Origin of the sequence: uncultured Draconibacterium sp. (genome assembly GCF_913060805.1) — a bacterium.
Taxonomy (GTDB): domain Bacteria; phylum Bacteroidota; class Bacteroidia; order Bacteroidales; family Prolixibacteraceae; genus Draconibacterium.
In genome coordinates, this window is record NZ_CAJXTC010000020.1 from 1 (window position 1) to 101,389 (window position 101,389).

Genomic DNA, 101,389 nt, shown 5'->3' on the forward strand with positions numbered 1-101,389 from the left:
CTAATCTCATTTTTACTGGCATAATTCTATTTTTTAATTTTGAAAAATGTGGCGCAAAGATAGTATAAATTTCTGTTTCTGAAACTTTTACTCCTTTATTTATAAAAAAGGATGCCATCTCTTATAAAAGATGGCATCCTCATCACAATGAAAACGAAAAAAATACATTCATTTTCTCCGAATTTCTTATGCGAAATTAATTCTCGCCAGCCTCTGCTTTTGCAGCATTTACCATGTCTTCGTTAGCCGTGATGGTAAACTCTACGCGACGGTTTTGAGCTTTTCCTTCTTTGGTATCGTTTGTTGCCCGCGGCTGCGATTCACCCATTCCTACCGAATTTAAGCGCGATGCCATAATTCCGTTTGTTTTCAGGAAACTAACAACCGATGCTGCACGTCTTTCCGACAAGGATTGATTGTACGCTTCTGCACCATCGCTGTCGGTATGCCCGATTACCAAAATATCAGTATCCGGATATTTATTGAAAATCTCCACCAGTTTGCCAATATTTGCCTTTGAATCAGCGGTAAGATCTGAACTATCAAATCCAAAACGCACATCGGCATTTTCGTCCAGAATTAACTGAATTCCTTCTTCGCTACGAACAACTTCGGCACCGGGCATTGTTGTTTCAATTTCTTCAGCCTGCTTATCCATTTGTTTGCCAATGACAGCACCGGCACCACCACCAACGGCAGCACCAACCAAAGCACCTGCCGCACGGTTATCTTTTCCGCCAATTAACGCGCCTAATGCAGCTCCTGCCGCTACACCAATTCCTGCGCCTTTTTGCGAAGAGTTTGCATTTTGCAACGAGCTGCAACTATTTAAAAATATTCCTGCCACAAAAAGGACAAGAACCACTAATGTTGTATTCTTCATAACTATGATCTTAATTTTTTACGAATTGATAATAAATTGAAATGATGCTGCCCTCGAATGACGCATCCTGGGCCAAAACAAATTCGGTTTCCGATTCCGAAATTAACTTCAGCTTATAACCGGCAGTTACATCTTTTGGCTTCACTCCATCGGGAATAAACTTCCACAGGAAATAAATGTCCTGTCCATCTTCTTCCATAAACCATTTAATCGAATGAGTGGAGTTTATGCAGGCCACATCCATAAAAGAGTAGGTTCCTGAATTGTTATTGCTAACGAAGGTCCATTCGCTGCCCTCGAAACAATCGGGCGATGCCTGGTTAAACAGCTCTTTAATCTCCACTTTGTTTCCCTGATCGGTTGTGATCGACGACAATGTCCAGTTGCCTTTTAAACCTTTCTGCGAATTCCTCACTTGTTTTGTAGTGCTGCACGCCGCAAATAAAGCTACAAGCGCCAGCAAAAGAAATTTGTGTTTCATATTTGTGCTTTTAATTTTTGTATGTTTTGAGAACGGAATTTTGTGTTCGTACAAGTTACAACAATCCATTTTGCATTCAAAAACTAAAACAGAAAAGGAGACACAATGTTGTATCTCCTTTTCAAAAAATATTTTGGTAAAATTTATCTTTTCACATACTGCTGCTCGTAGTATTTCTGATAATCTCCCGATGTTAAATTTTCCAGCCACTCGGTATTTTCGAGGTACCAGTCGATGGTCTTTTCAATACCTTCTTCAAACTGCAGCGACGGTTCCCAGCCCAGTTCGTTTTTAATTTTTGTGGCATCGATAGCGTAACGTAAGTCATGGCCGGCGCGGTCTTTCACATAAGTGATCAGTTTTTCCGATTCACCTTCCGGGCGTCCAAGCTTTTCATCCATTTTGCGGCACATCACACGAATCAGGTCGATGTTCGTCCACTCATTAAAACCTCCAATATTATAGGTTTCGCCAATTTCTCCTTTATGGAAAATTACATCGATGGCACGGGCGTGATCAACCACCCACAACCAGTCGCGAACGTTTTCGCCTTTACCGTAAACCGGCAGCGGCTTGTTGTTTTTTATGTTGTGGATGAACAGTGGAATCAATTTCTCGGGAAACTGGAACGAACCATAATTATTCGAACAGTTTGAAATAACGGTTGGCACACCAAATGTATCGTTGTAAGCACGTACAAAATGATCGGAACTGGCTTTTGACGCCGAATACGGACTATGCGGATCGTAAGCAGTTTCTTCGGCAAACATTCCTTCGTCGCCCAGCGAACCATAAACCTCATCGGTTGAAATGTGATAGAAACGTTTGTCCTCAAAATTGTCCTTCCAGATGTGTTTTGCAGCGTTCAGCAAATTAACGGTACCAATTACGTTGGTAAAAACAAACTCTGTTGGGTTCGAAATCGAACGATCGACATGCGACTCGGCAGCCAAATGGATCACACCATCAAACTGACGCTCTTCAAACAGTTTTTGGATAAAATCGCTGTCAACAATATCGCCTTTTACAAATTCGTAATTGGGTTTGTCTTCAATATCTTTTAAATTATTGAGATTACCTGCGTAAGTTAGTTTATCGAGATTTACAATTTTGTAATCGGGGTAGTTATTTACAAATAAACGAACCACGTGAGATCCGATAAAACCGGCACCTCCGGTAATTAGTATTGTCTTCATAATGTGTCTGTTTTATGGCAAAAATACAGGAATTGATCAAAATAAAACTGACAAAGGTTTTATTTCGAAAATATTATTGAATTCCGCGAACTTTTTTCTCCCAGTTCCAGGCCGAAAGTAAGGTTTCTTCCGTTCCTTTTTCAGCTTTCCAACCCAGTTCTTCGTTGGCAAAAGTAGTATCGGCCCAAATTTTTTCAATATCTCCTGCACGACGACCAACAATTTTATAGTTCAGTTTTACGCCTGTTGCTTTCTCGAAACCGTTTACGATCTCCAGCACAGACAAACCATTTCCGGTTCCCAGGTTAAAAATTTCGTAGTTCTTTTTGTTTTTGCCTTCCAGCAGTCGCTCAATGGCAACTACGTGTGCTTTGGCCAAATCAACCACGTTAATGTAATCGCGAACGGCTGAACCATCCACAGTATCGTAATCGTCGCCAAAAACTTTCAACTCGTCGCGTAAACCGGCGGCGGTTTGTGTAATAAAAGGCACCAGGTTTTGTGGAACGCCCAATGGAAGTTCTCCAATTAACGCAGTTGGATGTGCTCCAATCGGGTTAAAATAGCGAAGTGCAATTCCTTTCAATTGTGGGAAAGCAGCAATGCTGTCGCTTAAAATATCTTCGTTAACACGTTTGGTATTTCCGTATGGCGACTCGGCGTCTTTACGTGGTGTTTCTTCGGTTACCGGCAAAACATCAGGCTGCCCGTAAACGGTACACGACGACGAGAAAACAATATTTGCCACATTATATTTCAACTGGCAATCCAGCAAGTTCATCAACGATACCAGGTTGTTGCGGTAGTACAACAATGGTTTTTCAACTGATTCGCCAACTGCTTTCGAAGCTGCAAAATGAATAATTGCCTCAATATCCGAATTCCTGCTAAAAAACTCATCGGTTTTTGCAGCATCCGCCAAATCAAACTGCTCGAATGCCGGTTTTTTACCTGAAATTTTTTCGATGTTATCAAGTACGTCAATACTTGAGTTTGAAAGGTCGTCGACAATTACAACATCGTAACCCGAATTCTGTAATTCAACAACGGTGTGCGAACCAATGTATCCGGTTCCGCCTGTAACTAAAATCTTTTTTGCCATTACTTTTATTGATTTGAGCCGTAAAAGTAGAAAAAAACGATGCAGAAATCCACAGTTTACCCACTTGTGTGGCAGGCTTTTGTAAAAACTTAATTTTTGGGCAGTTGCAGTTTACTTTATGTTTTGTAATTTTACCACCTAAATTCATTCAAGTGAGCTTCGGAAAAGAAATATACACACTTCTGTTACAACACGATATTGTAATCATTCCCGGGTTGGGTGCTTTTGTTTCGGAATACCGGCCGGCGGTGATTAGCGATGAGAGCGATGAAATAAAACCTCCGTCGAAAACAATTTCGTTTAACGGGCAACTAAAAAACAACGACGGATTATTGGTTGGCCATATTGCCGAAAAACTCCACATATCGCATTTTAACGCCTTGGTTCGAATTGAAAAAGAACGCGACGAAATGCTTTTTAAACTCGACAAAGGCGATGAAGTTTTTGTTGAAGGCGTGGGTACACTTTCGCACAACGAACAGGGTGAAATCGTTTTTGAAGCATCGGAAGAAGAGAATATGTTACTTGATTCGTTTGGCCTTGGCGCCATGTCGATCAGCGAACCGGAGCCTCCCAAACCGCCTGTTGAGGAAACACCTCCCGCAGCGAAAGAGGAGCAACAACCTGAAGTTGAGCCGGAGCCCGAAGTAACAGAACCGGAGCCTGAACCAGAACCACAGGAAGAAGAAACCGTTACCGAAGAGCCGGTGGTTGAAAAACCGGAACCAAAAGAAGAAAAACAAGAAGTTCGTTCGAAAGAAAAAGAGGAGAAAAAGCGGAAACCGTGGATGTTCCTGCTCATTATCATTCCATTGCTCGCTGTTTCTGTATTTATTTTTCTGAAAGGATTTAACAATAACGAAGGAGACGATAACGAAAAAATGCCACCGGTAAATATTACCGAAGAAGTTGCGACAGAACAGGAACCGGTTGTTATTGACTCGGCCGCAACCGACTCAGTATCAATTGCCCAAGAAGACACAACTTTGGCTGCCGATACCACACAAAACATACCAGAGCCTGTTAAAGAAATGCCTTTGGAACAGGACTCGATTAAGTACTATCTGGTAGGCGGAAGTTTTTCGGTAAAAGAAAATGCTGATAATTATTTGCTCGAATTGCAGAAAAAAGGGTACGAAGCTTTTCATGTTGGCAAAAAAGGTCGTTTCTTTATCGTAGGTATAGCTGGCTATAAAACCTTTAGCGAAGCCGATGCTGCTAAAGTGAAATATATGGAAGACAATCCGGGGTCGGAAGTTTGGGTTTACAAAAAATAAACTTACAGTTATCTCAAATAATTGTAAAAAGCTGGAAAAAGAGAGAGGATTGTTAGGTTAAAGCAACAATTTAATTAATATTGGGTTACTATTTAACAGTAAGCCCGTAAAATAATAAACAACTCAACGCTAATTAAAAACTGTTATTATGAATATAGCGCTCTGGATTATTCAAATTGTTATTGCTGCTCTCTTTCTTACAACAGGTTCGCTGAAACTTGTTTTGCCCAAAGACAACTTAAGAAAAGTATTCGAATGGATCGAAGATTTCACTGAACAACGACTACGATTAATCGGTGCGTTTGAAGTGTTGGGCGGACTGGGACTTTTCCTGCCGGGCGTTTATTCTGTATTCGAGATTTTAATTCCGATATCGGCTATCGGACTCACAATTATTATGGTTCTTGCCACTTTTGTTCATTCAAAAAGAAAAGAAACAAAAGACCTGGTATTTAATATAATTGTCCTGATTATGCTCTTGCTTGTTGTTGCCGGACGATTGTTCCTGGTTAAGCTGTAGCACACTTCCCCGATTATTACTTCCTCGTTTTTATTGATTATAGTGTACAGCTAAAATTAAAGCTGTGTGTATAACTATTTATGGTTACGCTGCGTAAAAGATGAAACCGTTTAAAATTTAGTAATAACCAAAAAACTGAAAGTTATGCCTAACAGCGTTTACAAAATTGTTGAGCTGGTTGGAAGCAGCCCGGTATCGTGGGAACAAGCCTCTCAAAATGCCATAAAAATGGCCTCAAAATCATTACGCGATTTACGAATTGCAGAAGTGTGCCAAATGGACATTCATATTTCCGAAGGCGAAATTGAATGTTACCGTGTAAAACTAAAAGTATCGTTTAAATACGAAGATTAATCGATTACGAATTACATGCCCCAAACTTTTCGATTGCAGAATTGATCGTAATTTCTGAAATATCTTTCAGGGAACAAGTTGTTTTGGCTGCTGCCAGCCGCTAATTACATTATAACTTTTCGATGGTAAAGATCTGATTTCGGTCGAATTCGCTCCAGTAACGGATGGCTAGTTTTTCAATATACAACCAGTATTGTTCGGTTAGCAGACCATGGGTTTGAACACCGTATTTTATCTCCTCCTGCATTTGTGCCGCAATTTCAGGCTTCACCGAGATCTTTATTTTTTGATTGTTGAAAGTAGCTGTAATTGTTGGAACCTCCAGAATTGTATCGGATACGGTAATTAATCCTTGCCCGATTGTGGCACCGCTACTAATCTGAATACCATCGTTAAAACAACTGAGCGGTGGTTTCTTCCCGGCAAAAGTGCTAATCGTAAGATTATTCACCCCAACGTTAAAATACTCCATGGCACGAATCCCCATTTTTGCGCCAATAATAGAATAAATGCCGGTGTGCCCGTGAATTTCGTTGGTCATACTAATGGCTTTCCATTCTATCAATCCGTAATTTTCGATGGTAGATTCCAACATTTTTGCATAGGCTGGTTTGTACAACTCAGCAGCTACAGGAAAGGAATTAAAAACGCGATTAGTTGTTTGGTTTCCCGACTCCAGAATGGCAGAAATGGCCTTGTTAACTACTTCGTCAGGTAGCTCGTTTTGCACAGTCACATAACTCACTTCGCCTTCTGCCTTTTCTGTTTGAAATAGAATCGGTACTGTTAGATAAAGCGCTACCAGATCGTCCCAAAGCTGCAGGTGTTCTGCTTTCTTTCGCGAAACAATCTCCGGGTGTTGGTGCACCCAGGCAATCTGCTTTGCATACTTTGAGTTGGTATTTTTAACCGTTTCCTGGTAGGCCTCATCTACATTGTAATGATCCGAGTTATTCCCCACCACTTCCAGCGGAATATTCTTATGCTTGAAATAAGTGTAACTCTCCGGCGACACCGATTCATTAAAATCGGTATCGATATACGGATTATTATACCACACAATTCGCTCGATTTTATCCACATATTCCGGGTACTTCTCCACTAATTCCGCATAAGTTTTAAGCGATCCCAAAGCCACCAAAGTAATTTTTTCGGGGTAGTCTTCAAATACCGATGATATCAATTCTACTGAGCTGACTTTAGTAGAAACAGGCAGTGTTCGTTTTGCTGATGCCCACTTGATTTTTTGTGTGTAAACAGCCCATGGCGGCAAATCTTTATCCAGTCTTTTATCCAATCCAACCGGAATTCCCTCGTGATGAAAGGCCGAAAGCAGATTATTTACTTTAACAAAAATTGAATCGGGCGCCAGTGTTCCCTGCGAACAGGTGATGGCCAAAACCCGTGTATCGTTCTGCGCCAGAAACATCGAAATCGCCCGCATGTCGTCAATCGCGCCATCGGTATCAATAATTACATGATACTTGGGTTTGCCGGAATGTGCCGACACAACCGCATTAAAAACAAGGCTTACAAACAATAGTGCTAAAATCTTTTTAAACATGGGCAAACGGTTATTTTGATTGGCTAAAGTATTTATTATTTTGAACATTATCTACTTTCAAAAACTCTGTCGAAAAAGATTTCCAATTGATTTAAAAACAATCGCGAATATTTCTATTCCATAAAAAACAAAGCCGGTAATCAATTTTACCGGCTTTATCTATTTATACTATTTTAATGGTTTCTCCCATAATTTCGAGCACATCGCCTTTCACCAGCTTCGCTCTTTTTCTGAACTCGGGTTCACCGTTCCGAACCACTTCACCATCCTCAATGATGATTTTTGCGTGGCCGCCCGTTTGTGCAATTCGCAAGAGCTTTAGAAGCTTTACCAGTTCAATATATTCGGTGCTCAGCTGAAATTCGCGCATTATATTCCGAGTTTTGATTTTACTGCATCAGGAATGGCATCTTTATGCAACATAATTCCGATGGTTTTCAAACGCACATAATCTTCAGTCATGTGCAGGTAACCGCCAAAGTCGTTGCTATCTGCACCCCACGAGTTCTTCGTGTAGAAGCAATCTTTTCCGTCGGCATCTTTCGATAAACCAACCAGGTGCATCAGGTGATCGTCGGTAGTTGTGCGGTCGTAGAACGTTTTCTGACGCTCTTCCTGATCAACTTTTCCCTGCAATTTTTTAGGCACATCGGCTTTCCCCTCTTTGTGTACAAAGGTTTCCTCGCTGGTATCGCCGTCCCAGGCAATACTAAAACCATTGTTCAGCGCATAATGCATTACTTCCAACAACTCATCGATTGGCAGGTTGTAATACGATGCATGCGCCCAGTTATCAGGCACTTCAACAACACATTGTCCGTAAAACGGGTGATGACTGAACGAGGTCAATTCCACATAATCATCAGGATTTATTTCAAATTTATCACGAAGTTCTGCCGCCGAATATTTTCCGTCTTCCAGTTCAGCTTCCGCCGGTAACTTGCCCAGCTCGTTCTTCAATGCAGACTTAAATCCTTTTAAATCAGAAACATCAATTTTGCCTCTTTTCTCGCTGTCAATTTTATCTGTTTCATCGCGCAGCTCTTTTATCAACGCCGAGTGGTTGTATTTTCCCTCCTTCTGAATTCCGGGAAATTCATCGTACAACATCACGCCCTGATCAGCCACAACTTTTAATACATCGTGCGACAGACTTCCTTCTCCGAAATTGTTTTTACCATGATAAAGCAAGTACTGAAACGCCTTGTTTTTATAGTTGTAATACACAAAAAACATTTCCGAAAGATTGGTTTCAGGAAATCCTTTGCGCATAATTTCCGATTCTAAAAAACTGGTGGTAGCAAAACTCCAGCAAGTTCCGGTGCGTCCCTGGCTAATAACCGGCGTGTGTTTCACTTCCTTAACAATGGTAAAATCCTCTTTATCTCCCTTGGCAGAAACCGCCGAAACTGACAGCAGCAATGCCGCAAACAACGTTAATAACTTCATAGTGCTTATAAATTTTTCAATTCTTCTTTTAACTTTTTTGTGAGGCTCGCAACGATTAAATCGTACGATTCATCGATCATTTCTGCCATCAGTTTTGCCGGAACTGTTCCATTCAATTCGATGGTATTCCACATTTGTTTGTGTAAATGATAGCCCTCGTAAATGGACGGAAACTGCGCCCGTAGCTCAATATTTTTATCCGGATCGTTTTTTAAACTCACACGGTGATTATCGAGACCCAGCAAACAAAACATTTTATTCATCACCTTAAAAACCAAAGTGGTTTCATCAAAAGGAAAACTTTCGGTAACTCCTTTTTTCTGCAGGCAATACTCGCGAATCTCTTCAATGTTCATGATGTCCAATTTGGAAAGTCTAAAAATAGTAGATTCGGGAAGAAATAAAAATGATGTGGTGGTTTAATGCTGAAAAAAGATTGATGCAGATTGAATGAGATTGTGAAACTGTTAAAATTACCAACCGAGACTGCAAACTGCGACTGGTCACTGAACTTTTGACTTTCTACTTTTGCCTTTTGCCTTGACGCTTTACATCGTTGGATAGAATGCATCCTTAAAATGCTCCAGCTCGTGACCTTGCTGAAAGAAAATAACTGTGATTACATCAAAGCGCGTGTCCAGTTCGCTATTGTGTTCAATGATGTAGGCATCGGCAGCTTCTACAATTCGTTTGATCTTTGAGTTGGTCACCGCTTCCGACGGATGCTCATAACGTAATCCCGACCGCGCTTTCACCTCCACAATCACCAGCTCGTCGCCATCCTGCGCAACAATATCCAGCTCCAAATGGCCATGGTACCAGTTGGTGGCTTTAATCTCATACCCCAGCTTTCGGAGATAATCCTGTGCCAGGCCCTCAGCCAAATCACCCAATTCGCGTGTTGATACCATTTTGTTAGAGTTTAAAGTTCAGTGTTCAAGGTAAAAGTAAAAAGGCAAAAGTACAAAGGAAAAGTTGAGCGTAGCGAAATCCCGGCCGTAGTGTCGGGAGCAAAAGTAAGAATGTAAAAACCAGAACTTGTTTCATTTCTCGCCAAGACGCGAAAACGCAAAGCAATTTTACAATTTATCAGTTTAACAATACTTGGGTTCTCTCACGGTCGCGTATTCAATCTGCATCAATCTTCTTTCAATCTCAAGCTCGTTCCGCTTTCAGCAACTTCCAACTCCCATTCGCGGCCAAAAGCCAGTGCCAGGTTCTTTTTATCGTGTCCTCCCGGAAATCCGTAACAAACAGGGTAATTAAAATCTTTTACTGCCTCCGCAAATATCTCATGAACCGTTTGCCCAAAAGGTGATTCATTGTCTTTCATGTCGGTAAAATCGCCAAGAATCAATCCGGCCAGCTTATCAAATTTCCCACTCATTTTTAGTTGATGCACCATCCGATCGGTGTGATACAAAAACTCATCAATGTCTTCCAGAAATAGTATTTTTCCATCAGTATCAATGTCATATTTTGTGCCGTGCAAACTGTTTACTATCGACAAATTTCCACCAACCAAATAACCGGAAGCTACACCTGGTCGATCAAATTCATTGGCATCTACCTCGTAACTGATCCCCTCTCCTTTTACCAGTTTCATCATCGAAGTTAAATCCTCGCACGGTTGGCCGGACTCATCAAAAAAGTAGCGTGGCATCACACCGTGAATAGTCGGAACTTCAAGATTATGCAATCGCGAATGCAAAATAGTAATGTCGCTAAAACCCACCAGCCACTTTGGGTTTTCCAAAAATTTCGAGAAATCAAGTCGCTCGATAATTCGCACTGTTCCATAACCGCCTCGCGAGCAGATTATGGCGTCGCAATCGGGATCGTCAAGCGCTTCCTGCACATCGGCAGCGCGTTGCTCGTCGGCACCTGCAAACTGGAAATGTTGTGCAAAAACATGTTCGCCAAGTAGTACGGTGTATCCTTGTTCTTCCAGCCATTTAACGGCGGGCATCACATGTTTTTCTTCTATTTTCCCGGCCGGAGAAACAATTCGTATTGTTGAGCCGGGTTGTATGGGTTGTAGTGTAATCATAAAATATGTCAGAAGTTTGAAGATCGAAGTCGGAAGTAATTTACGTCAACTCTCCGCTTCAATTAATTTCTATTTGTAAAAATACAAAGTAATTGGCAAACGACATTAAAGAGTTAATAGCTCAAACAACTCTTCCACATCCTCGGCAAAATAATCAGGATTGGCAGCACGCAGATCTTCTTCTTTTCCAAAACCGTAGCCCACTGCAATGGTAGAAATTTCGTTTTCGTTACCGCCTTCAATATCGTAAACCGTATCGCCAACCATCACAATTTCTTCCGAAGGAACCAATTGTTGCATCGTAAGCACATCTGCAATAATCTGGTTTTTAGTGGCTTTTTTCGCATGATAATCCGCGCCTTTTAACTGAATAATGTAGCGGTCCATTTCAAAATGCTCGATAATTTTATTGGCGTACTTTTCCAGTTTTGCGGTGGCCACATACATTCTTTTTCCCTGAGCATCCAACTCGGCCAGCAATTCCATAATTCCATCGTACGGATCGTTTTGGTGCCAGCCGTGCTCACCATAATATTCGCGAAAATAATCCACCGCCAGTTTTGTGTCGCGCTCGTTCATTCCAAACTGCGTGCTAAATCCCCACTGCAGCGGAGGCCCGATAAAAGTGTCCAGAATATTTTCGTGATAACCGTCAACCTGCATTTGCTCCAACGCATATTTCAGCGAGTTTTTAATGCCCTGCGTATTGTCGGTGAGCGTGCCGTCGAGGTCGAATATAATGTGTGAAAATTGTGCCATTCAACTAAAATTTTTGCGAAGGTAATAGTTTTAAAATAGCTCTCTGATTTTTGTTATCTTTGCAGCCCTAAAATTGATTTTCAAGAACGACAAAATATTTCGAAATGAGTAAGTTCAAACGTACGCTGATAACAACAGCACTGCCTTATGCCAACGGTCCGATTCACATCGGTCACCTTGCCGGAGTTTATGTTCCTGCCGATATTTATGCACGTTACCTTCGCCTGAAAAACGAGGATGTAATTATGATCGGTGGTTCTGACGAACACGGTGTTCCAATTACGCTGAAGGCTAAAAACGAAGGCATTACACCGCAGGATGTGGTTGACCGCTATCACGGAATTATTAAGGAATCGTTCGAGAAATTTGGTATCTCGTTTGACGTTTACTCACGTACCAGCTCGCCTGTTCATCACGAAACGGCTGCCGAGTTTTTTAAGAAATTGTACGACGAAGGTAAGTTTGTTGAAAAAACATCGGAGCAATATTACGACGAAGCCAACAACCAGTTTTTGGCCGACCGTTATATAATTGGAACCTGCCCGAAATGTAGTTTTGAAAAAGCTTACGGCGACCAGTGCGAAAGCTGTGGAACTTCCTTAAGCCCGACCGAACTTATCAATCCAACTTCGACAATTAGCGGAAACCAGCCAGTTTTGAAAGAAACCACACACTGGTACCTGCCACTCGATCAATACGAGCCATGGTTGAAAGAATGGATTTTGGAAGGCCACAAAGAGTGGAAAACCAACGTGTATGGCCAGTGCAAATCGTGGATCGATAGTGGTTTAATGCCACGCGCCGTAACCCGCGACCTCGACTGGGGCGTGCCGGTTCCGGTAGAAGGTGTTGAAGGCAAAGTGCTTTACGTTTGGTTCGATGCGCCTATCGGTTATATTTCGGCAACAAAAGAATTGACCGAAGACTGGGAAACTTACTGGAAAGATCCGGAAACACGGATGTTGCATTTCATCGGAAAAGACAATATTGTTTTCCACTGTATCATTTTCCCAAGTATGTTGAAGGCTGAAGGAACTTTCAATCTACCTGAAAACGTACCGGCTAACGAATTCCTGAATTTAGAAAACGATAAAATTTCAACTTCACGAAACTGGGCCGTTTGGCTACACGAATATTTGGATGATTTCCCGGGTAAAGAAGATGTGCTGAAATATGTATTGACTGCCAACGCGCCGGAAACAAAAGACAACGATTTTACCTGGAAAGATTTCCAGAACCGCAATAATAATGAGTTGGTAGCAGTGCTCGGAAACTTTGTAAACCGTGCATTGGTACTTACACAGAAATACTACGATGGCGAAGTTCCTGCCCGTGGCGAACTAACCGACCACGACAAGGAAACACTGGCTGAAATTGCAAAAATTAAAGGAGAAGTTGAAAAAAGTATCGACAGTTTCCGTATTCGCGAGTCACTGAAAAATGCCATGGACCTGGCACGTTTGGGTAACAAATATCTGGCCGACGAAGAGCCCTGGAAAGTAGTAAAAACAGATGCAGAGCGTGTAAAAACGATCATGAATATCTGTTTGCAAATTACCGCCAACCTTACCATTTGCCTGGAGCCGTTTTTGCCATTCAGCATGGATAAACTGCGCGGCTTCCTGAACCTGGAGAAAATGGATTGGGAAAAACTGGGTGAAACTGATTTGTTGCCTGTTGGACACAAAGTAAACAAGCCTGAATTGCTTTTCGAAAAAATTGAAGACAAAGTAATAGAAGCGCAACTGCAAAAACTGGCCGACACCAAAAAAGCCAACGAAATTGCGGAAGCTACTGCAGCGCCAGCAAAAGAAAATATTGAATTCGACGACTTTGTAAAAATGGATGTTCGTGCCGGAACCGTGATCGAATGTGAAAAAGTAGCCAAAACCAAAAAGCTGCTAAAATTGAAAATCGACACCGGAATCGACCAGCGAACTGTTGTTTCGGGAATTGCCGAGTATTATCAGCCGGAAGAACTGATTGGAAAACAGGTTTCAATTTTGGTAAACCTGGCACCAAAAAAATTGCGTGGTATTGAGTCGCAGGGAATGATTCTTTGTGCTGAAAATGCAGATGGAACTTTGTCAATCGTTTCGCCGGATAAGACGGTTAAAAACGGATCGGAGATACGATAGTAGCTGTCATTTCGACGACATAGGAGGAGAAATCTGCTTTTGTACAGATAGATTTCTCTCCGTCAGTTGACGGATCGAAATGATATGAACATTGATTAAGACTACAAGTGCCAACATAGCGTTGGCGCTTTTCCGTAAGGTTTCTTGCCGCACAAGCGGGTAGAAAACTTACTCAACATATATAACCGTTCTTGTACGCAGGAACGGTTTTTTTAATCTTCCAGCTCGAACAACTCTTCTACCGAAAGCTTAAAATACTTTGCCAAAAGCATGGCCGTTTGCACCGACGGAACAAACTTATTCTTCTCGATAGCATGAATCGTTTGTCGCGATACGCCTATCGCATCGGCTAATTCCTGCTGGGTTTTATCGAGCATTACCCGGTGAAATTTAAGTTTGTTCTTCATAATTTCCTCCCAAAATAGCTTTCCTCTTTATCAATCGGATAAACAAATAACCAAGCATCTCTAGAAAAAGAAAAATTCCTGGTTTTATCTCAAAATTCGGATTAACCATATTTACAAAAATCAGAATAAGAATTGTTATAACCAGAACAATAAATGCTGATTCGTAACGAATTTTTTGAGCCAACTCATCTTCTGTTTTATTCTTAGCCAAAATGTAGGCAAGTAGCCCTAACAAAAGTACATAATCCGAAATTTGTGTGAAGAATTCAGGAAATACAGGTGTAAAATCGTTATTATACTCTCGTCCTGAGATGCCATCCAAAAAACCGTGGATAAAGCCGTCAAGTCCCAGGATTATCGATACAAGCAATAAGCCAATTCCAATCTTTTTAAAGTAGTGTGGTAGTAATTTCATTGTGCAATAAGTTAGGATTACATGACAAATGTAAAGAATAATTTACAAAAGACAAACAAAATAGAAATTAAGGGAGTTTAAAATTAAAAATCAGTTGTTTTGAAATCAGACAATCACAAAGAACAACACCACCAAAATCAGCAGCACAAAAAGAATGAACTGGTTGCGGACAAACAATCCCAGGAGAATAAGAATCTCCACCTCTTCGTTCATGGGTGTTGCCAGTTCTATTGTTCCTTTGTCTTTTGAAAAGAATTCGTGCGAGGCAAACGTTACGATCTCAGCGCCGTTGTATTTCCAGCTCCAGCGCGATTGCCAAAAGTTTTTTATTTCCAGCTCAAAACGTTTGCCATTTATCAACACATCGCTGCGCGGATTAAACACATTTACCATTACCATGGCCAGCAACGATTTACTGTTGCCGTCGTATATTTCGAGTTTCGAAAGGAAAAACTCACGATTAAGCGTAAAATAGCGGCCATTAATTATAGCCTGCGCTTTTGAACCCACCATGCTTTCCCAATCAATATTACCAACCTTCTCATCGCCCTGCATGATCTCCAGCTTCGACCCAAATATTTGCTTACTCCATCTTAGCTCTTCCATTCAAAATATCCTCCTTTTCAAGAAACGCAATTTATAAAAATTAGCAGGAATAATTAAAAGGATTTGGGCAGCTTCATTTCATTTTTACAATCTTTAACGAAAAAACCGGCTCCTTTCGAAGCCGGTTCAAAGTCATGGAAATCTTTACTTAAGTGTCATAGCGTATTTTTGCACTCAAAATCTGTTCGCCTGATTTCTATTCAGGAATAAGCACTTTATCAATTACATGTATTACTCCGTTTTTCCCTTTAATGTCGGCTGCAATTACATTGCTATCGTTAATTTTTACTCCGTCTGACAAGTCGATTTGAATCTTCTCTCCATTCAGTGTTTTTACCGAAGTGTTCGACAGATCGCTCGACATAACATTTCCCGAAACTACGTGGTAAGTTAAAATCGGCGTAAGCTGTTCGGCTGTCAGATCCTCAACACCTTTCACTCCCAAAGTGGCAAACAATGATTTGAACGCGTCGTTTGTTGGTGCAAAAACGGTAAACGGACCGTCAGCACTTAAAGCACCTGCCAAATCGGCTTTTGTTACGGCTTCAACCAGGATTGAAAAATCAGGATTTGAAACCGCAATCTCTACTACTGTCGACGATGAAGTGTCGTCGCTTCCTTTTGCTGTTGAATTTAAAGTCAGACCAAAAGTCATTACTGCCACAAGGGCGATCGAAAAAATTTGTTTTACTGTTTTCATGGTTCTAGTATTTATATGTTTACTAATTCTTTTTTGAGAAGTCAGGATTTCACTCGAAGTGAAGTCCTGACTAAAATATATTGCATCAAATTATGGGATCAATACTTTATCGATTACATGCACCACACCGTTTGCTCCCTGAACATCGGCGGCTACTACATTACTTTCGTTTATCATCACTCCCGATGAAAGATCGACAGTAATGTTATTTCCTTCGTTTAAGGTTGGTACTTCGCCATCCATTAAACTGGTCGACAATACATTTCCTGAAACCACGTGGTACAATAGAATTGGAGTCAACTGCTCAGCAGTTAGGTCATCAATTCCTGAAACTCCCAGGTCAGCAAACAATGCATCGAAAGCAGCATTTGTTGGAGCAAACACGGTAAACGGTCCTTCAGCGCTCAACGCATCAACCAAACCGGCTTTTACAACTGCACTTACCAGCGTGCTGAAATTTTCGTTTGCAATGGCAATATCAACTACCGACGGCGGAAGAATAACTTTATCTACCACATGAATCACTCCATTATCGGCTTCAATATCGGCAGCAGTTACCATTGTGCTTCCGTTGATCGTTACACCCTCGCCAACTTCAATGTACATCGACAGGTTGTTGTCGCTGAATGTTGACAAAGTAGGGAAATAACCACTTGCTAAATCGGTTGACATGGCTTTGCTACCAATCACATGGTACAATAAGATATCGGTTAAAGTTTCTACCGGAATATCGTCGAGCGAAGTAGCTCCCAAGTCTGCTAGAAGCGCCGTAAAAGCATCGTTGGTTGGTGCAAAAACAGTCAACTCTGCCTCACTATCCGCAACAGCGCCAACCAAGTCAGCTTTCATAAGCGCTTCAACCAGAATCGAAAACTCCGAATTTGCCACAGCAATATCAGCTATGGTATTCGACATTTGCGTTTCAGGAACCAAAACAGCATCAATTACATGAATTACACCATTTGTTCCCTGTATATCGGTAGCAACCACTTTAATTGTTCCGTTAAGCGTCACATCTCCGTCAATGGCAACTTCAAATTCATCTCCCGAAATTGCAGCAACAGATCCGGTCGAAAGTTCGGTTGACAATACATTGTCGCCAACTACATGATAAGTTAATATTGATGTCAGATCTTCTACCGAAACATCATCCAAACCAGAAATCTCGAGTGCTGCAAAAAGTGCTGCAAAAGCATCGTTTGTTGGTGCAAACACGGTAAAAGGCCCGTCGGCACTTAATGCTCCTGCCAAATCGGCTTTCACAACGGCGCTTACCAACGATGAGAAATTATCTGAATAGGTAGCCAGATCAACTACGGTTGGTGGCAATAGCACTTTGTCGATTACATGGATTACCCCGTTCGAGGCCATTACATCGGCTGCGGTTACATTGGCATCGTTAATCATTACTCCGCCATCAACATTTACCAATAATGAAAGTGGAGTTTCGTCCGGTGAGTCGGTATTTAAAGTTGCCACTGCTCCCGACATAAGGTTGTTCGAATATGCCAAATCGCCAACAACATGATACTTTAAAACTGCTGCTAATGTAGCTGCATCCAAATCATCAAGACTACTTGCACCCAGGTCGGTCAATAAAGCTGCAAAAGCATCATCGGTTGGTGCAAAAACGGTAATGTTTTGCTCGGTACTTAAAAAATCAGCCAGACCGGCTTTTTGCGCTGCCTGAATTAACACGTTAAACGAACCTGCCTCGGCAGCCACGTCTACAATAGTTTGTTCCATCTCAGGATCCGGCATCGGATCATCATCGTCGTCATCGCACGAAGTAAAACCTATAGCCAAAACCAATAATAAAACCGGTAGTAAACTAAACCGGATTTTTGTCTTCTTAAAAAATTCAATCGTTTTCATAATTCTAGTTTAAAATGGATTAAAAAATGTTTCTGTTTTTGTTCTCTGAAATTGTTTTCTTGTTTTCATTTTGTTTAACTACCAATAAGACAATCTTAAACACTTTTTTGTTTATCTTTTTTTCTTACTCATTAAACACTTTGGTTTTTAATACGCGCATAACCCCTCATTTTCTGACACTTAAATAGTTTTGTTAATTTTTGTTAATTTTCAAATTCACGAAAATATAAAGGGAGAAAGCTCAATTAATATTCTGGGGTAAATGCTATTTTACTTGTTCGAAAATGAACAAGATTAAGAATGAAAACCTATCTTTTTGATAGACACTACAAACTCAATTACGATAAAGTTTTTCTGGCTTTTTTAGTTACAAATCATACCTTTACGGAACATAATAATAAACCTCTGGTACATCCCAGACATATCATTCAACTTAAAATATTTACTATGAAATCCGTTAAAACCTTTATCACATTAGCCTTTATTCTTTTTTCGTTGTCATGTTTTAGCCAGCTAAAAGTTACCAGCTACTCAATTTACGCCCTTGGAGTTTCCGCGCCTTTTAACGATCTGTTTGCCGGAGAAATAAAAGTATTTACCAATCAAGGTCAGCTTGAGAACACCAGCATCGAACTCAGCGGAAGCTATAAATTTGTGCCACAACCCTACCATCAGTTTTCTGTTGGCTTAGGATTTGGACTAATTCCCGAATCAGGAGAAGATGCCTTTATTTCCGCCCCTCTTTCCTTGGAAATTTTCCCGATACAATCGTTTAAACAACTTTCGCTTGTAATTGAACTTGCGCCGGAATACTATTTCGAATACGAAAATCTTAATCTGCGACATTTGTGGGGAATCAGGTATTCCTTTGAAAAAAGTGCCAAAAATCAGGCTTTTTGAACAATTTAAGCCCGGCAAAAACAAGACCTTTTTATCCCAATTTCTCCCAGTCTTACCTCAACATTAATTTGAGCCCATGATTAATATGATTTTTGTTAACATTAGTCAAAAAGCATAGTGATTCTGAGGTGCGTACATTTAAAACCCCTAATTTTGCCACTCGATTTTCAATAACAATTTTCAACATGGCAGATAAAGAGCAAAAACTGTTCACCGATTTTGCACCCATCACAACGGAAGAGTGGGAAGCAAAAATTAATGCCGATTTAAAAGGCAAAGACTACGAGCGCTCTCTCGTTTGGAAAACTTACGAGGGATTCAAAGTACGCCCGTATTACCGTCAGGAAAACCTTGCAGGAAAAGACTACCTGGAAAGCTTACCGGGAGAATTTCCATATGTGCGGGGAAACAATAAAACCAACAACGATTGGTTCATTCGTCAAAACATCTTTGTTACCGATTTTGAAGAAGCTAACAAAAAAGCTTTAGAAGTGCTTGGAAAAGGTATCACCTCTTTGGGATTCCTTTTCAGCGAGTGTGGTTCGGTTACCAAGGAAAGCCTGGGTGTGTTGTTAAAAGACATTTGTCTGGAAGCAGCCGAAATTAACCTGGTTTGCCCTTGCGATAACAACAACTGCGCAGAAGCTTTTGCAGCTTACGTAACAGAAGGCAAGTGGGATAACGATAAAGTGATCGCTTCGGCATCGCTCGATCCTATTGGTACTTTCGTGTTAAAAGGTAAAATTGAAGAAGATGCAGTAGCAAAACTGGTTCCGGCTGTTGAGGCGGCAAAAGCCGTTAAGAATTTCCGCGTAATTGGCGTTCACGGAAAATTCTTCGCAAACAGCGGATCATCTATCGCTCAGGAGTTGGCGTTCGCGCTGGCACAAGGAGCTGAGTACTTAACACAATTAACCGAAGCCGGTGTTAGTGTTGACGATGCAGCTAAAGCGATTAAATTCAACATGGGTATCAGCAACAACTATTTCATGGAAATAGCCAAGTTGCGTGCCGGCCGACTTTTATGGTCGAAAATTGTTGAAGCTTACGGACCGGAGTGCAAGTGTTCGGCAAAAATGATCGTTCACAGCGAAACCAACCGTTTCAACAAAACGGTTTACGATCCGTATGTAAACATGCTGCGTACTCAAACCGAAGCTATGTCAGCCACTTTAGGTGGTGCACACTCGGTTACTGTACTTCCTTTTAACGCTATTTACGAAGAAACTACTCCGTTCTCGGAGCGTATCGCTCGTAACCAGCAGATCCTGTTAAAAGAAGAATCGCATTTTGATAAGATTGCCGATCCTTCAGCAGGTTCGTACTACATTGAAACACTTACTGAAGCGTTGGCCGATCAAGCTTGGGAACTTTTCCTTGCTGTTCAGGAAAAAGGTGGTTTCATTGCTGCTTTCAAAGAAGGATTTGTTCAGGCAGAGGTTAAAGCAATGGCTGCTGATCGTGATAAAAAAATCGCTCAGCGTCGCGAAAACCTATTAGGAACCAACCAGTTCCCTAACTTCACTGAAAACATGAAAGCTGATTTCGACGGTTCGTTGTTCGAAGCAGTTGACCTGACTGAAGAAGGTGCTGAAGTGGAAACACTGAAACCTTACCGCGGTGCTCAACCATTTGAGACATTGCGTTACACAACCGATATGTACGCTCGTGAGAACAAACGCCCGCTGGCATTTATGCTTACCATTGGTAACCTTACTTTCCGTAAGGCACGTGCACAGTTCAGCTGTAATTTCTTTGCAGTTGCCGGTTTCGATGTGCAGGATAATAACGGATTCGCAACAGTTGAAGAAGGTGTTGCCGCAGCAAAAGCAGCAGGCGCCGACATTGTTGTAGTTTGTAGTTCGGATGATGAGTATGCTGAAATTGTTCCTGCAGTAGCAGAGCAATTGGATGAAGAAATTTTGGTTGTTGCCGGAGCTCCTGCCTGTGCAGACGAGTTGAAAGCAAAAGGAATTACCAACTTCGTTCATGTAAAAAGCAACATTCTTGAGGAACTTAAAGCGTATCAAACAAAGCTAGGTATCTAAATCAAGATCCTGGATGTTAGATCCTCGATTCTGGATATTCAGAATCAAGGATCCAGAATCAAGAATCCAGTATCTAAAATCAAGTTAAAATGAAACCGAATTTTAAAGATATAAATATCAAAGCAGCGGCGGCACAGAAAGACCTGGCTGACTGGACTGCAAAAAATAACATCAAAAAAGACTGGGTAACACCGGAGCAGATTCCTGTTAAACCGGTTTACACCAAAGAAGACCTTGAAGGAATGGAGCACCTGAACTATGCAGCAGGTTTGGCACCTTACCTTCGCGGACCTTACTCGGCAATGTACGCTATGCGTCCCTGGACCATCCGTCAGTACGCTGGTTTCTCAACTGCCGAAGAATCAAACGCATTCTACCGTCGTAACCTTGCGGCCGGTCAGAAAGGTTTGTCAGTGGCATTCGACCTGGCAACACACCGCGGATACGACTCAGATCACGAACGTGTGGTTGGAGACGTTGGTAAAGCAGGTGTTGCTATCGACTCAATCCTGGATATGAAGATCCTTTTCGATCAGATTCCTTTGGATAAGATGTCGGTATCGATGACCATGAACGGCGCGGTTCTTCCTGTATTGGCATTCTATATTGTTACAGGATTGGAACAAGGCGCTACTTTGGAGCAACTTTCAGGAACAATTCAGAACGATATTCTGAAAGAATTTATGGTGCGTAACACATACATTTACCCACCTGAGTTCTCGATGAAAATTATTGCCGACATTTTTGAATTCACTTCTCAAAATATGCCGAAGTTTAACTCGATCTCAATTTCGGGTTACCATATGCAGGAAGCCGGTGCAACTGCCGACATTGAAATGGCATACACACTTGCCGACGGTTTGGATTACTTACGTACAGGTGTTAAAGCCGGTTTAGATATCGATGCTTTTGCGCCACGTTTGTCGTTCTTCTGGGCAATTGGTATGAACCACTTTATGGAGATTGCAAAAATGCGTGCTGCACGTATGATTTGGGCAAAACTGGTTAAACAATTTAACCCGAAAAACCCAAAATCGATGGCATTGCGTACACACTCGCAAACTTCAGGTTGGTCGTTAACTGAGCAGGATCCGTTTAACAACGTTGGCCGTACTGCTATTGAAGCAATGGCTTCAACATTGGGTGGAACTCAAAGTTTGCACACTAACGCGCTTGATGAAGCGATTGCATTGCCAACCGACTTCTCGGCACGTATTGCACGTAACACTCAGTTGTACATCCAACAGGAAACTGAAATTTGTCGTTCAGCCGATCCATGGGCAGGTTCGTACTACGTTGAGGCGTTAACACACGAGCTGGCACAAAAAGCATGGGCACATATCGAAGAAGTTGAGAAACTTGGAGGTATGGCCAAAGCGATTGAAACCGGTGTACCAAAAATGCGTATTGAAGAAGCTGCAGCACGTGCACAAGGACGTATCGATGGTGGATCGCAAACAATTGTAGGTATCAACAAATACCGTTTAGAGAAAGAAGATCCGATCGACATTCTGGATATCGATAACACTGCAGTTCGTAAATCGCAAATCGAGCGTTTGGAAAAACTGCGTGCTGAGCGTAACGAAGAAGACGTACAAAAAGCGTTGGCAGCAATTACAAAAGCTGCCGAAACAGGCGAAGGCAACTTATTGGCCTTGTCGGTTGAAGCCGCTAAAAAACGTGCTTCGTTAGGTGAAATTTCAGATGCTTGCGAGAAAATTGCAGGACGTTACAAAGCAGTAATCAGAACTATTGAAGGCGTGTATAAAGCAGAAGCACAAGACAAGTCTGAGTTCCAGGAAGCTCAGGAGCTGGCTAAGAAATTTGCAGAAATGGAAGGTCGCCAGCCACGTATTATGATCGCTAAAATGGGTCAGGATGGTCACGACCGTGGTGCAAAAGTTGTTGCTACCGGTTATGCCGACCTTGGTTTCGACGTTGATATGGGACCATTATTCCAGACTCCGGAAGAAAGCGCTAAACAAGCCGTTGAAAACGACGTGCATGTTGTAGGTGTTTCTTCACTGGCAGCAGGTCATAAAACACTGGTTCCTGCGATTATCGAGGAGCTGAAAAAACTGGGTAGAGAAGACATCATGGTTATTTGCGGTGGTGTAATTCCTCACCAGGATTACCAATACTTGTACGATGCAGGTGCAGTTGCAATTTTTGGCCCTGGTACCAGCGTTGCAGGTGCAGGTAAAAAAATCCTTGAGATTTTGATCGAAGCTTATAAAGAAGACTAAGGGATTCGCGGTTTTCAACCGCGAGCACAGGAGGTTACAAACCTCCCAACCCGTTAAGATATAAAGCCGGTTCCGTTTGGGACCGGCTTTTATTTTGCCTGAAATATCCAACCCGCACCGGGTTGTGTTTGCAACATTTTACAATGTTGCTATTATAATCGAACGCATTCTGCGTTCTTTTCTTTCGTTAATTTAAACCAAATGATTAAACTCGGTACGAGTTTGATTTTAGTAGCAAGAATATCAATCAAAAAAAAGAATCCGGTACGGATTCGATTATAGTAACAATACCAAATATGTGAATAGGAAAACCAAAACCCGGTACGGGTTTGATAAACCACCGGCTAATCAAAAAATTCAAACAGGTAACTGGTATCAAAATCCACCTCAAATTTCTCCAGGAAATCAAGATATTCCTCCCGAAATGATTTCTTCCGGTGATGTTCCTTCTGATTCAGAATATAATTCACGACCCTGTCAATCTGCGATTTGCTGTACGAAAAACAACCATAACCCGCCTGCCATTGAAACTTGCCCGGAAACCAATTCTTTTCGTTTATAAAATTCGACGATGCACGTTTTATCTCTTTAATCGTTTCCGATGGTGAATGTTTCGGATTAAAGCTCATAAAAACATGAACATGGTCGGGCATTCCATTAACAGCGTAACTTTTGTGTCCCATCGAATCAATCAAGCCTGCAATAAACGGGAAGACTTCTTTCTGATGATTGGGTTGAATTAAAGCCTCGCGAAATTTGACTGCAAAAACAAATTGTAGATAGATTTGGGTGTAGGTGCCTGGTGACATTTTTCTTTTAAAGGTACAAAACTGTAGATAAAATATCCAACCCGTACCGGGTTGTATTTGCAACATCTTACAATGTTGCTATTAAAATCGAACGCTTACTGCGTTCTTTTTCTGCGTATTCTAATTCGTTCAAATAATTTAAAACTTGTTACGAGTTTGATTATAGTAACAACAACCGCAATCCAAAAAAAGAATCCCGTACGGATTCGATTATAGCAACAGTACACAAAATGTTGCAAAATGCAAATAATAGCAAACGTTTTATTACAAGGGAAAACATTGTATTGCAAATATGACATCAATCAGCTCACAAAAATGAAATTATGCTACTTTTACCAACACAATTAAGTCAAAAACTAAAATCATCAACATGAAGAAAAATCTCTCTTTTATTTTACTATTTCTATTCAGTGTTACCAGTGCAGTTGCACAATACACACCGTTTTACCAATACACTTTGCTGCCTCCTGAAGTGATGGATGAAATTATAGGAGAATCATCAGGCGAAACCGCAATAAACCATGTAATTGAAATGGTGGGTTATCAGCGTAACCGACCTGTAAGTGAATATGGTTCAGCCTACTTCCGTGAAGGCAAATACGTACTAGACAAACTAAATGAATACGGAATAGCCGGTGCCAAAATAGAACGTTTCGACGGCGGCGAAACCTGGGACGGAATAAAAGGAGAATTATGGGAAGTTGAGCCGGGCAGAATAAAACTGGCCGATTATAAAGATATTGCCCTTTCGCTAGCGGAAGGAAGCAAACCAACCGATGTAACTGCCGAATTAATTTGGGTGGAAGAAGGCCTGGAAAACGACTTTGAAGGATTGGATGTAAAAGACAAAATTGTAGTAACATCCGGAATGGTGAGCAGAGTTCACAACACAGCTATTGAAAAAGGTGCACTTGGTGTTGTTGCCTTTGGCTCGAGCCGCGAACTTACTGCTCCGCTTGCCATTCCCGCCAGTGGAATCAGAGGCGAAAACGCCACTTTTGGTTTTTACCTCACACCACGTGAAGGTTACAAATTACGCGACCGCCTGATTCGTGGCGAAAAAATTAAAGTGCATGCCGTTGTCGAGTCGCAAATGTTGCCTTACGATTTACAGGTGCCAACCTGTGTTATTCCGGGCAGCGATCCAGATGCCGGCGAAGTTATTCTTTCCGCACATATTTTCGAAGGATATACCAAACAGGGAGCCAACGACAACGTTTCGGGTGGTGCTGCCATTCTCGAAGTGGCGCGTATTATCAACCAGTTGGTTGCTGACGGCCGCGTTCCACAACCCAAAAGAAGTATTCGTTTTATCTGGGTGCCTGAATTCTCGGGAACAATTCCATGGGTGAGCGCCCATGCCGATATTATGGAACAAACGCTTTGTAACATTAACCTCGACATGGTTGGACTGCACCTGAAAAGCAACAATTCGTTTTTTAGTATGATGCGCACCACATTTGGGAATCCGCACTATATTAATGATGTGATGGAAAATTACTTTGTGTACATGGGCGAAGCAAACCGCGAAATTCTTGCCAACCGGAGAAACAAAAGAATTGCGAACCAGATTATCGCGCCGAGTGGAACCGATGATGCCTTTTATTACCAGATCGAGCAACATTACGGTTCATCCGACCACGAAGTATTTAATAACTGGACCACACATGTGCCGGGAGTTATGCTGATTACCTGGCCCGATATGTACTACCACACCTCGCAGGATACTCCGGATAAACTTGATGCTACACAAATGAGACGCGCTGCGGTTATTGCTGCAGCAGGCGCTTATAACATCGCCTCTGCCGACGAAGAAATGGCCGGGTCGATTGCAGAAACTTCATTTACTTACGGATCGAAAAGAATGGGTATTGAACTGGGTCGTGCTTTAGATGAATTAAGATATGCCGATGCGGAGTCGTTTGAAACCACCTGCAAAAAAGTTAAAGCTTATCTGGAAACAACTTCCAATAGCGAGCTAGCAACACTTCAATCGGTTACAGAACTGGCTCCGGATAGTAAAATGTTGGCATCGCAATTGGAAACACTGTCTGCATCAACAAAGCAGCTTTTTGATGCCAACTCGGTAATTCTGGATAATCAAATTGAACTGACAGCCTCAAAACTTGGCGTAAAATTTCCGTCGTACAAGCTTACAAAACTGGAAAAAGAAGCCAGCGAATTTATTCCTGTTCCTTCGGAGAAAATACAGGTTGGTGCTTTCCGTGTTGAAGGTGCGGTGCGTCAATTACCAAAAGATGTTCAGGAAAAATATCCTTACAAAAACATTGCATCCACTACCGAACTTTGTACTTTGATTAACGGAAAAAACAGCGCTTTAGATATTAAAAAGATGCTGGATACCCAACACAAAGAAGTTTCGGATTTGCAAGATGTTTTAAATTATTGCGAGTTACTGAAAGAAGCAGAACTTATTAAATAACACAACAATTCATCGTATGACTTTGAGTCATACGATGAATAAGAAAGTTGAAGCCGGTTCCGTTTGGGGCCGGCTTTTATTGTGCATAAAAAAGGCGGACTCCCGTGCAGGAATCCGCCTTCAACCTTTTCTCTTAAAACGCGCCTTAATCAATTACTACACTATGCTCGTAGATATTCATTTTGTTGGTTAAAACTACATCGTAAACACCGGAATTCAGATCCGACAAATCGATGGCTTTATGTATCTTAAAATCTTTACCTAAGGCAACTTCTTCTAATAATGTTCGATTCTCGTATACGTACAATTTAATGTCTTCATTTTCAAAGTTCAAATACGATAATTTAATTAGGTCGCCTTCCCTGTGAAAATAAGGATCAACCGTTTTTCGTACATCTTCTACTTCAACTTCGCCGTAATTAATTGACAACTGCTTACTAATTTCCTCATCACCTGTTCTCACATAATACCAGTATGTTCCATTGTCAAGATCCGAAAAGTCGTAACGTTTCTCCAGTTCAGCTCTTGGAATTTCTGTTTCCATCTGATAAATACTGTTTCCGTATTCATCGGTTAATTCAATTTCGAAATGTTGCATTTCGCCTGTTGAAATCTCCACCACTGTTGCGTCAGCTTCACCAGCCTCCATGTTTACTCTTAAGTTTCCTGTTGCCATTGCAACGCTTGCTACAAGCATTGCAAAAAGTCCTACAAATAATGTTTTCATGATTCTAATTTTTAATTTTCTGTTCTTTCTTGTTTTCTATAAGTGAAAGGAATCAAGACCTTGTTTTGTTTATTCTTTTCGGGCATATCTTAAACAAATGGCAAGTAAACAGATTCAAACATCAATAATAACAACCTTTTCCGAATGATGTTAATGTGTTGTTAAAACCTAAATATGACGAAGAAAGCATTGGATTGATGCCTGAGCAAACAAAAAGTAATTCAGAGGCTTGCAGTTAAGAAATTAGATTTGGTCAATGATAAAAGCAGCTCATTTCTGCAAAAAAATACAACAGAGACCATTTCTTTGGCTCATATTTTAGCACAAAAAAAAGCGAATCCGTGGATTCGCTTTACCAAAACTAACTAATTTAACTACCTAAACTTACGAAAAATATTAATTGAGAGTTATTTCATATTCATAAACACCATGCTTACTTACCAATACAGCTTCGTAGCTGCCATTGTCAAGTTTCGAAAGATCGATGGCGTGGTTAACTGCAAACTCCGATCCCAACACATCTTCGTGAACCAGACTGTTACTTTTTTCATCGTACACATATAATGTAACATCACCAGCACCATGATTCAGGTATGAGATATTCAATTGATCATTGTTCATTCCGAAATAAGGATCTACCTGTTTCATTTGGTCGATAACTTTTACATCGCCGTTTTTTACGGCCAACGTAGTTACATTTTTCTCGTTATCAAGTTTTACCGAGAAAGTGTATTCGCCGTTACTTAATTTCGAAAAATCATACGTATTCAAAACCAGCGTTAGCGGTTGCTGAATTTGTTTGTAATAAATAAGGTCGTTGCTACTGTTGCGGATTTCCATTTCAAATTGGCTTTCTACCGCGTTGGTAACACGAACGTGTGCTTCAGCACCTTCGCCTTCCGAAATGTTTACACTTAGATTTCCTGTCGCCATTACGGCTCCTGCACTTAGTGCAAGAGCAACTGTTAAAAGAATTTTGTTTAATCGTTTCATAACTTGCTATTATTTAATTGTTTTCAGTTCTATGACAGCAATATATGGATAAAGTTTAATTCGATCACGTTAACTAATTGTTAAAGACCTTTTTGTCTTTTATTATCAGGTAGTTATACCCGTGTTAATGTCATGTTAACTGCTAAAATCGTCGAAAACGGGCTCAAACCGGGCGATTCGAAAAGAGTAAAAATTACCGTTTATTCGCCAGAACCTACCGCTTATTTGCCAGAACCTACCGCTTATATAAAAACAAAATATTTTTTACAATTAATCCTATCTTTGTTAGTAATGACTAAATACAACGCCATAATTATCGACGACGAAAAGAATGTGCAGGAGGCTTTAAAGATCTTACTTCAGCGCAATTGTCCGAATATTAACATCTGCGACACGGCCGGTTCGGCCAGCCAGGGACGCGATTTGTTAAATCAGTGGGATGTGCAATTAATCTTCCTCGATATTTCGATGCCCGGAGAGAATGGATTCGATTTTTTGGCCAGTATTCCGAAAGAAGATTACGCTATTATTTTTACCACAGCCTACGAAGAATATGCCTTGCGAGCCATTAAAACAAACGCAATTGATTACCTGCTAAAACCCATCGATCCGGAGGAGTTGAAAGAAGCAGTAATCAAAGCAACATCGCACCTCGATCTTCGCAAGCAAAACCAGGACATTCAAAAAACATATGGCGAATCGTTGAACAATCTAACCGAGCAAGCGAACGACGGATTTGTTTATGCCCCCAAAATAACGGTAATCGAAAAATTTGGTTTTAAAATAATTGAAGTAGACAAGATCAGGTATATTGAAGCCGATGGCGCTTATTCCGTAATTCATTTATCGGATTTGGACAAAGTAGTGTCGAGTAAACCGGTAGGAGACATTGAAAAAATTCTCGATCCTTCCTACTTTGTGCGCATTCATAAATCCACGTTGATAAATCTAAATTACCTCCGTGGTTTTTCGAGTTTCGAAGGCAACTACGCCGTAATGGACGACCAAACAGAACTGGCCATTTCGCGCAGAAAATACACCGAGTTCAAGGAAGCTGTTTCAAAATATTCCAAATCAATTGAATAGTGAAAAAATTCCTGTTAATACCTGCACTTATTTTATTCATCACTCAGCTTGTTTGCGGACAAAATCCGTTTATAACAAACTATACAATTGCCGATGGATTGCCCACCAACAAGGTGTTTTGTGTATTGCAGGATAAGAATGATTTTATGTGGTTTGGTACTTCTGCCGGCGTTGTTCGTTTCGACGGGACAAGCTACGTTCGGTACACTACCAAAGACGGGATGAGCTACAATCGCGTCGTTCGTATGAAAGAAGATTTGGAGGGCCGGATTTGGTGCCTGAATATTGATGGTTCGGTTAACTATATTTATAAGAACAAGGTTTTTAATGAGAAAAATGCCCCCTTCCTGAGTGAAGTAAGAACCAATTTTTATTATCACGATCTGTATCAGGATAAAGACTCAACCATATACTTCTTTAATGGCACCGGAGAAGTTTCAGTTGTAAAAGGCAACACTTTTATCGATTATTTACCGTCGAGTTTAAACGGGGCTGTTATTTTTAATATCACCCGAAACACAAACGACAACCTCCTTTTTTGGGACAGTAACCGGATAGTTGAAAAACGTACTGTTGATGAAATAATAGAAACTCATCCGCTTGATTTTAACGTTACCCGTGTTACCACATCGCCCGAAGGAGTTACCTACGTGTGCGATATGGATGGAAATATTCATCTGTTTCAAGGCTCGCGACTGGTTTCGAGAAACTTTGTACACATTGATGCGCAGGTAGTAAACGACATGCTTATTAAGGATGAATTGTTGTGGGTGTCGACATTCGACAACGGACTGTATTGTTTTAAAAACGACAGCCTGATCTTTCATCATGCGATGAATAAAATTCAAAACCTGGTGCTCGATGCTCAAAACAATTTATGGACAAGCTCAACTACCTACGGTGTTTTAAAAATAAACGACGGCATACTAAAATACCAAACAATTGAGGCCGAACAGTTTGAAGAAAAGGGAGTAAGAGCAATTGCCCCATCGAACGATGATTTTTTGTGGCTGACCAATGGCGAGTCAATATATATTTTTAAAGATGGAAAACTCTTCGATAAGAAAATCGATGTTGGCGAATACATTCTCGACGAAATTACCCAAGTAAGCGATAACACATTGCTGATAAGCGGCATAAGTACGCCCTTATACATTTACAAGAACCTTAGAATAGATACGCGAAGCAACACCATAAAATACGATGATTTAAACAAGTCGAATATCCATGTGAGGAAACCGGTAGTCGATCCTTCCGAATCGAGGGTGAGTTTTTATTTAAACGACAATTTATTCTTTCGCGAGTTGAGAGACAACTACCCGCAATTTCGCATTCCCTATACCGACTGGGGCCGAATACGCAATATATTTCTGAATTACAAAAACGATTTAATTGTAAATGGAAACACAAACCATGTGGTTTCAGGTGGCCGTATTTCCGACGATTCAATTTACAGCGCATTCAACGGGAAATGGATCGCTTCGAACATTACAATCGACTCAAGCAGCGAGATTTTACAGATTGAAGAAGCCGATAAATCGGAACTCTTTTTAGTACATAACGATAGTACTTACCAACTTATCGACAATCTTGAAGATCATATCAGTCTAAAAATAAAGGATATGATTTACTACGACAAAACGCTTTTTCTGTTTAATCAGCAAACGGTTTATTTCATTACCAATCCTTCAGCAATAATCCATGGCGAACCTGCAGTGCTTAACCGCCTGAACATCGCTTTCAACAATATTAACGACCTGTATTGCCAAAACGAAGTTTTGTATGTTGCTTCCGACGACGGCCTAACATTAATTCCGGTAAGCGAATGTGTTAATGCCGTTTTGATACCTACAAAACCTTATTTTTCGAAAGTTACAGTCGACGAGAATGAGATCGATCTGGCCGAAAGAGAAATTGCATACAAAAGTAAAGACCGTTTAAATATTGAATTTTCGAGTCTTAATTTCTCCTCATCAGCATCAAACTACGCCTACATGCTCGAAGGTGTAAACAACGATTGGATTACCGGTTCCGAAAAACAGGTGGTGTATTTTAACCTAAAACCTGGCCACTACACGTTTAAGCTAAAATCGAGAAAAAATATGGAGCCTTACAGCGAAGTAATCGAACTTCCGATTACTGTCGTTCCTACTTTCTTTCAACGTTTAATTACAAAAATCGGGGCACTACTCATCCTGTTGTTTTTGGGATTTCTGATAGTTAGAGGCTACTACCGCCGACAACTTCGTGAGCGCGAAAAAGACAACCAGTTGGTTACCCTCGAAAACCGGGCTTTACAATCGATGATGAATCCTCATTTTATTTTCAATTCGCTGGGATCGATTCAGAAATTTCTTCTTCAAAATAAATCGGAAGAAGCCGGTGCTTATCTTTCACGTTTTGCGCGACTGATCAGGCAAACCATGAATTCGATTAAATCGAACTCTGTCTTGCTGGATGATGAAGTGGAACGTTTGAGAAACTACATTGAGCTGGAACAATTCAGAATGGAAAACCATTTTGATTTTAGCGTTCTTATAGACGAGCAGTTGGAACAAGACGATTATTTTATTCCGTCGATGATTGTTCAACCCTTTGTTGAAAACGCCATTTGGCACGGTGTTTCGCAACTTTCGGACAAAGGAAAAATTACCATCCGTTTTAACTACGTAAATGAAAAAAGTATCCGCATTGTAATTGAAGACAACGGCATTGGTTTCGAGAAATCAAAAGCATTCTCGAAAAACAAAAGCCACCTGAACATGGCATCGAACCTTACGCAAAAACGGATTCAGCTAATTGGCGAAAAATACCAGGTAAAAACGCAACTGAGTTACGAAGAACTCTCCCCCGGCGAGACAAATCCGGGTGCAAAAATTACACTTTTGGTTCCAATAGTTGAATAATGCCCAAAAAACCACTTATTCGCTAAAACCTACCGCTTATTCGCCAGAACCTACCGTTTATAAATTACCAAATTTTATTTCACATCATTTGCCTAATATTGTATCACAATTAAGAAATAGTTCTTTTCATACTTAATAAATAGAAACAAGAAGAATTTATCTCCTCACATTCGGTTCCTTGTTCAAGCTTGATTAAAGTTAAAGCACCGCGGTTTTAACTATAACAAACACAAACTGTCCTTCACTGTCCCTGAAAGCAAACTAATGGTTAGATCAAGAAAAAAACAAAACAAGGAATACAAAGCCAACCCACTCCTTTAGGGTTGGCTTTTTTTATGCCTCAATTCCAAACATTTCAGTTAATTATTGGTTTCTCCTCCAACAGCATCCATATTTACGCGCAAACAATTTGTTTTAATGCGAAATATGGTATTTTTAAAAGTTAAATATTAAACTGCTCGAAATGCGTGATCAAACATTAGCAAAACTATTTACTACTGCTTTTCATGAAAACTGGGAGGAACTGGCTTTTTCCGATTTTGAAGGCGGAGATTACACCTATAAAGACATTGCCGGAACCATAAAATCGCTGCACCTATTTTATCAACTTGCCGGCTTGCAACGCGGCGATAAAATTGCTGTTTTGGGCAGAAACTCATCGCATTGGGCAGCCACTTTTTTGTCGGCCATTTCTGCCGGACTGGTAATTGTTCCAATCCTGCCCGATTTTAATAAGAGCGATACAAACCACATTATCAACCACTCCGAATCGAAACTGATTATTGGAGCCAACGCACTTTTGGAAAAGGTTGATCTCGAATTCTCCGAAAAACTGCAGGCAATAATTAAACTCGAAGATTTTAGTTTATATGCCGCAAAAGATGAAAATATACAGTACAAACTCAACGACGGATTTCAGTATTACAAGGAAAATAAGTTAAGCAAAGAGGCTTTTGTTTTTGAAGAATGGGAGTCCGAAGAAATGTGTATTATCTCTTATACATCGGGCACTTCGGGCTTTACGAAAGGTGTAATGATACCCGAACGAAGCCTGCTTTCGAACGTAATTTTTGCACAGGAACACATGCCATTAACAGCCGGAAATAAAATTGTTTCGTTCCTTCCAATGGCACACGTTTACGGACTTCTTTTCGAATTTTTATTCCCGATAAGTAAAGGATGCCACATTACCTTTTTGAGCAAAATGCCATCGCCGGCAGTTATCACAAAAGCTTTTGGCGAAATAAAACCACACCTCATTTTATCGGTTCCGCTGGTAATTGAGAAAATCTACAAAAAACGTATTCTGCCTGCCATCGAAAAACCATCGGTAAAATTTATGCTGAAAGTGCCGATCATTTCGAATATCATTCTGAAAAAGATCAGAACAACAATGGTTGAAACATTTGGCGGACGATTCTTCGAAATCGTGATTGGCGGAGCACCGCTGAGTGCCGATGTTGAAGCATTCTTTAAACGCATAAATTTTCCGTTTACCATTGGCTACGGGATGACCGAATGTGGCCCGCTGATTAGTTACGAAGCGTGGGATAAAACAATGCCATCATCGGCCGGAACGCTTGTCGACCGCATGGAAGTTCGCATCGATTCGGAAGATCCGTACAACGTGGTTGGCGAAATTCAGGTAAAAGGAGAAAATGTAATGTTGGGTTATTACAAAAACGATAAGGAGACAAAAGCGGTGCTCACCGAAGATGGCTGGCTAAAAACCGGCGACCTTGGTGTAACCGACGAGAACAAGTTTATTTATATCCGTGGCCGCTCGAAAAATATGCTGCTTGGCCCGTCGGGGCAAAATATTTATCCCGAAGAAATTGAGGCAAAACTTTGCAATCAAAATTACATTGCCGAGTGCGTGGTTGTTGAGCGGGATCACAAACTGGTGGCACTGGTTTACCCTGATTTTGAAGCAATGAAAACCGATAATGTTGATGAAAAAGAGTTGCCGGCAATAATGGCCGAAAACCAAAAAAAGGCCAATGCAGAGTTACCGCGTTACGAACATGTTAGCCGCATTGAGTTGGTTGATGAAGAGTTTGAGAAAACGCCAAAACGAAATATAAAACGCTACAAATACGTATAAAAAAACTCCGGGAATTTTCCCGGAGTTTTTTTATCAATATATCGTCTGAATCTATTTTTCGAGCTTGTTTAAATGCACATCCATTTGTGGGAAAGGAATGGTAATTCCAGCCTCATCAAGTGCAACTTTACCAGCTTCGTACACATCAAAATATACAGCCCAGTAATCGGCAGGCAATGTATAAGGCCGAACAGCCAGATTCACTGAACTGTCGCCCAAGCCTTTTACGCCAACAAAAGGTGCCGGATCTTTCAACACTTTCGGGTGACTTTCGATGATTTTCAAAAGCACATCTTTGGCCTGTTTAATATTGGATCCATAAGAAATTCCAAAATCCATATCCACCCTTATCAAACCTTCAGTGGTATAATTTACAATGTCGTTGCTCGACACGGCGGCATTTGGCAAAATAACGGTCTTGTTTTCCGGTGTCAGAAGAATGGTAACAAAAATATGTATCTCCTTCACGGTTCCGAGATGCCCCTGCGAAACGATAAGGTCACCCACTTTAAAGGGCTTAAACACCAGTATCATCACACCTCCGGCAAAATTCGATAAAGTACCCTGCAAGGCCATACCAACAGCCAGTCCGGCAGCACCCAGCACCGCAATAAACGATGTGGTTTCGATACCTACCATTTTGGCGATACTGATCAAAAGCATCACCTTTAAAAGTATGTTTATCAAACTTTTTAAGAAACCACGAACCGAAACATTAACATCGCGTTTCTCCATAATTTTTGTAGTTCTCCGGGTAATAATTTTTATAACCCACAAACCCAGAATCAGAACCACGATGGCTGCAATTACTTTTAATCCGTAAGTAATCAGCAGGTCATAAGCCATTTCCAAATATTCATTCACTTGTTCATTCATTGTGTCAATTGTTAAATTTCTCATCAAGGTAGGCAAATTACACTTCTGAGTCAAGTGCTTGTAGAACACATGTTCATTCTGATCTCAAAATGGAAATATTGCTACATTTGTTCAAACTAACTAATACCTTAATGAACTTAAAGTCAAGTAAACGCTTTTCTGAAGATCGGCTTTTGTCGCTCGATTTTTTTCGTGGAATTACGATGTTTTTGTTAGTTGCCGAAGGCACACATTTGTGGTCGGTATTGGTTGAACCACCGGTTGACGGAACCATTTTCGAAAGTGTCTTTCTGCAATTTCATCATCACCCCTGGAACGGCTTACGGTTTTGGGATCTAATTCAGCCCTTTTTCATGTTTATCGTTGGTGTGGCAATGCCCTTTTCTTATGCCAAACGAAAAAAACGTGGCGACTCAACAGCTACAATCACACGGCATATTATAAAACGCTGCATTATTCTTTTGGCATTTGGTGTTGGGCTGCACTGTGTTTACAACCGAAAACTGGTTTGGGAGTTGTGGAACGTTTTATCGCAACTTTCGATAACCATTTTAATCGCTTACTTTTTAATGCGCTACAAATGGTCAACTCAAATTGTTGTTTCGATTGGATTATTACTGTTAACCGAAGTACTTTACAGAACTTTCCCGCTCGAGGGCTACAATCAACCTTTTGTAAAAGACCATAATTTTGGAAGTTGGGTAGACATGATGCTGATGGGAAAAATAAACAACGGTGGCGGCTGGGTGGCCATCAACTGCATACCTACAGCGGCACATACTATTTGGGGCGTTGTTGCCGGACAATTGTTGCAATCGGGAAAAAGCCAGACTGAAAAAGTAAAACGATTGGTAATTGGCGGTTCTATCATTTTAGTTTTAGGTTATTTGCTCGACTGGACTACGGTAACCCCAATTATAAAACGTATCTCCACCTCGTCGTTTGTTTTGGCGTCGGGTGGCTGGGCACTGCTGGTACTGGCTTTTAGCTACTGGCTCATCGACATAAAAAAGATCAACAGCTGGATTTTTCCTTTTGTGGTTGTTGGTACCAATTCCATTTTTATCTACCTTTTTTCGAATACAATTGGCGGACAATGGTTAAACGGATTCGTGGCCATTTTCACCAATGGTTTTCTGAGCTGGTTTAAAACTCCCGAATTTTTGATAAACCTCATAACCGCTTTAAGTGTTCTCACACTGGAATGGCTGCTTTGCTATTACCTGTTTATAAAACGAATATATTTTAGAGTTTAAAACTTACTTGATATCAACTAAATTTATAAAATGATGAAAACAAATCGTAGGAACTTTTTAAGAACTACAGCTGCTGCTACGGCAGGTACAATGCTTGTTTCGCCGGCATTTGCAATGAACGGTGCCAAATCGCGTTACCAGATTTCACTGGCTGAATGGTCATTCCATAAAGCTTTGTTTGCCGACGAAATGACAAATCTCGACTTTCCGAAAGTTACCCGTGAACTGGGAATTGACGGAGTGGAGTATGTAAACCAGTTTTTTAAAGACAAAGCAAAGGATGAAAAATACCTGGGCGAATTAAAGAAAATTGCAAAAAACGAAGGTGTTACCAACGTGCTGATTATGTGTGATGGCGAAGGAATGGTGGGACATCCGGAAAAAGCCGAACGTGAAAAAACCGTTGAAAATCATAAAAAGTGGATTGATGCTGCTGCCTTTTTAGGCTGTCATTCAATTCGTGTAAATGCCGGAAGTCGTGGTACTTTTGAAGAGCAACAAAAACTGGCTGCCGACGGTTTACGTATGCTTTGCGAATATGGCGACACCAAAAAAATCAATGTTATTGTTGAAAACCATGGCGGACTTTCGAGCAACGGCGAATGGCTTTCGGGAGTGATGAAAATGGTTGACCACAAACGCGTGGGAACATTGCCCGATTTCGGAAACTTCATGATTAACCGCGACACCGGCGAAGAATACGACCGCTACAAAGGTGTTGAACTTTTAATGCCTTATGCAAAAGGCGTGAGTGCCAAAACCAATGTGTTTAATGCTGCCGGCGATGAAGCCAACATGGATTATTACCGCCTGATGAAAATTGTTGACGATGCAGGATACAAAGGTTTTGTGGGTATCGAATTTGAAGGTACCGAGCTTTCGGAGCGTGATGGAGTAATTGCCACAAAAGCACTTCTTGAGAAAGTATTTAAAACATTATAGGCAAAATAACATCGGTATAATTACCTCAACTATTGTTATTTACCATTAATTTTTGTTAATCCTGCTTTATTTCGAAACAATAAAGTTTTGTGCCCGTAAGTTTAAACAACTTTGTATTCCTAAAAGGACTTAAAGGGGTTGATTGAAAAAATTAATACAAAGTTGAAAAGGTAATTAGTTGTTTGTCTTTCAAAAAAAGGAAGCGATGAAAATTCATCGCTTCCTTTACTTTTATATCAACCTTATCCTAATTTTTGTTTCGGTAGAATGGGAAATTCGGATCAACCCTTCCGCCGCTGCCTCGTCCTCTTCCGTCGCCAATTTCAAGCAAGTAAACCAAACCTGCACTAATCTGGGCAGTTAACGACAAACGGCGGTTATAGCGCAATAAATCAACGCCTTCGTTTTGCTCGTACGTAAAATTCGGAACACCGTCAAGTATCCCGGAATTCAACACTGTACATGTACCATCAATTTCAAACAACAAACGGTCGCTTATGGCATAATCAAAACCAAGTCCTCCGCCTACATGAAATGCCGGCCAGCTGTCTTGCTCGCTGTTTTTTGTTCCTCTCGAATACAGCACATCCCAATCCAAATCCGGATCAGGTAATTCGCGATAGGTCAAATCCGTTCGAACAAATGCCACAACACCGGTAAGTTTTACAAACGGCGAGAAGGTTTTGTCGGGCATAAAATAGTACTTGTAGTTAACTGCCAGGTTAAACAAACGCGTGTTGTATTCCAGCGGAGTAATAAAAAATTCATCCTGATAATACTGATAATAAGGCGTTAGAAAATAGTTGAAAACCGGCGGATCGTCATTAAAACCTTTCAGATGTGAATAATCCAACTCCACACCAAAGTAAGTTTTTTCGGTAACTTGGAACAGAATTTCACCCTCGAGACCTGCCGATAATTGTGGTGTAAATTTTTCGCTGCTGGTAGGTGGCGAAACGAGCAAAGCATCGGGATGTGGCACATCGGAAGTTCCAAACTCGGAAATTAACATGCCGGAATTGACTGCCACTCGAAATCCAATTAACTGAGCATTAACCGAAAAACTGGCCGCCACAAGTAAAACACCGATGAAAATCAATCTTCTCACATCCATCTCTTTGACTTACAGCCATTAATTTAAGCCGTTTTTGTCAAAAAAGGAAACAATGTAAAATAAATCTATCGTCTTTCTTTTACCTGCGAGGCATCAACCATCTTGTAAAGTTTGTCGGCGCGGCGTATCACTTCGTCGATAGGCACAGAGATTCGTTGCCCTTTTAAGCCTTCTTCAACGGGTTTTAAATCGAAACGAATTTCGCTTACAGTGTTTTGATAAACTCCTGTTGTTGGGCCGGTAACTACAATCTCATCGCCAACTTGCAGGTTGTTTGTTTCGAGCTTAAATTCGGCCACACCAATTTTTTTGAAGTAGTTGGTACATTTGCCAATATACAATTTGCGTTTGCTGGCCCTTGAACCGTAATTTTTGCTCCACTCGCCCAATCGCTGACCAAGGTAATAACCATCCCAAAATCCGCGATTGAAAACAGTAGTTAAACGGTTGTTCCAGTCTTCCACTTTCTCTTCGGTAAACTCTTCGTCGAAATAAGCGTCAACAGCCTCGCGGTAACACTGAGCAACAGTTTTTACGTATTCGGCTGAACGGGCGCGTCCTTCGATTTTAAGTACCGAAACTCCGGCATCGAGTATTTTATTCAGAAAATGAATGGTTTTCAAATCTTTGGGCGACATGATGTACTCATTGTCGATCTCCAGTTCAGCACCGGTTTGTTTATCGGTAACCGTGTAAGCCCGGCGGCAAGTTTGCAAACAAGCCCCGCGGTTAGCCGACGAGTTCATTTCGTGTAAACTCAGGTAACACTTTCCGCTGGTGGCCATACACAGCGCACCGTGCACAAACATTTCAATTTTCATCAACTCGCCGTTTGAGCCGGTAATATTTTGCTTTTTAATCTGGTCGCTTATTTCCCAAACGCGGCCAAGATTCATTTCGCGTGCCAGCACCACAACGTCGGCAAAATTTGAATAGAATTTTACGGCTTCAATGTTGGTAATATTTACCTGCGTTGAAATATGCACTTCAAGGTTAATGGAACGCGCGTACTGAATTACTGAAATATCGGCTGCAATAACTGCAGAAACTCCTGCTTCTTTGGCGGCATCGATAACTTCGTGCATTTTATCCAACTCGCCATCAAAAATTTCCACGTTCATGGTAAGGTAAGTTTTTACCTTATTTTCGGTGGCAATACGCACAATTTTACGCAGGTCGTCGAGATTAAAATTATTAGACGAGCGCGAACGCATGTTAAGGTTTTCAACACCAAAGTAAACCGATCCGGCTCCTCCCTGAATGGCTGCCATTAACGATTCGTACGATCCTACGGGCGCCATTATTTCCACATCTCTTCTTTCCATTGCTTATGCGTGAAGTTTTAAAAATTGCGGTGCAAAGTTAAGAGTTTTTGGGAATTACAGTTATGCTCTGGTAATTCCAAATCACTAATGTCAATACTATAGAAAAAGGTATTTGCTCTATCGAGCGGATTTTACTTTTTGTCTTGAGACAATAAGTAAACAAAAAACTCAAGGCTGCGCCCGCTTCACTCGGAAAAGCTACGTAGTGCCGGCTAAAATTCCTGAAACTCGTCGTACCTCCTCAAACAGCAGTAATTTTTTAACGCCGTCACCACTTGTTTTCCGGCTCACCGGCCGAGGCCGAAGCTTCGAAGCAGCTTTTATTATAGTACTAACGAGACATAAGTGGAACGGCCTCTTTTGGTCTTTGTCCGTAGTTGAAATAAAACCTTAATGAGAGCGGGAAGCTCCGAGTATGCGAGGAGATCACCCGTCCGAATTTGGGTTTTATGAAAATGGAGGATAAAGATTAAAAGTAGCCTTGAACTTTCTGCTTCGTCTTTGCTTTAAGGCAAAGATGAAGGCCTCCGGCAGGATAGTAATTAGAGTAAAATCTGATCAATTTATAATCTAAACGATCTATTAATGCAATAGAAACAACGATGCCCTCACTCATTCTCAGAGCAAGGGCATCACTTCTGTTCTATTGTTTAAACAAACTTTTCGCGTTTCTGTAAATTAAAAAGGCCGTACAAAACGAACACCAAAGTGGCGATCCCCATAAAAATCCGGTTCTTGCGGATAATTCCAATCCAAATTACCTCGTTCAGGTTATCCGGTATTTCGAACGGATTCAGAAAAATATCCCACTGTGTATTCCGCATTCCGGTATCCTGTAGAATAATTAATGCCACTCCAATTAACACCATTGCCACAGCTGTTCCGTTTCCGTTTTTAATGACAGTTGAGAACATAAACGACATCGATCCTAAAAATATGATCGGGTACATTAACTGGTACGACATTTCCAGCAGGTTAATTTTGTACAGCAGTACCGAAGCCAACGCTGAAAAAAGAACGATAATGACAAATACGAGCGTATAAATCATTACCAAACGCACCAGCCAAACTTTATAACGGTAGTTCGGAATTCCGAAAAGTATTTCAAGCATTCGCGAATCATCGTCGTTTTGTATGCCAAAAACCGACGGATAGAAAATGAGCAACACGCCCGGGAAAATCAGCAGTGTATAAACCACATCTTCCGACATGGAGCCGCCGTTATAAACCGTTTGAATGGCAAAAAACAAAAAGAATGCAAGTGCTGCTATTAAAAACCAAATAAACCGGTTGGCAAAGATGATTCTTAAGTTATACCGTATCATTTTAATTAAAATATACAGCCTGTTTTTTATATCGAATTGTCTTTCCATAATTCCTTAAACAAAGTCTTTTAACAAACACAAATAAGCATCCTCGAGATTTGGCAACACACTAACTGCGTCGGGTGCCGGCTTTTCTTTCGCCAAACAACGCATCTTAATATTTTCGCCATCGCGCATGTGGTGAACAATCATTTGTTTATTGGCCATATTATCGAATTCCTTAGCCGGAACCGAGAACTGCCACACAAAATTATTACCCATATTCACCATATCGTTTGGTGTTCCGAAATATTTCAGATTCCCTCGGTTAATTACCGCTACCTGGTTACACGAGCTCGAAATATCCTCGATAATGTGCGTCGAGAAAATTACGATACGTTCGCGACTCAGCTCTACCAACAAGTTACGGAAACGAATACGTTCGCGCGGGTCGAGACCTGCGGTAGGTTCGTCAACCACCAAAATACGTGGCAGATTCAGCAGAATTTGTGCAATACCAATACGTTGTTTCATACCGCCCGAGAATGCACCGATTTTATCTGTCCGGCGTTCCCACATATGAACACTTTTCAGTACATATTCCAAACGGTCTTCGCGCGTTTTGGTGTCTTTTATACCTTTTAGAATGGCCTGATAATCGAGGAATTCCCAGGCCGACATATTTTCGTAGGTACCAAAAGCCTGTGGCAAATAACCAATCAAACCTTGCAGCTCTTCGCGGTATTTTTGGGTGTCCATTCCGTTTATCCAGATCTTACCGTAACTCTGCTCGAGCACACCGGTGATAATCCGCATCATGGTTGATTTACCGGCGCCGTTTGGTCCAAGCAAACCAAACATACCCGTTTTAATTTCCAGCGAAACACCGTTTAACGCCCTGAATGGTTTCTTGCGTTTTCCGATAACCGGAATCTGGCGAACCATGTTAAAGTAACCACGGCGAAGTCCGCCAAAACGTCCTTCAATTCGCGCAATATTCACATCTTTATTATGGATGTATTCTGCCGTTGCATAGAACACCAGCAAAATGTACCAGATAATTGCAATGAAAATAACCATTCCAAGGTTATCCCAATCTTTGTAGAAATAGAGAAGGAAAACAAGTGGTACGATCCAGAATAGAATATTATAAATCCATTTATTCAGCTTCAGATAAAAAGCTTTTCCTGTTGCTTCGTGTTTATTGATAAGCACCTGATTTAGCGGCACTCTTAACAAGAACAGGAAGAAGAAAACGCCGTGCGACAACACCCACATCCACAAATGACTTTCGATGTAAAAGAAGGTGAAATAAGTCACAAAAATAAACAGCGGCACCTCCCAAATGAGATCTGAAAAATCGCGGAGATGTTTATAATCTTTTGTCAGGCCGGCACGTTCACGAATTTTTAATCCCGATTTCCACTCGCGCATAAAACGCGAATCGCGGTCGTAAATTTTCACCAGCCTGCGAACTGTAATTCTTATCGGTTCGTTTTCATCCACAACTTTTTCGCTGGCCTGGCGCAAACTGGTCATTGTAAAAGCTACAACTCCCGGCACCAAAACAATCAGGAGAATAAAATCGAGCAGTTGCCAAACAAAACTATCCACGCGCAGATAGATAAAAATGGCTCCGACAATAAACACCGTTAACATTCCCAATTTTAGGCCAAGATGTAAGGATTTAATCCAATCGAGCGCATTTTCCATTCCGGCGTATAATGTTGGAATGAAAACCAAAGTAAGGATTGTACTTAACGCCAAACCGCCAATTACAGTAATGGCAAACGGTGCGCCAATGGCACCAACATATTCAGCCTGTCCCATTGCCAGTGGGAATAACGCAACAATGGTTGTAATAGCTGTAATCAGAATCGGGCGAACACGCGAAAGACCGGCGGCCATTAAAGCACGAGATTTCCGGTAGCCCCGCTTTCGGAGAATGTTGGTGTAATCAATCAGAATAATTCCGTTGTTCACCACCACTCCAATCAGGATAATAAAGCCCATTAAAGTGTTGGCGTTAAACAGGCTGTTTCCTGTAAAGATCAGTGCCAGGAATGATCCGATGGCAGCCAACGGAATAGAGAAAATAAGTACAAACGGTGTTGATACTGATTCGAAAACCGACGCCAAAATCATTAAAATTAGAATGAATGCCGCGGCAATCAAGAACTTGAATTCGGCATACTGATCTTCTTCGTGAATTACCTCTACAGCAACTCCCGAAGGCAGTTTGTAAGCACCGATTATATCGTCAATTTCAAGACGATAAGCTTCAAGCAGATCATTCGATTCGCTGGCTTCGTCAACAAAACTATAGGTTAATTCAATCTGTTTTTCCTGGTTTACACGGGTAACGCTGGCCATTCCTTCGGCATACACCATATCGGCCAGCTCGTCCATATCGTAAGTAGCGCCCTGCGTATTGCTAACCTGCAAACGACGAAGATCTTCAATTCCCTTTTCATCTTCATCCTCTTCAACACCATCGGGCAATTTTTCTTTGATAACAATCTCGTACTCATCCGTGCCCTGCTTAAAATTCACACCGGAGGTAAACTCGCGGGTAAACGTTCCCAGCTCCGACATAATATTCTGAAGCGTAATTCCATATTCGGTAAGCAGCATCTGGTTGAAATACATATGTACTTCGGGCCGGTTGTTCGACACGCTGATGTTTGCGCGACGAATCGATTCCAGGTCTTCGATGTAGTAGAGTAAATCTTCGGCTACACCTTTCATTACCTCAAAGTTTTCGCCTTTTATAACTACCCGCTCTTGGTTCGAGCCGATCCCCATAAACTGCTGAAATCCCTGAGTTCCTGAACGACCACCGCCGCCACCACGGAAACTGGCACTCGATGTTGGTGCTTCAAGTCCAACTTCTCCCTGCGAAACGTTGCCAATGCGGTCTTCAACATCTTGTTTGATTTCTGCAATGGTACGGTCATCAATATCTTTATAATCTTCGCGGAGAATGAAAGTCAGAATTGCTTCTTCAGCCTCAATATTTGCTGACAAGTCTTGTTTTTCGGCAATGTCTTCCAGGCGGCTTTCCACATCGGCAACAACTTTGTCGGTTGCTTCCAGCGTTGTTCCGGTTGGCATGGTTACATAAATATTGAACTGCTCTTCTTCAACTTCCTGCAGGTTGGTAACACTAACTGCCAACACAATAAATACAGTTAAAAAGAAGAACACCAACGCACCAATTATGGTACGTGCCGGTACGCGCATACTGGCTTTCAGCAGCAGAATATAAATTTGGATTATGCGGTTATTGGTCGTAACCTTTTCGTAAAATACGTTGTGTTGCCGTTTTTTACGCAACAGTAAGTGAGCTGCCATTGGAATTAACAGCAAGGCCACAAATAACGAAACAATCAGCGTTGAAATAATGGAAACGCCAACGTGGTTACCCAGCAGTTTCACCATGTAATCGGTAGAGAAAACGAATGGTAAAAATACCGTAACGGTTGTAAGCGTTGCCGCTACAATTGAGCGCCAAACCTCTTTTGTTCCCTGCGTTACCGATTGCTCGGGACTCATTTTATTCCCCGAGAGCCGGTATATATTTTCGAGCACCACAATACTATTGTCGAGCAGCATACCAATGGCCAAAACAAGACCTACCAGTGTTAAACTGTTCAGCGAAATATTAAATGCATAAAACAGGTTAAAAGCAGTAAATACCGAAATTGGAATGGCCAGAGCAATAAATGAAACAATGCGCAGATTTTTCAGGAACATCCAAAGTACAAAAATGGCCAACAAACCTCCAACCAGTGCCAAATCAATAATCTGATCGATGTTTTTCTCCATGGTATCGGCCAGGTTGGTCTGCACCACAATTTGTACATCTTTGGCAGCCAGCTTTTTATTGAGTTCGGCAATCTCTTCCTGCACGTTATGCGACAATTCGATAAGGTTGGCCTGCGAATCGCTCACCAGGCTCATCGAAACCGCGTCCAATCCGTTTATACGACTTATCGATGTTTCTTCTTTAACCCCAAAAAATACGTCGGCTACATCTTTTAAGTAGATCGGGCCATCGGCCACAACAATATTTTCGATGTCAGAAACTTTATCGTATTCGGCCGTAACGTGCACAAAATATTGTTTTTGTGCATCATGCAGATAACCGGTAAATGTTCGGTTGGTAGAGTTGCTTGAAATAGCACTCTGAATTTGCGCCGGCGTAATTCCGTAAGCTTCGCAGGCACCTGCATCGTAAGTTACTTCAATCGAACGTTCTTTACCACCGTAAACCGACACAGAAGCTACCCCGTCGATGTTTTCCATCTGAGCGGTAATTTCCTGGTCAACGATATTACGCACACGATCAACTCCCCCGCTACCACGAATCTGCAGCTCCATAAACTGGTTGGTGAGCTGATCCATATCAACGCGGTTAACCGTTACAATGAAGTTATCGTCGAGTTCGCCTGCAATCAGGTCGATCTTTTCCTGCAATTTCAGGAAGGTGTATTTAAAGTTGACGTTCTGTTTAAAATTTACCTGTATGGATGCCGAGCGGTTGTTGATAAACGACTCCATATCTTCAATGCCTTCCATCGTCCCGATCGCTCCTTCAACCGGAATAACCGCCTGGTTTTCCAGGTAGCTCGGATCCACCTCAATCCGCGACTGAATCTGGACGAACAGCATCGGGAGCTCGGCATTTGGCATGAGTTCCACCGGCAACTGTTTGTATGAGATATAACCCAACATGGTTAATCCCAAAAACAGCATACTGATGAATATTTTTCTGTTGATAATGAATTTCATTTTTTTCTTTTTTGGAACGCTGATGACGCAGGTTTAGCTGATATTCACAGATTTTTTATTGGTAAATAATTTCCTCCGTATTTCTGGTTTCTTCCCAAAGTTTAGTAGCAAACCAACTTCTATATTCGTCGCTTTTAAGTAATTTATCAGTTGATACTCATGCGCTTCAGTCACAGTTTCGGTTGCTTTTAGCTCAAGCATTACAACATCCTCAACAATAATATCCGCATAATATTCTCCAACTACATCACCCTGATAACTTACTTTTATTGGTTTCTGCGATTCAACTTTCAACTCCTCATTTTGCAACTCTATTAAAAGCGCATTGTGATAGACTTTTTCAAGAAAACCATATCCCAATTCATTGTAAACCTTATAGAAGCATTTAATTATCGCTTCGGTTAAATCAGAATATTTATAATCCATTTTCATCTATCAGCGAGTTTCAGTTAAATCAACGTCATCTGTGTTCTAATTCTTCTTCACAAAAACACTCCTCACCCTATCCAAAACATCGTAAACACAAGGGATTACAATAAGTGTAAGTAAGGTTGAAGTTACCAAACCGCCAACCACTGCCAGTGCCATTGGCGAACGCAACGATGCACTTTCGCCAAAACCAACGGTAAGTGGTAACAGGGCTAATATGGTTGTTAAACTGGTCATAACAATTGGACGTATACGTTGCTGCCCGGCTTGCAGAATAGCTTGTTTTCGTTCTACTCCCTCGCGGATAAGCTGATTGATCCGGTCGACCAGAATAATCGAGTCGTTTACGGCAATACCCACCAACATAATCACCCCGATAATGGCCATAATGTTGAATGTTTTTCCGAGAATGAAGAAGACAAGAACACTACCCACCACAGCCAGCGGAATAGTTAAAAGAATAGTAAACGGATGAATAAGCGACTCGAACTGAGAAGCCAGCACCATGTATACCAACACAATAGAAAGCAACAGTGCAAAAGTCAGGTTCGTCAACGATTCCTGACGTTTTTCTTCTTCACCGGTTACCATAATACGATAATCGGGTAATAAGTCGATACTTCCTGTTTGCAAGCGAATATCGTTTGCCACATGATCCAACGGAATACCGTCTTCCAATTGGGCTGTAACTTTTCCTATGCGGTTTTGATTTCTTCTGAAAATTTCTTTTGGCGATACGCCATAACTGATATCGGCAATTTCGCTTAAGCGGAAAACCTGGTCGCCCGAAGTGATGATCAGCGAACCAATTTCATCGATACTTTTCTCCGGAACTTTAATGGTAATGTCCTGCATCTCGCCACTGCGTTCCAGTTCGCCGGCATCTTTACCCTGCAACTGATCCTGCATTTGCGTAATTACACTGCTGATATCAATATTGTACATTCCGGCGCGCATGCGGTCAACATGAATTTCAACCTCAGGAGCACCGTCTTCAATCGATGTTTGAATATTAAACAGGCCGTTAACCCCCTGCATTTTTTCTTTCACCTGGTTAACAACGCGCTCAATTTCGTCCAGCTCTTCGCCACGAACTTCAACAACGACAGGTGCTTCGTCGGTTCCAAGAATCGACTGCAGTGCACTTTCTTCCTGCGAAAAACTTACTTCCAGTCCCTCGATATTTGCGGTTAACTGATCGAGTGTTTTTACAATACTTTCGGTTGAAATGGTTGATTCAGGCTTCAGAATTACTTTTAACTCTGCTGTATTTTCACCTTCGAAAACAGCATTTTGATCGCCCGAAATACTTGACGATGGACCAGCCTGCGAATAAATTTTATCCAAATTTTCGCCCAGGTAATCCATTAAAATACCTTCCAGGTTTCTCACTGTCGACTCCGTGCGCTCCAACTCTGTTCCTTCCTGCAATTTCAGATTAACAGTAAGTTCGTGTGTTTGTGTTTTTGGCATAAATTCTGTACCGATGTGCGGAATCAACAATCCGGCTCCTCCAATGGCCAAAGTTGTAATAAGAATTACTACCCACTTGGCATCAATTACTTTTGACAAGAAACGACCGTAACCGCCAACTTTTACCGATTTTGATTTCATCGGAGCTTTCTTGTTTCGGTAGAAACGGTGGTACATCATCGGGATTAAAAAGATAGCCACAACCAACGACGATATCAGCGAAAATGCTACCGTCCAGGCCTGATCTTTAAACAACTCGCCCGAAGCACCGTGCAAATAAACAATTGGCAAGAAAACGATGATGGTGGTAAGCGTTGATGCGGTAATTGCCCCGCCAACCTCGGCGGTTCCGTTAATTGCTGCATCTTTTACACTCATGCCGTTTTCGTGGTTCCGGAAGATATTTTCGAGAACCACAATGGCATTATCAACCAACATACCCGCACCCAAGGCGAGCCCTCCCAAAGTCATAATATTTATGGTGAGATGGTTGAAATACATGAGGTTGAACGTGGCCACAATCGAAATTGGAATAGCAACACTTACAATCAGTGTAGTTCCGAAACGGCGCAGGAAAACAAATAAAACAACAATTGCCAGCAGAATACCCAGCAAAGCAGTTTCCTGCACTTCGCCAATGGCACTGCTGATAAAGCGGCCCTGGTTGGTTACGCCAATCAGTTCGTAGCCCGGAAGTGCCTTTTCAATATTTACCAATGCTTCGTTGATCTGATCAACCGCATTTACCGTATTGAATTTTGTCTCTTTATAAATGGAAAGCCCCAAACAACGTTCGCCGTTAATGTGAACAATGTTTGTTGGTTCTTTATTACCGATAGAAACCGCAGCCACATCTTTCAGATAAACCGGGGCCATTGAAACCCGGTTTTGATTGGTAGTAGTAGTTTCGGTGCTGCTAACAGCTTTATAACCAACAATCAGATTCTCAAAATCCTCAACGGTTTGCAACATCGATACACCTTTTACAATGTATTGTGTACCCATGTCGGTAATTTGTCCACCGGATACGTTACGGTTAAAATTCTGGATGCGCGATGCCACTTCGTCCATGGTAAGTCCCTGCGCATCGAGACGGTAAATATCGGTTTCAATTACTATTTCACTCTCTTCCTGACCCGAGATTTCAACCTCGGCAACACCTTCCAAACGTACCAACTCGTTTCTCACGTAGTTTTCAGCCACTTTTCGCAGCTCGTTCATATTGGTAATTTCGTTGTGCTTAAGCCCAATTATCATTACCGGGGTTGTGTTCGGATCGTGTTGAGTAATCTGTAGTTCGTCAATATCAGAATTCTGGGTAAGCGTATTCAAGGCCTTTTGCAGGTCGAGAAAAGCTTCATCCATATCTTTATTCCATGCGTATTCTACTGTTATTTGTGCCGATCCTACCCGCGATGAAGAAGTTACCTGAATTACGTCGGACTGGCGAATGGCAAGCGCTTCGATGTTTTCGACAAACTGCTGCTCCATTTCTTCCGGAGGCCGCTCGCCCGAAGTCACTTCCACAAAAATGCGTGGCGAATTCAGATCGGGAAACAGATCGACTCCCAGCTTATCGTACGAAATGTAGCCCAGCAACAAAACGCCAAGCACCACCATTAATACGGTAACCGGGTAATCGACAGAAAATTTCGTTAATTTTTTCATAATATATAGTTAGAAGCACGAAGCACGAAGCTGGAAGATTTTTACTTCCGGCTTGCAGCTTCCGACTTATTATAAAATCACTTTAACTTTTGAATTATCGCGGAGTGTTTCAAATCCTTTAATAATCAAACGGTCGTTTTGGCTGAGGCCTTCAGTAACCTCAATTTCATCCTGGTTTGAAATACCTGTTGTGATTCGACGATCGTTGGCAGCGCTGTTACGCCCAACAATAAATACATATTTTCCGCGCGAACCGGTCATAATCACGTCTTTCGGGATTACAATGGTACTGTCTTTTTGCGCTGTAATAATGTTCGCTTTTATAAACATTCCCGGGCGCAGTTTCAGCTCAGGGTTATCAATTTCGAGTTTACCAGCAAATGTGCGTGTTTCGTCGCTGATAATTGGCGACAACTCAGTTACATGTCCGGTAAGCGTATCTTCAGTAAGCGTATAATTTGTAATCATTACTTCCTGTCCGGTGGTTACTTCCGAAATGTTTTTTTCCGGTAAGTTGATCTCAACGTACATTTTGTTGTAGTTCATCAGGCTAACCATGCTTTCGCCGGCCGACACACGAACGCCTTCGGTGTAATATGGCAGCGCAACAATAATTCCCGAGAAAGGAGCCACAACCTGCATTTTTGCCAACTGAATTTCAGAGCTTTCGTAGTTGTTTTTGGCAGTAATCATCGACACTTCCGAGTTACGCATTTCGAGCAGTGTAACACCACCTTTTTCGTACAACGACTTCTGCTTTTCGTATTCCTGCTCCGAAATCTCAAGATTCAGTTTTGTCGACTCGATATTCAGTCCGTTCAGGTATTCTGCATTTTCCAGTTTCACAATAACCTGACCTTTTTCAACGCGGTCGCCCAATTGAAATTTGCGCCCCGTTCTCGGATTGGTTTGCAACAGGTAATTTCCTTCAATTTCAGAACTCAATTCGGTATCGTACACGGCTTTTGCAGTTCCGGTAGTACTTACAAATTGCTGAATACTTTTAAGTTTGATGTTTTCAACTGAAACAGGAACAGCTAACTCAGTTGACTCAGAACCGGTTTGGTTGTTACACGAAATGGCGGCAACAACAACACCTAACAGGATAAGTAATTTTATATGCTTCATTTTTGGTATAATTTTCTGGTTTATTCTTGATTGTCAATCATATACAATTCCTCAGGAATAATAGCTTCGTTTGTTTCGAAATCGTAAAGCGACTGTATTTTAAGGTTTAGTAATTCAATTTTATAATTTATAAGTGCCTGACTTAGGGCAACTTTTTGCGACGAAAGCTGGTTTTGATACAGGTTCAAATCCATACCTGTCAGGTCGCCGTTTTCGTAACGTTCCAGGTTGATTTCGTAAGTTAACTGGGCGTTACGCTCATTTTGTTTTGCCAAATCAATCTGGTTTAACTGGTTTTGAATGTTACGGTAAACCTGGCGAATATCAACCACAATTTGTTTACGCTCCTGATCGAGGTTCAACTCTTGCGACTGTATCGCTGCTTCGGCAGCGGCAATTCGGGCTTTACGCTCGCCCCAGTCGAAAATCGGGATATTGAAACTAATGCCTACCGACGGGCTTTTTGTAGGATTCTGGTAAATATTACCCAGGTCGCTATTATCGCCGGTAATACCAAAACGCAGGTTCACATCTCCACGGAACTCATTCTGAGCTTTGGTACGGATAAGATCGAACTGACTGGTTTCCACATCAATTTCGCGCTGGCGTAATTCCATTCTCGAAGCCAAACCGTTTTCAATGGCTTTGTCCAGATCAACAGGAACAGGATTTACGCTTACATCAGCCAAAATCATAATGTCTTCGAAAAGATCCATTCCCAGGTAAAGTTTCAACTGGTCTTTGGCATTTTCGAAAGTTACTTCGCTATTTTGCAAAGTAGATTTTGCCGATGCAAGGTTTAACTCAGCCTGGTACTCTTCTTCTTTTGCAGCCAAACCGGCTTCAACCTTGTTTTTAATTATATCGTAACTTTTCTGTGTATTTTCCAGCTCGTCTTTTGCAATCGACAAATTCATTTGCGCCATGTAAACATTGTAAAAGAACTCGGTAACACTTCTCTCCAAATTCAGGTACTGCATGGCGTAGCTGATGCGGGCATTTTCGAAATTCAGCTCCAATTCCTTTAACTCCAGTTTTAAAGTATTGTAGGTGAATAATGGCTGATTCAGGTTCAGATACAGGTTATTAAAAAAGACCTCACTTTCCGTGTTCGACGAAGTAGAATTATTACTCGACCAGCCAAATTCGTTGGTTAACGAGATAGTACCATCGGTTATTAAAATTGGCTGAGCCACTGTAAACAAGGCACTTGACTCAAAGTTTTCGTTGGTGTACCACTCCGACACACGGTTATCGAAACGTCGTTGATTACTGTAGTTTACCGGATCAACCTGCAACGAAAAGCGCGATTTCAGTGCGGCTCGCTGGGCTTCCAGGTTTTTCTGGTAGCGCTCAAGATTTAATAACGACAGCCTCAAATCCGGACTCCCCACTTCGGCAATACTCATTGCCCTGTCGAGGGTTAAGGCCTCTTGCGCCTGAACAGCAAAAGTTGCAGTCGCCAAAAAGAATAGGGCAATTGCCAGCTTTCGCATAAGTTTGATTTTTGTTTTCATACAATTAAAAATTTTTTCTTCAATGGTCCCGTTTCAAATTCGCTTCTGTTTTGCAAGAACTCCGTTCGAAACGTATGTTGATTTATTTTATAATTCCACGATTTTTACCGCGTCGGCGTATATCATTCGCAGATCGGTTTTATCCGTTAATTCAATAACTGCTTTATCACTTGAGAAATAAAATGAGCCCAAATGTACCCAACCGGTTTCGGCACTTTGCGAATCGAGGTAAGCTTCTTCCTCACCGTCGTCGGCATGAATAATAAAGTTCAAGCTTCCCTTTTCCTCTCCACGGTTACGGCCAAATCCACGGCCTTTATAAAAGTGGTAATACACATCGTAATAACCGGCTTCTTTCACCGGAACATTCCAGCGGGCAACCTGCTCGCCATTTCCACCTTTTATGTAATAAGCCGAACGAACGTACTCGCCATAAAACTCGTCGCTGGTAGTGGCGGTCCAGCTAATTGGAGGCCTCCACCAGTTTACTCTTGCATATTTTTGTTTTGTCTCTTCCTCTTTTACAATCAGTTTTTCGAGCAAACTCACCTGGTGATTTTCGGTCACTTCAAACCCCGGATCTTCGTTATCTACGATCTCTTCATTCGGTAATTTTGTTTGTACCGCTGTTGAACTGATACGTTCACCTTCCCAAACCCGCGCTTTCAGATCTTCTTCCACATCGCGGAACATTTCCATGTAAGTTTGCGGAACGTTTTTCGATGTCAACGAATTGAATACCACCATTCGCGGAGTTCCATCAAAAAGGTAGCTCATTTCTTTGGTTTGGTGAGCTGTTAACTCAATCAGTTTGTCAACCGTATCTTCCGAGCCCATTCCCGGAGGGCCAAAACCACGGCCTCCGCCACCACCTCCGCCGGCAAGACGGAAGGTCAATTTTATTAATCCATCAACATCCGAGAAGTTGGTAACTTTCAGCGAAATCATGGTTTTCATGGCATCGCCCGATTTTACTTTTACACCTTTTATTGGCGAAACCAGGTAACCCGGCAGCGCTTTGGCTTTAAACCAGCTGTTCATCATTGGTTCCAGCTCGATGCCAAATTTGGCTTTAATCTCTTCGTCGAATTCTTCGAACGAAATATTCTGGTACTTGTACTTTTCGAGTACACCACGCAGAAAATCTTCAAAATCTTCCTGTCCGGCTTCCAGTTTTATGGTTGAGAAAAGCACATCGCCTTTCAGTTTAATCACATCGTTTACAATATCGCTCTGATCGGGATCTGCGAGAATTTCTTCGAACGAATAATCCTGCAAAGCAATGTTGGCCATAATCTCGGGACTTTCGCCACTCATACTACTCATAAACAACGAGCGCATATCGGTTGACTGGCTTTTCAAATAAGCCTCGAAAACACGGTTGGTGATCGGCCATTTATCCGATTGAATATTGTTTTGGAAATTGTACAACCAAGGAAAAATAAAATACGGATTTGGCGACTGTGTCATGCTCATTTCTCCTCGCGACCATTGACGATCGGTCTCATTTTGTTCGGTAAATTTCTCTAAAAACTGCCCGATAACGCGCAACTCCTTATCTTCATCGGTCATTTCGGCACCGCCGCCACGGCCTCTCCAACGGCCCATTCGTTCTTTTTGCTGTTCAAAATCGGCTTCGCGGAACATGTAACCTTTTTCCTGAATCAAAACCTGTCCGGGCTGAATAACTTCCTGCACCGATGTCCACATGCGTTCGTAGGTTTTAAACTGCGCCGGAACCTCGACCAATGCCAGTTTATCGGAATTGTACTCGAGGTTATAACCACGTTTAAAATCTTCGAAACGTTCGTAAATTACCGAAGCCAGCGTGTCTTTCGATTCCGGGAAAGCCTGGCTGAAATGGTCGTGACCTTCGATGAGCCAAACGCCAAATTCAAAATCATTATGCTTCAGACTTTTATATTCGTATTTTCCAATTGCCAGCGAAAGTTGTGTTAGCGGTGTTTGCGGCTCAAAATGGAATTTACCAGCCGAAACTTCTGTCATAACACCTTCCGAAACCGGCTGTAATCCTGCTTTTGTGTTAACTGTTAACGAATAATCCACAAACTCAGGTTTATACCAACTCACATCATCCGAACTATAGGTAACCCCAACTTTCGGATACCAGTTGGCTTCGCGAGTAAGTAGCACGTAATCAGGCGTTACAAACGCGTAACGTTTATCAACATTCAGTACAAACTGTCCGTATTTCTCTTGTCGCAATTCTTCGTCAACATCCAGGTAACAATACGATTCGTCGATAGTTCCGTCGTAAGTAAATTCAACTTTTGTACTGTCGCCAGGTTGCAAATTCCTATCAGAAACGATCACCAAATGATCTTCGCGCGAAAATGGTGTTGTCTTTCCGTTTACTTTCAGATCGGTAATTTCCAGGCCGGCATTCAAACTAAAAATCAGTTTCGACAGTGGCTGTTGCAAATTATTTTTCAACATCATTGCCGACTGTACACTTAACGATTCGCCATTATGATCGAGCACAATATCGTGCGAAAGTACATCGGCCAACGGCTCGCTAACGTATTGATTATTCAGCTCGACAACATCAGCGCGTAAAGCTTCTGTTTTTTTGAAACTGTTTATATGATTGAAGGCCAGATATCCGGCACCAACAATAAATACCAAACTAAAAATAAGCGAAACATAAGTCATCGCTTCCGACTGTGGCAAACGTTTCAGCAAGAAAATGGTAAGGAAAATGAAGCCGGAACCCAATCCGAAATATATTCCGCGGTGAATGAGAATTACCCCAAGATTACCAAAGCCAACAATATCGGAACTTAGCATCGGGATGCTGAAAGCCATGTAATCGAAAATGTAATAATATTTTGCCTGCAACAAAAAGAGGGTGATACCAATATAACCAAGCACCAGCACAAAAGTAATGGCCTGGTTACGAATTACGCTCATCAGCAAAAACGACAAACCCATTATAAATACAAGGGTTGGGATGCTTATCAGCACCAGATAAACGCCGTACGAAACCCAATCGATGGGAGTACCTTTGGCCAGCGCATTAAATACAAGTGCCAGAATTACCACCGCAACGTTAAGGATCATAAACACCTGCATGTTACCCAGTGTTTTTCCAATAACGTATTCGCCATTGGTCATCGAGCGCATGTAAATTACTTCGGTGGTATCTAATTTTTTATCGCGTTTTAAAAAGTCGGAGGCCAAAAACACAGCAATTACAGCCTGGGCCACATTTAAAATCAGCAAGTTAAAATACGGGATAGCACTTGGAATTGCGCGAATGGCCCAGCTTTCGCCACCGCCGCCTTCAATCACCATTCCGAAGTTTAATCCGAACAATACCAGCAAAGAAAGGATACTGAATATGCGGAAAAACCAGCTGCGAAAAAGTGTTTTCCGCTCGTATTTTGCTATCGAAAATATGTTATGTAACGAAATCATTTTTCCGGGTTTAAGCGTTAGACCATTGGTTTAGTTTGTTTTCCATAAAATGCACATAAGCGTGCTCCAGATTCGGATCCATGGGTTTTCCCTGGTAACCGTCAATTTCATTGGCAACAACCTGCACTTCCCAACCTCCGTCAATCGGGATAGTAGAAATTACAGGGTATTTTTCATTTATCTCAAGGTATTCTTGTTCAGTTGCTTCAATCAGCCAAACATGGCCTTCGGCTTGTTTTACCAGCTGCTCGGGCGATCCGGCAAAAGCCAGTTTCCCCTGGTTTAACAGCGCCATATTATCGCAGGTACTCGAAATATCGCCAACAATGTGTGTCGACAGGATAATAATTACGTCGCGGGTACTAATGGTTGAAAGCAGGTTACGGAAACGGATACGTTCCTCGGGGTCGAGACCGGTAGTTGGCTCATCAACAATAATAATCTTCGGATCGTTTATCAGCGCCTGGGCAATTCCCAAACGGCGTTTCATACCTCCTGAAAGTTTATTTGCATTTCTGTCGCGCACTTCAAACAAACCTACTTCTTCAAGCATTTGGTCAACTGCGCTCCGGCGTGCTGCACCGCTTGTCATTCCTGCCAAACGGGCTGTATAATCAAGAAATTCAGAGGTTTTCAGTTTCGAGAAAAAACTAAAATCCTGGGGTAAATAACCCAACATGGAGCGAATTTCGCGCCGATGTTTCGAAAGTTCGTAATCGTTGTAATATACTTTGCCGCTTGTTGGTTTCATTAGAGTTACCAAAATGCGCATAAGGGTTGATTTTCCAGCCCCGTTTGGCCCTAAAAGGCCAAACATGCCATTCGGTATTTCAAGGTTGAGGTTATTTACAGCGTAACTGCCTCCCTTGTAGATTTTGTTTAGATTTTCTATTTTAATATGCACCTTGCAATAAAATTTTAAGAGAACACTGCCTTGGACTTACAAAGCATAAAATCGTTTAATAGTGTTGGTGCACTTTTATTATTAAAATTACATACTACAGCAGATTACTTTCGTTTTTTATGATCACCGGGAAGAAATTACAATCGACAATTGTTCATTAACTGTCAATCAGTCAAGAGTCAGGAAACAAAAAAAGCTCTGCAAAATATTGCAAAGCTGCTCCGGTTGTCTGTTTTTAAAAAGGGAGTCAGGGAGTTAACAATTACAGATTAAAAACACCATCGTTTATAGTTTTAGCGTAAATCTATGATCTTTTACATAGTCGGTTAACACAACTTCGTAGGTACCTCTTCTTAAATGACTAAAATCTAAGCGGGTTTGAATACTAACATCGCGGCCAAGATTCGATCCGTCAACATATTCTCCATCCTGATATATATTAATATATACCGGTTTATTCCAGGTATTTAAAAACGACACATTTACTTTTTTACCGCTTACCTTAAAATAAGGCTCGTAACAAAATGAAGGACTGCTTACGGTAATTTTCTTGTCCTTTACGTTTACTACCCGGTTAATACTCTGGTTGCCGTAGTTTACACTTACACAATACAGACCATCGCCTAATTCAGAAAAATCGAGCATTTTCTTAAACTCGGTCTGATGCTCGGTTTCGTTGTGATAAAGTAATTCGCCATCGGAATTTGTAAGACTCACCTGCAACGGTGCTTCGTGCGAGAAACTGTAGGCAAGCATTGCCGTGTTCTCTTCAACCTGGATAACATTCATTTTTGGTAATTCGGTGGCACATGCTGCTCCCGCAACAAAAAATGCCAGGACTATAACAGCCCAAACTTTTGTTTTCATGACTTTTCATTTAATTGTTTCTTATATAATAGACACAAAAACAGCACCTTTCGTTACGCTATTTGGCAACTTGTCGACCAACGACAACTCAGCGTCGACCAACACAAAAAAAACCGACTTCAACAACCGGCTCTTACAATTAAAATTTGGGGTAAATTAAAGTAACAGGCAGAAAAAAGGCCATCAGTTAATTTCTGACAGCCTTATCTAAACCAATAACATTTTCTGACTATTTTTCTAAACTAAACGTAAATTCATTATTTAAAGAACTCAAAATCACTTCGTATTTTCCACCTTTCAGTGCTGAAAGATCGTATCCTGAAGCTACATTAAAATCTTTACCCAAATCTGATTTGTAAACCAAACCTTTTTCGTCGTAAATATTCAAGCTCAGTTTTTCTTCATCGAAGTTCAAATAAGAAAGTTTCAATACATCATCGGCAAATGCGAAGTAAGGATCAATTCTTAGTTTCGACTCGCCAACATAAATACCTGTTGAAGCCACTTCGATATCTTTAATTAAACGAGTGTCGTTTACACGAAGATCCATTGTATAATTTCCGTTCTCAAGATTTTTGAAATCATAGATCTTTTGGTAAGAGCTTAATGGCTTTGTTGTTTGTTTGTAATAAACCAACTCACCATTTTCTGCATGAATGCTCAATTCGAACAACGATGCATTCTCATTCATAATTGTTACTACCGCTCTGTCGGCTGACAACGGAGTTACATTCATTTTCGGTTTCTCAACGGCTGTTGCAACTGCTACAATTGCTACTGCCAATACTGTAGATAATAATTTAATTGTTTTCATAACCATTCGTTTTTTAGTTTAACATTGAATGACAGTACAAACATACATGTTTTACAGCATATATGCCAAATAACATGTTTAAAAAATTAAATAACTCCGCAATATTTAACATTAGCCTTAACATTCGAACTATTAACAATGTCTTAACGTGCTGTTTTACAGGCTTTCTAGAATTGAATTTCGCACATTACAATTATCGTGCCATTCAATTTGGAATGATGTTAAATAAATTTTAGATTATCCTCAACAAACGGTTAAACCCTATATTTAAATACCTTATTGTCTTTATTTACAGACAAATAACACATCCGTGATTTTCATACAACAGGAGCTATTTTTGCCACCGATTCCACCGAAAAGACATAAAAAGTATTATCATTTGCATAAAACCCCAGTCCACAACATTCTACTTTCCCAAAAGCAAAAACTTTAAAACCCAAACCTCCCGAATTAACAAACAAAAAAAAATCCGGCTTACAACCGGATCATTAAAACAAAAAAAGGCTGTTGGAATACTCCAACAGCCTTTCTAAACCAATAACATTTTCTAATCTATTTTTCTAAACTAAATGAAAAATCGTTGTTCATTGAAGTCAGAACCACTTCGTATTGTCCGGCAGCTAAAGCTGAAAGATCAAATCCGGTTGCAATATTAAAGTCCTGACCTAATTTCGATTCGTAAACCAAACCGTTTTTGTCGTAAATATTCAAACTCAGGTTTTCCTGGTCGAAATTCAAATAAGTAAGTTTTAATACGTCGTTTGAAAATCCAAAGTAAGGATCGATTCTCATTTTCGACTCACCTACTGCGATACCTTTTGCAGAAACTGTAAGATTTTTAATCAATCGTGTATCGTTTACGCGAAGATCCATTGTGTAATCTCCGTCTTCAATATTTTTAAAATCAAAAATTTTCTGGTAAGTGTTTGATGGATTTGTTGCTTGTTTATAATATACCAACTCTCCATCTTCAGCACGAATGCTTAATTCGAATAAAGCCTCAGTACCATTAAGAATAGAAACAACTGCTCTATCTTCAGACAAAGGAACAATATCCATTTTCGGTTTCTCTACGGCTGTTGCAACTACTACAATTGCCAGCGCCATTACTGTTGTTAAAAATTTAATCGTTTTCATAACTATTTTCTTTAATTGTATTCATTTTTAAATCACTCTGCAAACATACATGTTTTTCAGCATGCATGCCAAATAACATACTAAAATAATTAAGTATGTTGAAATAATTTAACATTGAAGTTAACTTACTATTTTCTAATTTTGCAGAACACCCTTATTTACAGGCTTTATGTAAATGAGACACTAAGTATATCAAATATTGTGCCATTTTTAATTTTGGTGTGTTAAATAATTTTTAGATATTTCTGAATAAACAGTAAAATATGCATATAAATATCCTGCATCTCGCAGAAGGTGCTATAGAGGCAAAAGGAACGGCTGTGATAATTGATGTATTGCGGGCCTTTTCCACAGCCTGTTACGCTATAAACAAAGGCATTGAAACCATTATTCCGGTTGGCGATATCGATTTAGCTTATCGCTTAAAAAAGGAGAATCCCGATTATCTTTTAATTGGCGAACGACACGAGCGAAAACCCGAAGGTTTTGATTTTGGTAATTCGCCAACACATATTAACGATGCTGTTATTTCGGCCAAAACGATGGTTCAAACCACTAGTTCGGGCACGCAGGGAATTGCCAACGCCATAAATGCCGACGAAATAATTACAGGCAGTTTTGTTAATGCAGGCGCCATTATTAATTATATACGAAAAACCAATCCGAAAGAGGTATCGCTGGTTTGTATGGGTTTTGCCCTCCAGTACCCCACTGCCGAAGATACGCTGTGTGCCGAATACATAAAAAACGAATTGGAAGGACGGCCAAACGATTTTCCGGCGATGGTGAAGCAGATTAAAGAAACCGATGGCGCCCGTTTTTTCGATCCGGCTACCGAAAGCTGGTCACCCGAAAGCGATTTTCACCTGTGTATGGATTTAAACCGTTTTGATTTTATATTGAAAGTTGAAAAGGTTGGCGATTTAAATTATTTAAGAAAAATGACGGTTTGATCAGGACAATCTGCAATAGGATCTTTTGTCTTTATTTCTATATTACGCTATTTGTTCTATTTATTTGTACAAAAACATTAATATTGGGATTACAAACAAGTATGAACACAATTTACAGAAACTCGACCTAACATGCTGAAGTCAATACAAACCTATGCAATATTCCTCAGCTCACTACTATATATTATATGTAGCTCATCCCTGGTCTTTTCTCAGGAAAGTATCGATATTTCCTATATTAAAGGCTCCGTACTGGTTCACGCAAAAAAAATAGAACCGATATCCGATCCGCCTGTCGATGGCCTTTCAATTAGCTACACCTTTAATAACAAGGCAGGCGAACACTGGCGAAAATTCTATAACTACCCCAACTATGGTATTAATTATACGTTTAAAACGTTTAATAATCCCGATGTAGTTGGAAATTCGCATGCACTAACCACATTCTTGCAATTATCGTTTCTGAAACGGCATAATGTTTTCGACATTGGATTTAAAGGTTCTGCAGGCCTCGCCTATTTAACTGAAACGTACGACGAGCTCACCAATCCCGACAACCAGGCCATTAGCACCCACCTTAATATTGCAGGCGAACTTGAGTTTTATACCCGATTAACTTTTCACCCTATATATATTGGATTTTCCTACGGACTCAACCACTTTTCCAACGGGCTTGTTAAATCACCCAATCTCGGGCTGAATACATTAAACAATCACATAACTCTTGGCTGGGAGTTTGAAAAACAAGCGGAAAAAATAAAACCGACCGAAGAAGAACGCGGTCAACCGACAAAAAATGAATTCTGGGCTTATGCCTCCACCGGCATAAATACAGTGAGAGACTATGATCGACACTTTGTCTTTTTTGCCACATCTTTGAATTATTCCAAGCAAATTAATCCGATAAACAAAATCGGAATCGGGATTGATTTTATTAACGACGAGGCTTTAAATCAATATGCAATAAACAACTACAGCTATAACGGAGAATCTGATCTCAGTTTTCGTTTCGGGCCAAATCTCCAGGGTGAATTTATGTTTGGCAACTTCAGCTTTCTCGGAGCCTACGGTTTTTTCTTCGGCAACACTACTAACTACATTTCACGTGCCTATTATAAAGTAGGCGGAAAGTATTATGCCAAAAACATTATCGGAATTGCAATGATTAGAGCAGTACCTTTATTTAAGGCTCAGGTTATTGAATTCGGACTGGGATTTCGATTTCCGCGAATTAAGAATTGAGAAAAAAAAGAATTCAATTATCTTCGGCGAACGAAATTTCCCGGCAAATGTTTTTTGCCACATTAATTTAGATTTCTGCAGTCATGAAAACATACAATTTCGACGAAATAGTTCCGCGCAAAGGAACCAACTGTTTAAAACACGATGCCCTTGAACAATTTTTCAAATCGGCCGATGCCCTGCCACTTTGGGTGGCCGACATGGATTTAAAAACACCCGATTTTATTGTAGACGCCATAAAAAAGCGTGCCGAGCACGAGATTTATGGTTACACCTTCCGTTCCGATTCGTATTACGAGGCGGTTATTAACTGGATGAGCCGACGTCATCAGTGGGACATCAAAAAAGAATGGATATCGTTTAGCCCGGGCGTTGTAGCAGGACTGACTTACGCAATAGAAAGTTTTTCGAAACCGGGCGACGGCGTTATCGTTCAGCCACCGGTGTATTTCCCGTTTTTCGACAGTGTGAAAGGCACAAAGCGAAAAATGATCGAGAACCCGTTGAAAAAAGAAAACGGTCGTTATACTTTCGATTTGGAAGACCTGAAATCGAAAATCGATGAAAACACAAAACTGCTGCTGCTTTGTAATCCGCAAAATCCGGGCGGCATGGTTTGGACTCGCGAAGAACTGGTTGCACTGACAGATATTTGTCTGGAAAATAACATCATGATTATTTCGGATGAAATTCATTCCGACTTAATTTATAACGGTCATAAACATATTCCGCTTGCCAGCATATCAGAAGAGGTAGCACAAAACTGTATGGTTAGCATGGCACCAAGTAAAACCTTTAATGTTGCAGGGCTTACGTCTTCGTTGGTCATCATTCCGAATAAACGAAAACTGGCGGCTTACGAGCGCACCATTGGCGTTGGGCATTTACACATGGGAAATATTTTCGGAACAGTTGCTCTTGAAGCAGCTTACACACACGGCGACGAATGGCTGAGCCAACTTTTAGACTACCTCTGGGGAAATTATCAGTTACTCGAGACTTTTATTCAGGAAAAGCTGCCACGTGTAAAAGTAATGAAACCGGAAGCTACTTACCTGATCTGGATGGATTTTTCGGATTACGGCATGATAAACGAGGAGCTGGCAAAATACACCGTTGAAAAAGCAGGTGTAGCACTTAACGATGGCGGACGTTTCGGAACCGGCGGTGATGGTTTCCTTCGACTGAACATAGGCTGTCAACGCAGTGTTCTGCAGGAAGCGCTTGAGCGTTTGGAGAAAGCTTTTGCTTAATAATTTTTTGCACCGTCTTTCAAGGCGGTGATACGGAATTCGCCTTCTTAGAGAGATTTTTAAGGATTTTTGTAGTATTGAATTTACAAAAATCCTTAAAAATCAATTACTCTGTTACTGCCTTCAGACACCGCTCTAAAGAACGGTGCAAAAAATACAATTAACGGCGATCCTATTCTGAATCAAACTTATTTTACTTTCCCTGGATTCTTTTTAACAAAGTCGCCCCAGTTTTTATACTCCTTTGATTTTTGCGGCTTGTTCATTTGTATAAAATGACAAATGGCCACCGCCACGGCATCGGTTTCGTCGAGTACCTGATCCATGTCTTTCAGGTCGTATACTTTTTGCAGAAAATAAGCTACCTGCTCTTTCGAGGCACGCCCCATTCCGGTTATAGCTTGTTTTACCAGCAAGGGTGCATATTCGTGAATCGGCACGTCGAACATCAGTGCCGCCGCCATTAATACGCCCTGTCCGCGCCCCAGTTTTAACATCGACTGTACGTTTTTGCCGTAAAAGGGCGCTTCAATGGCCATCACATCCGGACGATATTCTTTTACCAGGTGCAATGCCCGCTCGTGCAAATACTTCAATCGCATGTAATGATCAGAGTATCGCTTGGGCGTAATGTTTCCCATGTGCAAAATCACCGGTTTTTTATCTCTCACCTCTACCAAACCATAGCCGGTTACCGTTGTTCCGGGGTCGATGCCCAATATACGAAGCGGTTTATCCATTCGATGAAAATAGTAATTTGTTGCTAACCTGCAGGCAAAAGTACTGATATTGTTTTCTTGAACCACAATAGACACATAGATCACGATAGTCTTTAACAAAGCTTGTAGTTTTTGTTGATTGCCTATTGCTATTTGCCAATTGCCAATTCAATCAGAATTCGCAGATCTAAACTTGCTTCCGTTTTCTCCGATCGAGTTGCTGCACCAAAACACCCGAGATAATAAATATCAAACCGACAAAGGTTGTGAAATAGATGGTTTCTTTTAAGATAAGGTGTATAAATACCAACGACAGGAATGGTGCAAAAAACACTAGGTTGCCTATTTTAGCGTTGCTGCTGGTCAGGTTCATGGCCTTTAACCACAACACATAGGTAATTCCCACCTCAAAAATTCCGGAGTAAATGGTGGCGATAAATGCTTCTCCCCAATATACTTTAAACGAAGAGAAAAGTGCCACAACCGGAGTAAGGTAGATAAGCCCGATAGCAAAGTTAAGAAAGAGTTTCACCACCTGGTCACGCGTGTCTTTTACATTAAATATCCAGTACAACGACCACAGTATTGAACTTCCAACCGCCAGCACAACACCCAGCGGATTGGTGTTACTAAATCCATCGAAACCACCCTGCGACGATATAAAAAACACGCCAACAAAACTAATCAGCAGCGCCACAAAACTTATCCAGCTGATCTTTTGCTTAAGCATGGGCACCGAAAGCAGCGCCAGCGTAATCGGCCAGATCATATTCAGTGGTTGAGCCACCTGCGCCGGAAGCAATGAATAGGCTTTAAACAAAACGAGGTAATAAAGCAGCGGATTAAAAGCTCCCATTAGCAAAGAATACAACCATTCGCGTTTTGTCTGCTTAAAAATTAAATGCGTTTTTCGTTGTGCTACCAAAACAAAAAACAACAGCACCACCGTTACTGCCGACACATAAAATATAAGCTGAATAAAATCGTAATCGCGCAACGCCAGTTTAAACGATGTGGCCACGGTTGACCAGAATAACACGGCCAATCCGGCGTATAAATATGTTTTTACGGTTCGCGACATAAGCTGGTAAAATCAAAACGCCAAAGTACGAAAAGAAATTGAATGGAATTTCTCCCATTATAACAAAGCTTGGACAAAAAATTCGGCTATATTTAATGCAATAAAAACCAAATACTGTTAAATTTACTCGCACATAAACCTATTCACAAGAAGCCATCCTGATCATGAAAAAGATCCTCTTAATTATACTTCTGTTTACTGTAAATTTCTGTTTAGCCCAAGAAACAGAGAAGGAGAAGCGTATAGCAGATTTTCAGAATAAATGGATGAAAATAGCCGAAGAGAGTTTGCAAAAAAGTGAAACACGGCAGGCTTTTAAAGCATTTGGCATTGTCTGCATGATGGATTCGTTGTCTGAAAAAGCACAAATTTCTATTCACAAAAGAGACTCTTTAAGATCTATTTTGCGAGCAGAGTTAATTCCAAAACTTGTAGGCACCTGGAAGTTGAAAAGTTCAGGTTCAAATTGGGACATGAGCGAAACGGATAAAGACAGTAAAAAAGATAATATTTTAGTTATTTCGGCTGAGACCTTATCCTTTTTCGAGGTTAAGAAAAGAACAAATAAAAGGCGCTTAGTTAAAAGTGAAAGTATAAAATTCAATAATGTCCAGGGTGATTTCCCTTCATATTCCGAATTAATTTATTCGGATAATCAAATTTGGGATTATTCATTAAATCAAGATGGTACAATTTTACACTTAACAAATACCGGCGAGTTAAATGCAAATAACTCTCGTACCTTAATCGTTTGTGGAAATTCAGAATTGATCTATGAACGGATAAAATAGGAATCAAAGAAAAATATGAAAAAAATTAAATTATACCGGCCCAGTGAAACGTTCAATAACAATAATGCTTACGAGATTTTGGTCGATGGGAAAAAAGTTGCTGAGTTAAAAAATGGAGAAGAAAAAACTATTGAATTAGCTGATGACAAATCGTGTTTAAAGGCAAAGACTCTATGGTGTGGAAGCAAGAAATTAATCATCTCTGATTCGGATAAAGTTGAAACCGTAAAAGTAAGCGGTAATAAATTTCTGAACAAACAAATGCCTCTTGTTGGAACTCTGTTTCCTTTAACCGGAATTGTATTTTTCAGTGGCAACAATGAATTATTAAAGAATATTGGTATTGGAATTCTAATTATCCTACTGTTGGGAATAATTGCAACATTGACGATTTGGAGGAACAAATGGCTAAATATTAACAAAGAATAAATTCGCATTCCATTAAGCAGGATGCCGAATTCAACGATAATTTATCGTTATCCCTAAAACTCCGAATTATCAATGGCCCGCATAAACAGCCCTTCTTTATCTTCCGGCTCTTTATCAGGATAAACCTTTCGAAGTTCCCTGTATTTCTCGCGCGATTCTTCAATAAACACACTTCCCGGATAGCTGGTCAGCATTTGTTTATACAGCTCTTTTGCTTTTTCTTCCTGCCCCAGGTGGTAGTTGTTAATTTCGGCCAGCAGATACAAGGCATCGTCGCCCAACAGGTCGTAACTAAAATCGGTTACAATAGTTTGCAGGTATTCGGCCGCCAACTCGTAGTTCTGGTTATCCATTTCAATTTTTGCCTTACGAAACAGGATATTATCTACCAGCGAATGATACGGATATAATTCCGCCAAACCATCGAGGATCGCCAGAGCCTCATCGCTTTTGTTTTGGAAAAAGCGCAAATCAGCTTTAGAAAACATGGTTAACGGAACCGCAGTAGTATCGAGGTTAAGGTTATTACCAATCAGCATCGACAGTTCCATGGCATCATTAGCAGTTAGTTTCGAAGTACTTGCTTTTAACACATCCAACTGTGCTTTTGCCCAGCTAAAGTTTCCCATGTAATATCCAAGTTTCGCCTTTTTCAGTTTTACCTCGTCGCCCAGCGAATTCTTTTTATTGGCGTCAATTACCTGCGAGTATATCAGCATCGCCTCCCACGGATCGTCGGCATACACATAAATATCCGCCATTTCCGCTTTCAGCTGCCCCAGCTCTTCGGGTTTTAGTTGCGGTACTTTCTCGCCCTCCTCCAAAACCGAAATCGCTTTCTCCGTATCGTTCAGGTAAAAGGCCAGCAAATGCGCATACTCGCGCACCAAGTTCAAGGTTGCCGGTCCTATGCTTAGGTAGATCAATCCGTTTTCAAAATCAGTAGCCAAAGCTTGTCCCTGCTCCAGATTGCCGTCTCCCTCGTTGGTATATTCCATGTATTTTGCATGAATATGCCGTGCAAAAGCCTGCGGGAAATAGGGCGTTTCTTCACCTTTATCCATTAAGTATTCGTAGGCTTTTTGCGCCTGTGTATATTCCTTGTTTCGCAATGCCAGGTCGCCCAGTTGCGCAATCTGTCCATCTTCAGCACCGGTTCGTTTATCCAATGCTATCGACTGACGCAGCGCACTCGAGAATTTCTTTTCCTGCAGAAAAAACCAGATCAGCAAACGATTGTAGCCAATTACGTTTGGCTCGGCCTGAATACGTTTTAACACCTGTCCACGAAACTGGTCGCGAAGGCCGTTGTCGATATCCAAACGCATGGCCGACGATAAACTACTTTGCACCCGCGCCAGATGTTGTTCCCCTTCGCGCAACAGGTTCAGGTATTCTTCCATCATATTGGTGTAGTCGCGCAAATACAGGTACGCCCGTGCAAGCTCGTAATTAAACGACTCTTCGGGCAAAGTTGCTCTTCCTTTTAAATAGGTATCGCGCGCCAAACCATACTCTCCCCAACCCAAAAACGAATTGGCGGTGGTTAAATAAGCTCCGCGGTTGGCCGGTATATCGTCAATCGCCTCACGAAACATCGCAGCGGCTTCTTCATCGCGGTTCTGCTTTTTATAAACCTGCCCCAAATGCACATAATATTCGGGTCGCGGTGTTTTTTGCTTTTTTATCTCGCGCTGAATTTCAGATTCGGCAACATCATATTGCTCCAACCCGATAAGGCTGTTGATATAATATCTAAAATACGTGCTGTTACGGGTTAAATCATGCACTTCTTTCAGTAAAGGCGCTGCTTTTTCAAAGTCTTTGGCGTTATAATAACGAATGGCCAGACTCGATTTGGTTTGAACCTCGGAGCGTTTTTGTTGCGCAAACCCGGTATTCAATCCCGTAATTAATATCAGTAGTATAATGAAGTGTCTCATTGTTTTCAGCTTGTTGTACAAAAATAACACAGTTGTTTAAACTATGCTTTTTTTAAGAACAATTTTGAGAGTTAGGAGTTTAATCAATTCAAGTTTGATTTTAAACTTTTACATTTGCAGAAATTTTTCAGGAACGGTCTAAATACAAATGCATTTAGAAATAGAACTGAAAAAGACGCAATACGGAACGATATAATAATTAGGATATGGCGCACGAGTTGAATGGCAGAGAGCGACTGCCGAAGTGGATGAAGATGAAAATGCCGAAGGGAGAAAGTTATTCGAAGGTGAAAAACCTGGTGAATAAGCATGGGTTGCACACCATTTGCACCAGCGGAAACTGCCCTAATATTGGCGAATGTTGGAACAGGGGAACAGCCACGTTTATGATTTTAGGAAACATCTGTACCCGTAAATGTAAATTTTGTGCCGTACCAAATGGAATGCCACTTGCTCCTGATTTGGAAGAGCCGAAAAAATTGGCAGAATCAGTTCGCATTATGGGCGTAAAACACTGCGTTATTACTTCGGTTGATCGTGATGACCTGGAAGATCAGGGTGCCGGAATCTGGGCAGAAACCATTCGCGAAGTAAAACGTGTGAATCCCGAAACAAAAATTGAAGTCCTGATTCCTGATTTCAGAGGGAAAACAGAATTGATTCAACAGGTGATCGATGCAGGACCGGATGTGATTTCGCATAACCTGGAAACCACCGAAGAGCGAACCCCGTTTATACGTTTTGCTGCAAAATACCGCCGTAGTCTGGAGGTAATTAAATACGTTGCCGACAATTTCGGACGGGCGAAATCGGGCATTATGCTTGGTTTGGGCGAAACGCACGAAGATGTGCTAAAAACAATGGACGACTTGCTGGAAGCCGGTTGTAAAGTAATGACAATCGGTCAATACCTGGCACCTACTACAAAACATATGCCTGTAGTTGAATACATTACACCGGAGAAATTTGTGGAATACCGCAACATCGGCATCCGCAAAGGTTTTAAGTTTGTTGAAAGTTCGCCGCTGGTGCGTAGTTCATACCGGGCAGAAGAACACGTAAAAGCGTAATCAATCAAATTCAATCTTTTTTCAATCTGATTCAATCTAATAAAAATGGCAGATTTTAATTTCGTCGATCTTGGATTAAAAGAATATAAAGCATGCTGGGATTACCAGGAGGAACGCCTAAATGAGCTGGTTACACAAAAACGCAGCTCGGGCAAACCTACGTCTGACAATCATTTTATTTTGGTTGAGCACCCACATGTTTACACGCTGGGGAAAAGCGGTGACGAAGCCAACATGATGGCCAACGCCGAATTTTTGAAAAAGATTGAGGCCACTTATTTCAAAATTAACCGCGGTGGCGACATTACCTACCACGGACCGGGCCAGCTGGTTGGGTACCCGATTATCGACCTGGAGCATTACAAAATTGGCGTGCGCGAATACATTGAAAGAATGGAGGATGCCATTATTGCAACGGTTGCCGAATACGGACTGGAAGCCGGAAGAAAAGAAGGTGCTACCGGTGTGTGGCTGCAACCCGACCACAAAGTGCGGGCTCGAAAAATCTGTGCCATCGGTGTGCGCGTGAGTCGCTATGTAACCATGCACGGTTTTGCGCTAAACGTAAACACCGACATGCGTTATTACAACTACATCAATCCGTGTGGTTTTGCGTCATCGGCGGTAACTTCCATTCAGCAAGAGCTGGGTAGAGAAATTTCGATGGACGAGGTAAAAGAAATTGCCAAGAAGAAATTCAACGAAGCTTATTAATTAATGCTGTTGGCAAAGATTCGAGCTACGAGCCACTAGCTTCCAGTTCATTCTTCTTTGTGTAACTCTGTGCCTTCTTCGTGCAACTTTCAGGTAGAAACCTTTAAACATGAAGACTTGAGCCACAATAGATACATAGGGCACAGTAGAATCGTTTACTACTGATAAATTGTTCTATTGCTAAATTGCTCAACTGAAAACTGCGACTGACAACTGTAAACTTTCTTACTTCTTCTGCAATCCAAAATCGTTAATCGCCATTCGTTATTCAATTCTGAGTTTCTGAATCAGCTGCTCCCTTAATCTTTTTAACAATTTCAGCCTCGGCATTATCGTAAACTTTCCGAATTAGCGGATCGTTAAAATTCATGGTGCGCTCTTCAAAAGCCATGTCGTTTATGCGCTCAAACAGGCGTTCTTTTGCGCTGCGAATATCTTTTCCGTAAATGTGGTACGAATCGGCCTGCCAGTTCATGCGGCCCAGTTTAACCGTCTTGCCCGTCTTTTGTGCAATTCCCGCAGCAACAACATCTTTACTGAATTGAATAAATCCGAACATATTCAGAAATCCGGCATTCCAGGCATCGTTACTTCGGTAGCGGATATTACTGTTTAACCACCAAATGCCATCTTCGTCTTCCAAAATCCGGTACCACAAGGATTGTAAACTTGGCGGATCGTCGCAGGTAAAATCAATGTTGGGCATCCACGTGATCATTTGTGCCTGTCGAGTAAAAGGTTGTTCTGCCAGCTTGTCAATCACATTTTTTATCTGATCAACCTTAAAAGTTCCTACCTCTTTCGATTCCCCATCCACCAATTCTTTCCAAACGCCATAATTCTGCAGGCGTCCGTGATAAGTATATTCCGGTAGCTTATCTTCAGGATCGTTCATATTTTTTACCAGGTGATCCTTCAAACCCTCCAGTTCCAGCACATATTCCCGCAAATCGTCAACACCTCCGGGAAAAGCCATGTGAATCATCGGATCGATCTCCGGCTCCAGAATCGTTAAATTCATGGTACAGTCGATACTCAGCGGATCACCTGGCCGGTCGTACTGCGTTTTAAAACGGGTTCCTTTCCCGTACAAATAAATAAGTGCTGTTTCGTAGGCCTCGGCCAATGATTTTCCTGTTACCGATATCACCGGAATGTTCTTCATTTTTGTAAGTTTAAGCTATTGAATTGATCGAACGGATTTAAAGATAGAAAAAAGGCCAGCGAATGAAACTTTGGCGGGAATAAAAAATGAATTGACATCATGAACAATCAATTTAGTTTTGCATTTTTTTAATAAGTCTTTAATTTCTTAGGAATTTATTTACAAAACTTTTATACTTTTATCCTACTAAATGAGTTTAAATTTTAATCTATAACCAATTAAACATGAGTAATAAACCTACTTCGAGAAGAAGTTTTTTGAAAGGTGCACTGGCTGCTGGAGCCGGCCTGGTTATCGTTCCGCGTCACGTGTTGGGCGGCAACGGATATCTCGCACCATCCGACCAATTAACAAAAGCAATTATCGGTGTCGGCTCAATGGGCCGCGGTCATATTCCTTACGAGGGCACGCGCGTTGTTGCCATTTGTGATGTTGACACCGAGCACCTTGAACTGGCCAAAAACCTGATCGATTACGACGTAAAACAGTTCACTGATTTCAGGGAAGTGTGCCAGCTGCCCGAAGTTGACATTGTGCACATTGCCACGCCGCCACACTGGCACGGAATTATGGCTGTTGAAGCTGCCAAAGCCGGAAAAGACATTTGGTGCGAAAAACCAATGACACGTACCATTGGCGAGGGGAAAAGAGTGGTTGAAGCTGTTAACGCACATGGCCGCATGTTCCGTCTGAACACCTGGTTCCGTTTTAAAGACCAGTTCTACGGGCTGGGAACTGATGTTAAACCGCTGAAAAAAGTAATTGACAGTGGCATTTTAGGATGGCCGCTAAAAGTTACGGTTAGCGGAATTACCGGCTACAACTGGAAATTCTACTGGCAGGGCAAACACAACCTTGCTCCACAACCGGTACCGAAAAATCTTAATTACGATATGTGGTTGGGGCCTGCGCCTTACAAACCATACAATGTTGAGCGCGTTCATGCCAATTTCCGTGGCTACTGGGATTACGATGGCGGCGGACTGGGCGACATGGGACAACATTACCTCGACCCTGTTCAATACATGCTGGGCAAAGACGATACCAGCCCGGTAAAAATTGAGGTTGATGCACCGCAACAGCATTACGATGCCGTGGGTACCTGGAGACGTGTAACTTACACTTATGCCGATGGTTGCCAGATTATTCTCGATGGCGAGAACCGCGACAAAGATGCGGCCTATATTGAAGGCCCGAATGGCAAGATTTACCAGGGATTCCGCTCGGATATTCCTAATCTGCAAAGCTTTATTAAAACCTTACCTGATCCTGAACCTCAGATCGGTATTTTCTCTGAATCGGTGAAAACCCGTAAGAAGTTTGCACTGAACGAGACCAACGGATTCCGGTCGGCAACGCTTGTAAACCTTGGTATTACAGCAGTTCGATTGGGACGCACATTGCATTTCGATCCTGAAAAACTGGAGTTTATTGATGATGAAGGTGCAAACCGTCTGATCAATCAGCCAATGCGTGCACCGTGGACGATTTAAAGGATGAAGGATTAAAATAAAGGATTAATGACAATTACAATGAAAAAATATATAGTTCAAATAACTACGATCTTGCTGCTGGCCTGCCTGAGTATGGCCGGAATGGCGCAGGATAACCGAACACTCGACACCAAAGTTGCCGATGTGCTGGCACAAATGCCAACGAAGAATCTCACGCATCGCGACAAAGCGATGAACGAAATCTATTTGATGGGCAACGAAGGTTATCAAAAACTGGCCGATCAACTTGTTCCGCTGGGTACCGGCGATGACACTTCCGTACGTTTTGCACTAAACAGTTTTTCGCGTTATGCCAGTCAGTTTGGTAAAAATGAAGAAAGTGCTTTTGCCGAAGAGAACCTTTTAAAAGCACTCAGCAATGCAAATGATGTTGAGGTGAAGACTTATCTTCTCAATCAACTGAACCTGGTTGCCGGCGAGAAGACCGTTGAGCAGGTCAAAAACTACTTAACTGATGACCAACTGGCAGAACCGGCAGCACAAACCATTCTGTCTACCGAAGATCCAAAAACAGCAGAAGTATTTTTGGCAGCGTTTCCAAAAACTGAAGGAGCAACACAAATAACTATCGTTCGGGCTTTGGGCCAGTTAAAATGCAAACGCGCCGTTCCGCTGATCACGCCGTTGTTAAGTACCGAAAGTGAATCGATGCAAAAAACAGCGTTGGCAGCACTGGCAAATATCGGATCGCTTGATTCTTACAAAACTTTGTTAAACGCGGCATCTGATGTAGATTTTAATTACGATGCCACCAATGCCGCCGAAGCATTTCTTACTTACACCAAACGATTGGGCGAGCAAAACGAACTGGAGTTAATGGAAAAAGCCTGCAAGGCTATTTTTAAAGCCAATTCTGCCAGCGGCCATTTGCACAATTATTCTACCGCGCTTCGCATTTATGCCAACAACCTAGGTTACGAAGCTACTCCTCTTCTTTTGGAGGCAGTTGATTCTCCTGACAAAGCGTTTCGCTACTCAGCATTAAATATTGCCGAAAATCTGGGCGGCGTTGCCGACACACGAAAATGGATAGCCAAAGCTGAAACAGCCAATGCAGAAATTAAAGCAGAGATCATTGACATGCTGGGAAGACGTGGTTGCGAACAGGCAAACGATTTTGTTTTGGCCAGCCTTAATTCCGGTGCTGAAGTTGTTCGAAGGGAAGCAGTAATTGCTTTGGCAAAACTTCAGGGAAGCAAAGCCATTCCAACATTAACTGCACATCTGGCACAAGGAAAAGATATTGAAGCAACATCCAAAGTATTGAACACCCTGCTTGATAAAGACCATTTATACCTGATTGCTGGAAATCTCGATCAATCAGCAGGAAAAACGAAAGCAGTTTTTATCAATCTCATCGGTGCCAAAGCCGGATCGCAATATTTTGATGAAATACTGGCCGCAACTTCTTCTTCCGATGCAGATGAAAAAGCTGCTGCTTTTGCGGCTCTGAAACAAGTTTCTTCTTACGAGAATACTGATGAATTACTAAAACTTTTACTTACTGTTTCCGAACCTTCAGAAATTACAGAAACACAGTTAGCATTGATCGCTGCTGTTGACGGTATTGCCGAAGAGCAGGAGTCAAACGGTAAAGTATTGAGCACATTGAAACAGTCCAGTAAAAAAGCACGACTTTTCCCAATTCTGCCAGCAATTGGCGGCGAAGCAGCACTGAAAACCGTTACCGGTTATTTCAACTCTTCAACAGGTGAGCAAAAAGAAGCTGCATTTACCGCCTTAACTAACTGGCAGGATTACGCCGCCTCGAAGCCATTATTCGAAATCTGCAAATCAGGTAACTCTACTTTCAGCCAACCTGCTTTCGAAAGTTTTGTTCGGATGGTTGCCGGTGCAAATTTGCCCGACGATCAGAAACTGCTGCAATACCGCAAGATTATGGAATATGCATCTTCAGCCGATGATCGAAAAAATGTGATTGCTGCAATCGGTCGTTTAAGAACATTCCTTTCGTTGGTTTATCTTGAGCAATATCTGGAAGAAGAAGCATTGACTGCAACAACTTCGCGTGCGATTATGAACATCGCCATGCCAAACAGTGAAGGAGAAGGTGGTTTAACGGGCGACATCGTTCGACGAATTTTGGGTAAAGCTGAGCAAACCTTATCGGGCGAAGACAGTGCTTACGACAAAATAAATATTCAGAACTACCTGAAAGCCATGCCTAAAGACAAAGGTTATGTTTCGATGTTTAACGGTAAAAACCTGGACGGATGGCAAGGAATGTTGCTGGATGGCAATCCAATAAAAATTGCCAAACTCAGCGATACAGAACGTGCGAAAGAGCAGGAAGCGGCCAACATTAAAATGATGGAAAACTGGAGCGTAAAAGATGGAATGATCATTTTTAACGGCAAAGGCGCCAACCTTGTTTCGAAGAAAATATACAAGGATTTTGATATGATCGTTGACTGGCGGATCAGCAAAAAAGGCGACAGCGGCATTTACCTGCGCGGTGCACCGCAAGTACAGGTTTGGGATACCTCGCGTGTTGAAGTGGGTGCCCAGGTTGGCTCTGGCGGTTTGTATAACAACAATGCAGACAATGTGCGCGATCCTTTACTGGTTGCCGACAATCCGATTGATGAATGGAATACTTTCCGCATAACCATGGTGGGTGAGAATGTAACGGTTTACCTGAATGGCGAACTGGTGGTTGACAACGTAAAAATGGATAATTATTGGGACCGCAGCATTCCGATTTTCAGCGAAGGAACGATTGAATTGCAGGCACACGGTAACGAACTGGCTTTCCGCGATGTATATGTTCGTGAGATTAATACTAAAGAAATTGGCCTTACACAGGAAGAGATCGACGAAGGTTTTGTTTCGTTGTTCAACGGTAAAAACCTTGATGGCTGGCAGGGGAATAAAACGGATTATTATGTAGAGAATGGTGAGTTGGTTGTGAATCCTAAAATGGGTGGCCACGGCAACCTTTTTACTGAAAATGAGTACAGTGATTTTAATTTCCGTTTTGAATTCAAGTTGACTCCGGGAGCCAACAACGGACTTGGAATTCGTGCGCCACTTGAAGGAGACGCGGCTTATGTGGGAATGGAATTGCAAATTCTGGATAACACCGCACCTATCTATGCCAACCTGCATGAGTATCAATATCACGGGTCGGTTTACGGTACTATTCCGGCTAAGCGCGGCTTTTTAAATCCTGTTGGTGATTGGAATACGCAGGAAGTTGTAGTAAAAGGAACAAAAATTAAGATCACCCTGAACGGTGAAGTGATACTGGATGGTGACATTGCCGATGCTCGCAAGAACGGCACAGTGGATGGCAAAGATCATCCGGGCTTACAAAACGAAAAAGGTTTTATCGGATTCCTGGGACATGGCTCCGAATTGTGGTTCCGAAATATCCGGATAAAAGATTTGAGCGAATAATCAATTCAAGGAAATAAGGTGATGGTCTCACTCAAAGTGAGGCTATCACTCTCCAAAAACAAAGATGCCATCTTTCCACATAACGTAAATAAAGATGGCATCTCTTCTTATTTAGAATAAATTCTTGCTAGTTCTTCTTCACATACTGTGTAAGAATAACGATCTGCTGGCCATTCACTTTTCCCTCAATATGTTCAGGGTTATCGTGTACCAGTGAAATATTACGAACGGCAGTTCCTCGTTTTGCTGTAAATCCACCACCTTTTACGTTCAGGTCTTTAATCAGAACAACAGTATCGCCGGCCTGTAAAACTGCACCGTTGCTATCGAGGTGTTTTACCACATCATCCGGATCAATTCCCTCGCCGGTTGCTTCTGCCCACTCCTGTGTTTCTTCGTCTAGGTAAAGCATATCAAGCAGGTCTTGTGGCCAACCTTCAGCTTTCAGTCGGTTTAACATTCTCCAGGCTACTACCTGAACAGCAGGAACGGTGCTCCACATGCTGTCATTCAAACAGCGCCAGTGGTTGGCATCCATTGTCTCCGGATCATTGATCTGACCAGAGCAGGTTGCACAAATATAAATGCTGTCTTTTTCGCTTTCCTGTGTTGCCGGCGGCACGGTAAATACTCCCAGGTTATCTTCCGATCCGCATAATTCACAAACCGAAGTGCGTTTTTGCAATTCTCTTTCTATACTCATTTTGATTGTAATGAATCGTCATGCTGAACTTGATTCAGTATCTGCTTTTAAAAAGATTCCGAAACAAGTTCGGAATGACGTTCTATGGTTTCTAAAATAACTTCTTAAATCCGATTACATCCTTCACTTCCTGCAAAGTTTTCGCAGCCGATTCCTGAGCTTTTTCAGCACCCATTTTAGCCACTTTTGCCAAGTAAGCGTCGTCTTTCAGAATTTCAATAATACGCTCGCGGATTGGCGATGTGTAGGCAATAATATCCTCTGCCAATTGTTTTTTCAGATCGCCGTAACGAATTTCGCACTTGTTGTACAATTCATCGAAATGCGCCACAGTATCTGGCGTAGAAACAATATCCATAAGCGTAAACAGGTTCTGAATAGCTTCCGGTTTCTCCTGATTCATTTCTGTTGGGCCCGAATCGGTAACAGCACGCATCACTTTCTTGCGAATCGATTTTGGATCTTCGTAAAGGTTAATGGCATTACCTTCCGATTTCCCCATTTTACCGCTGCCGTCCAATCCCGGAACTTTGATCATGTCGCCACCACCAAAAGTATACGGGCGTGGAATTGGAAATACTTCAGATTTGTACATGCGGTTAAAACGTTTGGCAAATTTACGCGCCATTTCAAGGTTTTGCTCCTGATCTTTTCCAACCGGTACAAAATGCGCTTTGTGAATAATAATATCCGAAGCCATTAAAACCGGGTAAGTCAACAATCCGGCATTTACGTTATCCGGATTCTGACGGGCTTTATCTTTAAACGACGTTGTACGTTCCAGCTCGCCCAAATAGGCATTCATATTCAATAAAGCATACAATTCCGAAACCTCCGGAACATCGCTCTGAATGAATATCGTTGATTTCTCAGGATCGATACCACAGGCCAAATATTCCGCAAGCACCTGGCGCACACCCGACTGCAAATTCTCAGGCGTTGGATGCGTAGTCAGCGAGTGAATATCAGCAATAAAAAAGTAGCAGTTAAAATCGTCCTGCATTTTTAAGAAATTCTGCACGGCTCCAAAGTAGTTTCCGAGGTGCAAATATCCTGTCGGTCGTATACCGCTTACAACTGTCGGTTTATTCATTATCTGTTTTTTATATGGTGTTGTGCGCAAAGCGCAAAGCCATCTGATTTTTAAGTGAGTGCAAAAATAGAGATTCGTGGGGAAAGTAAAAAAATAAAATTCGTTACGGTCTAAAAATTAATACTGAAGAAGCGGTATTGGCTTTGAATCATCGTTGTTTAGTAAAAAATTGGGGTAACTACATTGATTGACATGGTTATCTTTACCCCTTTGGCTGTCGCCATTTCCCCTTACAAGGGGAAACATTTGAAAGGAAAAGAAGGAAGCTTTGATGTCAAGCAGAAAGAATATTCATTGCTTGCTCCCCGCTTGAGGGGAGCTCCCACAGGGCGAGGGGTAGAAAAAGTAACTCTTCATTGAGAAAATCGCTAATCAATCAGGTCGGAAAGCTGTGCTCCGGTACAGGCAATCAGATCTTTTGGATTGATTTTTATCTGCATACCGCGTTTCCCGGCACTCACATAAATTGATTCGAAATTCAAACAGGTTTCGTGAATAAAGATCGGGTATGGTTTTTTCATTCCCATTGGCGAACAGGCACCACGAATGTATCCGGTGAGCGCCAGCAATTCTTTCATCAGCACCATTTCCACGCTTTTATTTCCTGATATTTTTGCCGCCTTCTTCAAGTTTAGCTCAGCAGCTCCGGGAATTACAGCTACAAAAACACCTGTTTTCTTTCCTCGTAAAACCAGGGTTTTAAAAACCTGCTCAACATTCTGCCCCAACGATTCGGCAACATGAGTAGCACTTAAATCCGCTTCATCAACGTGGTATTCAACCAACTCGTATGCTATCTTTTTGCTGTCAAGTAAACGGGCAGCATTTGTTTTCTTCATCGTGAAATTATTTGAGCACAAAAGTTGAAAATTTTGCCCGCCCGGGCAAATGAAATATCCAATAAAAATATCCCTTTTATGTCAAGTTTAGTAAGTAGCCCGTCAGTTGACGGATCAGCATCTTCACATCTAATTACAAGCTATTTGAGAAGAAGACCCTGAAACAAGTTCAGGGTGACGTATTGATTGTGATTATTGCAGACATTCAAATCCAATAAAATCCCAATCTCTATGCACTCAGCAAGCGTTAAAGAATCTGAAATATTTTTTCAAAAAGAAATATTAATTAGCTTTACGTACTGACAGATAAAGAGATGTACATAAATAATTTATACGGAAAAGAATGGCACTGGCGTAACGTGAAAATGGAAACACGGGATGCTGCATATTTTTCTGTTATAAACTGAAAAGGGATTTGTCGTATTCGTAGGGCAAGTCCCTTTTTGTGTTTTAAATTGATAATATAAAAGGAAAAGATTCCTCGCTTTACTCGGAATGACACTTTGTGTTGTGTTCTGGGAGTTTTGCAGGCGGTATTCCGCCTGCAAAACTCCTCGCTCCTAAATAAGCTTGTCATTCCGAACGTAGTGAGGAATCTCTTAACTGTATACATAAACCAATAAAATAACAAATCATGACTAGACAAAAGAAGATTTTTCTTGACGAATCGGAAATGCCAAAACAATGGTACAACCTGGCCCCCGATCTTCCATCGCCGTTGAATCCGCCACTTGGCCCTGACGGGAATCCTGTGGGGCCGGAAATGCTGGCTCCGGTTTTTCCAATGAACCTGATTGAGCAGGAAGTGAGCCAGGAACGCTGGATCGACATTCCTGAAGGAATTCGCGAAATTCTGGTGCAATGGCGGCCAAGTCCATTAATTCGTGCTTACGAACTGGAGGAAGCGCTTGGAACTCCGGCAAAAATATATTACAAAAACGAAGGTGTTTCGCCGGCCGGTAGTCATAAACCAAATACTGCCGTGGCGCAAGCCTGGTACAACAAAGAGTTTGGAATTAAAAAACTAACCACCGAAACCGGTGCCGGTCAGTGGGGATCTGCCCTTTCTTATGCCTGTGCACAAATTGGCGGAATCGAGTGTAAGGTTTTTATGGTGCGCGTAAGTTTCGATCAGAAACCTTTCCGCAAGATGATGATGGAAACCTGGGGCGGCAACTGTATTGCAAGTCCGAGTACCGAAACACAAGCCGGTCGCGATATTTTAGCTCAGTTTCCTGATACTCCAGGAAGTTTGGGAATTGCCATTTCGGAAGCTGTTGAAGCTGCAGTTACCGATCCTACCGGCGGTACCCGCTATTCATTGGGTTCTGTGCTGAACCACGTAATGTTGCACCAAACTATCATTGGTTTGGAGGCTAAGAAACAATTGGCTAAAGTGGGTATTAAGAATCCGGATGTAGTTATTGGCTGCTGTGGTGGCGGAAGTAACTTCGCCGGACTTTCGTTCCCGTTTATGTACGACAAAATTCATGGTGCCGACATCCAGATTATCGGAGCCGAACCATTTAGTTGTCCGACTTTAACAAAAGCTCCGTTTATTTACGATAACGGCGATGTGGCACAAATGACTCCGCTGTTAGCGATGAATAGCTTGGGACACAACTTTATCCCTGCACCAATTCACGCCGGTGGTTTGCGTTACCACGGAATGGCTCCGCTGGTAAGTGCTGCCTTAAAAGATGGTTTAATGGATGCAATTGCTGTTCACCAAAGCGAATGTTTCGAGGCCGGTTTGTTGTTTGCCAAAACTGAAGGTATTATTCCTGCTCCGGAAACAACACACGCCATTGCTGCTACTATCCGCGAGGCAAAAAAAGCCAAAGAAGAAGGAAAAGAGAAAACAATCCTTTTCAACTTCAGCGGACATGGATTGATGGACCTTGTTGGTTACAACAAATACTTAGGTGGCGAATTGCACGATTACGAATATCCGGAATCAGAAATTGCAGCGAACCTGAAAAAGCTGGACGGTTATCCTTTGCCAAAATAGGAATATTGGAAGATTAGAATAGTAGAATGAGCGCACTGCAAAACAGCAGTGCGCTTTTCATTTAAAAATTCCAAACCAAATTAATCTATAAAAACTATTTCTTATGTATTCTTATTCGGGTAGATGACTCCTTTGAAATGGGCAAACTCAAAACAGCATGTTCATTCAGATTCACTGTCTCCGACCAGTTTTCTCCGGCTTCAATAAGATAATCGCCCGTTAAACCATTTAATTCAAGCGAAAGCTCGTGCTCATCGCCGCTACGATTTTCTACAAAAAACTCGATACTAGATCCATCTTGATCAAATTGAACAGCTTGATCTTTCTGAAAACCATCCCGTTTCAGAATAACATCAAATTTTCGATCATTATCGCGGAAATACAGTTTCTGGCGCAAACCGTCTTTTGGGATTACGCTGTATTTATCGCCTTCTTTTTTCAGGTCGCCTCCGTAGGCCACTATCCCAAATATTTCATCGTTGGAAACGATTGTTGCTGCAGTTCGCAAAGCTCCGCAATAGCCGAGATCAATCTCGCCATCGTATGACCAGGGACCTCTGCCCTGTGTTTTCTGCATCCAGTTTTGAGCATATTTTTGTGGCTCAAATGCCCAGCCAGACGCTCCGTCATTTTCTTTTCCCGGAAACCAGAATCCGTAATTTGTTTCCGGTGTTCCTGAATTGATCAGGGCAAACGAACTTAAATACGACTGGTAACCCAAACGAATGTTGGCTGCGGGAGAATCGGAAAAATACAAGCCATAATCCAATATCGACCAGCCGCCCATTTGTGCCATATAATCAAGCACATATTTATCACTTCTTCCCCGGTAATCGCTTCCCAGATAGTAGTACATCGGCTCAATGCTTCCCCTCTGCGCAATGTTTGCTTCGTTTTGGCGCTCCATAAAATCGGCAGCATCTTCCTTTTTCACATCAGGATGCGAATACCAACGTTTGTAATTTTTATCGAACCACAAATTCGAATCAGGTTGCATTTCATTCAGCACGCCGTATTTTGCCAGCGCATAACTCGACTCAAAAGCAGTGGCATCCACCGCATATTCCGATCGAAACGGGTACTCATCATCATAAACAAAATACTTCACTTTCTTTTCCCACTCGCTTCGTAAAAACGAGGCGTCGTCTGTAAACCCTTTTTCATCCAACACTTCAATCAGCTCGGGAATAAGGAGCTCATTGTAGCATCCCCATTTGTAGGTTTCGTACCAGGGTAGAATTTCGTAAGGGTAAATAAAATAGGCTTTCGCCGTTTCCTTAGCCAGTTTCAGATAACCATCGGCATCGCGAAATTTTGTGAGCTGCGGATACATGGTCGCGATCTGGTACATGTGATAATACATCATCATAATGTGCGGATAATCGTAGGATCGCCACACATGCATTTTAAAGCGATTCTTGTCTTCGGTTTTTGCTTCGCGGGCTTTCTGGTCGCGGTTAACCAACCAGTTTGGCGTGCCATAAACACCATAAGGATAAGGTTCTTCCTCATCGGTTCGCTGCAGGCCTCCCCAAACAAAATTTTTGATGTAATATTCAATGGCTTCAATCTCCTTTTTGTTTGGATAAACTACATTTTTCGATGCAAGAAACGGAGCTTTACACAAACCCGGATCGTCGCAGGTAAGGATGTATTCTAAACGACTTGTGTCGAGGTAATCGGCATTATCAGGGCCACGCAATTCGGCATTTTTCATATCGTAAACGCCAAATAATCCGTCGTACCATTTTGTAGAATCGCGATGTTGCTGACGATTTACAAGAAAAGCAGCACGCTTTTTATACAAGGTCTCCAGCGGTTCGGTAACGAAAAACTCCAATTGCGTTCTCAGGTTATCGCCATAATTAATGACCAGTTTATTTTCACCCAGGTGATTAAACTTTATCTCGTAAATATTAGTTTCGTTATCCTTCTGATCTACCAGTTTTATATTGGTTTCGTCTCCTCCAAATTCGGGTTCAATGCTGTTAATCGCCTGTTTGGTGCGCAAAGAAATTTTTGCATTTAGGTTGGAAGGCACTGTCATTCCCGGCATTACTTGCACATCGATCAATCCCGCATCAACCAAAATATTGCGAATCTGTTCGTAATCATCAGCCCAGCGAAATTTAAATCCATAGGTCCGGGTTTTGTTGGGCTGAATTAATTCCGAAGTATGGTATTGTCTCCACGTTCCGCGTTCTTCCTTATTTCCGGTGTATGACGAATGGATAAATGCTTTAAAAATACCTCTTTCGGCACGAACTTGCGATGCGGTTGTCCAGTATTCGAGCGAGGTACCTTGTTGCGGAACCATAACCAGATAAGGCGCTGCTCCCGTTGGGCGCTCAAAATAAAAGAATGAATTATCGCCGGCAATATGATGGTGTTTGATGGCGCTCATCTCAAATATCTGCTTGGGATTTTCGCCATATGGACTTTGATAAGCAAGCGGAATTACCAAATCTTCAATTCGAATAGCCGACTCTGCAGTGTTCTCTAATTTTATCGTCCAGACCAACTGCCCGTCTTCCAGCACAAAATCCTGCTCTAGTTTCAGGACTTTTTGCGATTTATCACAATAGCTCCAGTAATAAACGGTTTCACCGTCTTTTTGAATTTTTGTACACCCATTTAACGACGCCCGGATTGAATCGAGTTTTGTGTTATGAATATACCGAACCGTGATATCTCCAAACTGCCCCCTTCTACTGATATAATTTGTGGGATAAATATCGCCCGTCTTTCTCAACTCGGATAAACCATACTTTTTGGCATGGATAATAAAATCGTTATTGCTGATTTTTAAGGTGTCGGAATCCTCCGCAGATACCGTTGAGCTTAAAAACGTAAAGAGAAAAAATATGCAGAAAAGACGAAAATATGAGCTAGCCATGACACGTGATTTTTGATAGCTCAAGATATTAAAATGCACGAGGTTGACCTTGTACTTATGTTTAAAAATGTTGCACTTCGATTAAACGGTCAAGTAATTTTCTATATCAAGAATTAAACTTCAGCCATTTTGCTATGAAAGTGGACATTTTAGAAGAATACGTAAATCAACTCTTCATTGTCTGTCTTTAAAACGTCGCGAATATCCTCGTAAAAGTGTTGTTTGCCAAGCAATAAAGCTGATAACTCGGTGGTGTAAGGTTCAACAAAATAATTGCCCTGCAGATTTGCATTTTCAATATGTCCCTTCTTTACTTCGAGATAGATTTCAAGTGTCCGGCCATCAATTTCAACCTTATTGGTAAACGAATATTTTGGCGAGTAACCCCAACGCCAGTTCCAGGTTGTAAATTTTTCGTCAACCAGCTTATTTATCGCGTCCTCATCTTCAGCAGTAATCGTATAACTTTTGGCTCCGTCTTTTTTCAATTGCACACCAATCATAAAATCGATAAATGTTTCGATGTCCATTTCATTTTTTAAGAATGGAGATATATTGGCCACTTTGCTTCGGTTCGATTGCACTGCTTTGCTGGTGTATTTTCCGGGAATAACTTTTATGCTATTTCCCAGATTCTCCAGATCGGAGTTGAACAACAAAGTACCATGGTGCAACACACGGTTTTTAAAAACGTGCTCGGCATTTCCCGATATCTTCAAACCTTCTATCAGCAAATCGTTTCTGCCCGATGTTGTGGCTTCAATATCCAGTTGGGCCAGTGCCTCCACAACCGGCTCGGTAAACTGTTTAAACGAAATCTCAGCCGGACTTTTTACATTTTTGATAAAGGCAAAATTTACATTTCCGGCATCGTGATAAACGGTTCCTCCACCTGAAATACGACGCGCAACAGTAATATCATTCTCGCGCACGTAGCGGTAATTTACCTCGCCCAGCGCGTTTTGGTGTTTACCAACCACAACAGTTTTATCGCTTTGCCAAAGCATAAAAATATCATCGTCGAAATTTTTTAGCAGGTACTCTTCAGTAGCCAGACAGAAAAAAGGATTGTTGTTTTTTAAATTAATGCAGATCATGGTTCAAATTTAAGCTTTGCGAGTTACAAAATGTAAGTTACAAAATGTAACATTCTTTTGTATAAAATATTATCATCGGTTGAAAAGTACAAGAATTTGAGGTTCCTCATCATTTTTTCCAACTTTCTTCGTTCTTATTTCAAACCAAAAAAATTTAACTGAATAACTTGCTTCCGGTAGATTTGTTTCGTCAAATCCATTAAAAATTAAATCATGAAAAAATCAATTCTAACCACTTTCACAATTACTTCTCTTTTCTTATTTCTTACAATTTTTGCCTCAGCCCAGGAAAGAACAAGTTTCGGTATTCACAGAAACATTGAATTAAAAGATGAATCACAAATCAGGGAGGTAAAAATTGAAATGAATGAAAAAGAATGCCGATTTAATCTCAGAATTAACAGTCTTGTCCGGGGTGGTGAAGTAACCATTGAAATTTATAATCCAAATGGGAAAAAGCAGGGGAATTTTTCTGTCGGCTGCGAGATACAATCAGACCACGCGCAAGAAACCGTCAATGGACAAATAACCAAACTTATTGACAATCCGGAATTAGGTGATTGGAAAATTAAAATAATACCTAAAAATGCTGTGGGAAAGGTTTCAATCGAATTTTCTCAAGATGTGATCAAAACTTCCAACAACTAGTCGACAATGCAATATTTTAATAGTCGATTATTATTTGTCAGTATTTGTTCTCTACTGATATCTAGCCAATTATTTGCCCAATCTCAAATATCAGGAGAACTTAGCTTAGATTCCACCTGGAGCCGGGTTATATATCTTTCGTTGATTCCCGGATTCGACCAATTAAATGCCATGTCGAACCAAATGATTATCGACCGGGCAGAAATTGATGAGAATGGTAATTTCTCGTTCACGACCAATTACCTTCCCGATGAATATTATTTATATCGCCTGCATATTTCGAAAAAAGGCGATCCTCCGGCATCGCTTATCATTGGCGGGAACGATGAAAATCATATGTTTCTGCTTGCAAATAAACAATCTGATATCTTCATTAAAAAGAATGATTCCGAAAGTATTTTCGGAAACGTTGAGATAAAAAATTCACCTCGAAGCCAAAAATTAGATGAAGTCGATAAAATGGTGTTTTTTATTGACACAACCAATTTTAACGGATCTCCTTTAAAACGAGAACTAATGGAAAACGCCTTAGACGAAAAGCTTCGCCAGTTTGCCGATTCCTGTTCTTACCCGCTGGTAGCATTATATGCCATTTATAAAAGCAATTTCGAATCACATCAAACAACTAATACTGATTTCTATGTTAGTTTCATTAAGAAATGGAAACAAGAAAAGTCTACTTATTTTGATGAATTCAGAAAAAAGATTCCGGTAAAAACCGATCGTAACCTTTCCTATGTTTCTATGATTTTTGGATTTATACTTGGAATCATTTTAATGTATTTTATTCAAAAACGAGTAATAACAAAATCACTAAATCCAATTCGCGATTTAACAGTCCAGGAAAGAAATATTTTCACCATGCTTCAAAAAGGCAAATCAAACAAAGAAATATCCGATGAGTTAAATATTAGCCTTAGTACAGTAAAATCTCATGTTAACAGTATATTTTCAAAACTGAAAGTGAAGTCAAGACGAGAAATCCTAAATCTCTAAAGGCAAAAAAAAACCACCCGTCAACCGACGGATGGTATATAGTTAGCATATTGCTAATTCACGGGCTTAACTTAACACTCTATTTCCGGTAAATATTAAAACGACAAAAACCGCCTCTGCTCTCAGAGGCGGATTCAATCTTAAGTTACCACAACCTTTAGTTAGAAGATTGCAGCTTTATTTTAATATTGTCTTTGTTAGCTTCTACATTTACAACTTCCGATTTTTTCTCGTAAGAAATGTAAGTTGTAACGATCTTATATTCTCCCGGCTTAACACCTGCAAACGAGAAATTTCCGTCGAAATCGGTGTAAGCTTTCATGTCGGTTCCTTCCAACTTTACTTCAACACCTACAAGCGACTCCCCTGATAATTCGTCGGCAATAGAACCTGAAACTACCATTGTTGCCTGGCTTTCGGTATCAGTACTTTTCGATTTGTTATCGTCTTCTTTTGCATTTACTGCTAAAACTGAAATAACAAGTAATGCTGCAATTAGTACCTTTTTCATAATATTCATTTTTTGTTTTGTCGAACTTGTAGTACAAAAATACAGGATGACAATTACGGCGCGGTTACACAAATATTACAGTTTAATTAAATCCGTTTTTTCTTTGTGCTGCAAACCGACTAATATTTTCGCTCGCTAATCAGGTTACCTTGCTCGTCGTATTTCTTCCAGACTCCGGTCTTTTCGCCATCATCATATTCTAGTTCGTACAACAAATGCCCGTAGTCGTTCCAAATTACCCATTTACCATTCTTTTTGCCGTTTTTGTAACGTGCAACCGACACTTTAATTCCGTGCTCGTTATACATCACCCATTTGCCATGCATCTGGTTGTGTTTGTACGAACGTATTTCGTTAACATGCCCGTTTTTAAAATAAATGGTTGCTTTTCCGTGTTTCTCACCATCTTTAACTTTTACCTCGCTTTGCAGCGTATTATCGTCGTAATAGCCGAGGTAAGTTCCGGTAAACTTTTTGGAATTCTTGTAATAAATTCCATCGATTTCTTCAATTTTTTGTGCTTTCGATGCAGTGGTTATCAAAGCCAAAAATCCAACTAAAACCAATAATTTCTTCATTCTAATTTGTGTGAACTCAATAAGAGGAAAGCCCCGGAATAAATCCGGAGCTTTTAAAATCGGTTTTTAGACCGACTTTAATAAACACTGCATTGTTAATGCTTTATAAACCTCTTTTTGATTGTCGTTTAAATACATTATCAAGATCTTATAATTCGCCGTTGATCCATGTCCATCCTGAGATGTCGATGGCATCAGCATCTTTACCTGAATTCAGTGTGTATTTGCTGGTTTCGCCATCCATTAAAGTTACATCAGGATCAGCACCATCAATTTGTACGTTCGATAAAGCACCACCGTCTTTCATATCCAGGTCGATTGCATAACCTTCCATATGCAAGTTGGTTATTGTAGCTCCCGATTCTTTTTTGAACTGCAATCCTGTTCCGTCAACAGTTGAAATAGCAGTTACATTGGTAAATACAGGATTATTGTTGTCTTTATCGCCTTCGAATACAGTTGAGAAACCTGCAATAGTGTGCGATACGTAGGTATTGGTAATTCCACCGCTCCAACCTTCAGTCCAGTCGATAGCGTCGTCTTCGCAGTTTTCTACATAAATATTAGTTACAGTTGCAGTACCACCAAAGAATTCGATACCATCATCCGATCCGTCGAAAATTGCAAGGTTTTCGAAAGTTGTTCCCGATCCAACAGAGTACAATGAAACACCGTTGTATTGTGATTCTTCGTTGATTTGAGCACCGGTTCCGCGAATTACAAGGTTAGTTACCGAACCTGAATTATCCGTATCGTCAGTTCCACCGTAGATAAATCCACCAACTTCAGCTTCTGCATTTTCGCCGGCAGTAGTTGTTGCTTTACCACAGATTGTTAAACCACCCCAGTCGCCCGGCTGGCTTAAGTCTGAAGCAATAACAACAGGATCAGTTTCAGTACCGTTGATAAAAATTTGTCCACCCATCAATACTGCGATGTAAACATCAGTACCACCATTGTCGGCGTGAATTTTTGTACCTGCGGGAATTGTCAATGAAGCACCATCCTGAACAATGTACGAACCGGTTAAACGGTAAGTTTTGCTTGCATCAAGAGTAACATCTGAATCAATGTTTCCATTCAGTTCTACAATTTCTGCCAATTCTGCATCAATCCATGTCCATTGTGTTGGATCAACAGTTGCAGGTGCATTGTATGATTTTGTTGGGTCAGCTTCTTCGCCATCGATAATTACGTTAGCCAACGGGCCATCGTCTTTCATATCGATAGTAGTTGCGTAACCGCTTAACGACAAACCTGTGATAGTCATTCCTGACTCTTTTTTGAACTGCAAAGCAGTACCACCAGTTGTTGAAACAGCTGTAAGGTTGTTGATTTTTGGGTTGTTGTTGTCTTTATCGCCTTCGATTACAGTTGAGAAACCTTCGATAGTATGCTCAACGTAAGCATTGTTTACTGTTCCGCTCCAACCTTCTGTCCAGTCGATAGCGTCGTCTTCGTTGTTTTGCAGGAACATGTTTGTTACTGAAACAGTTCCACCGAAGAACTCGATACCATCATCAGAACCATTGATTACAGCGATGTTATTCATAGTTGTTCCTGAACCCAGTGCATAGCAAGAAACACCATTGTATTGCGATTCTTCGTTAATTTGCGCACCGGTTCCTTTAATAACCAGGTAAGTAACTGTTCCTGAGTTATCAGCATCATCGTCGCCACCGTAGATAAAACCACCTACTTCAGCTTCTGAATTTGCTCCGGCAGTAGTTGTTGCTCTACCACAAATGGTCAAACCACCCCAGTCGCCAGGATTGGCATTTGGCGAAGACATAATAACAGGGCTGCTTGCAGTACCGTTGATTTCGATTTTACCACCCATTAATACAGCAAGGTAAACATCTGTACCACCCGCTTCGGCAACAATGTTAGTTCCGGCTGGAATAGTAAGTGTTGCACCGTCGGCAACAATAAACGAACCGCTAAGATCGTACGCCATGCTCGCGCTTAATGTGTAATCTTCTTCCAGGGTTCCGTTCATTACACCACTTTCAAGATTCGCGATCACCTCATCAACGTCAGGAGTTGGAGGAGTTACAGGATCATCATCGCTACAGCTTACAAAAACTGCTGTTGCTAATAAAGCAAGACCTAAAAATTTGATTGTTAATTTTTTCATTTTAAAATCGTTTAAATTATACGTTCCACTAATTTTTTTAATTCAGATTTATTTTGAGACTTAAACTTAGGTTGATACCTTTTTTGTAAGAGTTTACCACATCGGTAAACGCTTCGCCCGACAAAGGCTTAATCTCTTGTGTTTGTTTGATTTCAGGATTTAGCAGGTTTTTCGCCGAAAATTTCACCGAGAATGTTTTGTTTATCACTTTGCTCGCTACAAAATCCAGCGTAGTAAATCCTTTCTCTATAATTTCGTTATTGAACAGCGTTGCACTGTTTACAAAGTCTTCAGGTGCACCCAATGCCAGAATTTTATCCGAAGAATAGTTACCGGTTAAAGTGGCCTGAAACTCATTATCCGTATTGGTTGAATAACTTAAAGCACCGTTAAAAATAAATCCGGCAGCTCCCTGTAATTCAGTTTCGGTTTTACTGTTGTATTGAAAAATATCGTACAGATCCTGGTTGTGCCACATTTTAGTAGCGTTCAGTGTCATATTCAAATCAGGCGTTCCGGTAGTTTCGGCTTTAATAATATCGAAACGAGCTTCTGCTTCCACTCCGTAAACGTCGGCACGTTCACCGGTATTGGCAAAGTAAAAGTTACCCGACGATCCCCGTGTTTGTGCCATGTTGATCGGATCGTTGATCATTTTGTAGAAACCGGTAACCGAGAACAACTCGCCGCGATCAGGGAAAAATTCCCATTTCAGGTCGAAGTTATAGTTGTCGGATTTTATCAGGTCGGGATTACCTTTTGTTACACGGCCGGTTGGGGAAACATATTCAAAGGGCGCTAATTCTTTAAACTCAGGAAGTGTAATTGTTTTACTGGCTACTAAACGCAGCGAGTGTTTGTCGTTAGCCTGGTATTTTAGCACCAACGCAGGCAAAATATTATCGTACGATTCTTTAAGGCTACCAACTCTTCCTACATAGTTGGTTACATTCCAGTTCACCTCTAAATCATCGCGTTCGTAACGTACTCCAACATTACCGCTTAATTTATTTTTCCCGAAATCAACGTTTAAAAATCCAGCGTATACATTTAATGTTGCATCGTAATAATCAGGATCTACTTCGCGAATTCTTAAGTCTCCGCTGTCATACAAATCAAGATTCAGGAATGCCTCATCCATATTGTCGATCGACTGCACGGTTACGTTTTTAGCGCGAACTCCGTAAGGCAGCGAGTAGAAATCACGTCCTTTCATCCGGAAGTTACCACCGAAATTCAGTTTCAGTGTTTTATCATCTTCATCAATAAAAGTGATGTTGTCTTTCAGGTAACCGTTCAGTTCGTCGTCGCTAATGGTTTGCATCGACTTTTTTTGCTGGAAGTCGCCTACATAAGCAAAACCAACTGTATTTTCATCCAGCATATTCACTTCGTTATGAATGCGGTTTGGCTCGCCGGCGTCAACCAAATTGTAACCAACTGCCCATTCCAGGCGGTTGTTATCGGTAATTTCGTGTGTTCCGAGTAACTGGTTAATTATAATCTGCGTTTCTTTCAGGTTCTGGTCGCGGGTAAAAGCAGCCTCTTGTTGCGGCAACTGGTCGTATGCGTATCCTTCACCATTTCTACCTTGTTCGTACAACTCATCAACCGTTTTGAAAATCACCATACTGTTGAAATTCAAACTATGTTTTGTATTAATATCGTAAGCCAGGTTTAGCAAACCGGTAGTGTTGAATTCGGTTTGAAATGTTTCGGCATCGGTAAACGAGTTATCTAATACGTTCGAGCGGTATTTACGGTAAGTACCGGTGCGGTATTCAAAATCGTTTGAGTGCGAAAGTGTTGCAAATACTGAGAAATCGTTATCAAACAACTCGAACTTCTTACCACCCATTAACGACAAGCCACGGTTTAATGGAAATTTCTGATCCTCGGTGTTCCAGCTTTGGTATTTTAAAGCGTCGCCGGTGGCATAAGTGCGGCTGTAACCACCAAATAAGTTTACATCGTTGATGTTTTGCGTGGCTTTAAAATCGCCGAATGTTCCATCTTTAATAATATTGGTTGATGTTCCGGTTGATACTTCCAATTCAATATCTTCAGAATAGGTTTTCGAACCGATATTCACTGCTCCCGACGACTGGTCGCCGTAAGTGTCAACCGAAAAGGTTTTGTTGATTCCCACATTACCAATAATGTCTGTTGAGAACAGGTTCAGATTGATGTTTTTCTTTTCCACATCATCCGACGGAATTGGCAATCCGTTCATCGTTGTAGTTAAATAGCGGTCGCCCAAACCACGAATGTAAATATCGCCGCTACCTTCGTTTTTGGTAACACCGGTAATTTTTGATGTAGCCGTAGCCGCATCAGAAACACCAAGGCTCGACATCCGTTTCGATCCGATACTCTCTTTAATACCCGAGGCATTTTTCTGATCGATAAGCAACATGGCTTCCGATTCGCGCTTGGCTTTTGCTACCACCTGAACTCCTTCGATTTCGAGTGTTGCCGGCAATAACGCTACATTCAATTCAACGTTATTGTCTGGTTTTACTTCAACCTGGAATTCCTGTGTATCGTACGAAATAAAAGAAACAGCGATGGTATGGCTACCAACTGCTACATTTGGGATTACGTAATTTCCATCGAAATCGGTAATTGTTCCTTGTGTTGTTCCTTTGATTAAGACAGTGGTCCCGATTAGGGCCTCTTTTGTTTTGGCGTCGGTTACAGTCCCTTTAATTGTCCCGGTTTGGGCTGTGACCATTAATACGTGAATTAGCAAAAGTATGCTAATAAAAAATCGTTTCATATATTTTAAAAGTTGCAGTGTTTAACTATAAACTCATAGAATTTACAGAGGCAAAGCAACCCGATATATGTTACAGGCGAATTAAAGACTATTTAAACTTGTATTACATTGTTTTAATGGTTTTGTAATTATCGGAGAATTCGTGAAATCGTATTGCAATAAGTGATTTCGAATCTTAATCCTTGTACTAATTTACCCTCTCTACACAAGCTCTGGTTCATTTTCGTCCGGGAGTACGAACGATCTCTATCCCACTTTCTTCGCCGGACGAGATCTTTATCATTCTTTTTCCCGGCGCTTCCTGACTGCCGTCAGTCGCACCGGGTTATTGACTTTCGCCCCCTTGGGGCTCCTTATTTAAAGCGCTGAAAGTGCGTGATACTTTAGCCCGGGGCAGAGTAATTCTTTGAATTACGTCGCCCCGGGTTAAAGGTTGTTATGTACATCGTCCGGCGAAGAAAGTTGATCAACGCTGATGGTTGTTCCGGACGAAAATTAAAAGAACTCCAATTAAAAGCGGCACAGAAAAAATCAATTGTTTAAATTCAAAATAGCCTTCCACAAAAAAAGGCCTCCGGATACTACCGGAAGCCTTTTGTTTATCAATTTTGGCGTTTTACTATTCGCTCGGAATCTACTGTTTTGCCAGCGAGAACAGGAACTCGACACCTCCATCGGGTTTATTACGGGCCGAGATATTTCCTTTATGCAGCTGGATGGCGTTTCTAACAATCGACAGCCCCAGGCCTGTTCCGCCAAGTTCGCGGGTACGTCCGGAATCGATACGATAGAAACGTTCAAAAATACGGTTGAGGTGTTCTTCCGGAATTCCAACTCCGGTATCCGAATAACTGAAATAATGGAAGTTTGTATCCTCCAGGTAATTTCGAATCTCAATTTTTATATCCTCTCCGGCATAATTGATCGAGTTCTCCAACAAGTTTTGGAACACCGATGAAAGCAGCGAGTCGTTTCCGTTTACTACCACATCTTTGTCAATATCGAGTTTACACTTAATATTTTTGGCAGCCATTCTGCTCTCCAGGTTCTCCACCACATCCGATACAATACCTTTTATATGCACCGGTTTAATTTCGAATAATTCGCCGGCATCCTCAATGTTATTCAGTAAAGAAATGTCGTTCAGAAGCAGGTTCAGTCTTTCTGCCTGTCGGCTGGCTCGTTCAATAAAGTACTGCTGTTTTGCTTTGTCGATATCCGGATTCGACATCAGTGTTTCAATATATCCTTTAATTGATGCCAGCGGCGTTTTTAGCTCATGTGCAATGTTCGATGTTAACTGCTGTTTTAACAAGCGGCGTTTTTCCGGCCGGGTAATATCAGTAATCAGAATCTCGAAACTCTTATCGGCAAATACAATACACATCAGTTTAAAGTAACTATCGTCTTTATGAATCGTGAACTCGATTTGTGGCAACTCGTTACTTTGGAACACCGTGTCTTTGTGCAGATTTTTTTCCAAAAACTTATTGATCTTTTCAAACTCCGGAATAGTGAAAAAGTTCTCTGCCGAAATGGTCAGCGTATCGGAGATTATGCTTACAAACTGAATGAAGTTACTATTTACCAGCATCTTCTCCTTTTGTGGCGTAAAAAATCCTATCCCTTCATTCAGAATATTCATGTGATTGGCCAGGCGGTCTTTCTCAAGCGCAATCGAATTGTTGGCCTCGTGCAGGTTATTGTAAATTTTTACAATTTGCGAACCAATCTCTCCCAATTCATTATCAGGGAAGCGGCCTTCTTCTTCGTTTATCGGTTCGTTCTTCCCGGCCTTGATGGCAAAGTCCTTCAATTTGGTAATCGATATGGAAAGACGTTTGGTAAGCTCATTAATTACCAGCCAGATTATTAAGAAAATGGCGATGATAAAAAAGATGAACAAACGCTCGGCTTTCAGGAAATTCTCTACGTTTACATCGTACACCATTGCAGCGCGCACAAAATAATCGTCGTAATTCCGGGCGTAATAATAAAAGTCGGTTCCGGTAGTTGCCGAATGACGAATATTGGCCCCCTCGCCACCGAACAATGCTTTTTGCACTTCGGGACGCTCGAAATGGTTTTCCATTTTTTTGTATTCGTACACAAAACTGTCGTACAAAACAATACCCCGCTTGTCGATAATAGTCAAACGTATATTGTCTTGCGGTATCAGAACTTTTAGGGTATCTGCACTGCTAAAGTTTTGCGTTTTCATCAAGTTGTAATGTTCGATGTAGTTATGGGCTACCTCGGTAACATTACGCAATGTATTTTCCAGCTGCGAAGTTTTGTAATTTTTCTCGCGCTGCAACTGAAACAACAATATTGCTACTGTAAACGATAAAAATACCGCTATAAAGTAGTAAAAGATTTTCCGTCTGAATGTCTGCTGAATCGGCACCTTGTATTGTTTTAATTATTTATATTAAAATCTGTTTATTGGTGGTTTATGGCTGCTTAAATGCATAACCATAACCTGATTTTCCTTTTATGTATTGGCCGTATTTGCCAATCTTTTTCCTAAGTCTTGCAATGTTTACATCAACGTTTCGCTCGGTAACAATTACATCGTCGTTCCAAACGCGGTCGAGTATTTCATTTCGGCCAATGTATTGTCCCTGGTGTTTTAGCAAGAGTGTTATTATTTCAAATTCTTTCCGGGTCAAACTAATGGGTTCGTCATCAATCTGCACGGTTTTACTGTTGGCATCCACCTCAAGGCTTTCCACTTTGTAAACCTTGCTTTGTTTTATGTTTTGACGGCCTCGTTTCAGCACGGCTTTAATACGCGCTACCATTTCTTTAATCGAAAATGGTTTTGAAATGTAGTCGTCGCCACCAACGTTAAAACCGGTTAGGATATCGTTTTCGGCAGTTTTGGCGGTCATAAAAATAATGGGCAGTGTGAGCTGTAGTTCCCTTCTAATTTTATCGGCCATTTTGTACCCCGACATTTCCCCCATCATTACATCAAGCAAAATCAAGTCATATTCTTCAAGGGGCAGTTTTAAAGCCTGCTCGGCCGAATGCGCCACTGACGTTTCGAAACCTTCGCTTGTTAAATTGAACTCTAAAATTTCACATAAATCTTTCTCGTCGTCAACAACTAATATTTTTGGATTTGATCCCATGATAAATAATTTTCACTCTAACATTCAGGATACTAAAAATACATTATCCTTCATAAAAATAACCTTACTTCAGGTCTTTATGTCGTATATCTTTGCCTTCGATGGAATAAATAGCGGCCTCTGCAATATTAGTAGCCTGATCGGCAATGCGTTCGATGGTGTTAACCATACTGTTCATGTTAATAAAACTAATCAGTAGTTCTTTATCTTCGTTCGAGGACGTGCTCTTTTTGATGGCCTTTTTCAACATTTTTTTATTGAGCTCATCAACCACAGCATCGTTTTTTATCGTCCAGATTGCATAATCCTTATCGTCGTTGGTAAATGCCAGCAACGATTTGTTAACCATATTGGCACTTTGGATAAGCATGTTTGAAACCACCTCCGAAAGTTTGGTGTACACTTCGGGGGTTTTAATGCTTTCAACAAAGCTTAGCACATTAATAACCATATCGCCAACCCGCTCGAGGCTGATAATAATACGATAACAAGCCATAATTTTCCGGATATCGGAAGCTACCGGCTGGTATAAAGTAATGGTATTAATAATCTTGTCGCTAATTTTAACTTCAAGCTTATCCAGCGTTTTCTCGTTGTCGTACAACTCTTTGCTTTTCTCCTTCGGAAATTTTGTTTCGCCTGTTGAAATGAGCGTCTCCAACAAATCGAGCTGGTGAAGCACCAGGTTGGCAAACTCTTCAAAATCGCTCATTATCGCTTTTATGGCATCATCCTTTCTTAAAGTCATGATATTGGAATTTTAATGAAGTTAAAAAAATTAACCGAATTTTCCGGTCAGGTATTCTTCTGTACGACGGTCTTTCGGGTTGGTAAACATATCTTTTGTTTTACCGTATTCTACCAACTCGCCGAGGTACATAAACATTGAATAATCAGAGATTCGAGCTGCCTGCGACATATTGTGTGTCACCATCAGTATCGAATAATTCTCTTTTAACTTTACCAGCAAATCTTCAATTTTTGAAGTTGCCACAGGATCGAGTGCCGAGGTTGGTTCGTCGAGCAAAATTACTTCCGGATCGAACGCCAGCGCCCTTGCAATACAAAGTCGTTGTTGCTGACCACCGGAAAGGAATGTTCCTTTTTTATGCAATGTATCTTTTACCTCGTCCCAAAGGGTAACGTCGCGCAACGAGCGTTCTACCACTTCGTCGCGTTCTTTTTTCTTTAAACGAATGCCGTTTAGTTTGTAGCCGGCAATTACGTTGTCGTAAATGCTCAATGTCGGGAACGGATTCGGACGTTGAAACACCATACCGGCCATACGGCGTAATTGAATGGTTGGCATGTCGGTAATATCCTTGCCGTTTAAAATGAGCGATCCTTTTGTCTCGATGTTTTCGTACAACTCGTGCATGCGGTTAATGGCACGCAACATGGTACTTTTTCCACATCCCGACGGGCCCATAATTGCTGTTACCGAGTTTCGTTTAATATCGGCCGAAACATCCTTTACAGCGTAATTCCCTTTATCGTAGGCAACCGACAGATTGCGGATAGAAAGTACAGGATCTTTTATATTTACACTATCTTCTTTCATTATCTTCTTAACTATTTCGTTCGGGCAGCTATTCGTTTCGATACCAGGTTCAGGGTCAATACCATTCCCATCAGTAATAATGATGAGCTCCAGATCAGGTCAACCATATTCGGGTCGTTGTAAAACTCCCAGATCAGCAGTGGCACTGCACTTGTTGGTTTTGTTATGTCTAGATTAATTACTGAACTTCCCAGCGCTGTAAGCATTAATGGTGCTGTTTCTCCAAGAATACGCGAAATACCCAGTAGAATACCTGTTAGCAAACCGCTAAATCCGGTTGGAATGAGCACGCGCAAAATTACTTTGTAATACGGCACACCCAAAGCTACAGCTGCTTCTTTAATCGATTGCGGAATCATTTTCAGCGTTTCCTCGGTTGAGCGCACAATCATTGGCAACATCATTATCGATAAGGACACACTACCTGCCAGGGCCGAGAAACCACTTGTAATGGGTTTTACAATCCACATATAAGCAATAAGTCCCAGCACGATTGAAGGAACACCCTGCAAAATATCCGAAATATTTCGGGTAAGGTTTGCCAATGGTTTTCCCGGATTCTCATACAGGTAAATGCCAGTAATAACACCAACCGGAATGGCAATAACCGAAGCCAAAACCACCATTAACAAGGTTCCTGTAATTCCGTTTGCAATACCTCCGGGAATGAGCTCGCCATTGCTCAGTGCTGTCATTGCCTCGAAAGTGTTCGGAGGTGTTTTTATAATAAAATCCAGACTAATCTGACGATACCCCTTTTCTACCAATTTGTAAATAATCAATACAATCGGCGAAATGGTGATGAGCGACAAAAAGAGCACCAGCCCTTTGAAAAGCTTGTCTTTCAAGGTTCTTCGGCTGAGGTTTGCCGCTGTTATTTTTGCTGCAGAATTCATCTTATCCCATTCGTTTTATAATGTATTTACCAATGGCATTTATTATTCCGGTTATCAGGAACAACAATAAACCTATAGCAATCAAAGAGCTGAGTTTTAAACCATCGGCTTCGCCAAACTGGTTGGCAATTACCGAGGCCATAGTATTTCCGGTGCTGAAAAATCCATCGGGAACGATATTGGCGTTACCAATTAACATGGTTACTGCCATGGTTTCGCCCAATGCACGCCCGAAAGACAAAATGTAACCGGCAATAATTCCCGATCGTGCCGATGGCACAACCACATTAAAAATCACTTCCGAGCGGGTAGCTCCAAGCGAATATGCTGCTTCTTTCAGCTCGTTCGGTACCATGGTAATAATCTCGTTACTTAGCGAAGTGGCGTAAGGAATAATCATAATTGCCAGAATGATACTGGCGGTGAAAATTCCAAATCCCTGGTTAGGTAATCCCAAATCGATAAGCAACGGACGAAGCACATAAAATCCCCACAAACCGTATACAATCGAAGGAATTCCGGCCAGCAGATCAACCATTGTACCCAGTATTTTTGCAATTCGGGTTCCGCGGTAATATTCACCCAGAAACAATGAAACTGAAAAGGATAAGGGTAAGCTGATCAGCAGCGCAGCTACCGATGTAATGATGGTTCCTGCAATAAATGGAAGCGCTCCGTAGTTCTCTTTCCCTTCGGTTGGGTTCCAGTTGTTCGACCAAATAAAACTCAGCCCAAAACTTTTCAGTGCCGGAATGGCACCTTCAACCAACGAAAAGATCATTCCCCCGGCTACAAAAAGTATAACGAACGAAGAAAGCAGGAGAACGCCTTTTGTTATTTTATCGCTGTTCATTTGGTGGACTTTGAGAAGCTGAGAAAACTGCTTTTCCGGCAGCTTTCCCAGTTCCATTTATATCGATCTTCTATAACTAAACTTGCCTATTTCAACAATGGTTGCCCATCGAAAGTAACCGAACGTAAAATCGCTTTGGCTTTTTCGGCAGCTGCATCAGGAAGCGGTGCGTAGTGCACTTTTTCGGCCTGACCTTGTGCATCGGCACTTACCAACCAATCGAGGAAAGTAACTGTTGCCAACGCCTGATCTTTAGCGCGACCGTCGTAGTTTTGCTCTTTGTAAAGAATAATCCAGGTAAATCCGCTGATCGGGTATGATTCAGGATCGGCAGAATTGGTTAACATGATACGTGTATCGGCAGGAATCTCGCCTTTTGCAGCAGCACTAACCGAAGCAATTGATGGCTCGATATAGTTACCGGCGCTGTTTTGTACCAGTGCAGTTTGAATTTTCTGAGCAAAAGCATATTCCGATCCGATGTAACCAATGGCTCCTTCGGTTTGGCTAATGGTACCGGCTACTCCCGGATTTCCTTTAGCACCCATACCAACAGGCCATTGCAACGATTTTCCTGTTCCTACAGCATCAGCCCATTTTGTGCTGATCTTAGTCATGTAGTCGCTGAAAATGTAGGTTGTACCGCTACCATCCGAACGGTGAACGAAAGTGATTTCCATATCAGGAAGTGCCAAACCTTCGTTGTTGGCTTTAATTGCGGCATCGTTCCAGTTGGTAATTTCACCCATGAAAATTTTCTCCAGCAATTCGTTCGATAGTTTGAGGCCATCAACACCAGGAAGGTTGTATGCAATAACAACAGCACCCAATACCGTTGGAATATGAACCACTTCAGCAGGCATTTCTGCCAGTTTAGCATCGCTCAAATAAGCATCGGTTGCACCAAAGTCAACCACTTTGTCGGTTAAACTGCGGATACCTCCGCCTGAACCGATTCCGCCATAAGTAAGCAGTGTACCAAATTCTGATGTATAGTTCTTAAAAACCATATTGTAATAAGGCATCGGGAACGTTGCTCCCGCCGCTGTTAAAGTCACTTTTGAAGTTCCGGCTTTTTCTCCACCTTGTTTGTTTGACGAGTTAGAGCAAGCTCCCAGAATAAATACTGTTAAAATCAGTAGGGCTAAATTTTTCATCTTTATTTATTTAATATTTCAAGTTTTCTGTTTTCTGCGGCTGATTAAAATTTAAACTCAGCACTTAAATACAGGAAAGTAACATTCTCTGCATCCACCATATCAGGATTAAAAAAGCGTACGTTTGGCGTAAATTTCACCCCTTTAACAGGAGAATATTCAGCGCCGGCAATCATTAACTGACCATCTTTGTTAATGTTCCATGCTTCAGCTTCGCCTTCCACTTTATCCGAATTCAGATCATCGTAACGGGCAAACAGTTTCCACTTGTTGGTTGGTTTGTACCAGCTGTAAAACGATGTTCCGTAATGATTCTGACCGTCTACCATTTTGTAGTTCGACTGGTAGTTATACTCTCCGGCCAATGTGAATTTTCCGTTGGTGTAAGCCAACAAAGTAGCCAGCGATTTTTGTTTTACCTCATCGCCGGTTTGGTCAACGAATACTCTTGCCAGTACATTTTTAACCGGCTTAATAGTAGTACCCACACCGTAGCGCAACAAGTCGTCGCCCTGAATTTTCTTATAACCTTCGCCGTTGATCACCGAAAAATCGGCACTGATAAAATCGGCAAATTGGTAATCGATGTTAAAACCAAGGTCGGCGCTTGAGTTGAATTTGTACTCATCCTGGTACGATTTCATCATGTAACGGTTTCCCCATAGTTTTTCAGAAACTTTGAATTGAGTAGTTGAAATCATTCCGAAATAAGCCTTCAGGTTATCTTTTGAATATTGCACGTAAGCATTTTTAAGAAATGCCGACAACTGGTGGCCACCGCCATCGTTCGGATCGCCTACATCGAAAACAACTTTGGCGTAAAAATCTTCGCTAAAGTTGTACTCATAACCTAAATAAGCACGGGTGTTTTCGAACTCTGAGGCAGATTCGCCATCGGAAAAAGCAGTATGAAAATTGGTAAAAATCAACGCTAGTGGTTTCCCATTTGGTTTAAACTCTTCGGTTTTTTCCTGACTAAATCCTGTTACCGTGAATCCTAGAATCACCAATAACAGTAAAGACATTTTTTTCATTTATAACTTAAGATTGAATTTTGTCTGTTTTACGATGGCAAAAGTGTGGCAACACGATTACACCTGAATTACAAATTTATTACAAAACGATTAAATTATTCCGGGCAACACGCCGTAAACAGCTGTGTTACAGCAGCGATATTTTCGATATTGTGGTATTACAAAACTGTAACAAGCCTTTTTTACTGCAGGGAATAGAAATTTTTAGATGGGATATATTGTTGGGCAGAAGTCGAATGCGCTTAGCGCCTAAAACATTCAGCTAACTCCCCCTCATTCCCTCTCTTTAGGAAACGCCCCATTATACGTTGCCGTTAAATTTCGTCCGGAAGTACCAATTAGCTTCGATCATTTATTCTTCGCCGGACGATTGAAATCTAATTATCCTGCCCCAGGGCGACGTAATTCGTTGAATTACTTTGCCCTGGGCTATAACAAACCGCACTTTCAGCGCTTTTTTTAAACTACAATCCACCAGAATTATACAATAGGGCTGAAAGTCCGAATTAATTTAGCCCCGGGCAAACGAACCGCCGGATGGCGGAAAGTGTCGCCCGGGGTTAATGTTAAGCATTAAAAAAGGCGCAAATGCAAAAGCATATTGAAAATGAAACGTGCCATGCCTGCCTGACGGTAGGCAGGCGCCTCATATGGAGGCCCTTTTTCGAAAATTAAGCGGAAAATATTTGTGTATAAAGGGTAGCTTTCAGAAGAGAGGGACTTTTGCTATTCTCTAACAGAACACAATACAATTGTGCACCGCCAGCACGTCGATTATTTGGGATTATTCCATCCGGTTAAAATTTCGCCTAAGGCATAATCGGCTAATACAACTACAATAATTACTAGTGCAATAATCCCAATTACCTTTACTATTTTTTTATTCATTTTTAATTTATTTAGGTTGATGTTTTGGCTTGGTAACGGTCACTTGTAAGTTGTCGGGGCGGGATTTCCAACAGAAATCCTGTCAGACCGTAGGAGATTGGCAACACTGGTTTGACTTGTCAAACTGAGATGGAACCCGCCTGCCATATTACAATTTGTTAGCAACCATTTTTTATTGTATAAGTTTCTTTAGTACTAACTCTTGTGTCTAATCTTTTATGCAACGTATTGATGAACCTCCACTTTTTAAAGGGTCA

General features: G+C 41.3%; 79 protein-coding genes. 25 read left to right on the plus strand and 54 right to left on the minus strand.

The genetic code is table 11. From position 1 onward, the window contains the following. Positions 1 to 196: 196 nt before the first annotated feature. The 4 genes from QZ576_RS13165 to galE form a co-directional block, all read right to left on the minus strand. Complete coding sequence (locus tag QZ576_RS13165; protein WP_297097910.1) at positions 197 to 883, minus strand: OmpA family protein; 687 nt, start codon at positions 881 to 883, stop codon at positions 197 to 199. A 10-nt stretch (positions 884 to 893) separates the two neighbouring features. Next, complete coding sequence (locus QZ576_RS13170) at positions 894 to 1,364, minus strand: lipocalin family protein (RefSeq protein ID WP_297097911.1); 471 nt, start codon at positions 1,362 to 1,364, stop codon at positions 894 to 896. A gap of 143 nt (positions 1,365 to 1,507) precedes the next feature. Then, positions 1,508 to 2,560 carry a dTDP-glucose 4,6-dehydratase gene (rfbB, locus tag QZ576_RS13175; protein ID WP_297097912.1) on the minus strand — a complete coding sequence of 351 codons (1,053 nt, stop codon included), beginning with the start codon at positions 2,558 to 2,560 and terminating at the stop codon, positions 1,508 to 1,510. Between the two features lie 73 nt (positions 2,561 to 2,633). Further along, on the minus strand, positions 2,634 to 3,662 hold the full coding sequence (galE, locus tag QZ576_RS13180; protein ID WP_297097914.1) for a UDP-glucose 4-epimerase GalE: 1,029 nt from the start codon (positions 3,660 to 3,662) through the stop codon (positions 2,634 to 2,636). Between the two features lie 152 nt (positions 3,663 to 3,814). Here galE and QZ576_RS13185 point away from each other — a divergent pair, with 152 nt between their 5' ends. The 3 genes from QZ576_RS13185 (at position 3,815) to QZ576_RS13195 (ending at position 5,813) form a co-directional block, all read left to right on the plus strand. Next, positions 3,815 to 4,939, plus strand: a complete 1,125-nt coding sequence (locus QZ576_RS13185) for an SPOR domain-containing protein (RefSeq protein WP_297097917.1) — start codon at positions 3,815 to 3,817, stop codon at positions 4,937 to 4,939. 148 nt (positions 4,940 to 5,087) lie between these two features. Continuing rightward, on the plus strand, positions 5,088 to 5,459 hold the full coding sequence (locus QZ576_RS13190; RefSeq protein WP_297097919.1) for a DoxX family protein: 372 nt from the start codon (positions 5,088 to 5,090) through the stop codon (positions 5,457 to 5,459). A gap of 144 nt (positions 5,460 to 5,603) precedes the next feature. Further along, positions 5,604 to 5,813 carry a dodecin family protein gene (locus tag QZ576_RS13195; protein WP_297097920.1) on the plus strand — a complete coding sequence of 70 codons (210 nt, stop codon included), beginning with the start codon at positions 5,604 to 5,606 and terminating at the stop codon, positions 5,811 to 5,813. Between the two features lie 109 nt (positions 5,814 to 5,922). Here the strand turns inward: QZ576_RS13195 and QZ576_RS13200 are convergent, their stop codons facing one another. From QZ576_RS13200 to QZ576_RS13230, 7 genes are all read right to left on the minus strand, one after another. Beyond that, a complete protein-coding gene (locus QZ576_RS13200) occupies positions 5,923 to 7,425 on the minus strand; it encodes a nucleoside hydrolase (protein ID WP_297097922.1) in 1,503 nt (500 codons plus the stop codon). A 115-nt stretch (positions 7,426 to 7,540) separates the two neighbouring features. Then, on the minus strand, positions 7,541 to 7,747 hold the full coding sequence (locus tag QZ576_RS13205) for an RNA-binding S4 domain-containing protein (RefSeq protein ID WP_297097924.1): 207 nt from the start codon (positions 7,745 to 7,747) through the stop codon (positions 7,541 to 7,543). Further along, positions 7,747 to 8,826 carry a C1 family peptidase gene (locus QZ576_RS13210; RefSeq protein WP_297097925.1) on the minus strand — a complete coding sequence of 360 codons (1,080 nt, stop codon included), beginning with the start codon at positions 8,824 to 8,826 and terminating at the stop codon, positions 7,747 to 7,749. The genes QZ576_RS13205 and QZ576_RS13210 overlap by 1 nt, the downstream gene beginning before the upstream one ends. Before the next feature lie 5 nt (positions 8,827 to 8,831). Beyond that, positions 8,832 to 9,182: an MmcQ/YjbR family DNA-binding protein gene (locus QZ576_RS13215; RefSeq protein WP_297097927.1), complete on the minus strand. Its 351-nt coding sequence runs from the start codon at positions 9,180 to 9,182 to the stop codon at positions 8,832 to 8,834. Positions 9,183 to 9,374: 192 nt separating this feature from the next. Continuing rightward, positions 9,375 to 9,737: a YraN family protein gene (locus QZ576_RS13220; RefSeq protein ID WP_297097930.1), complete on the minus strand. Its 363-nt coding sequence runs from the start codon at positions 9,735 to 9,737 to the stop codon at positions 9,375 to 9,377. Positions 9,738 to 9,964: 227 nt separating this feature from the next. Next, positions 9,965 to 10,876 carry an LD-carboxypeptidase gene (locus QZ576_RS13225; RefSeq protein WP_297097932.1) on the minus strand — a complete coding sequence of 304 codons (912 nt, stop codon included), beginning with the start codon at positions 10,874 to 10,876 and terminating at the stop codon, positions 9,965 to 9,967. Between the two features lie 105 nt (positions 10,877 to 10,981). Further along, entirely contained in the window at positions 10,982 to 11,635 is a 654-nt protein-coding gene (locus QZ576_RS13230) for an HAD hydrolase-like protein (protein WP_297097934.1), read from the minus strand. A gap of 104 nt (positions 11,636 to 11,739) precedes the next feature. Between QZ576_RS13230 and metG the strand changes: the two genes are divergently transcribed. Beyond that, on the plus strand, positions 11,740 to 13,773 hold the full coding sequence (gene metG, locus QZ576_RS13235) for a methionine--tRNA ligase (protein WP_297097936.1): 2,034 nt from the start codon (positions 11,740 to 11,742) through the stop codon (positions 13,771 to 13,773). Positions 13,774 to 13,985: 212 nt separating this feature from the next. Here metG and QZ576_RS13240 read toward each other — a convergent pair whose 3' ends face one another. The 5 genes from QZ576_RS13240 to QZ576_RS13260 form a co-directional block, all read right to left on the minus strand. Then, positions 13,986 to 14,180: a helix-turn-helix transcriptional regulator gene (locus tag QZ576_RS13240; RefSeq protein WP_163344789.1), complete on the minus strand. Its 195-nt coding sequence runs from the start codon at positions 14,178 to 14,180 to the stop codon at positions 13,986 to 13,988. Further along, on the minus strand, positions 14,164 to 14,595 hold the full coding sequence (locus QZ576_RS13245; RefSeq protein WP_297097939.1) for a hypothetical protein: 432 nt from the start codon (positions 14,593 to 14,595) through the stop codon (positions 14,164 to 14,166). Before QZ576_RS13245 ends, QZ576_RS13240 begins: the two co-directional genes overlap by 17 nt. A 105-nt stretch (positions 14,596 to 14,700) precedes the next feature. Next, entirely contained in the window at positions 14,701 to 15,201 is a 501-nt protein-coding gene (locus tag QZ576_RS13250; RefSeq protein ID WP_297097941.1) for a hypothetical protein, read from the minus strand. Positions 15,202 to 15,397: 196 nt separating this feature from the next. Beyond that, positions 15,398 to 15,901, minus strand: a complete 504-nt coding sequence (locus QZ576_RS13255) for a fasciclin domain-containing protein (RefSeq protein WP_297097943.1) — start codon at positions 15,899 to 15,901, stop codon at positions 15,398 to 15,400. Positions 15,902 to 15,991: 90 nt separating this feature from the next. Next, on the minus strand, positions 15,992 to 17,776 hold the full coding sequence (locus tag QZ576_RS13260; protein ID WP_297097945.1) for a fasciclin domain-containing protein: 1,785 nt from the start codon (positions 17,774 to 17,776) through the stop codon (positions 15,992 to 15,994). Positions 17,777 to 18,223: 447 nt separating this feature from the next. Between QZ576_RS13260 and QZ576_RS13265 the strand changes: the two genes are divergently transcribed. The 3 genes from QZ576_RS13265 to scpA all read left to right on the plus strand — a co-directional run bounded on the left by QZ576_RS13265 (position 18,224) and on the right by scpA (position 22,970). After that, positions 18,224 to 18,676 (plus strand): hypothetical protein, encoded by a 453-nt coding sequence (locus tag QZ576_RS13265; protein WP_297097947.1) that lies wholly within the window; start codon positions 18,224 to 18,226, stop codon positions 18,674 to 18,676. A 185-nt stretch (positions 18,677 to 18,861) separates the two neighbouring features. After that, complete coding sequence (locus QZ576_RS13270; RefSeq protein ID WP_297097948.1) at positions 18,862 to 20,724, plus strand: methylmalonyl-CoA mutase family protein; 1,863 nt, start codon at positions 18,862 to 18,864, stop codon at positions 20,722 to 20,724. Between the two features lie 89 nt (positions 20,725 to 20,813). Continuing rightward, complete coding sequence (gene scpA, locus QZ576_RS13275; protein ID WP_297097950.1) at positions 20,814 to 22,970, plus strand: methylmalonyl-CoA mutase; 2,157 nt, start codon at positions 20,814 to 20,816, stop codon at positions 22,968 to 22,970. A 344-nt stretch (positions 22,971 to 23,314) separates the two neighbouring features. On the opposite strand, the gene tnpA is transcribed toward scpA, so the two are convergent. Further along, positions 23,315 to 23,779 (minus strand): IS200/IS605 family transposase, encoded by a 465-nt coding sequence (tnpA, locus tag QZ576_RS13280; RefSeq protein WP_297097952.1) that lies wholly within the window; start codon positions 23,777 to 23,779, stop codon positions 23,315 to 23,317. A 370-nt stretch (positions 23,780 to 24,149) separates the two neighbouring features. Here tnpA and QZ576_RS13285 point away from each other — a divergent pair, with 370 nt between their 5' ends. Then, a complete protein-coding gene (locus QZ576_RS13285; RefSeq protein ID WP_297097955.1) occupies positions 24,150 to 26,222 on the plus strand; it encodes a M28 family peptidase in 2,073 nt (690 codons plus the stop codon). A 145-nt stretch (positions 26,223 to 26,367) separates the two neighbouring features. Here the strand turns inward: QZ576_RS13285 and QZ576_RS13290 are convergent, their stop codons facing one another. Together QZ576_RS13290 and QZ576_RS13295 are read right to left on the minus strand one after the other, a co-directional pair. Then, a complete protein-coding gene (locus QZ576_RS13290; protein WP_297097957.1) occupies positions 26,368 to 26,949 on the minus strand; it encodes a hypothetical protein in 582 nt (193 codons plus the stop codon). Between the two features lie 396 nt (positions 26,950 to 27,345). Continuing rightward, positions 27,346 to 27,942, minus strand: coding sequence for a hypothetical protein (locus QZ576_RS13295; RefSeq protein ID WP_297097959.1), 597 nt, complete (start codon positions 27,940 to 27,942; stop codon positions 27,346 to 27,348). Positions 27,943 to 28,233: 291 nt separating this feature from the next. Here QZ576_RS13295 and QZ576_RS13300 point away from each other — a divergent pair, with 291 nt between their 5' ends. The 3 genes from QZ576_RS13300 to QZ576_RS13310 all read left to right on the plus strand — a co-directional run bounded on the left by QZ576_RS13300 (position 28,234) and on the right by QZ576_RS13310 (position 34,038). Beyond that, the gene (locus QZ576_RS13300; protein WP_297097960.1) at positions 28,234 to 29,028 is read left to right on the plus strand and encodes a LytTR family DNA-binding domain-containing protein; all 795 of its coding nucleotides are present in this window, start codon (positions 28,234 to 28,236) and stop codon (positions 29,026 to 29,028) included. Further along, positions 29,028 to 31,934, plus strand: coding sequence for a sensor histidine kinase (locus tag QZ576_RS13305; protein ID WP_297097962.1), 2,907 nt, complete (start codon positions 29,028 to 29,030; stop codon positions 31,932 to 31,934). The genes QZ576_RS13300 and QZ576_RS13305 overlap by 1 nt, the downstream gene beginning before the upstream one ends. 463 nt (positions 31,935 to 32,397) lie before the next feature. Continuing rightward, on the plus strand, positions 32,398 to 34,038 hold the full coding sequence (locus tag QZ576_RS13310) for an AMP-binding protein (RefSeq protein ID WP_297097964.1): 1,641 nt from the start codon (positions 32,398 to 32,400) through the stop codon (positions 34,036 to 34,038). Between the two features lie 51 nt (positions 34,039 to 34,089). Here the strand turns inward: QZ576_RS13310 and QZ576_RS13315 are convergent, their stop codons facing one another. After that, the gene (locus QZ576_RS13315) at positions 34,090 to 34,914 is read right to left on the minus strand and encodes a mechanosensitive ion channel domain-containing protein (protein ID WP_297097967.1); all 825 of its coding nucleotides are present in this window, start codon (positions 34,912 to 34,914) and stop codon (positions 34,090 to 34,092) included. A gap of 131 nt (positions 34,915 to 35,045) precedes the next feature. On the opposite strand from QZ576_RS13315, the gene QZ576_RS13320 reads away from it, so the two are divergent. Then, complete coding sequence (locus QZ576_RS13320; protein ID WP_297097969.1) at positions 35,046 to 36,170, plus strand: DUF5009 domain-containing protein; 1,125 nt, start codon at positions 35,046 to 35,048, stop codon at positions 36,168 to 36,170. Between the two features lie 30 nt (positions 36,171 to 36,200). Continuing rightward, positions 36,201 to 37,112 (plus strand): sugar phosphate isomerase/epimerase, encoded by a 912-nt coding sequence (locus tag QZ576_RS13325; protein ID WP_297097971.1) that lies wholly within the window; start codon positions 36,201 to 36,203, stop codon positions 37,110 to 37,112. A gap of 247 nt (positions 37,113 to 37,359) precedes the next feature. Here the strand turns inward: QZ576_RS13325 and QZ576_RS13330 are convergent, their stop codons facing one another. The 13 genes from QZ576_RS13330 to QZ576_RS13390 form a co-directional block, all read right to left on the minus strand. After that, on the minus strand, positions 37,360 to 38,220 hold the full coding sequence (locus QZ576_RS13330) for a hypothetical protein (protein WP_297097972.1): 861 nt from the start codon (positions 38,218 to 38,220) through the stop codon (positions 37,360 to 37,362). A 71-nt stretch (positions 38,221 to 38,291) separates the two neighbouring features. Beyond that, positions 38,292 to 39,551 carry a peptidase U32 family protein gene (locus tag QZ576_RS13335; RefSeq protein ID WP_297097973.1) on the minus strand — a complete coding sequence of 420 codons (1,260 nt, stop codon included), beginning with the start codon at positions 39,549 to 39,551 and terminating at the stop codon, positions 38,292 to 38,294. A 650-nt stretch (positions 39,552 to 40,201) separates the two neighbouring features. Continuing rightward, complete coding sequence (locus tag QZ576_RS13340) at positions 40,202 to 40,876, minus strand: hypothetical protein (protein WP_297097975.1); 675 nt, start codon at positions 40,874 to 40,876, stop codon at positions 40,202 to 40,204. Positions 40,877 to 40,930: 54 nt separating this feature from the next. Next, entirely contained in the window at positions 40,931 to 45,649 is a 4,719-nt protein-coding gene (locus tag QZ576_RS13345) for an efflux RND transporter permease subunit (protein ID WP_297097977.1), read from the minus strand. Between the two features lie 33 nt (positions 45,650 to 45,682). Next, positions 45,683 to 46,081 carry a GxxExxY protein gene (locus QZ576_RS13350; protein WP_297097978.1) on the minus strand — a complete coding sequence of 133 codons (399 nt, stop codon included), beginning with the start codon at positions 46,079 to 46,081 and terminating at the stop codon, positions 45,683 to 45,685. A 39-nt stretch (positions 46,082 to 46,120) separates the two neighbouring features. Next, positions 46,121 to 49,219, minus strand: a complete 3,099-nt coding sequence (locus tag QZ576_RS13355; protein ID WP_297097980.1) for an efflux RND transporter permease subunit — start codon at positions 49,217 to 49,219, stop codon at positions 46,121 to 46,123. 69 nt (positions 49,220 to 49,288) lie between these two features. Beyond that, a complete protein-coding gene (locus tag QZ576_RS13360; RefSeq protein ID WP_297097982.1) occupies positions 49,289 to 50,347 on the minus strand; it encodes an efflux RND transporter periplasmic adaptor subunit in 1,059 nt (352 codons plus the stop codon). A gap of 20 nt (positions 50,348 to 50,367) precedes the next feature. Beyond that, the gene (locus QZ576_RS13365; protein ID WP_297097984.1) at positions 50,368 to 51,864 is read right to left on the minus strand and encodes a TolC family protein; all 1,497 of its coding nucleotides are present in this window, start codon (positions 51,862 to 51,864) and stop codon (positions 50,368 to 50,370) included. Between the two features lie 87 nt (positions 51,865 to 51,951). Beyond that, positions 51,952 to 55,302: a hypothetical protein gene (locus QZ576_RS13370; RefSeq protein ID WP_297097985.1), complete on the minus strand. Its 3,351-nt coding sequence runs from the start codon at positions 55,300 to 55,302 to the stop codon at positions 51,952 to 51,954. Between the two features lie 10 nt (positions 55,303 to 55,312). Further along, on the minus strand, positions 55,313 to 56,206 hold the full coding sequence (locus QZ576_RS13375) for an ABC transporter ATP-binding protein (protein WP_297097988.1): 894 nt from the start codon (positions 56,204 to 56,206) through the stop codon (positions 55,313 to 55,315). Positions 56,207 to 56,491: 285 nt separating this feature from the next. Next, entirely contained in the window at positions 56,492 to 57,073 is a 582-nt protein-coding gene (locus tag QZ576_RS13380) for a hypothetical protein (RefSeq protein WP_297097990.1), read from the minus strand. A 229-nt stretch (positions 57,074 to 57,302) separates the two neighbouring features. Beyond that, the gene (locus QZ576_RS13385) at positions 57,303 to 57,887 is read right to left on the minus strand and encodes a hypothetical protein (RefSeq protein WP_297097992.1); all 585 of its coding nucleotides are present in this window, start codon (positions 57,885 to 57,887) and stop codon (positions 57,303 to 57,305) included. 552 nt (positions 57,888 to 58,439) lie between these two features. Continuing rightward, on the minus strand, positions 58,440 to 59,024 hold the full coding sequence (locus QZ576_RS13390) for a hypothetical protein (protein WP_297097993.1): 585 nt from the start codon (positions 59,022 to 59,024) through the stop codon (positions 58,440 to 58,442). 263 nt (positions 59,025 to 59,287) lie between these two features. On the opposite strand from QZ576_RS13390, the gene QZ576_RS13395 reads away from it, so the two are divergent. From QZ576_RS13395 to QZ576_RS13405, 3 genes are all read left to right on the plus strand, one after another. Then, positions 59,288 to 59,977 (plus strand): 2-phosphosulfolactate phosphatase, encoded by a 690-nt coding sequence (locus QZ576_RS13395; RefSeq protein WP_297097995.1) that lies wholly within the window; start codon positions 59,288 to 59,290, stop codon positions 59,975 to 59,977. A gap of 132 nt (positions 59,978 to 60,109) precedes the next feature. Beyond that, on the plus strand, positions 60,110 to 61,219 hold the full coding sequence (locus QZ576_RS13400) for an acyloxyacyl hydrolase (RefSeq protein ID WP_297097997.1): 1,110 nt from the start codon (positions 60,110 to 60,112) through the stop codon (positions 61,217 to 61,219). Positions 61,220 to 61,302: 83 nt separating this feature from the next. Continuing rightward, a complete protein-coding gene (locus tag QZ576_RS13405; protein WP_297098000.1) occupies positions 61,303 to 62,472 on the plus strand; it encodes a MalY/PatB family protein in 1,170 nt (389 codons plus the stop codon). 188 nt (positions 62,473 to 62,660) lie between these two features. Here QZ576_RS13405 and ruvC read toward each other — a convergent pair whose 3' ends face one another. Both ruvC and QZ576_RS13415 read right to left on the minus strand, forming a co-directional pair. Then, positions 62,661 to 63,311 carry a crossover junction endodeoxyribonuclease RuvC gene (ruvC, locus tag QZ576_RS13410; protein ID WP_297098002.1) on the minus strand — a complete coding sequence of 217 codons (651 nt, stop codon included), beginning with the start codon at positions 63,309 to 63,311 and terminating at the stop codon, positions 62,661 to 62,663. Positions 63,312 to 63,378: 67 nt separating this feature from the next. Further along, positions 63,379 to 64,272 (minus strand): DMT family transporter, encoded by an 894-nt coding sequence (locus QZ576_RS13415; RefSeq protein WP_297098004.1) that lies wholly within the window; start codon positions 64,270 to 64,272, stop codon positions 63,379 to 63,381. 164 nt (positions 64,273 to 64,436) lie between these two features. On the opposite strand from QZ576_RS13415, the gene QZ576_RS13420 reads away from it, so the two are divergent. Continuing rightward, positions 64,437 to 65,063 (plus strand): hypothetical protein, encoded by a 627-nt coding sequence (locus QZ576_RS13420; RefSeq protein WP_297098005.1) that lies wholly within the window; start codon positions 64,437 to 64,439, stop codon positions 65,061 to 65,063. 15 nt (positions 65,064 to 65,078) lie between these two features. Further along, on the plus strand, positions 65,079 to 65,492 hold the full coding sequence (locus tag QZ576_RS13425; protein ID WP_297098007.1) for a hypothetical protein: 414 nt from the start codon (positions 65,079 to 65,081) through the stop codon (positions 65,490 to 65,492). Between the two features lie 53 nt (positions 65,493 to 65,545). Here QZ576_RS13425 and QZ576_RS13430 read toward each other — a convergent pair whose 3' ends face one another. Continuing rightward, positions 65,546 to 67,435: a tetratricopeptide repeat protein gene (locus tag QZ576_RS13430; RefSeq protein ID WP_297098008.1), complete on the minus strand. Its 1,890-nt coding sequence runs from the start codon at positions 67,433 to 67,435 to the stop codon at positions 65,546 to 65,548. A gap of 206 nt (positions 67,436 to 67,641) precedes the next feature. Between QZ576_RS13430 and lipA the strand changes: the two genes are divergently transcribed. Continuing rightward, on the plus strand, positions 67,642 to 68,505 hold the full coding sequence (gene lipA / locus QZ576_RS13435) for a lipoyl synthase (protein ID WP_038558032.1): 864 nt from the start codon (positions 67,642 to 67,644) through the stop codon (positions 68,503 to 68,505). 45 nt (positions 68,506 to 68,550) lie between these two features. Further along, positions 68,551 to 69,219, plus strand: a complete 669-nt coding sequence (gene lipB / locus QZ576_RS13440) for a lipoyl(octanoyl) transferase LipB (protein ID WP_297098010.1) — start codon at positions 68,551 to 68,553, stop codon at positions 69,217 to 69,219. 268 nt (positions 69,220 to 69,487) lie between these two features. Here lipB and QZ576_RS13445 read toward each other — a convergent pair whose 3' ends face one another. Continuing rightward, entirely contained in the window at positions 69,488 to 70,384 is an 897-nt protein-coding gene (locus QZ576_RS13445) for a thymidylate synthase (protein ID WP_297098011.1), read from the minus strand. A 224-nt stretch (positions 70,385 to 70,608) separates the two neighbouring features. On the opposite strand from QZ576_RS13445, the gene QZ576_RS13450 reads away from it, so the two are divergent. After that, positions 70,609 to 71,877, plus strand: a complete 1,269-nt coding sequence (locus QZ576_RS13450; RefSeq protein WP_297098014.1) for a Gfo/Idh/MocA family oxidoreductase — start codon at positions 70,609 to 70,611, stop codon at positions 71,875 to 71,877. A gap of 39 nt (positions 71,878 to 71,916) precedes the next feature. Further along, on the plus strand, positions 71,917 to 75,318 hold the full coding sequence (locus QZ576_RS13455; RefSeq protein WP_297098016.1) for a family 16 glycoside hydrolase: 3,402 nt from the start codon (positions 71,917 to 71,919) through the stop codon (positions 75,316 to 75,318). Between the two features lie 127 nt (positions 75,319 to 75,445). Here QZ576_RS13455 and QZ576_RS13460 read toward each other — a convergent pair whose 3' ends face one another. The 3 genes from QZ576_RS13460 to ybaK all read right to left on the minus strand — a co-directional run bounded on the left by QZ576_RS13460 (position 75,446) and on the right by ybaK (position 77,953). After that, positions 75,446 to 76,021, minus strand: a complete 576-nt coding sequence (locus tag QZ576_RS13460) for an alkylphosphonate utilization protein (protein ID WP_297098017.1) — start codon at positions 76,019 to 76,021, stop codon at positions 75,446 to 75,448. 91 nt (positions 76,022 to 76,112) lie between these two features. Then, positions 76,113 to 77,114 carry a tryptophan--tRNA ligase gene (trpS, locus tag QZ576_RS13465; protein WP_297098019.1) on the minus strand — a complete coding sequence of 334 codons (1,002 nt, stop codon included), beginning with the start codon at positions 77,112 to 77,114 and terminating at the stop codon, positions 76,113 to 76,115. Between the two features lie 368 nt (positions 77,115 to 77,482). Then, entirely contained in the window at positions 77,483 to 77,953 is a 471-nt protein-coding gene (gene ybaK, locus QZ576_RS13470; protein WP_297098021.1) for a Cys-tRNA(Pro) deacylase, read from the minus strand. Positions 77,954 to 78,587: 634 nt separating this feature from the next. Between ybaK and QZ576_RS13475 the strand changes: the two genes are divergently transcribed. Then, positions 78,588 to 79,964, plus strand: a complete 1,377-nt coding sequence (locus tag QZ576_RS13475; protein ID WP_297098023.1) for a TrpB-like pyridoxal phosphate-dependent enzyme — start codon at positions 78,588 to 78,590, stop codon at positions 79,962 to 79,964. A gap of 94 nt (positions 79,965 to 80,058) precedes the next feature. Here QZ576_RS13475 and QZ576_RS13480 read toward each other — a convergent pair whose 3' ends face one another. After that, positions 80,059 to 82,860: a DUF5695 domain-containing protein gene (locus QZ576_RS13480; protein ID WP_297098026.1), complete on the minus strand. Its 2,802-nt coding sequence runs from the start codon at positions 82,858 to 82,860 to the stop codon at positions 80,059 to 80,061. 149 nt (positions 82,861 to 83,009) lie between these two features. Then, entirely contained in the window at positions 83,010 to 83,957 is a 948-nt protein-coding gene (locus tag QZ576_RS13485; protein WP_297098027.1) for a lipoate--protein ligase, read from the minus strand. 213 nt (positions 83,958 to 84,170) lie between these two features. On the opposite strand from QZ576_RS13485, the gene QZ576_RS13490 reads away from it, so the two are divergent. Beyond that, on the plus strand, positions 84,171 to 84,605 hold the full coding sequence (locus tag QZ576_RS13490) for a hypothetical protein (protein ID WP_297098029.1): 435 nt from the start codon (positions 84,171 to 84,173) through the stop codon (positions 84,603 to 84,605). A gap of 171 nt (positions 84,606 to 84,776) precedes the next feature. After that, on the plus strand, positions 84,777 to 85,601 hold the full coding sequence (locus QZ576_RS13495; protein WP_297098031.1) for a helix-turn-helix transcriptional regulator: 825 nt from the start codon (positions 84,777 to 84,779) through the stop codon (positions 85,599 to 85,601). A gap of 157 nt (positions 85,602 to 85,758) precedes the next feature. Here QZ576_RS13495 and QZ576_RS13500 read toward each other — a convergent pair whose 3' ends face one another. From QZ576_RS13500 to QZ576_RS13555, 12 genes are all read right to left on the minus strand, one after another. Beyond that, complete coding sequence (locus QZ576_RS13500) at positions 85,759 to 86,112, minus strand: carboxypeptidase-like regulatory domain-containing protein (protein WP_297098033.1); 354 nt, start codon at positions 86,110 to 86,112, stop codon at positions 85,759 to 85,761. A gap of 119 nt (positions 86,113 to 86,231) precedes the next feature. Further along, complete coding sequence (locus QZ576_RS13505) at positions 86,232 to 86,690, minus strand: toxin-antitoxin system YwqK family antitoxin (RefSeq protein ID WP_297098035.1); 459 nt, start codon at positions 86,688 to 86,690, stop codon at positions 86,232 to 86,234. A 148-nt stretch (positions 86,691 to 86,838) separates the two neighbouring features. Beyond that, positions 86,839 to 88,827 (minus strand): hypothetical protein, encoded by a 1,989-nt coding sequence (locus QZ576_RS13510; protein WP_297098037.1) that lies wholly within the window; start codon positions 88,825 to 88,827, stop codon positions 86,839 to 86,841. Positions 88,828 to 88,864: 37 nt separating this feature from the next. Beyond that, a complete protein-coding gene (locus QZ576_RS13515; protein ID WP_297098038.1) occupies positions 88,865 to 91,606 on the minus strand; it encodes a TonB-dependent receptor in 2,742 nt (913 codons plus the stop codon). A gap of 634 nt (positions 91,607 to 92,240) precedes the next feature. Further along, positions 92,241 to 94,013: an ATP-binding protein gene (locus QZ576_RS13520; protein ID WP_297098040.1), complete on the minus strand. Its 1,773-nt coding sequence runs from the start codon at positions 94,011 to 94,013 to the stop codon at positions 92,241 to 92,243. A gap of 46 nt (positions 94,014 to 94,059) precedes the next feature. After that, positions 94,060 to 94,743: a response regulator transcription factor gene (locus QZ576_RS13525; RefSeq protein ID WP_297098042.1), complete on the minus strand. Its 684-nt coding sequence runs from the start codon at positions 94,741 to 94,743 to the stop codon at positions 94,060 to 94,062. 64 nt (positions 94,744 to 94,807) lie between these two features. Further along, entirely contained in the window at positions 94,808 to 95,491 is a 684-nt protein-coding gene (locus tag QZ576_RS13530; RefSeq protein WP_297098044.1) for a phosphate uptake regulator PhoU, read from the minus strand. A gap of 30 nt (positions 95,492 to 95,521) precedes the next feature. After that, the gene (pstB, locus tag QZ576_RS13535) at positions 95,522 to 96,304 is read right to left on the minus strand and encodes a phosphate ABC transporter ATP-binding protein PstB (protein WP_297098046.1); all 783 of its coding nucleotides are present in this window, start codon (positions 96,302 to 96,304) and stop codon (positions 95,522 to 95,524) included. Between the two features lie 11 nt (positions 96,305 to 96,315). Next, positions 96,316 to 97,200, minus strand: coding sequence for a phosphate ABC transporter permease PstA (pstA, locus tag QZ576_RS13540; protein ID WP_297098048.1), 885 nt, complete (start codon positions 97,198 to 97,200; stop codon positions 96,316 to 96,318). Between the two features lies 1 nt (position 97,201). Next, entirely contained in the window at positions 97,202 to 98,053 is an 852-nt protein-coding gene (gene pstC / locus QZ576_RS13545) for a phosphate ABC transporter permease subunit PstC (RefSeq protein ID WP_297098050.1), read from the minus strand. Between the two features lie 86 nt (positions 98,054 to 98,139). Then, a complete protein-coding gene (pstS, locus tag QZ576_RS13550; RefSeq protein WP_297098052.1) occupies positions 98,140 to 99,210 on the minus strand; it encodes a phosphate ABC transporter substrate-binding protein PstS in 1,071 nt (356 codons plus the stop codon). Between the two features lie 44 nt (positions 99,211 to 99,254). Continuing rightward, positions 99,255 to 100,235 (minus strand): hypothetical protein, encoded by a 981-nt coding sequence (locus tag QZ576_RS13555; protein WP_297098054.1) that lies wholly within the window; start codon positions 100,233 to 100,235, stop codon positions 99,255 to 99,257. Positions 100,236 to 101,389: the final 1,154 nt, after the last annotated feature.

Coding starts and splice junctions, on each gene's coding strand:
- QZ576_RS13165 (WP_297097910.1), bottom strand. CDS start 883: ATGAAGAATACAACATTAGTGGTTCTTGTCCTTTTTGTGGCAGGAATA.
- QZ576_RS13170 (WP_297097911.1), bottom strand. CDS start 1,364: ATGAAACACAAATTTCTTTTGCTGGCGCTTGTAGCTTTATTTGCGGCG.
- rfbB (WP_297097912.1), bottom strand. CDS start 2,560: ATGAAGACAATACTAATTACCGGAGGTGCCGGTTTTATCGGATCTCAC.
- galE (WP_297097914.1), bottom strand. CDS start 3,662: ATGGCAAAAAAGATTTTAGTTACAGGCGGAACCGGATACATTGGTTCG.
- QZ576_RS13190 (WP_297097919.1), top strand. CDS start 5,088: ATGAATATAGCGCTCTGGATTATTCAAATTGTTATTGCTGCTCTCTTT.
- QZ576_RS13195 (WP_297097920.1), top strand. CDS start 5,604: ATGCCTAACAGCGTTTACAAAATTGTTGAGCTGGTTGGAAGCAGCCCG.
- QZ576_RS13200 (WP_297097922.1), bottom strand. CDS start 7,425: ATGTTCAAAATAATAAATACTTTAGCCAATCAAAATAACCGTTTGCCC.
- QZ576_RS13205 (WP_297097924.1), bottom strand. CDS start 7,747: ATGCGCGAATTTCAGCTGAGCACCGAATATATTGAACTGGTAAAGCTT.
- QZ576_RS13210 (WP_297097925.1), bottom strand. CDS start 8,826: ATGAAGTTATTAACGTTGTTTGCGGCATTGCTGCTGTCAGTTTCGGCG.
- QZ576_RS13215 (WP_297097927.1), bottom strand. CDS start 9,182: ATGAACATTGAAGAGATTCGCGAGTATTGCCTGCAGAAAAAAGGAGTT.
- QZ576_RS13220 (WP_297097930.1), bottom strand. CDS start 9,737: ATGGTATCAACACGCGAATTGGGTGATTTGGCTGAGGGCCTGGCACAG.
- QZ576_RS13225 (WP_297097932.1), bottom strand. CDS start 10,876: ATGATTACACTACAACCCATACAACCCGGCTCAACAATACGAATTGTT.
- QZ576_RS13230 (WP_297097934.1), bottom strand. CDS start 11,635: ATGGCACAATTTTCACACATTATATTCGACCTCGACGGCACGCTCACC.
- metG (WP_297097936.1), top strand. CDS start 11,740: ATGAGTAAGTTCAAACGTACGCTGATAACAACAGCACTGCCTTATGCC.
- QZ576_RS13240 (WP_163344789.1), bottom strand. CDS start 14,180: ATGAAGAACAAACTTAAATTTCACCGGGTAATGCTCGATAAAACCCAG.
- QZ576_RS13245 (WP_297097939.1), bottom strand. CDS start 14,595: ATGAAATTACTACCACACTACTTTAAAAAGATTGGAATTGGCTTATTG.
- QZ576_RS13250 (WP_297097941.1), bottom strand. CDS start 15,201: ATGGAAGAGCTAAGATGGAGTAAGCAAATATTTGGGTCGAAGCTGGAG.
- QZ576_RS13255 (WP_297097943.1), bottom strand. CDS start 15,901: ATGAAAACAGTAAAACAAATTTTTTCGATCGCCCTTGTGGCAGTAATG.
- QZ576_RS13260 (WP_297097945.1), bottom strand. CDS start 17,776: ATGAAAACGATTGAATTTTTTAAGAAGACAAAAATCCGGTTTAGTTTA.
- QZ576_RS13265 (WP_297097947.1), top strand. CDS start 18,224: ATGAAATCCGTTAAAACCTTTATCACATTAGCCTTTATTCTTTTTTCG.
- QZ576_RS13270 (WP_297097948.1), top strand. CDS start 18,862: ATGGCAGATAAAGAGCAAAAACTGTTCACCGATTTTGCACCCATCACA.
- scpA (WP_297097950.1), top strand. CDS start 20,814: ATGAAACCGAATTTTAAAGATATAAATATCAAAGCAGCGGCGGCACAG.
- tnpA (WP_297097952.1), bottom strand. CDS start 23,779: ATGTCACCAGGCACCTACACCCAAATCTATCTACAATTTGTTTTTGCA.
- QZ576_RS13285 (WP_297097955.1), top strand. CDS start 24,150: ATGAAGAAAAATCTCTCTTTTATTTTACTATTTCTATTCAGTGTTACC.
- QZ576_RS13290 (WP_297097957.1), bottom strand. CDS start 26,949: ATGAAAACATTATTTGTAGGACTTTTTGCAATGCTTGTAGCAAGCGTT.
- QZ576_RS13295 (WP_297097959.1), bottom strand. CDS start 27,942: ATGAAACGATTAAACAAAATTCTTTTAACAGTTGCTCTTGCACTAAGT.
- QZ576_RS13300 (WP_297097960.1), top strand. CDS start 28,234: ATGACTAAATACAACGCCATAATTATCGACGACGAAAAGAATGTGCAG.
- QZ576_RS13310 (WP_297097964.1), top strand. CDS start 32,398: ATGCGTGATCAAACATTAGCAAAACTATTTACTACTGCTTTTCATGAA.
- QZ576_RS13315 (WP_297097967.1), bottom strand. CDS start 34,914: ATGAATGAACAAGTGAATGAATATTTGGAAATGGCTTATGACCTGCTG.
- QZ576_RS13320 (WP_297097969.1), top strand. CDS start 35,046: ATGAACTTAAAGTCAAGTAAACGCTTTTCTGAAGATCGGCTTTTGTCG.
- QZ576_RS13325 (WP_297097971.1), top strand. CDS start 36,201: ATGATGAAAACAAATCGTAGGAACTTTTTAAGAACTACAGCTGCTGCT.
- QZ576_RS13335 (WP_297097973.1), bottom strand. CDS start 39,551: ATGGAAAGAAGAGATGTGGAAATAATGGCGCCCGTAGGATCGTACGAA.
- QZ576_RS13340 (WP_297097975.1), bottom strand. CDS start 40,876: ATGATACGGTATAACTTAAGAATCATCTTTGCCAACCGGTTTATTTGG.
- QZ576_RS13345 (WP_297097977.1), bottom strand. CDS start 45,649: ATGAAATTCATTATCAACAGAAAAATATTCATCAGTATGCTGTTTTTG.
- QZ576_RS13350 (WP_297097978.1), bottom strand. CDS start 46,081: ATGAAAATGGATTATAAATATTCTGATTTAACCGAAGCGATAATTAAA.
- QZ576_RS13355 (WP_297097980.1), bottom strand. CDS start 49,219: ATGAAAAAATTAACGAAATTTTCTGTCGATTACCCGGTTACCGTATTA.
- QZ576_RS13360 (WP_297097982.1), bottom strand. CDS start 50,347: ATGAAGCATATAAAATTACTTATCCTGTTAGGTGTTGTTGTTGCCGCC.
- QZ576_RS13365 (WP_297097984.1), bottom strand. CDS start 51,864: ATGAAAACAAAAATCAAACTTATGCGAAAGCTGGCAATTGCCCTATTC.
- QZ576_RS13370 (WP_297097985.1), bottom strand. CDS start 55,302: ATGATTTCGTTACATAACATATTTTCGATAGCAAAATACGAGCGGAAA.
- QZ576_RS13380 (WP_297097990.1), bottom strand. CDS start 57,073: ATGAAAACAAAAGTTTGGGCTGTTATAGTCCTGGCATTTTTTGTTGCG.
- QZ576_RS13385 (WP_297097992.1), bottom strand. CDS start 57,887: ATGAAAACAATTAAATTATTATCTACAGTATTGGCAGTAGCAATTGTA.
- QZ576_RS13390 (WP_297097993.1), bottom strand. CDS start 59,024: ATGAAAACGATTAAATTTTTAACAACAGTAATGGCGCTGGCAATTGTA.
- QZ576_RS13395 (WP_297097995.1), top strand. CDS start 59,288: ATGCATATAAATATCCTGCATCTCGCAGAAGGTGCTATAGAGGCAAAA.
- QZ576_RS13400 (WP_297097997.1), top strand. CDS start 60,110: ATGCTGAAGTCAATACAAACCTATGCAATATTCCTCAGCTCACTACTA.
- QZ576_RS13405 (WP_297098000.1), top strand. CDS start 61,303: ATGAAAACATACAATTTCGACGAAATAGTTCCGCGCAAAGGAACCAAC.
- QZ576_RS13415 (WP_297098004.1), bottom strand. CDS start 64,272: ATGTCGCGAACCGTAAAAACATATTTATACGCCGGATTGGCCGTGTTA.
- QZ576_RS13420 (WP_297098005.1), top strand. CDS start 64,437: ATGAAAAAGATCCTCTTAATTATACTTCTGTTTACTGTAAATTTCTGT.
- QZ576_RS13425 (WP_297098007.1), top strand. CDS start 65,079: ATGAAAAAAATTAAATTATACCGGCCCAGTGAAACGTTCAATAACAAT.
- QZ576_RS13430 (WP_297098008.1), bottom strand. CDS start 67,435: ATGAGACACTTCATTATACTACTGATATTAATTACGGGATTGAATACC.
- lipA (WP_038558032.1), top strand. CDS start 67,642: ATGGCGCACGAGTTGAATGGCAGAGAGCGACTGCCGAAGTGGATGAAG.
- lipB (WP_297098010.1), top strand. CDS start 68,551: ATGGCAGATTTTAATTTCGTCGATCTTGGATTAAAAGAATATAAAGCA.
- QZ576_RS13445 (WP_297098011.1), bottom strand. CDS start 70,384: ATGAAGAACATTCCGGTGATATCGGTAACAGGAAAATCATTGGCCGAG.
- QZ576_RS13450 (WP_297098014.1), top strand. CDS start 70,609: ATGAGTAATAAACCTACTTCGAGAAGAAGTTTTTTGAAAGGTGCACTG.
- QZ576_RS13455 (WP_297098016.1), top strand. CDS start 71,917: ATGAAAAAATATATAGTTCAAATAACTACGATCTTGCTGCTGGCCTGC.
- QZ576_RS13460 (WP_297098017.1), bottom strand. CDS start 76,021: ATGAGTATAGAAAGAGAATTGCAAAAACGCACTTCGGTTTGTGAATTA.
- trpS (WP_297098019.1), bottom strand. CDS start 77,114: ATGAATAAACCGACAGTTGTAAGCGGTATACGACCGACAGGATATTTG.
- ybaK (WP_297098021.1), bottom strand. CDS start 77,953: ATGAAGAAAACAAATGCTGCCCGTTTACTTGACAGCAAAAAGATAGCA.
- QZ576_RS13475 (WP_297098023.1), top strand. CDS start 78,588: ATGACTAGACAAAAGAAGATTTTTCTTGACGAATCGGAAATGCCAAAA.
- QZ576_RS13480 (WP_297098026.1), bottom strand. CDS start 82,860: ATGGCTAGCTCATATTTTCGTCTTTTCTGCATATTTTTTCTCTTTACG.
- QZ576_RS13485 (WP_297098027.1), bottom strand. CDS start 83,957: ATGATCTGCATTAATTTAAAAAACAACAATCCTTTTTTCTGTCTGGCT.
- QZ576_RS13490 (WP_297098029.1), top strand. CDS start 84,171: ATGAAAAAATCAATTCTAACCACTTTCACAATTACTTCTCTTTTCTTA.
- QZ576_RS13495 (WP_297098031.1), top strand. CDS start 84,777: ATGTCGAACCAAATGATTATCGACCGGGCAGAAATTGATGAGAATGGT.
- QZ576_RS13500 (WP_297098033.1), bottom strand. CDS start 86,112: ATGAAAAAGGTACTAATTGCAGCATTACTTGTTATTTCAGTTTTAGCA.
- QZ576_RS13505 (WP_297098035.1), bottom strand. CDS start 86,690: ATGAAGAAATTATTGGTTTTAGTTGGATTTTTGGCTTTGATAACCACT.
- QZ576_RS13510 (WP_297098037.1), bottom strand. CDS start 88,827: ATGAAAAAATTAACAATCAAATTTTTAGGTCTTGCTTTATTAGCAACA.
- QZ576_RS13515 (WP_297098038.1), bottom strand. CDS start 91,606: ATGAAACGATTTTTTATTAGCATACTTTTGCTAATTCACGTATTAATG.
- QZ576_RS13525 (WP_297098042.1), bottom strand. CDS start 94,743: ATGGGATCAAATCCAAAAATATTAGTTGTTGACGACGAGAAAGATTTA.
- QZ576_RS13530 (WP_297098044.1), bottom strand. CDS start 95,491: ATGACTTTAAGAAAGGATGATGCCATAAAAGCGATAATGAGCGATTTT.
- pstB (WP_297098046.1), bottom strand. CDS start 96,304: ATGAAAGAAGATAGTGTAAATATAAAAGATCCTGTACTTTCTATCCGC.
- pstA (WP_297098048.1), bottom strand. CDS start 97,200: ATGAATTCTGCAGCAAAAATAACAGCGGCAAACCTCAGCCGAAGAACC.
- pstC (WP_297098050.1), bottom strand. CDS start 98,053: ATGAACAGCGATAAAATAACAAAAGGCGTTCTCCTGCTTTCTTCGTTC.
- pstS (WP_297098052.1), bottom strand. CDS start 99,210: ATGAAAAATTTAGCCCTACTGATTTTAACAGTATTTATTCTGGGAGCT.
- QZ576_RS13555 (WP_297098054.1), bottom strand. CDS start 100,235: ATGTCTTTACTGTTATTGGTGATTCTAGGATTCACGGTAACAGGATTT.